We start from the raw sequence: 115343 nt of genomic DNA on the forward strand, positions 1-115343 counted from the left end.
CTAAAAGCGGAAGCGGCTCGCTCAGAATGAGAGGGGGATGGAGCTTCTGACGTAGAGGCGCTTTTTGCCTCGCAGGAAGACGCGAAGCCACCGACCATTCTAGCCGCTGGAGCTGGATATATTTAAAAGCAAGGCGGCTAGATTCCTCCCATCACTCAAATATAAAATCCCCTGCTTTTTAGCAGGGGATTTTATCATTGTAATTCTTCCTTCTTTTCCTCTAAAGTAGGCATTTTCTCTTTTTTCGGCTTCCCTAGCTTAATTACGAAGAAGTATAGGGAAAGCAATGTAATAAGAAAAACAATTAAAAACGGGTACGGAGAGTAAAAGGCACGCGCCGCCTCAGTCTTTCCCGCAACAAATTTCAATGACTCAATATCTAAAAACTCAGCAAACATTTGTACACCGAGCATACTAAACCAAAAAACAAAAAAACTAATAATAATACCAAAAACTTGCTTCAATCTCGTCATTCATCTCATCCTTTCTATATCTGTAATTTTTAGCGCAATAAATATAGTACAAACAAAATATTCACAGAAAGGAACTATCTCACCATTCACGAATTAACTTAATCCAACCTAACATCGAAATTTGCAAAATAATACCCCAAATTATAAGTCTTCTTAGCCATCGAGGATAGAAGGTTAAAAATTTAACATACCATTCCAATAGCTTGTTCATAATTCCCTCCTACATAAAATTATATAGGAAAAAGGATATATAATCCAAACCCAACCAAAATGATACCACCTACTATCTCACCATATGTACCGAGCATATCTTTCGCATGTCTCCCAATTAATAAACCCATCCACGCTAATAACATGCTAACAAATCCAAAAAGTAAAATCGTAATAATTGTTTGTGCCCCATAAATACCAAGACTAAGTCCTACTGAGAAACTATCTATACTGACGCCAAATGCAAATACGAATAAACTAATTCCAATAGGGGCTGTTCTAGTCTCTTCATTTTGTAAAATGCTCGAATATACGATATAAAACCCTAGTCCGATTAATAAAATAGCACCCGCAAAATGTGCGATATCTCCATACTTCTCTGATAAAAAACGACCTAGTACCATTCCTATAAACGGCATAATAATATGAAATATCCCTATCGTCATACCAATATACAGGATTTGTCTTAACTTTAGGGGTATCATCCCCATACCAAGACTCACCGAGAACGCATCCATCCCTAAGGCGAATGCCATAATTATTAAAGGTATTAGCTGTTCAAACGTCATTCATGCCCCTCCTTGGACGTGCTACTTCACAATATGCTTATCCAAGGAGAAATATTCTGTTTGCTAATCTTACCTTATCATTCAATAATAATATGATGTCCTGCCGCTTTTGTTAAACGATTCATAATTGCATTCCCTATTCCTTCATTAGGGAATGACTCACTAAAAATAACATCCACTTCACTTGCATCAAATGTTCTAAGTACATCATATAATTTAGTCGCAACACTAGCTAAGTCACTTCTAACACCACAAGATAATATAACATCTGCACTATATACATGCTGATACTCTTCTGTCGTTAATACGCCTACTTTAAATCCTTCTTCCTTTTTCTCATCCACAAGATGCTGAATAAACTCACGTGAACCCTCAACAATACTAAGTGGTGCTTTCGGCGCATAATGTGTGTATTTCATTCCAGGCGATTTCGGTTTTTCCTTCTCATCCTTTAAAGCTGGATCTAAAGAAACAGTACCTATCACCGCTTCTAATTGTTCTTTCGTAATCCCACCTGGACGTAATATTGTTGGAACCGCGCTTGTACAATCAATTACAGTTGATTCAACGCCTACTCCAGTTGCACCACCATCAACAATACCTGCAATCTTCCCATTCAAATCTTCATATACGTGAGAAGCTAATGTTGGACTTGGACGCCCTGAACGATTCGCACTTGGTGCTGCAACAGGTACATTCGCCTCTTCAATAAGAGCAAGTGCAATTGGATGATCAGGCATTCTTACTCCAACCGTATTAAGTCCTGCCGTCACCTTCTCTGAAATCCCTTCTTTTCTCGGCAAAATAATTGTTAATGGTCCTGGCCAAAAATGCGCCATTAACTTCTCTGCAACTGGTGGAATTTCTTTCACAATCCCATCTAACTGAGATTTTGTACCTATATGGACAATGAGTGGATTATCACTCGGTCTTCCTTTCGCTTCGAAAATTTTCGCGATTGCTTCATCATCCATCGCATTTGCACCTAACCCATATACTGTTTCCGTAGGGAAAGCCACCGCCTCATTTTCTCTTAATAATTTTGCTGCTTCTTGTAACTGTGGATAATATTTTTTTCTTTCCACAACATTATCCACAACCCACATGTTTGTATGCATTTTTTTCCACGTCCTTTTCTACCCTTAAATACTTGTATATTTTTAGTTTACTATGAGATTTATCCAAAAGACAAACAAGGTTTATCCACAAAATGTGGATAAACCTAATTAATCCGTGGATAACTTTGTGAATAGCTGACAATTTAGTATTATTGCATTCTGCTCTTTTATATTTTTACAAAAATGTTCTAGTTGTTGAATTCCCTCTGGAACCTCATCCTTTTCTATAGTAAAAAAGTCAAAAAACTGAAAGATCGGTACAGATTGTGGATGATTTGTTAGTAAGTACAATTGTTGAACACTTTTTTCTTTCATATACTGCAAAAACATTTCAAAAAAATATAAGAAAGTCTGTTTATCCACATGAGGTGTGAATAAACAAGAACGAATAAGCACATCTTCCCCACTTTGTTCATAACCAATTACAGCTCGTATTTCTTCCGCCTCTTCCAAAATCATAAATTGTGCGTACAACTCATTTATTTTATCATCTTTTTTATTAGCTTGTCCGAAAAAAGAATGTAATCTTTCCACATCTGCTTTCGTAGCAAAATACACTTTCTTCATAATAAATCCCTCCTCATTTTTATATATGAAGAGGGATTTATTAATAGTACTATTTAGAGAATAAAGATGTAAAAGCTTCTACAATAAACAATTTAACTTCTGGCTTTTCTTCTTCCTCTTCTACTTTTACATACTCATTTTGCTTTTCTTGTTTTTTCTCCACAGGTTTCTCCACTTTTTCCACAGTTTTCATTTCTTCTTTACTTACAGGCTGCTCTTTGACTTTTGTTTCATTTTTTACTACTTTCTTTTCAGAAGCTGTTACTTTTTTTACTACTTCCTGCTTTACAGCTTTCGTTTCTTTTACCTTATCTACTTTCTTCTCTTCTTTATCTATTACTTCCTCATCTAGTTGTTTCACCTGCTCCTCTTCAGGAGATTCCGCCTTCACAACGTGCTCTTCTTTTCTTACAGCTGTCCCGCTCGAAAAATCTAAGAAACACATTGGTGGAAATAATACACACCACCAGTTCGCCCCTTCACCTTCTCCAATTGTGATTAATACTGCTTCATATTCTCCTGCTGGATAAATAAAATTCCCGTATACCTTTGTAGGAAACTTTACATTCTTACTAAATTTAACTTGAAATGAATCTTTACTTCCTTCTCTTTTTAACGTATTTTCCACCGTTTTCTCGATTTCTGGAATATGACTTTGAATTACTTTGCGTGCCTCTTCAAATGAAGTTAAATCCGCTACCCACCCATCAATTTGTGCTTTTACTTCATCACGCACTTTACGTTTCAATGCCTGGTCTTTATCTGAATCACTATTTGCTAAAATTCGTAATCGAACGGCCTCTTTCGGAATAACTGAAGGCCCTTTCGCATCAGCTTTCATATATCCAAACTGCACAAGTAACTGTGCACCAATTAATAGTATAAGAAGATAAGCAATAACTTGTTTTTTCATTTCCTCCACCGTCCCTTCTACAAACAGTGTGGACAGACTTTCATCTTTCTAAACTATTAAATTCAAAATCTATATGAATTTTTCCACAAAAAAATAGAGTAAGGTGTGAACCTTACTCCATCTCTGCAAATACCATACGATCTTTTCCGTTAATATCGAAAACAACCTCAACATGAGCATGTGGAAAAGCTTGTTGTAACAATCTTTTTACATCCTCACCTTGTCCTACTCCAATTTCAAACGCCACAATCGCTTTCTTCTGCAACACATTCGGCAATTCTTCCATAAAACGGCGATAGAAATCTAATCCGTCTTCACCACCAACAAGTGCTCTCTTCGGCTCATGCTCTTTCACAACAGGAGAAAGACCACGCCAATCCTCTTCCGGTATATATGGAGGATTTGAAACAACAACATCTAGCTTTTGACCCGTTTTATGAAATGGTGACAATAAATCACCGTGATAGAACGTTACTTCTGCACCTAAAGCTTTTGCATTTTCTTTTGCAACTTCAATCGACTCTTGTGCAATATCTACTGTATAAACATGAAGATTTTCATTTTCTAAAGCAAGCGTAATAGAAATCGCTCCACTACCTGTACCTATATCTGCTACATGTAGTTTCTCATCACCAAAATGGCGCTCGATTCTTTCTAATACTCCCACTATAAGCTCTTCTGTTTCCGGTCTTGGTATTAATACTTCTTCATTCACAAAGAAAGACCGTCCATAAAACATTTCATAACCAATCATATATTGAATAGGAATACCTTCTACATGCTTGTGGATAAACTCCGTAAAGCTTTTCTCTTGATCCTCAGTTATTTCTTCACGCATATTCATAAGTAATCCTGTTCTGTTCACCTTTAATACATGACAAAGGACAATTTCTCCCGCATTTTCATCTCGTCCATTTTCCTGTAAAAAAGAAGAAGCCCATTTCAGGGCTTCATAGACACGCATTACTCAGCTGCCTCCATCTTTTGAGCCTGATCTTCCATCACTAAGGCATTGATGAAATCATCTAACTTACCTTGTAAGATTTGATCTAGCTTTTGAATCGTTAAACCGATTCGATGGTCTGTAACACGGTTTTGCGGGAAGTTATACGTACGAATACGCTCTGAACGATCTCCCGTACCAACAGCTTGTTTACGGTTTTGATCATACTCAGCTTGCGCTTCTTGTCTAAACTTATCATAAACACGTGCGCGTAATACTTTCATCGCTTTTTCTTTATTCTTGATCTGTGATTTCTCATCCTGACAAGATACAACTACACCAGTCGGTAAATGCGTTAAACGCACCGCTGACATCGTTGTATTAACGCTCTGTCCACCAGGTCCACTAGAAGCGAATGTATCAACACGAACATCTTTCTCATGAATATCAATTTCTACTTCTTCTGCCTCTGGTAATACAGCTACAGTTGCTGTAGATGTATGAATACGTCCACCAGATTCCGTTTCAGGAACACGTTGGACACGGTGAGCACCATTCTCGAATTTCAGCTTCGCGAAAGCACCTTTACCATTAATCATAAAGATAATCTCTTTATATCCACCTAACTCTGTATAGCTAGCCTCAATAATCTCCGTTTTCCAGCCCTGTACCTCAGCGTAACGGCTATACATACGGTATAAGTCACCAGCAAATAAAGCTGCCTCGTCTCCACCAGCAGCTCCACGAACCTCAACGATAACGTTCTTATCATCATTAGGGTCTTTTGGAACAAGTAAAATTTTCAGACGCTCTGATAATGTTTTATCTTGTGATTCTAACTCAGAAACTTCTTCTTTTACCATTTCACGCATTTCTGCGTCTAACTTATCTTCTAACATTGCTTTCGCATCTTTTAATTGCTCACGAACATCCTTATACTCACGATACACCTCTACCGTTTCCTGTATATCAGACTGTTCCTTTGAATATTCACGAAGCTTATTTGAATCACTAATAATCGCTGGATCACTTAACAATTCATTTAACTTCTCATAACGATTTTCTACAGCTTGCAAACGATCTAACACATCATTCACCTCTACATCCTAGTATCTAATACAAATAGTATATGGTACTTACTCAAAAAAACGCAAATTATATTTAAAAGCGCAAGCGGCTCGCTCAGAATCGCAGGCCATTGGAGCTCTCGACCTTGAAGCGCTTTTTGCTTCGAGCGAGAGAGCGAAATGGCCGGAGATTCTAGCCGCTGGAGCTAGATAATATATTTAAAAGTGGCGGTGGCTCTTTCAGCTCTGACCAGCTAAGGTTCTTTCGACCTAAAGGTGCTTTTTACCTTTTGGGCGGAAGGTTCTTAGATGCGAAGAGCTAGCCACCAGAACTAGATATATTTAAAAGCGTAAGCGGCTCACACCGCTCATTCTCTCTATTTTGAAAAAAACCCGCCTTGCGCAGCGAGTTTTACTTATCTTTGTTTGCAGGTACTGCATGACAATGACGACAACGCGGTTCATACGATTCTGAAGCTCCAACTAAAATAATTGGATCATCAAATGCCGCTGGTTCTCCATCAATTAATCGTTGTGTACGACTTGCTGGAGATCCACATACAGAACATACTGCTTGTAGTTTTGTTACATGTTCAGCAATCGCCATCAGCTGAGGAACTTGTCCAAATGGTAGACCACGGAAATCTTGGTCTAAACCAGCTACAATGACACGATAGCCACGATTTGCCAATACTTGCACCACTTCCACAATGTCCCCATCAAAAAATTGCACCTCATCGATTGCAATAACATCCAGCTCTTCTGTAATATGTTCAAATATATCCTTTGAAGCTGAAACAGGAACTGCTTTTACCTTTAATCCATTATGTGATACTACATCTTCTTCACTATATCGATTATCAATACATGGTTTAAATACAATTGCATGTTGTTTTGCAAATTGCGTACGGCGCACACGGCGGATTAGCTCTTCTGACTTGCCAGAAAACATACTACCGCAAATCACTTCAATCCAGCCATTTTGATTTATTAAGTACATGAAGCTCTCCTTTCATCTACTTTTCAGTTAAAAGTAGGGTAAAGGTATAATATTTTCGCAAAAAAAACAGACAAGCGAATACATACACTTGCCTGTTTTATGTTTTTATTACTTAAGACCGTATTTCTTATTGAAGCGGTCAACGCGTCCGTCTGCAGTAGCAAACTTCTGACGTCCAGTGTAGAATGGGTGAGAATCAGAACTGATCTCAACTTTTAGTAATGGATAAGTGTTACCATCTTCCCACTCAACAGTTTCGTTAGATCCTTTAGTAGATCCGCTTAAGAATTTGAAGCCTGTGTTTGTGTCCATGAATACAACTTTCTTGTAATCTGGGTGAATTCCTGCTTTCATTCTTTTCATCTCCTTCCGCCCTGAATCATTTTCGAAACAGAGTTTTTCATCTTCAGCTGCATACACAACTATATTGATGAAACACATATGATGAAATTATAACAAGGCTAACTTCATTTTGCAACTACCTGTTTTTGTCTTTTGAAATTAAAAGTGTAGACGGCTCGTTTAGCTCTGACTGGCTAAGGTTCTCTCGCACAATAGGTGCTTTTTACCTTTCGGGCGGGAGGTTCTTAGACACGAAGAGCTAGCCGTCGGAACTAGATACAATTTAAAAGCGCAAGCGGCTCGTTCAGAATGGGAGGGGGATGGAGCTTCTGACGTAGAGGCGCTTTTTGCCTCGTAGGAAGACGCGAAGCCACCGACCATTCTAGCCGCTGAAGCTGGATATTAAATTTAAAGTGGAGGTGGCTCGCTCAGCTCTGACCAGCTAAGGTTCTTTCGCCCTAAAGGTGCTTTTTACCTTTCGGGCGGAAGGTTCTTAGATGCGAAGAGCTAGCCACCGGAACTGGATATTATCTTAAAGTGGAGACGGCTCGTTTAGCTCTGACTGGCTAAGTTTCTCTCACTTCTCTCTCTCTTTAATATCACCTAAACAGCATAAAAAACTCGCTTACTATAAAATAAGCGAGTCCTGATTTTTTCCCTTTACTTAGTTGTTACATACCTTTTTGAGTCTGCAACAATGTTTTGTAAAAACTCTTCATTTGTCTTCGTTTGACGAAGCTTACGTAAGAAACTTTCAACGAAGTCTGGTGTATCACGCATTGTTTTACGAATGCCCCATAACTTGTCTAAATGTTCTTTTGGAATTAATAGATCTTCTTTACGTGTACCAGAGCGACGAATATCGATCGCCGGGAAGATACGACGTTCAGCTAATGAACGATCTAAGTGAAGTTCCATATTTCCAGTTCCTTTAAATTCCTCGTAAATAACATCGTCCATACGGGATCCTGTATCAACAAGGGCTGTTGCTAAAATTGTTAAGCTACCGCCTTCTTCAATATTACGCGCAGCTCCAAAGAAACGCTTCGGTCTATGGAAGGCAGCTGGATCGATACCACCTGATAATGTTCTACCACTTGGTGGAATAACGAGGTTGTAAGCTCGAGCTAAACGGGTAATACTATCCATTAAAATGATAACATCTTTCTTGTGCTCTACAAGACGCATCGCACGTTCTAACACAAGCTCAGCTACTTTAATATGATTTTCTGGTACTTCATCAAAAGTAGAACTTACAACATCTCCTTTAACAGAACGTTCAATGTCTGTTACTTCCTCTGGACGCTCATCAATTAAAAGTACAATTAATTCTGCTTCCGGATGATTTGTTGTAACACTATGCGCAATTTCTTTTAATAGACTTGTTTTACCAGCCTTTGGAGGCGCAACAATTAAACCACGTTGTCCAAATCCAACTGGTGCGATTAAATCCATGATGCGTGTCGGTAACTTTTTAGGTTCCGTTTCCAATTTCATTTGGCGATCTGGGTATAATGGTGTTAATGCAGGGAAATGCACACGCTCTTTTGCTGAATCTGGATCATCTCCGTTTACAGCTTCAACTTGTAATAACCCAAAATAGCGTTCATTTTCTTTCGGAGGTCGTACTTTACCAGAAACCTTATCTCCATTACGTAAATCGAAACGACGAATTTGCGAAGCTGAGATATAAATATCTTCTGAGCTTGGAGAATAGTTGATAGGACGTAGGAATCCAAATCCTTCTGATTGAATAATTTCTAATACGCCTTCCATGAAAAAGAAACCTTCTTTTTCTGCTCGAGCTTTCAAAATAGAAAAAATTAACTCTTTTTTCGTTAACTTGCTATAATACGAAATCTTAAATTCTTTCGCAAGCTCGTATAACTCTTTTAATTTCATGTTTTCTAATGCTGCAATTGACAAATTCATTCAGACACCACACTTTAACGTTATTCTCTTTTTTCATGGGTAAAGGGAAAAAATACGGAAGGCAAATAATTAATAATGAAAGGCAATAAGTTCAAGTAGGGTAATATTCACTATTGTAACCCTTTTATCTAGTTTTAATCAATACGTTGGAACACAAATACAAGAAGCGAAGACAAGAAAATTTGTCTTCGCTTCTTATTTAATTTAGTTCCAGCTCCGATAGTTAGAAAAGTCGACCATTTCACTCTCTCACTCGAAGCAAAGAGCGCTTCAAGGTCGAGAGCTCCAAATAGCCTGCGATTCTGAACGAGCCGCTTGCACTTTTTATTTAATCCAGCTTCAGCAGCTAGAATGGTCAGTCATTTCACCCCTTCCTGCGAGGCACAAAACGCCTCTTCGTCAGGAGTTCCAATGCCTTCCCCTTCTGAGCAAGCCACCTCCGCTTTTTACTTAATCCAGCTTCAGCAGCTAGAATGGTCGGTGGCTTCACTTCTTCCTACGAGGCAAAAAGCGCCTCTACGTCAGAAGCTCCATCCCCCTCCCATTCTGAACGAGCTGCTTACGCTTTTTATTTAATAACCAAGTTTGGTTTTTTATTCAAGCTATGACGACCATCTACGAAGCGAACTGTGCCTGATTTTGCGCGCATAACAAGGGATTGCGTTGTTCCTACGCTACCTTTAAATTGAACACCGCGTAATAGTTCTCCATCTGTTACGCCTGTTGCTGCAAAGATTGCATCGTCACCTTTTACTAAGTCCTCCATACGAAGGATACGATTAATGTCTTCTATACCCATTTTTTTACAACGCGCTAATTCAGCTTCGTTTTGTGGCAATAGTTTTCCGTGAATTTCTCCACCTAAACATTTTAAAGCAACTGCTGCTAATACACCTTCAGGTGCTCCACCAGATCCAAATAAAATATCTACACCTGTACGATCAAACGCTGTATTAATCGCTCCAGCTACATCTCCATCATTAATCAATTTAATGCGAGCACCAGCTTTACGAATTTCTTCGATAATTTCTTGATGACGTGGACGATTTAAAACTGTCGCTACAACATCTTCAATATCTTTATTTTTCGCTTTCGCAACTGCACGTAAGTTATCAATAATAGGCGCATCAATGTCGACCGCCCCAACTGCTTCTGGGCCAACCGCGATTTTATCCATGTACATGTCAGGGGCATGTAACAAATTACCGTGGTCTGCAATTGCAATAACAGCAAGAGCATTCCAGCCACCAGCTGCTACGATGTTTGTCCCTTCTAAAGGATCAACCGCAACGTCTACACGTGGTCCATATCCTGTACCTAATTTCTCTCCGATATATAGCATTGGTGCTTCATCCATCTCACCTTCACCAATTACAACTGTACCTTTCATCGGAATTGTATCAAATACATCACGCATAGCTGATGTTGCTGCACCGTCTGCCTCATCCTTTTTCCCGCGCCCCATCCAACGCGCTGATGATAAAGCTGCAGCCTCTGTTACACGTACTAACTCCATAGATAAACTTCTCTCCACGATAATCCCTCTCCTTTAAGTCTTTATATTTCTGCCGTATTTTGTGAACCGTGTTTTTCTATAAAGTGTACTTCCGCAAGTAGTGATGCTTCACTTCCCCCTTGCGGAAGTATCACTTATGCGTTCTTCATTTCTTCAATTTCTTGCTTTGTCATTTGTTCTCGCCAAATGTTTGCTCCAAGCCCTTTAAGCTTGTCCACTATATTCTCATAACCTCGATCAATATGCTCCAGTCCTGTTACTTCTGTAATTCCATCTGCCATTAATCCTGCAATAACAAGTGCCGCTCCCGCTCGTAAATCACTCGCCTTCACTTTTGCACCTTGCAGTAACACAGGACCAGTTACAATTGCCGAACGACCCTCTACTTTAATTTGAGCATTCATACGACGTAATTCATCAATGTGTTTGAAACGGGCACCGTAAATCGTATCTGTTACAACTCCCGTTCCGTGCGCCTTTGTTAAAAGCGTCGTAAACGGCTGTTGTAAATCTGTTGGAAAACCTGGATATACAAGCGTTTTGATATCAACTACTTTTAACTTTCTATTACCGTTCACCGTAATTTGATCATCGTTCGTTTCAACTTGAACACCAGCTTCTCTTAGCTTTGCAGTAACTGATTCTAAATGCTGAGGAATAACATTATCAACCGTTACTTCTCCTCCTGATGCAGCTCCTAGAATCATATACGTACCAGCTTCAATACGATCTGGGATGATAGTATGGTGACAACCATGTAAAGAGTCCACACCATCTATTCGGATTACATCTGTACCAGCACCTTTAATACGTGCCCCCATGCTTGTTAACAATGTAGCTACATCAATAATCTCAGGCTCTTTCGCTGCATTTTCAATAACAGTTCTACCTTTTGCTCGTACAGCTGCTAGCATAATATTAATCGTAGCTCCTACACTAACAACATCTAAATAAATACGTGCCCCGCGTAGCTCATCTGCTCTTAAATAGATGGCACCTTGTTCATTCGTAACATGTGCACCTAGCGCTTCAAACCCTTTAATATGCTGATCAATCGGCCTCGGTCCTAAATGACATCCACCCGGAAGCCCAATAACAGCTTTTTTAAAACGGCCAAGCATTGCACCCATTAAATAATAAGAAGCGCGCAATTTTTTCACTTTTCCATTTGGCAAAGGCATTGCAACCATGTTAGAAGGATCGACTACCATCTCCTCCTCCTGTCCATAAGTTACTTTCCCTCCAATTTCCTCTAGTAAGTCTCCTAACATTTTCACGTCCGAAATATTAGGGACACCACCAATAGTTACTGGAGTATCTGCTAAAATTGTCGCTGGAATTAATGCAACGGCACTGTTCTTTGCACCACTTACTCGAATTGTTCCATTTAAAGCTCTTCCGCCTTCAATTAGCAATTTTTCCATATTGAGCTCCCTTCTTGTGAATGTATTTACTTTCTATCTTTTTATAGAAAGCTCCCCTTAAGAATCTCAATTACTCTTTCCATCCCAAAACTCAATAAATAGGAAACCATTATCTTCATTTCTCCTGTAGCACGAATAGATAAAGATCAACTATTCATCGAATGCACTTTATCAATTTAGATACGTTATCACATTTATTAATAGGACTATGCACATTATTTTCTATTTAAAAACAAAAATGATAAAATCTTTAGACTTGTTCACGCTTTCATTATACAACGAAAGGAAACCGTCTAAAAGACTAGACGGTTTCCAAAACGGAATTTTATTCTTACGCTTTACCGTTAGAACCGAATTCGCGAATTTTACCAATAACAGTTGCTTTGATAGCGTCGCGGCCAGGTCCGATAAATTTACGAGGATCGTAAACTTCTTGGTCTTTGTTTAATACTTCACGAACAGCTTTTGTAAACTCGATTTGGTTCTCAGTGTTTACGTTGATTTTTGAAGTACCTAAAGAGATAGCTTTTTCGATATCAGCAGTTGGGATACCAGTACCACCATGTAATACTAAAGGTACGCCAGTGAAGTCACGAACTTGTTCCATTTCAGCGAATCCTAAGTTAGGCTCACCTTTGTAAGGACCGTGTACAGAACCTAAAGCTGGAGCTAGGCAATCGATACCTGTTGCTTCAACAAGGTGCTTACACTCTGCTGGGTCAGCGTAAATTACGCCTTCAGCGATTACGTCGTCTTCTTGTCCGCCAACTGTTCCAAGCTCAGCTTCAACAGATACGTTACGAGCGTGTGCGTATTCTACTACTTGTTTAGTAGTTTCAACGTTTTCTTCGAATGGGTGGTGAGAAGCGTCGATCATTACAGATGTGAAACCTGCATCGATTGCTTCTTTACATTTTTCGAAGCTTGAACCATGATCAAGGTGAATCGCTACAGGAACAGTGATGTTCATTTCTTCGATTAAAGCTTTAACCATAGCTACAACTGTTTTGAAACCAGTCATATGACGAGCTGCACCCTCAGATACACCTAGGATTACAGGAGATTTTTCTTCTTCCGCAGCAGCTAAGATAGCTTGAGTCCACTCTAAGTTGTTCATGTTGAATTGACCAACTGCGTATTTTCCTTCTAGTGCTTTGTTTAGCATTTCTTTCATAGAAACTAAAGGCATGGTGAATCCTCCTAAAAAACGTTTTTTGTATCCGATAAGTTCTTATCGCTGGTAGTATGACCAGAATAAGGTAAAATATGTATATATACATACCGGACTTTTTTCTACACTCAATAGGATAACAACTTGTACTCAAAAACTCAACCGTATTCACCTGCACAATAGTCCATGTAAACGCTTTTTTCCATATTTTTTATAAAAAATTCATTTTTACGCCTCTACAGCGAGCTCATTTCTCACAGCTTGACGAATTTCATCAATATCAAATGGTTTAGCAAAATGCATTAAAGCACCTAAATCTTTTGCTTCTTGGATCATATCAAGCTCTCCATAAGCAGTCATTAAAATTACTTTAATACTCTCATCAATTTCTTTTACATGCTTTAAAATCTCTATACCATCCATACCTGGAATCTTCATATCTAACACAACTAAATCTGGATTATCTTTTTTCACGATATCTAAAGCTTGAAATCCATTTGCTGCTTGGAATGTCTGATAACCTTCTTTTTGGAACACTTCATGTAATAACACACGAATGCCATATTGATCATCAACGATTAAAATTTTCCCTTCCATAACTCCCAACCTTTCTGTGTAAGTACAAGATTTAAAGCTTCTTATATCTTAACGATTAATTTTCGCTATTCTTTGGCAAATTCCTTCCTATTCTTTCTTATTTTACCGTTTCCTATTTTGTTATGCTACCCTACGATTTCACCTTTCTAAAAAAATAAACTATAATGAAAGCCGGCAAACACGTACGAAGGGAGTAACATTATGTTAAAAATTTTTTCAACTCAATTAAGTGGTTATTTCTCCAGAGTTTCTCAAAAAGAAGAAATGAATATAGAAGATAGTGCTCGTTTACTTGCTCAAGCACTAGTTGGCGATGGTTTCATTTATTTACATGGTACAAATGAAATGGAAGGCGTTGTTGCCGAGGCACTATTCGGTGCTGAACCAATGAAGCAAGCAAAACGATTATTTGAAAATGGTAAAGAAGCAGAAGTAACCTCTGCGGATCGTGTACTTCTTATTAGCCGTTTTTCAACAGATGAAGCGATTGTAGAAATTGCAAAAAAACTACAAGAAGAGGGACACTCTATTGTCGGCATTTCTGCTCTTCAAGAAGGTACGGAATCACTCGAACGATATACAGACGTACATATTGATACAAAACTGTTAAAAGGTCTTATTCCAGACGATGAAGGTAATCGCTACGGATTCCCAAGTTTAATAGTAGCTTTATTTGCTTATCACGGAATCAAATTTACAATCGATGAAATGTTAAATGAATATTAAAAAAAGCGCCTTATTTCAGGCGCTTTTTTTATTACTTGCTCTCTTTATTCGTAATAGAAGCTCTTACGAAGTCATGGAACAATGGTTGTGGACGGTTTGGACGAGAAACAAGTTCTGGGTGGAACTGTGCTGCCACGAACCAAGGGTGGTCTTTTAATTCAATGATTTCAACTAGACGGCCGTCTGGGCTTGTACCAGAGAATACAAATCCTTCTTTTTCCATATCAGGACGGAACTGGTTGTTGAACTCATAACGATGACGATGACGCTCATATACAACCGGCTCATTATAAGCATTGTAAGCATTTGTTTCTTCAGCAAGCTTACATGGGTATAGACCAAGACGAAGTGTACCACCTAGGTCCTCTACATCTTTTTGTTCTGGTAATAAGTCGATGATTGCATATGGTGTGTCAGGGTTGATTTCAGAAGAGTTAGCACCTTCTAAACCTAATACATTACGTGCGAATTCGATTGATGCAAGTTGCATACCTAAGCAAATTCCTAAGAATGGAACTTTGTTTTCACGAGCATATTGAATCGCAACGATTTTACCTTCTACACCACGATCGCCGAAGCCACCTGGTACAAGGATACCATCTGTATCGCCAACTAATTCTTTTACGTTTTCTGCTGTTACGTGCTCAGCATTTACCCATTTTACTTCTACATCTGTGTCGAATGAGTAACCAGCATGACGAAGTGCTTCTACAACAGAAATATAAGCATCTTGAAGTTCTACATATTTACCAACAAGAGCGATTTTTGTTTTCTTAGAAAGATTACGCACTTTGTTAACTAGCGCAGTCCACTCTGTCATATCTGCAGCTGGATTGTCTAATTTTAAGTGGTCACAAACGATTTGGTCCATGTTTTGTTCTTGAAGAGATAATGGAACCGCATATAAAGTATCTGCATCGCGAGCTTCGATAACTGCTTTTGTATCGATGTCACAGAATAATGCAAGCTTGTCTTTCATATCTTGAGAAACAGGCATTTCTGTACGAACAACGATAATGTTTGGTTGAATACCTAAGCTACGAAGTTCTTTAACACTATGTTGTGTTGGTTTTGTCTTCATTTCACCCGCTGCTTTTAAGTACGGGATTAACGTACAGTGAATGTACATTACATTGTCACGACCGATGTCGCTCTTAATTTGACGGATTGCTTCTAAGAATGGTAGAGACTCGATGTCACCAACAGTTCCACCGATTTCTGTAATAACAACATCCGCATTTGTTTCACGACCAGAACGATATACGCGTTCTTTAATTTCGTTAGTAATATGAGGAATAACTTGAACTGTTCCTCCTAAATATTCACCGCGACGCTCTTTTTGAAGAACTGAAGAGTAAATTTTACCTGTTGTTACGTTGCTGTATTTGTTTAAGTTAATATCGATGAAACGCTCATAGTGACCAAGGTCTAAGTCAGTTTCTGCACCATCATCTGTTACGAATACCTCACCGTGTTGGTATGGGCTCATAGTCCCTGGGTCTACGTTAATGTATGGATCAAACTTTTGAATCGTTACGTTTAAACCACGATTTTTTAAAAGTCTTCCAAGAGATGCTGCTGTAATACCTTTTCCTAAAGACGATACTACACCGCCTGTTACAAAAATATACTTAGTCATGAAAAAGCTCCCTTCTACTCTGTTGTTATATAATCACCGTTGCAAAGCGCAACGTATGTAGATAACACTGTATCCATCTTATTGTTAGACTCTTTTTATTTTCTAAACAAAAAACAAAAAAGAAAATTGCTCCCCTCATCACAAAAAGTAATAAGTAGGGAGCAATTTTCTTTTATATTTACACTTTAAAAGTATTATCGTCCTTTTTTAAAGAGCCCAAAAATGATTCTACATGGACGATAATGAAAAGTCAAGAACTACAGTTCTTCCTCTTCTTCTTCTTCAGTTTCATCATACTCAAGTTCTTCTTCAGCGAAGTCGTCGTCATCTTCGTCTAAATCATCAAGATCGTCGTCATCTCCGTCTTCTTCTTCAAGAACCTTGTCCAAATCTTCTACATCGTCTTCATCTTCACTTACGTCTGCATCGTCGAAGTCATCTTCGTCTTCTTCAATGTAGTCGTCAAAACCGTCTTCTTCAACTTTACGTTTCTTCTTCGGTTTTGGTTGAGGCAAGATTTCTTCATCAATTTGCTCATATGGGTACCAGCTGCGTAGTCCCCAACGATTTTCTCCTAAATTAATGAAACGTCCATCGATGTTTAAGTCTGTATAAAATTGTGCGATTTTCGCATTAACTTGCTCTTGAGATAGTCCCAGCACTTGAGCGATTTCTTGAACCAACTCGTTGAATGTCGTTGCTTGTTTTTTATCCCCTAAAACGCTATGTACAACTTCAATCATTGAACATTCTTTTAGCTCTTCTGGTGAATATTGCTTAAAATCCACTTATGCGGCACTTCCTTTCATCAAATATAACCTTATATATAACGGCCTGCTTAAAAAAATCCATACTATTCATTATAAACAAAAGTCGCACAAATATGCTACAAAAAAAACGGGAAACTTTTATAGGGTAGTAAAATTATAATTTGTCTGTTCCTTATTTCGGAAGCATATGGGCCCCTTGCAATACATACCTAATTTGCATTTCTGTATATTCTTCGAGCGTATACAGTTTTTGCAGCGCCCAGCGTCTAAATCCCCACATCTGTCCTTGTATAAAAATATTATGCGCAAGAAGCTGTATTTCTTTTTTATTTAATGTAAATGTTCCATTTTCCGTACACTGTTCTAAAATATTCTCGAACATTCCTACCATTTGAAACTCCTTTTCTAATACATACGGAAGTGATTCTTTCGGTAAAAAGCGTACCTCTTGATACATTATCAATACTTCTTCCTGTAATTCGTCCATCACTTTAAAGTAATTCGTTATTGCTATCTTTAAACTTTCTATACTCCCTTTTTCTGTACACACTACTTCCTCTAATCTTTCTTTTACATGTTCATATATACTATCACAAACTAAATATAAAACATCATCTTTGGTACGAATGTACTCATAAAGTGTCCCTATACTAAACCCAGCCGCTTTTGCAATTTCTCTCGTTGTTGTACGCGGAAATCCTTTTTGTTTAAACAGTTGCACCGCACCTTTAATCATTTGTTCACGTCTTAACGCAACTAATTTTTCATCTTTCACTGATGCATGCACATTATGTTTAACCATTCCCTTCACCTCTCTCTATTATTTTTTGGAAGGAAAAAGCGTAGGAAAATACCTACGCTTTCGTTCCTACTTCGTTAACATACGAGAAATTACAAGCCTCTGAATCTCTTGTGTTCCTTCATATATTTGTGTAATCTTTGCATCTCGCATATAACGCTCTACTGGATAATCTTTCGTATAACCGTAACCACCAAATACTTGCACCGCTTCAGTCGTCACCTTCATCGCTGCATCGCCTGCAAATACTTTTGACATCGCTGATTCTTTTCCATACGGAAGCCCTTCTGATTCAAGCCAAGCCGCTTGATATGTTAAAAGGCGTGCTGCTTCTACATCTGTTGCCATATCCGCAAGTTTAAAGCCAATCCCTTGCTGCGCCGCAATTGGTTTTCCAAACTGATGGCGCTCCCTTGCATATTCTACAGAAGCATCTAAAGCCCCTTGTGCAATCCCAACAGCTTGCGCCGCAATACCGTTACGACCTCCATCTAATGTTTGCATCGCAACTTTAAACCCTTGCCCCTCTCCTCCAAGTAGATTCTCTACAGGAATACGGCAATCTTCAAACATAATTTCAGTCGTTGGTGAAGAGCGAATCCCTAGCTTGCTCTCCTTCTTCCCAACTGAAAATCCCGGTGTATCACTTTCTACAATAAATGCACTCGTACCGCGCTGCTTCGATTCAGGATCAGTTAGCGCAAAAACAACATAAATATCAGCAATACCACCATTAGTGATAAATATTTTTGATCCATTTAATACATAATGGTCTCCATCTCTTTTAGCAATCGTCTTCATTCCACCAGCATCCGATCCAGATCCTGGTTCCGTTAAGCCGTATGCACCAATTTTCTTCCCTTCAGCCATCGGTCGTAAAAACTTTTGCTTTTGCTCTTCCGTCCCAAATTTAAAAATTGGCCATCCCGCAAGTGAAGTATGCGCAGACAGTGTTACACCTGTTGAAGCACAAACGCGAGATAATTCTTCAATAGCGATTACGTATGCTAAGTAATCGCTTCCAATTCCGCCGTACTCTTCAGGCCATGGAATACCAGTTAAACCAAGCTCTGCCATTTGATCAAATAACTCTCGATCAAATCGCTCTTCTTCGTCACGCTCAGCTGCTGTTGGTGCCACTTCATTTTTAGCAAAATCTCGAACCATTTTTCTTATCATTTCATGCTCTTCTGATAGTTTAAAATGCATCTCCGTCTCCCCCTCGCCCTTTTATAAAGCACGGCTAATAACAAGTTTCTGTATTTCACTTGTTCCTTCATATATTTGCGTAATTTTCGCATCACGGAAAAATCGTTCTACTGGATAGTCTTTCGTATAACCGTAACCACCAAATACTTGCACCGCCTCAATCGCGACTTCAACCGCTGTCTTAGAAGCAAATAATTTCGCAATAGATGCTTCTTTACCGCATGGTAATCCTTGTGCCCTAAGAGATGCCGCTCTATATACGAGTAACCTTGCTGCCTCGACACTTGTTGCCATATCTGCAAGCTTGAAGCCAATCCCTTGCTGCGCCGCAATTGGTTTTCCGAATTGCTCACGTTCTTTCGCATAATCAATTGCACAGCCAAGCGCCGCTTCAGCAATTCCTAACGCCTGCGCACCGATTCCAATTCGCCCAACATCTAAATTCGCCATCGCCACTTTGAATCCTTGTCCTTCTTCCCCAAGTAAATTCTCAGCTGGCACTTTCATATCTTCAAAAGTAAGTTGTACTGTACGAGAACCGAGAAGTCCCATCTTATGTTCATCTTTTCCAATGATTAAACCAGGTGTATCTTTCTCTACTATAAATGCAGAAATACCACTTTTTCCTGCCTCTGGATTTGTAGAAGCGAATACAATGTATGTACTTGCTTCACCACCATTTGTAATAAACACTTTCGATCCATTAATAATATAATGATCACCTTTTTTCACAGCTCTTGATTTCAAACTCCCTGCATCTGATCCTGCATTTGGCTCTGTTAAAGCAAATGCACCTAAATATTCCCCGGTTGCAAGTTTAGAAACATATTTTTTCTTCTGTTCTTCTGTTCCGAAATATAAAATCGGATTCATTCCAACTGACGTATGTACAGCTAAAATTACACCAACTGTTGCACTTACCTTTGAGATTTCCTCAATTGCTAGAATGTAAGAAATAAAGTCCATTTCTGCCCCGCCGTATTTTGCAGGCGCTGGAATACCCATTAATCCAAGCTCACCCATCTTTTGCAAAATCGCTTTCGGGAACACCCCTTGTTCCATACTAGGAACAAAGGGGGCTATTTCCTTCTGTGCAAAATCCCGAACCATTTTCCTCATCATTTGCTGCTCTTCATTAAAACGAAAGTTCATATATTCCGCCTCCATTTGCTATATATCCTTTAAATAATTTGGTAAGACCACTATGTTGTAACAAAGGGGGCATTTATTCGTAAACGTAGAATCCACGACCTGTTTTACGCCCTAACCATCCTGCATTCACATACTTACGTAATAATGGACATGGGCGATATTTACTATCTCCTAACCCTTCATGCAACACTTCCATAATGTATAAACACGTATCTAAACCGATAAAATCAGCGAGTGTCAAAGGCCCCATCGGATGGTTCATACCAAGCTTCATGACTTCATCAATTGCTTCTTTCGTCGCTACACCTTCATATAACGTATAAATTGCTTCGTTAATCATCGGTAGTAAAATGCGGTTTGATACAAAACCTGGGAAATCATTCACTTCAACTGGTACTTTCCCAATTTTTTTCGTAATATCTTCAATTGCTTCATATACCGCATCATCGGTAGCCAAACCACGAATAATCTCAACAAGCTTCATAACTGGAACTGGATTCATAAAGTGCATACCGATTACTTTTTCCGGACGCTTCGTTACCGCTGCAATTTCTGTAATTGGCAGAGATGACGTATTCGTCGCTAAAATTGCGTGTTCTGGAGCAATTTCATCTAGATTCGCAAAGATTTTCTTTTTAATATCCATTTTCTCAACAGCTGCTTCAATAATAAGATCCGCTTCTTTCACACAATCTAAATCAAGCGTTACTGTAAGACGATTTAATGTCGCTTCCTTCTCTTCTTCCTTCATGCGTCCTTTTTCTACTTGGCGCGCTAAGTTTTTCGTAATGATAGCCATTCCTCTATCTAATTGCTCTTGCTTTAAATCTTGTACCTTCACGTCATATCCTGCCATTGCACATACTTGTGCAATTCCTGATCCCATTTGCCCTGCACCAATTACAACAATGTTTTGTACACCCATTTTTTCTTCCCCCTTAATTGTTAATAAATTTTATACCCTCGAACTTTAATTAATGGACTTCAATCATCACTGCGTCCCCTTGACCGCCACCGCTACAAATCGAAGCAATTCCAATTCCGCCGCCGCGCTGCTTAAGTGCATGGATTAGTGTAACGATAATGCGCGCTCCGCTTGCTCCAATTGGATGTCCCATCGCTACCGCGCCGCCATTTACATTCAATTTTTCCGGATCAATTCCTGCGATTTCTGTACTTGCAATTGCTACCGCTGCAAAGGCTTCATTAATCTCGAATAAATCGATGTCTTCAATTTTCTTGCCTGTTTTTTCAAGCAATGCGTTAATTGCATAACCTGGCGTTCTTGGGAAATCTTTAGATTCCACTGCAATTGCTGTATGCGCCAAAATTGTCGCTAATGGCTTTCTTCCTTCTTGCTTCGCTCTGTCTTCGCTCATTAATACAAGTGCGGCACCACCATCATTTAGTCCCGGCGCATTACCAGCTGTCACCGTCGCTGTCTTATCAAATACAGGTTTTAACTTTGCTAACTTTTCAATCGTTGTATCTTCACGTGGCGCCTCATCCTTTGCAACGACAATAGGATCGCCTTTTCTTTGCGGAATCGTTACTGGCACGATTTCCTCTTCAAAACGCCCTTCTTTATGCGCTGAAACCGCACGCTGATGGCTACGATATGCCCATTCATCTTGCGCTTCGCGAGAAATTCCATCTTCCTTCGCAACTTCTCCGCCATAAACGCCCATGTGTGTACCTGAAAATGCGCATGTTAAACCGTCAGCAACGTTTAAATCAACAACTTCGTTGTTACCCATTCTGTATCCCCATCTTGCTCCGCGTAAAATGTAAGGACTGTTACTCATCGACTCCATACCGCCGGCTACAATCAGTGATTGATCGCCAGTACGAATAATCTGATCCGCTAACGTAACCGCACGAAGTCCTGATGCACAAACTTTATTCACTGTTTCCGTCTGCACTTCCCAAGGGATTCCAGCAGCCCTCGCAGCTTGGCGCGATGGAATTTGCCCCTGTCCACCTTGAATAACCGTTCCAAATATAACTTCTTCAACATCACTAGCCGCAACATTTGCTCTTTCAAGCGCTGCTTTAATTGCAATTCCTCCAAGTTCCGTCGCTTTTACATCTTTTAAAGATCCTCCAAATTTTCCAACTGGTGTTCTTGCAGCACTTAAAATAACTGTTTTACTCATGTTTCTTTCCCCCATTTCATTTTTTAACACTGAGCGCTCGCTCGGTATCCCTACGTTGAGAAGAGGTGCAATCATTGCACCTCTTTCTAAAGTTGTATACATTCTTACAAATTACATCGCTTCTTTTTTCTGTCCGATAACAGATCGTTCTAAAATCTCTGTCACATCAAGAGTTTGAACTTTCTCTTCTACCTCTTTCGCTTTCGTTCCATCACTGATCATCGTTAAGCAATATGGACAACCTGTACCAATAATCGATGGCTGTACAGCTAATGCTTGTTCTGTACGAGCAACGTTAATACGTGAACCTGTTGTTTCTTCCATCCACATTAAGCCACCACCTGCGCCACAGCACATTCCCGTTTCACGGTTACGTGCCATTTCTACAAGATTCACTCCAGGAATCGCTTTCAAAATGTCACGTGGCGCTTCATACACTTCGTTGTATCTTCCTAAATAACAGGAATCATGGTACGTAACTGTTTCTTCAATAGCGTGAACAGGCTTTAAGCGCCCTTCTTTCACCCACTGAGCTAACAATTCTGTATGATGATAGACTTCTGCTTGCAAGCCAAAGTCCGGATACTCATTTTTAAATGTGTTATAAGCATGAGGATCAATCGTAACGATCTTCTTCACTCCTGCCTTTTCAAATTCTTCGATATTCTTTGTCGCCATCTCTTGGAATACAAATTCATTTCCAAGGCGGCGTGGTGTATCTCCAGAATTCTTTTCTTTATTACCGAGAATTGCGAATGAAATGCCTGCTTCGTTCATTAACTTCGCAAACGATATCGCAATCTTCTGACTACGATTGTCGTATGATCCCATTGAACCAACCCAGAATAAATACTCGAATTCCTCCCCAGCTTTTGATTTTTCTTTTACAGTTGGAACTGTTACTTCGTCATCACCTTGGCGCCATGTTTCACGCTCTTTACGGTTCAGCCCCCACGGATTTCCTTGACGCTCGATATTTGTCATCGCGCGTTGTGCTTCCGCGTCCATTTTCCCTTCAGTCAAAACGAGATATCGACGTAAGTCAATAATTTTGTCAACATGCTCATTCATAACTGGGCATTGATCTTCACAGTTACGACACGTTGTACATGCCCAAATCTCTTCTTCTGTAATAACATCTCCGATTAAACTCGGATCGTAAGCGAGCGTTGTAGACGCTGATTCTTGTTGTCCTTTTCCAGCTGCCATCATCGCTAACTGATTTCCTTGTGTATTATTGAAGGCAACTACTGGAACCCACGGTGCTTTTGATGTTACCGCAGCTCCTTTATCAGTTAAATGATCGCGAAGTTTTAAAATTAAATCCATCGGCGATAACATTTTTCCTGTTCCTGTTGCAGGACACATATTTGTACAACGGCCACACTCTACACAAGCGTATAAGTCAATAAGTTGATTTTGTCTAAAGTCTTCAATTTTACCAACACCAAATGTTTCTTGCGTTTCATCTTCAAAATCAATCTTTTCAAGCTTTCCTGGGTTTGAAAGACGACCGAAGAATACATTAGCTGGTCCTGCAATTAAATGCGCATGTTTTGATTGTGGAACATACACTAAAAACGTTAACAAAATTAGTAAATGCACCCACCAAGAAAAATAGAACACTGAAATGGCTACGGTTTCATTTATCCCGCTAAAAACGTAAGCGATTGCAGAAGCAATTGGTTCACTCCATGAAAGCTCCTCGCCATGCCATATAAGTCCCATACCGTTACCAAGTAGCACAGAAATCATTAAACCACCGATAAAGATAAGAACAAGACCTGATTTGAAGTTACGTTTTAAACGAACAAGCTTTTCTACATAACGTCTATGAAAAGCCCAAAATACTGCAATTAAAATAACAAGTGTGACAATTTCCTGGAAGAATGTAAATGCAGGGTATAGTGGTCCAAGTGGAAGATGTGATCCTGGTGCGAGTCCTTTCCAAACGAAGTCAATTGCTCCAAATTGGACAAGAATAAATCCGTAAAAGAACATAACGTGAATGATGCCGCTTTTCTTATCTTTCAGCAGCTTTTTCTGACCGAAAACATTGACCTTAAGGAGATCCCAACGCTCTTTAAAACGACGGTCAAACTCAATTTTTTTTCCTAATTGTATGTAGGCCATTCTCGTCCGTATAAGATATACAAACAAATATCCTGCATAAGCAATAACAGCAATGGCAGCCAGCCAATTAATAATCAGTAAGCTATTCATTTTTATGCTACCCCTCTCTTTGTAAGCCCTCTTTCTTTTTGAATCTTCAAAAATATATAATTTTCTGAATTATATTCCCTATCCCCATTATATAATGAGTGAGCATTCAGTCAACAGTTTTTTGTTATAGAACAACACATTTTTTCATAAAGCTGTTTATTTCGGTGAAACTATAAAGTGAAACTTTAATCAGTAGGGGCGGTTCTTCCCCCGCTGATTATTAGTTGAACCAATCGGGCTTTTACGGGCAGTTGATTTCCAAACTAACTTCTACTTATTCAACAGTTTTTGAGGTGTGAGGCTTACTGCCCTTTAAAGCGGGATAAAGTGCAACTTTCATCAATGCAACATACTATCCTCTGATGAAGTTTATAATAACAACCGTGCTACCCGTATCATTTGTAACACACTGAAGGTGAAAAGAATGCGAAGGAGGGAATTCACTGATGCTCTACTTATCTCTTTTGTTAATATCCGTTGCTCTTTGGATTACAATTGACCTTTCATACGGGAGACTTCTTCATTTAAAACGAGTAAGCTCTCGCACTTTCCCTTTACGTCAAAGTGATTTTCGCCTTTATACATACGGGAAAGATTTATATGACGCTTTATTTACTGACATAAAACAAGCACAGCACCACATTCATATTTTATTCTTCATTGTAAAAAACGATAAAATCAGTCGTGAATTTTTAAAATTGCTGATTGATAAGGCTCAGGAAGGAATTGAAGTACGACTTTTACTTGATCGATTTGGCAGCCATTCTTTATCAAACGAAGCTATTCGCTCCCTGCAAAAACATGGTGTATCTTTTTCATTTTGTCATAAGGTAAAATTTCCTCTTCCTTTCTTTTCTGCCAATCAAAGAAATCATAGAAAAATTACAGTGATTGATGGGAAAACCGGCTATATCGGGGGATTTAATATTGGCGAAGAGTATCTAGGGCATAATGAACACTTAGGATTATGGCGAGACTATCATTTACGTCTTACAGGAGAAGGGGTTCAAGATTTACAAAAGCAATTTTTACATGATTGGTTTGATGATACGAAACAGAATTTATTGGATGCTTCTCTTTATTTTCCAAAACAACAACCAGGTACCATCCTGCATCAATTTATTCCGACTGATGGTGCTTATTTACAGCATACTTTTTTACATTTAATTAACGCGGCAAAAAAAGAAATCTGTATCGGTACACCATATTTCATTCCTGGAAAAAAAATTATGAATGCCTTATTAAAAGCAAGAGAAAGAGGGGTTCAAATCACAATTCTTGTTCCAGAAAAAGCTGATCACCCTCTCGTTCGGGAAGCAAAATTCCCGTACTGCCGAAAATTAATACAGGCTGGTTGCAATATTTATGCATTTCAACAAGGTTTTTTTCACGCCAAAATTATTATAGTGGACGATGATATTTGTGATATCGGAACGGCAAACTTTGATATGAGAAGTTTATATATTAATCATGAAATAAACTGCCTGTTATATAATAAACATTTCATTCAAACAGTAAAAAATAAATTCCATGAAGATCTAGAGAATGCATCCGTACTTTCCTATAGCGATGTAAACCCGCCTTCTCTTATCGATAGAGGAAAGGAATGGATTGGAACAATGTTTGCTTTCTTTTTATAGGAAAGACAATGAATAAAAGAGGTGTATCTCATATGATTATACGGTTTGGATATGTCTCACATGCAATGGCACTCTGGGACTGTTCTCCTGCCAAAACAATGACGTTTACAAGCTTTAAGAAACTCAGCAAGCAAGAACGAGAAGACAAACTGTACCATGTTATAAGGCAAAATTTAGAGCACACAATACGTATCCTTCATTACAATATAGCACATGAAATCCCACTATATCGCCTATCGTCTTCCATCGTCCCACTTGCAACACATCCCGAAGTCGAGTTTGACTATATTGGGGTATTCACACCACTTTGGCATAAAATAGGGGCTTTAATTAAAGAACACAATTTACGAATAAGTTTTCATCCGAATCAATTTACGCTATTTACAAGCGACAAACCACATATTACTACTAACGCTATTACGGATATGACTTATCATTATAAAATATTGGATGCTATAGGCATTGCAGATTCTTCTTACATTAATATTCATGTAGGTGGAGCCTATGGAAATAAAGAAAAGGCAATTGAGCGCTTCCATGAAAACATAAAAAAACTTCCTACACATATAAAAAAACAAATGACTCTTGAAAACGATGATAAAACCTATACAACCGCTGAAACTTTATCCATTTGCCAAAAAGAAAATATCCCATTTGTATTTGATTATCATCATCATATGGCCAATCTTTGCGAAGAACCACTAGAAGAGTTGCTTCCTGCAATTTTTGAAACTTGGTCACATACAAATATCTCTCCTAAATTTCACATTTCCTCCCCGAGATCGGAAAAAGAATTTAGGGCTCATGCTGAATATATCGATTTAGAGTTTATTAAGCCTTTCTTACACATTGCAAAAAAACACAATCATAATTTCGATATTATGATTGAAAGTAAACAAAAAGACTTAGCACTATTCCAATTAATAGATGAACTTTCTGCTATAAGAGGAATGAAAAGAATAAGTGGTGCAATGTTACAGTGGTAAATTGTAACTTTGCACCATTTTTTCAAAAAAGTAATTTTTATAGTAAAAAACATTCTGTTTTATATGCTATTATTTAAATTAGCATTTTCTCCCCGAGATTCAACTTTATTGAAACGGAGTCATAATATGATTAATCAAAAAAAGTATATACAATCTGTCATAATATACATATTTATATTTGCTCTTTGGATATTCCTTATACCAAATGAGTCGAATATAAAAGAAATCGGGATTCTTTTCTTATTCTGTTTCGCTGCACTTTTTTCTTGCTATTGCTTATGTAAAGCGATTAGAAAAATGACGCATGGTGATAAATTATTTTGGATTTTATTATTATGTACTTGTCTATGCGGGTTAGCTATGGAAATAACTTTATTTCTTCCTTCACTTTCTATTCATAAGCAAGTTGTATTCTCATATAAAGCATTACCTTTTTTTATCATACAATATGTTTTACTCTTTGTTGGATTTGCTATAAAGTTTATAAAAATTTACTCTATTAAGGGTCTTGCTCAATTTTCATTCGATAGCATCTTTATTGTTATTATGAACATTTATTTCACTTTAACTTTTATCTTGGACCTTTCAAACTTCCGTATGTTAACAAAGGAAACTTGGATTTTAATTGGCTATTTCATTGCACAATCATTAGTAATTTACGCCGTTATTAGTCTATATAGAAGAGAACAATATTCTTCGAGTAGAATCGCATTAATTATCGGTTTCACTATTATACTCGTATACGGTTACATTCATCTGTTTCAATTAAATTTTGGGATGAAAACTTCTCCTGAATTTAATTATTTAATACACACTGCTTCTATTTTATTAATTGGACTTTCTTCCATACTATATATCTTGGATAAACCAATGCAACATGAAACGAAAGCAAAATATTATCGATTCGATTATGTACGTTTTATACTACCTTATTTTAGTATAATTATTACTTTTTCCTTTATTATCATTCAACCTTGGGATGATAAATTTATGTTAATTGGTCTCGTATTATCACTTATTTTGTTATTCTTGCGGCAACTTTACATGTGGAAAGATAATCAAGCACTAATCCTTACATATGAACAGTTGACTACACAACTAGAGGACGAAGTTGAAGAAGGTGCATTTGCATTATCAAAAAGTGAACAACGCTATAAGTCTTTATTCGAAGATCATCCCGATGCCGTTTTCTCTTTAAATATGAATGGCATTTTTCAACAATCTAATAAGGCATGCGAAAGCTTATTTACTGCCTATTATTGTGAAGTAGCAAGCTATTCTCTGGTACACTTCATTGATTCAAAAGACCACGAACTACTAAAGAAGGCTTTACAAATTACAAAGGAAGGTAGGCCACAAACGTTAGAAGTTCGTACAAAAGAACAAGAAGGCTATTATTATTATCTTCATATTACACTTATCCCTACTTTTATAAACAAAGAAGTGGTCGGAATGTTTGGGATAGCGCGTGATATTACCACTCTATATGAAAAACAAAAACAAGTAGAGCATTTAGCCTTTCACGATGCACTTACTGGATTACCAAACCGTCGAAAGTTCGAAAAAGATTTAAAAGCCATTTTAAATACAGCCCAAACTAACGCAAATGATGTCGCCGTCATATTCCTTGATTTAGATCGATTTAAAAAAATTAACGATAGACTTGGCCATGACGTTGGAGATTTATTATTAATTGAAGTAGCAAAAAGATTACGCGGTTGCTTGCGTTCAAAAGATATCGTCGCTCGCCAAGGTGGAGATGAGTTTACAATTCTATTACCAGAAATGTACTCAGAAAAAAGTGCAATTTTTATAGCTGAACAGATTTTAACTATTTTAAACAAACCATTCTTCATTCAAGGCGAAGAACTCTCTATTACACCAAGTATCGGAATTGCGATGTACCCTGATTATGGAACTGATGTAAATGAATTAATGAAAAATGCTGATATGGCTATGTATCGTGCGAAAGCAAATGGAAAAAACAGATTTGTTTTCTTCTCAAAAGAAATGAGTATCGCTCAAAATGAAATTCAATTCTTAGAAGGTGAACTTTCAAAAGCATTACAACAAAATGAATTTTTCCTTGAATACCAGCCACAAGTAAGCACAAAAACAAAACAAATTATCGGTTTTGAAGCATTAATACGTTGGAAGCATCCAAAACTCGGTATCGTATCTCCTGCCCAATTTATCCCTCTAGCAGAGGAAACTGGTTTTATTATTGAACTTGGCAATTGGATTTTACGTACTGCCTGCTTAGAGGCAAAAAGATGGCATAATCAAGGTTTTTCTCACTTAAAAGTTGGTGTAAATTTATCTGTTGTTCAATTTAACCATGCAGATTTAATCCCAACTATTTCAAAGGTGTTGGAAGAAACAGAACTGAAACCAGAAGCACTAGATATTGAAATTACGGAAAGCATCGCAATTAATCAAAATCAATCTGTAGTTGCAAAACTAGAACAACTTCAAAATCTCGGTATTCAAATTTCAATCGACGACTTTGGAACTGGTTATAGTTCTTTAGCTTATTTAACAAAATATCCAATCAACACATTAAAAATCGCTCGAGAGTTTATTTGTGGAATTACAACTAGCCCTTTAGAAGAAGCAATTGTCTCTTCCATTATTACACTATCAAAAGAACTAAATTTAGAAGTGATTGCAGAAGGTGTAGAAACAGAAGAAGAATGGAAATTTTTACATAAACAAAATTGTGATCACATTCAAGGATTCTTTATTAGCAAACCTGTTTCTAGTAAAGACGTTTGGATGTTACTCCATAAAAAAACAACCGTCTAAGTAAGACGGTTGTTTTTTAGAACTCAAAAGGTACTTCATTAGCTAATTGTATCTCTTGATTATTATGAGAAATTATTTGGTTTTTCTCTAATGCTGTATCTCCTAATGAAATACCCCATGCCATCGCTAACGTTAGTAAACTACCAATAAGTAGTTTTTTCATATTCCATCACCCGCATTTTTTCTTTAAATATATCATGAAAAATTATCCAGACTTTATGCAATTATGCATATTTGTTCTTTATGTCTTTTTTATTTCTTCATTTTTTTTATAAGTGATTCTTTTAATTCATGGTTTCCTAATATATCAAAAAAGAAGCATGCTTTTTCGTAAGCATCTTCAATTTCTGCTCTATCACACCCAAGTTTTGCTAAGCATTCACCTTTTCGAAAGTATAACTGTCCAATCAATGTCATACTGTTAATTCGACACGATAGGTCAATGGCTTTATTTGCGTGACAAAGCGCTTCTTCGTATTGATTGTCTATGTATAATGCTTTTGCATGATTATGTCTCACCTTCACATCAAACTCTTTATTATCATGCAATGCCTCTAATTGTTTTAATATATTTTCAAACAAATCAATACCCTGCTTCAAATAGCCGTTTTCAGCATAAATGTTTGCAATTGCGTTTTCAATATAAAGGTTCTGATATACATCTATTCCTACCAGTTGTTGATTGAGCAATTTCTTTAATTCTAAAATGCAATATTCGTAATCGATTTTTTTCAATACGTAAGCAGCTACATAATATTGCCATTGAAGAAATTGCTGAAGCTCGGGATGATATTCTTCCTTTTTCAATTCATTGCATACTCTATTATAAATTTCTTTATATTTTTTTTGCTTACAAAGCAGAATAATTTGATCTTTTAACTGCTTATTCCTCTCAATATCAGAATAAATAAGTACCTCATAAAAATGAATGATGGGAACTTGTAATTTTGCTGCAATACCTTGCAATATATCCATACTTGGGTATACCGCGCCCGATTCAATTCGACTTACTTCCGATTGATGACATATGTTCTCGGATAACTGTTTTTGTGTTAATCCTCTCATCACCCTAATTTTCTTAATTTCACTTCCTAATTTTTCTGCGTGCATACTTACTCACCATCCCATTATAACAATCTAATTTTTTAAGTTGTCATACCACTACAATAATGTGAATTCGACAATTTTTGATATGAAATAATGCATAATATATATATAATTCGGCAAATTTTTCATACAATTCATCTCACATACAATAATAGATTAGGAGTGTTATAGATGAATTATAGAAAACTTGCTAGTGCTTTCGTTACATTCGGTCTTCTTTGCCCTTTATCAACAGAAGCTATTCATGCTCAAGAGTTAGACAAAAGTGCAGTCAAAGTTGAAATTGCTCAGCCTGGTTTAACAATCGGGAAATTAACACAACCTCAAAATGATACGAAAGAAAATATTGCTAAAAAGTATTTAAAAGGTGAGGTAAATGGGGCGAAAGCTCAACAAGAACAAGTCACTACTGAAAAAAATGTAGATTTCCAACCTACAAATAAAGAAACTAAAGAAAATCAAACCGAAGTTCGCCTTGCACAAACATATAAAAACTATAAAGTATATGGCCAAGATCTCATTGTAAAAGTAGATAAAAATGGAGTGATCACAACTGTTAGTGGTAAAGTTGTTCAGAATTTAAATCAACAACCTAATCTTACTATAACAAATTTTTTGTCGAAAAATGAAGTAAAATCTAAATTACGCGATATAGTTCAAATTCCAAGTGATGCAGTTGAGACAGAATTCTCTAGCGAAACCGTTGTTTATAAGAAAAAAGATGGCTATTATACATTCGCAACTGTTATTACATTTACTTATGAAAACAATGAACAAATTATAAACGGCAATGCTATCGTTGATCTAAAAACTGGCGAAGTACTTTTCCAAGAAAAGTTCATTAAAAACAAAGAGAATAAGACTATAAATCAAGTAACATCACCTAGATTATCCCCTGCAAGTGAGCAAGGAACTGGGAAAAATGCACTTCAAGAAAACATCTCTTTCAATATTGCCAAAGGAACTGATGGGAAATTTTATTTAGCGGATTTATCACGCGGAAATGGTATTTATATTTATAATGCAAACTACGCCGATTCCCTCGGAGGATATAGTCAAGCTGGTTATCCAGGGACACTAATTTCAAGTAGCAATCCTAATTTTGCAGATAAAGAAGCCGCGGGCGCTATGAAGAATATGAGTGATATTTACGATTACTTTAAGAAAGAACATAATCTAAAAAGTTACGACAATAAAGATTCAAAAGTTGTTGCTAGTGTACACGGTTTTGATTCTACTGAAGTTAGTGATGGTGTAAAAGAAGACTATGTAAATGCATTTTGGCATCCCGCTTGGAACCAAATGGTATTTGGTGATGGTTTAGGCGGAAAACTAACATCCGCTCTTGATGTAACAGCTCATGAATTTGGACATGCTGTATTCAGTGGCACGACGAAAAATAAAGTCGTGAGATATCCAAGCGCTGAAACATCTGCACTAAACGAGGGATTAGCGGATTTCTGGGGTACACAAATCGAATATTACGTAAAGAAAGATAAAGGAAACTGGATTATGGGCGATACATTAGGTGGCCTAACAATTCGTGATATCCCAAGGGAAATTGGTGACGGCGGTCATAAATTATATACAAATTTACAAGATTTCTATAACGATGGTAATAATCAAGAATCACACGTGAATTCTGGTATTATCAGTCACGTATTATATCAATTAGCTGAAGGTAAAACATATAACGGTGTTGCTGTTCAAAAGCAAGGAAATGAAAAAGTAAGTAAAGTTGTTATGCGTACATTGCAAAATTATGCAACTTCCGCTGAAGACTTTGAATCACTTCAATCTCATATCGTACAAGCTGCAAAAGATTTATATGGCATTGCCGTATCAAATGAATTTGCAAAGGCATTTGAAGCACACGGTTACAAACCGTTACAAAAAATAAATAAAGTAATAGCGGTACAATAATAAAAAAGAAGTTTACCAATCATAGGTAAACTTCTTTTCATATCCAACCCTTTTCTTCCGCAATTGTAATTGCCTCAATTCTATTTTTCGCATCGAGCTTCGTTAATACTTCAGAAATATAATTACGCACTGTACCCGGCGAAAGATAAAGTGCCTTCGCAATTTCGTTTGCCGTCTTTCCTTCTTTCGCAAGCAACATTACTTCCTTTTCGCGATCTGACAACGGATTTTGCTCCTGCCATAAGCCAAACATTAAATCTTGGGAGACCTCTCGTTTCCCCTTCATTACATTACGAATTGCTGCCGCTAAATCTTCACTTGGGCTATCCTTTAATAAATAGCCGTGCACACCAGCTTTCATTGCTCTTTCAAAATATCCCGGCCGTGCAAATGTTGTTAAAATCATTACTTTGCATGATGATTTTTCTTTCTTTAACGCTTCAGCAACATCTAATCCACTTTGAATCGGCATTTCAATATCCATAATACTTATATCCGGTTTTAACGATTCAATTAATTTTAGCGCCTCTTCCCCGTTTGCCGCTTGTCCAATTACTTCGATATCATCTTCTAGATCAAGCAGAGCCCCTAACGCACCACGAAGCATCCGCTGATCTTCTGCAATAATAATTCGGATCATGCCCTCACCTCATCTTTTCCTGTTCTAATAACAACTGGAACTTTTACTGTTAACAACGTCCCTGGATTGATTGTACCTAGTTCAACAAATCCATCAATAAGAGCAATTCGTTCTTTCATGCCGCGAATACCATTTCCATCATGATTTTGATCTGTTAAACCAATTCCGTTATCTTCTACTTTCAAAATTAGTTCACCTTGTGATTCTAATACAGAAACTGCGCACCGCGTCGCCTTACTATGTTTTACAACATTTGTAACGGCCTCACGTAAACACATCCCGACAATATTTTGTTCAATTGGTGATAACGAGCTCGATCTTGCTTCTTGCCTCACTTCTAATTCAATATTAGCTGCTTGTAAGATTGCTTTTATTTGCTCTAGCTCTTCTTCTACCGTAATCATACGCATATCAGAAATTAATTCTCTCAGCTGTTTTAAGGCTGTACGAGACGTTTGTGTAATTTCCTTCGCTTCCACACTTGCACGCTCCGGATTTTTCACAATTAACTTCTCTACAAGCTGGCTTTTCAAAGTAATAAGAGATAGCGTATGTCCTAATGTGTCATGAAGATCTCTTGCAATCCGCTGCCGTTCTTCACGTTTTACTAAGTCTTTAATTTGCTCGTTCGCCTCATCTAATTGATTTCTTAACATCTTTTTCTGATTAAAATTACGCATACCAAATGGCGTAAGAAGCATTAAAATAAACATCGGGACGATATTTACTAAACTTGTTGGTGTTAGTTGATTCATATTTACAAATACAAATGCTCCAAGCATTATAACTAACGAGCATAACAGCACTTGAAATACTTTCTTATTCGGCGCAAATCCCATCGCACTTGCTGTGAAAAAGCCAAAAAATATCATAAAAGGATTATAAAATAAAGCAAATAAAAAAATGAGTATCATTTGAATGCATGCCCATAAAATAAACGTCTTCTGAACAAAATAAAGCTGACGGTATGTGATAATAAAAAGTATCAACATACCGCTCCCTAGCACAAGCTTCCATCCTGATGCTTGTGCTAAGTGATAAATTGGAAATAATAGATAAACAAACCACATGTACGGAAAGAATCCCATATGTTTCGGAAAAATCTCAATCCTCTTCTTCTCTATCATTTATACCGCTTCCTGTCTTTTTCTTATATATATTGATACTACAACAAATATAAGGAAATAACCTCCTAATACCGCGATATTTTCCCATCCAATTGATTTTCCAGCTACAATATCCCACGCACCACTTCCGAAATGGTATGTTGGTGTCCATTCACCAATCGTTCTTAATATTTTTGGGAATACTTCAATCGGCATCCATAACCCGCCAACTATAGCTAAACTCATATTTAAAATATTAGCTAAGCCAGCAGCTGCGTCCGCCTTCTTAATGGAACCTATTACTGTTCCTAACGCTAAAAATGGTGTTACCCCTAACAATAACCATAACCCCGCACCAATCCATTGCCCTACCGTTAACTCAACATGATTAATTAGTATCCCTGCAATAAAGATAACTAATATTGAAAAAGCATTTACTACTGTTTGAGCGATAATTTTTGCTGTTAAATATGCTCCCTCTGGAAGCGGTGTAATTTTTAGAAGATGTGTCCATCCTTGCCCTCTTTCCTGAGAAAGCCTTACACCGAAACTAAAGAGTGCAGTCCCTACAATACTGAAAGTTGCCATCGAAATTAAATAATGTGCTTTCCACGCATCTCCGTTTTGTGGTACTTGAACAACATTTGTGAAAATGTAGTAAAACATAACAGGCATTAATAATGAGAAAAAGATAAATAATTTATTGCGGAATGTACGTAAAATTTCTATTTTGCACTGCATCCATAACGCTCTCATGCGATTTCCTCCTTCTGATTTGCAACGAATTGTTCAAATGCCTCATCAAGACTTCCACGTTCAACTGAAACATCTGTTACAGGTAAACTCCTTTGATAAATGGCTTTTAAAGTTGCATCCGTATCCTCCGTTGTTAAAATGAAGCGGCCTTCGTTTGACTTTACTTCTATTACATTTGGTAATTCCTTTAGTAATTTTGTAGGAATGCTTTCCTTTGAGTAAAATGTGATTGTTTTTCTCGAAATCGTTGCTTTCATTTCGTCTGGTGTACCATCTGAGATAATCTTTCCGTTCGCAAATAATAAGATACGATTTGCTAAAGCATCTGCTTCTTCTAAATAATGCGTCGTTAAAATAATCGTTTTCCCTTCACTTGCTAACTTTCGAATCGTTTCCCAAAACGTTCTTCGAGACGTAATATCCATTCCGACTGTCGGCTCATCTAAAAATAACAAATCCGGATTTCCCGCAAGTGCAAGCGCAAAGTTTAACCTTCTTTTTTGCCCACCTGATAATTTCTCACATCTTTGCTTTCGCTCTGATTCTAAATTTGATAACTGCAGTAACGTTTCTTTCTCTATAGGATTCGTATAATAACTACGGAATAACTCAATTGCCTCTTCCACCGTAATACTATCAATGACACTTACTTCTTGCAGCATCGCACCGAGGCTATTACGAACATCTCTATGCTTTGGACTCTTTCCAAATATAGAGACCTTACCTTCCGTCGGTTCCTTTAATCCAAGCATCATCGACATCGTCGTTGTTTTCCCCGCACCATTTGGACCAAGCAACGCTACTATTTCCCCTTTATTTACATGAAATGAAACATTATTTACTGCGTTTTTATGTTTAAATGTTTTAGAAACATCATTTACTTCAATAATCTTTTCCATCTCTCCACCCCCGCTGTTTCTTATATTTACATTGTATTCCTTGGAAAACTTAGGAAACAGTATGATGCGTCATGACATCGATATGACAATTGTCATGTATTCTTTATGAGAGGAATCAACCTGCATACCGCAAGCGAGTAGCAGGACGAAAATAAACATGATACAATCGGATAAGATATATATTCGAGGAAGGACAGTGGTTTTCATGATTATTCGTAATGAACAAGATTTAGAAGGCTTACGAAAAATCGGCCGCATCGTTGCGCTTGCACGTGAAGAAATGAAAAAACAAGCGAAGCCAGGTATGACAACGAAAGAGCTTGATTTGATCGGTAAAAAAGTATTAGATGAGCATGGTGCTATTTCTGCACCTGAAAAAGAATATGATTTTCCAGGTGTAACTTGCATTAGTGTAAATGAAGAAGTTGCTCATGGTATTCCAGGAGATCGTGTATTAAAAGAAGGCGACTTAGTAAACGTCGATGTATCCGCTGCACTTGATGGCTATTATGCAGATACAGGCATTTCATTTGTTCTTGGAGAAGACGAGGCAAAAGAAAAACTTTGCCAAGCAGCGGTTGATGCATTTTGGGCAGCAATGAAAAAGGTTAGAGCTGGCTCAAAACAAAATCAAATTGGTCGTGCTGTTTCAAACTTCGCACATAAAAGTGGATACAATGTTATCCAAAACTTAACTGGTCACGGCATTGGTCTTAGCTTACATGAAGCACCAAATCACATTTTAAGTTACTATGATCCAATGGATAATGCGCTTCTAAAAGACGGTCTTGTTATCGCTGTAGAACCGTTCATCTCTATGAAAGCTGATCATATTATTGAACGTGGTGACGATGGTTGGACATTCGTTACACCAGATAAAAGTCTTGTTGCACAATGTGAACATACCGTTGTCGTAACACGCGGTGAACCAATAATCTTAACAGAAATCTAATACCAAAAACGGCTGTTTTGTAGATTTATTCCACATAAAACAGCCGTTTTTTATTTTTGGGAAAATATGTGAACTAGTGTTGAACTCTTTATCATTTAAGTATATAATCTTTAGCGGAGGTTACTTAAGCTTATCTTTACTAAAAAGATATTGTAACTAAGGAGTAAAACACCTTCTTTCCTATTGTTTAAACAGGCTCAAAAATGACCGTAGTAACGTGTTAGTCGAATATTCTGTAATCCTTATATTTCTCTAACAATGTAAGAAACTATCACCTTTCAACTTCGGTCCACTAATCGCACAACTCTCTTTAGACAAAATAAATGACTATTTTCAAAGTACATATTGTCTTCATTCTGACCAAAACCAACCCTATCTAGATTTTTATTTCCACATAACTTTAAGGCAAAAATAAGCCTTCACAAAGGGATACACTACATTGGTTAGTATGTATCGTAAAACTTACCTTTATAACCATTCTTTTTTACTAGATATACATGAAAACTATCTCACATATAAAGGTCTGATATCATTATTTATATCAGTATTTTTTTCGACATTTTTTGTCGAATTGTGTATATTTCCATAGAACTGTGTAAATATACATTTTGTTTTACGTTAAATAATATTGCTTTGAACATAATTCTGTTTGTCTGAGAACGCGTATAGAAACGGAGGGATAACAAAAATAAATAGCTTATAACAAATACTTTTAATATTCCATTTGTTCATGTGGAATAAGTCCCCAATGGACAAATGAATGTTCAGAGGAGGAAAAATGAAAAAACTTTTTAATGTATGTTTAATTGTATTCGTACTATTTTCGCAACTTGCTAGTTTTCCATACAATCAAGTAAGAGCGGAAACCTTAACAGGAGATTCCTTATTTGACACTGTTGAAATGAAAGATGCGACGAATCATATTATTGACGAATCAAAAAATCCTAACAATTTAATAAAGATAGGATCAACCATTCAAGTAGAATACGCTTGGTCAATAAAGGATCAACAAGTTGCACACGCAAATGATACAGCAGTAGTTCAAATACCACTTGCATTAAAAGTATCTAAAGATTTGCAAGGGGATTTAGTAACAGATCAAAAAAATATTGGTCAATATTTTATAACAGCTAAAGATAATAAATTAAAATTAATATTTAATGATCAAGTAGAAAATTTGAAAGACGCTAAAGGAAAAATTAAAGTTGATACCGTGTTTAACTCAACTTTAAAACCTGGGGAAAAATCAGTTCAAATTGCTTTTCCTTTAGGAACAATGGTTCAGCCTATATCAGTTCCTGTTCAAGTAGAAAACTCTAAAGAAGATGGCACCAAACAGGATACTAATAAACAAGCGCAAGATCCAGTAGCTAAACCTGTTACTGACAATCCGGAGCAAGATCCAGCAACTAAAACTGTTACTGATAATCCGGAACAAAACCCAGCAGCTAAAACTGTTACCGATAATCCGGAACAAAACCCAGCAGCTAAAACTGCCACTGATAATCCGGAACAAAACCCAGCAGCTAAAACTGCCACTGATAATCCGGAACAAAACCTAGCAGCTAAAATTGCTACTGACAATCCAGAACAAAAGCTATCAAGCGACCCTGCTGAGAATACAAATTCAGGTCCAAAGCAAATAACAACAAACATTTTAACCGGTGTAAAGTTGACGGATAAAGACGGAAAACCATTTACAGAGGATAACCGTCCAAGTACAGATTCCCCTGCCAATATTGAGTTTACATGGGAACTTTTAAAGTCAATGAATGTGAAAAATGGAGATTACTATATTTTTGATCTTCCTAAACATTTTAAGATTTACAATACAATTAACAGTCCTTTATATGATAGTGAAAACCATCAAATTGGTAATTTTACTGTTACAAAAGATGGAAAAGTCACGATGACATTCAACGATTATGTTGAAGAGCATCCAGATGTTGCTGGTAACCTACAATTAAAGACAGAATTTAATAAAGCTGAAATTAAAGGTACAACAACACAAGAAATTCCTTTCCCGATTAAAGATAAGGATGTTTCTATTACAGTTGACTTTAAGCCTAATGTACAAACAGCTACGAATAAAAAAGGATTACCTGATAGACCAATTAATACAAATGAAATTAATTGGAAAGTAGAGATGAACAAAACGCAAGACACCCTTAAAAATGCTATTTTTAAAGATAACATTCCACAAGGTACAAACTTAAATAAAGATTCTATTAAAGTTTATTATTTAGAAGTTGATGTTAATGGGAATGTAACGCGTGGTGCAGAAGCTGAGCCAACAGATTACAATATTATTTCATCAGATGGCTCAAAATTGGAGATTGCTTTTAAAGATTCTATCAATAAAGCATATCAAATCGAATATGCCACAAAAATTACTGATGAAAATATTAAAAGTTTCCGAAATAACGTTACGATAACGAGTGATAATCAAAAGCAACAAAACGCAAGCTCTACTGTAACGGTTTCTCGTGGTACACACTTAAATAAAACAAGTAAATATGATCCAAAGACGCAAACAATTGAGTGGACAATTACTTACAATGGTGATCAAAGAGAGATCAAAAAAGCAGATGCGATTTTAAAAGATATTTTTGACGATACACACGAACTAGATGCAAATTCTATTGTTGTAAAAAACGCTTCATATAATGAAAAAGGAACGCTTGTAACAGGAGACGCTGTTAATAATTACACTGTAAGTAACAAGAAGAATGGCTTCGATTTACAGTTTAATGATGATATTAATAGTGCTTATGTGATTACCTATAAAACCAAGCCAACTAATAAAGTTATAGAAGATGGAAAAGTAAAAAATAAAGTTACAGCTGATAATGATTCAAGTAAAGAAAATGAAGCTAGCTTCAAGCAGCAAAATATTATTAAATCTAATAATAAAGCTGAAACAAATTATAAAGACAAAACAACAACTTGGACAATTATAGTAAATAATAACAACTATCCATTAAACAACGCGATCATTACGGACACCTTTGATCATGGTGGATTACAATTAAAAGATAAGAAACTAGAAATTAAAGACGGAAATTATACCCTTCAGGCTGGGACTGACTATATTTTAGATACAACAGATAAAGGCTTCAAAATTACTCTTATAGGTACGTATCAGTCTAATATGACAAAGACATTAGTCGTAAAATATACGACAGACTTTGATTATACAAAGCTAGAAAGTGGTAAAACTTCATTTAAAAATACAGGTAACCTATCTTGGATAGATACGGATTCTAATCCACAATCAAATAAGGTTGAAGCTAATTTTGATCCTGATACTTTCACAAAAGCAAATGGTTATAAATACGGTTCTTATAACGCCCAAACGAAGGAAATTACTTGGATAATAGGCTTTAACTATAATAATGTTGAGATTAAAGATCCTTATGTTATAGACGTCATACAAGATAAACAAAAGTTAGTGCCTGGATCCATTGAAGTGCGCGATATGATTTTAAATGGAAATCCTAATAATGCACAACCTGGTAATGCTGTACCAACTGAGCAATATGAACTTGAAGAACCTACAGAGAACAATAAAAACACCCTAAAGGTTCATTTCAAACAATCAATTAATTCACCTTACTATATTATCTTTAAAACAAGCCTTGATGGTGAACTTATCCAAGGTACCTACAAAAACGAGGCAGATTTAAAAGATGGCTCTAAAATTGTAAACACCCTTACAGGTGACACTCAAGTAAATAAAGGTGGCAGCTTCGTTACTAAAAAAGCTGTGCAAGACGACAACTATATTAATTGGAGTATCGCAATTAACGAAAGCCAATCAACCATTGCAGATGCCGTTGTAACAGATGACCCAACCGAAAATCAGGTAATTGTGGAAGATTCATTCCACTTATATCCTACAAATGTTGATCCATATGGAAATTTAACAAAAGATACAGTAAACGAATTAAAAGAAGGAACAGACTATAAACTCAAAATAACAACAGACAATAATACCGGAAAGCAACATTTCGAAATTGCCTTCTTGAAAAAAATTGATCGAGCTTATATTTTAGAATATCGCTCACTTATTAATGCAGACGATAAAGAAAAAGTAAGTAATAAAGCGAAAATCACAGGCAATAAGTTGACAGTTAAAAACACAGAAACTACTGAAACGATTGAAGTGAGAATGTCTTCTGGTTCAGGCGGAGGATCTGCTACTAAAGGCCGTGGAAACCTTGAAATTATAAAGGTAGATAACGACAATAAAAACGCACTATTAGCTGGGGCAGAATTTACTTTATACGATCGTACAGGTAAAACTGTTATCCGTAAAATTACAACAGACAAAGACGGTATCGCTAAATTTAATAATTTAAAACGTGATAAATATTTATTAAAAGAAACAAAGGCTCCTGAAGGCTATGTAATTAGCTGGGATTTAAAACAAGGGAAAATTGTTGAACTTGGTACACAAGAGACTACAACATATAAACTTGCAAATAAGAAGTTTGTCGGTAAAGTAGTTTTAACAAAGTCTGATGACCTGAATAAAAACGTCACACTGCAAGGTGCCGTTTTCACACTACTTGATAAAGATAAAAAAATAATTTCAGAACACGAAAAATTAACAACAAATGATAAAGGGCAAATTACTGTAGATAATTTAAAACCAGGAACTTACTATTTAAAAGAAATAAAGGCTCCTGAGCATTATCAATTAGATGATCGACTTATTGAATTTACAATCGAGGAAGATCAAACAACAGTAATCAATAAAACGGCCCAAAACAGCTTAATTAGAGGCTCAGCTATCCTAACAAAAGTTGATAAAGAGGGTAATACTTTAGAAGGTGCTGTATTTAGTGTACGGGACCAAAATAACAAAAGAATTCCTGGTTATACCAAATTAACGACAAATGGTAACGGACAAATCGAAGCGAAAAATTTACTTCCTGGAGAGTACCAGTTTGTTGAAGAGAAAGCACCTGAACATTATGAAATAGATAAAAAACCGCTTAAATTTACAATTGAAAAAAGCCAACAGAAAGCACTTACTGTTACCGCGACAAATCACCTCATTAAAGGTGGTGTCACTTTAACGAAAGTCGATGATGTCGATGGCACTGCCCTTGAAGGTGCTGTATTTAAAATTGTCGATGCGAATGACGAGAAACAAGTAATTCGTGAAAATATAAAAACAGGTTCAGATGGAAAAGTTACCATTAAAGATCTAGAGCCTGGTGTTTATAAATTTATCGAAACAGAAGCTCCTAAGGATTATACGTTAAGTACAAACCCTATCGAGTTTACAATTGATAAAAGCCAACAAGCTCTTGCTACTGTTACGGCAAATAACAGCTTAAAAACGGGCGAAGTTGAATTATTAAAAGTTGATGAGTTTGGTGAGAAAAAACCACTTGAAGGTGCAGTATTCAAGCTTGTCGATACAAATAATAATGACGTTTCCCCTTACACTAACTTAACTACTGATAAACACGGTAAAGTTAAAGTTAGTAACCTACGTCCTGGTACGTATAAATTCATTGAAATAGCTGCTCCTGAACATTACGTTTTACGAGCAGAACCTATTGAATTTACAATCGATAGAAGTCAGAAAGAAACTCTACTTGTGAAAGCTGAAAATGCTTTAAAACCAGGAGATGTTGAATTAACAAAAGTTGATGATATCGATGGTACAGCTCTTGAAGGTGCTGTATTTAAAATTGTTGATGCAAATGATGAAAAGAAAGTCATTCGCGAAAATGTAAAAACTGGTGCGGATGGTAAAGCTATCGCTACTGGCTTACGCCCTGGCGATTATAAATTTATCGAAGTAACAGCACCGAAGTATTACGACAAAAATACAAAACCAATTAAATTTACGATTACAGAAAGTCAAACAACTCAGGCTACTGTTACCGCTAAAAACAGCTTAACAAAAGGCGGTATTGAGTTAACAAAAGTGAATGCTGCAGATGAAAAGGAAACACTTGAAGGTGCAGTATTTAAAATCGTTAATAGAGATACTAATGAAGATGTTCGTACGGACCTTGTTACGAATAATAAAGGAATGCTAGTTGTAGATGACTTACGTCCTGGTAACTATAAACTTATCGAAACAAAGGCTCCAACTTATTACGATGTAAATGTAGAACCAATTGAATTTACAATCGAAAAAGGACAACAAAAACTCCTTCCACTTACATTTAAAAATAGTTTAACGAAAGGAAAAGTTAAACTTATTAAAGAAGATGATGTGGAAAGTAGTAAAGCTCTTGCCGGCGCTGTATTCACATTGCAAGACCCAACTGGCAAAGAAATTATGAAAGATTTAACAACAGATGATCACGGAGTATTAGTTATTCCTGATTTAGCACCAGGGGATTATCAATTTATCGAAACAAAAGCCCCTGAACATTATAAATTAGACAAAACACCTATTAAGTTCACAATTAAAAAAGGTAGTAAGGAAGATCTTCCTATCCCTGTTACTGTAAAAAATAGTTTACTTACAGGTGGCGTCACTTTAACAAAAGTTGATGATGTTGATGGCACTACTCTTGAAGGTGCAGAATTTATAATCGTTGACGCTCATGATACTAAAAAGGTAATTCGCAAAGGTTTAACGACTGATAAAAACGGTAAAATTACTGCTTCTAATTTACGTCCTGGAGACTATCAATTTATTGAAGTAAAAGCTCCAAAAGACTATACCTTAAGCAAAGACCCTATTCCGTTCACTATCGAAAAAAGTCAAAAAGAGAATATTACTGTTACCACTACTAACAGTTTAAGGAAAGGTGCAGTAACATTAACAAAAATTGATGACATCGATCGTACGATGCTCGAAGGTGCAATCTTTAAGATTGTGGATATGAATGGTAAGGAAGTTCATACGAATCTTGTTACAGATAAAAACGGAAAAATTTCTGTTTCTGATTTACGCCCTGGAGACTATCAGTTCATTGAAACAAAAGCTCCTGAGCACTATGTATTAGATGAAACAACGATTCCATTTACAATTGAAAGAAGTCAAACGAAAGAGATCAATGTTACAGGCAAAAATGCTTTAAAAAAAGGTAGCGTTGAACTAACAAAGATTGACGATATTGATATAAATACAAAACTTTCTAACGCCGTATTTAATTTATTAGATGCAGACGGTGAGCTAGTGGAAGAAGGCTTAAAAACAAATGCTGAAGGTAAAATTGTTGTTGAAAATCTACGTCCTGGTACGTATCAATTCGTTGAAACAATTGCTCCTGAACATTACGATTTAGATAAAAAACCTATCGTATTTACAATTAAAAAGAGCCAAACTGAAACTCTTCATATCACTGCTACAAATGCTTTAACAAAGGGTGCAGTTAAACTTTCTAAAGTAGACGATATTGATGGCACTGTTCTTAAAGATGCAGTATTTAAAATTGTTAATATGAACGGTGATGTAGTTCATAAAGACCTTGTTACAAATGAACAAGGAATAATCGAAATTAACGACCTACGTCCTGGTGATTACCAATTTATCGAAACGAAAGCTCCTAAGCATTACGTTTTAGATGAAACACCAATCAAATTCACTATTGAAAAAGGACAGAAGAAAGTTATTTCTTTAACTGCTACAAATAGCTTAAAACAAGGTAGTATCGAATTACTTAAAGTTGATGATTTAACCACTCAAACAAAACTTGCCGATGCGGTATTTAATTTACTAGATCAAGATGGCAAAGTACTTAAAACAGATTTAAAAACAAACAGTGAAGGTAAAATCGTTATCGAAAACTTACGTCCTGGTACGTATCAATTCGTTGAAATAACGGCCCCTGAACACTATGATTTAGACAAAAAACCAATTATATTTACAATTGAAAAAAGCCAAAAAGATATTGCTACCGTTACTATGAAAAATAGTTTAACAAAAGGCGGCGTGGAACTTTCTAAAGTGGATGACGTCGATGGCACTACTCTTGAAGGCGCAGTATTTAAAATTGTGGATATGAATGGCACTGTAATTCGCAAAGATCTTGTTACGAATCAACAAGGTAAAATTAGCGTTTCTGACCTACGTCCTGGTGATTATCAATTCATCGAGACAACGGCTCCGAAACACTACGATTTAAACAAAGAGCCAATTCCATTCACAATTACAAAGAGCCAAGCTGATCCTATCTCCGTTACAGCTACAAATAGCTTAACGAAAGGCGCTGTGGAACTTTCTAAAGTGGATGATGTAGATGGTACTGCTCTTAAAGATGCGGTATTTAAAATTACTGATATGAATGGTAAAGACATTCGTACTGAGCTTACAACAGATGTACACGGAAAAATTTCTGTTTCTGATTTACGTCCTGGGGACTATCAGTTTGTTGAAACGAAAGCTCCTAAACACTATAAATTAGATAGTACACCTATTAAGTTTACAATTAAGAAAAGCCAAAAAGAAAAGCTCCAAGTTACTGCTACAAATAGCTTAACTGAGGGTGCTGTAGAATTAATAAAAGTGGATGATATAAATTCAGATACAAAACTTTCTGATGCAGTGTTTAACATCATCGATGCGAAAGGTAAAATTGTTCGCACTGATTTAACTACTGATAAAGACGGGAAGATTTCAGTTTCTGATTTACGTCCAGGAGATTATCAGTTCATTGAAACGAAAGCTCCAACTGGCTATGATTTAAACGTTAAACCAATTCCTTTCACAATTACGAAAGGACAATCTCAGGTTACCTCTGTTACAGCTTTAAATAGTTTAACAACAGGTTCAATTGAGTTAACTAAAGTTGATATTGATCACCATGGAACACTTGAAGGTGCCATTTTCAATATTTTAGACCAAGATGGAAAAATCATCCGAGAAGGTTTAAAAACAGATCAACACGGAAAAGTAATCGTAAATGATTTGAAACCTGGTAATTATCAATTAGTAGAAACAAAGGCTCCTAAAGGCTATCAATTAGATGCATCACCAATAAACTTTACAATTGATAAAGCCCAAGCTAAGCCACTACAAATTACAGTTTCAAATAAAAAAATTGAATCTTCTTCAGGTGGAGATGACAAGCCAATTACTCCTCCAAATAAAGAAGAAAACAAAGGCAATGAAACATCTGAGAAACACGAAAACGGAACTTCTGAAGAACAAAATAATGAAACACCTGAGAAACACGAAAACGGAACTTCCGAAGAAACATCGAATAAAACAGATAACAAACAGCAAGATGATCGAAATACGGATAAACACCTTCCAAATACAGGTCATAAAGAAGACCCTACACAAACAGTAGGTATTGTTCTTCTACTAGCTGGATTATTAAGTATTTTAGCTACAAAACGCAAAAAAAATTATTAATAATTTTTTCACATCCAATCAATCTCTCAATTGATTGGATGTTTTTTTATACAAAAAGGACGATACATAAAGTATCGTCCTTTTAACGGGGTGAGGCTGCCCAAAAGTACGGAAAACCTTTGAACAGCCTCTTATTTTCATATGGATGCCTTACATATATCACTGATAATAATTATGAAATGCGGAAACATAATTACCATCAACTGATTCAAACATGAGAAATGAAACCCTACAGTGGTTCCATTCCTCTACATAATCTAAAGTTTGGGTACACTAGATTCATGCAATGTAGGAGCTTTCAGAGTAGAAAGCGAACCTTCGTTTAAAATGATAGCATACATATCTCCCTCAAAAATATGCAAATATGCATATATCGTTTTTTTATTTCTCAATGTCAGAATATTGAAAAATAAAAGGTGTGAAGGTAAAATAAAGTCATTATCCGTCTTCTTTTGTCAGTCAGAGAGAATAGAAGAATAGGAGAGGAAAAAATGAGAAAATCATTGAAACAAAAAATAGTAAGCTCTTTGCTTGCTGTATCACTTGCTGTTAGCTTAGCTCCAATTGGGCAAGCAAAAGCGGATTCCACGTCAGAGGTTACACAAACTCCATCTATTACAAAACAGATTGATCCAAACCGCGCGATTGAACATGTTCGTTTCTTATCTGAAACAATTGGTCCTCGCCCCGGTGGAACAAAATCCGAAGAATGGGCTTCTCATTATATTGGTATGCAGCTTAAATCAATGGGCTATGAAGTAGAATATCAACCATTTCAGGTGCCCGATCAATACGTTGGATTCATTGAATCACCCCTATCAACAAAACGTAATTGGCAAGCTGGTGCTGCTCCTAATGCACTAATTTCTACAGAAGCTGTTACAGCTCCCCTTATCTTTGTTCAAGGTGGGACAAAATTAGAAGATATTCCAAATGAAGTAAACGGTAAAATTGTTTTATTTGAAAGAGGAACGACAGTTACCGACTATAATAAACAAGTTGAAAATGCTGTTAGCAAAGGTGCAAAAGGTGTTCTTTTATACAGTTTAATTGGCGGACGCGGAAATTATGGACAAACCTTCAATCCCCGCCTAATGAAAAAGCAATCTATCCCTGTCTTTGGTCTTGCTTATGCGCAAGGAAATGCATTTAAAGAAGAAATCGTTAAAAAAGGGACAACAATTCTTTCCCTAAAAGCGAGACATGAATCTAAATTAACATCTCTAAATGTTATCGCCAAAAAGAAACCAAAAAAGAGTACAGGTAATGAAAAAGCAGTCGTTGTAAGCTCGCACTATGATAGTGTTGTCGGAGCACCTGGCGCAAATGATAATGCTTCTGGAACTGGATTAGTATTAGAACTAGCTCGTGCTTTTCAAAATGTAGAAACTGATAAAGAAATTCGCTTTATTACCTTTGGTTCTGAAGAAACTGGATTACTTGGTTCGGATTATTACGTGAATAGTCTATCCCAAAAAGAACGCGACCGTATTTTAGGTGTCTTTAACGCCGACATGGTTGCAACAAATTATGATAAAGCAAAGAATTTATACGCTATGACACCTGATGGCTCTACAAACTTTGTAACAGACGCTGCCTTGCAAGCAGGTAAACAACTAAATAATAACCTCATCCTACAAGGTAAATTCGGTTCTAGTGATCATGTTCCATTTGCTGAAGCTGGTATTCCTGCTGCTCTATTCATTTGGATGGGTGTCGATAGTTGGAATCCATTAATCTATCATATTGAGAAGGTATACCATACACCTCAAGATAACGTATTAGAAAATATTTCACCTGAACGAATGAAAATGGCATTAGACGTTATCGGAACAGGTGTTTATAACTCGCTTCAAAAACCTGTTACTCAAACTGAACAGAAAGCTGCTTAATCAATAAAAGACCACTGATTTTTATCAGTGGTCTTTTATTGAGAAAAAATATATATGCATAAAAGCATATTTTATCCTACTCATTATCGTATACAATATCAACTGTAACAATACCGATTACAACTTATAAGGAGGCTTTTTCTATTATGAAAAAAATGATTTTAGCAGGTGCGTTAACTTTAGCAGGAATTACCGGCGCTACCGCGTTTATTCCTGAAACAAAAGTCGCTGCTGCCGCTCAAGAACAAAGCTTTACAAAATTTTATTCTTTGCAAACTGGAGGTAGTTCTGAACAAGAACCTGTTGTCCTTCAAAAGGGACAAGAGTTAACAATTCAACCTAACAGCAAAACTCCTAGTTACAGTGTTTATGACTCAAATCATAACCTTATTGGACGTTATTCTGATGGTTACGGCCGAATTTTCACTGCAAAAACAGATGGAAATATGTACGTTCAATTTCATGCACCTTACGTTTACTATAGTCCTGTTAGTTTTTCTGTTACTTATACTATTCAATAGAAAAGAGGTCCTTTATAGGACCCTTTTATTTCTCTTCCCAATTCACTTTTACAAATCCATCTTTTACTTTTAATCCGCTTATATTCAATACATATTCCTCATTTGCTTTTAAAGTAACTGTAAAAGTACCTTTTTTCGATTCACAAATTTCCTTTAACTCTTTTATACCTTCTCCTTGTCTTTCATACACACTAAAACATAAGTTTCCTCGTTTTGCATCTGTCTCATAAGAAAATGTCACTTCTGTATCCTTTTCATACTGAAATTCAATATCCTTACCGGCAATATCCCATGATGAGAATTTTGCCTCGTAACTTGTTTTCCCTTGCTTCTCATTTGCTAAATATATATCTCCGGCTCTCCACGCATCATCTAACGTTTGTGCAAAAGTAAAACCACTAAGTAATACAAACATTGTGCTTGCCAATATCGCAACTAATGTTACTTTCTGTTTTTTAACAAAATTCACCTTACGTTCTCCTTCAACCTTCTTTTTACTTCTTCTTGCCATATATAATAAAAACCCAATAAAGAATGGTAATATAACTGCTAAAATACTCCATCCTTTGCTCATTTGATGTGCTTTAGCATCTGTATATACCCATGACCCAACACATATTAAAAGTGCTATAAAAGCCAAAAACATTGTAATCCCAGCTATCTCAAATACTAAAAATGGATTAGCGAACTCTATCATGTAATTTATACTCCTTCTTTAAAAACGACTGTATTACAACATATATCGGAATGTATACGTGCATCGTAATCACACTTGCTATCAGCATAGGAATTTTATGATCCAAATGAGTGATAAATTGTTCTATAACAATTGTTAACAAAACAATCCAAATGGTGTGAATGCAAATCATCCATTTCCTCTCTAACTTCTGAGCCTTTCGCACGCCCTGCTTCGTGTTATTTATTAGCTCTTCGCTTGGAGTTATCTCTTCTGCTAAGCTACTCTTTACCTTCTGTTCAAATTTATCTTCTGTCATAAACGAACCCCTCCAAATGTTCTCGCATTTGCTTCTTCGCATAATTAAGGCGATATTTCACTGTACCAATCGGTATATTTAATATTTCGCTCATTTCTTTATAAGAGTATTGTTCATAATAGTAGAGTACGAGCACGGTTTTATATTTTTCATTCAATAGCTGTATAACTTCCCGTATCATTTCCGCTTCCACTTTTTGAATAAATTCTTCTGATATATTCACATCATCTGCGAAATCTATTTCTCCACCATCTTCTTTATGAAATAAATCTAAGACGCGATCTTTCCATCTTTTCTTCTTGCGGTAAAAGTCATAAAATGTACGAACGCAAATTGTAGTAATCCACTTTTTATAATTATCCACATAAGAAAGTTGGTGCCTTGATGAAAAAACCTTTATCCACGTCTCTTGAAAAATATCTTCCGCATCTTCTTTCGTTTTCGCTAACTTATAGCATAAGGAATATATTTGCTGCTTATATATATCAATTAATTCTTCTATCTTTTCTTCCATCATAAGCCTCCTGTCATTTATATAAGACGACGCAAATTCCCCTTTTGTTTGATAAATTTTTTTTATTATCTCCACATAAAAAAGCAATCACAACATCGTGTGATTGCCTTTTATTTAAAAACGAAAGTCCGCTTCCGCTTTTCTTCATGTCCAGCTCTGCCTCCTAGCCCCTTCTGTCTAAGAACCTTCCTCACGAGAAGATAAAATGCATCTTCTGTTGGAAAGAACCTTAGCCTTCGGGACTAAACAATCGGCTCCGCTTTTCTTTATTGTCCAGTTCCAGCGGCTAGAATACTCGGTGGCTTCGCGCCTTCCTCCGAGGCAAAGTACACCTCTCTGTCAGGAGCTCCATCCCCCTCCTATTCTAAACGAGCCGCTTCCGCTTTTCTTCATTACATTTTTTCTGGTGCAGATACTCCTACGATTGCTAATGCATTTTGAAGTGTAGTGCGTACTGCTTTCATTAATTCATAACGAGCTTTACTTAATTCTACGTTATCTTGGTTTAATACTTTTTCTGCATTGTAGAAGCTGTGTAATGTTGCTGCTAATTCAAATGCATAGTTTGTAATACGGTGTGGCAGACGTTTTTGTGCTGCATCCGCAACTACAGCTGGGAATTCACCAAGTTTTTTCAGTAACTCTACTTCTTTCTCAGAAGTAACAAGCTTGTAGTTCACATCTCCGCCTGTAGCTAATCCTAACTCTTCACCTTGACGAAGGATACTGCATACGCGAGCATGAGCATATTGTGCATAGTATACTGGGTTTTCATTAGATTTTGATACAGCTAAGTCCATATCGAAGTCTAAATGAGAGTCACCGCTACGCATTGCGAAGAAGTAACGCATTGCGTCCACGCCTACTTCTTCCATAAGCTCACGAAGTGTAACTGCTTTACCCGTACGCTTACTCATCTTCATTTTTTCACCATTTTGATATAGTTGTACCATTTGGATGATTTCTACTTCAAGCGTGTCTTTATCGTAACCAAGTGCTTGAATAGCAGCCTTCATACGAGGAATGTAACCGTGGTGGTCAGCACCCCAAATGTTGATTAACTTATCAAAACCACGCTCTAATTTATCACGGTGATACGCGATATCTGGCGTTAAGTATGTGTAAGAACCGTCGTTTTTAATTAATACACGATTTTTGTCATCGCCGTAAGTCATTGAACGGAACCAAGTTGCGCCGTCTTCTTCAAAGATCTCTTCACGCTCTTTTAATACAGCAAGAGCTTGATCGATTTTTCCGTTTTTGTATAGTGATGTTTCTGAGAACCATACATCAAATTTAACACGGAAGCTTTCTAAGTCTTTTTGAAGTTTTGCTAATTCATATTTTAAACCGTATTCACGATAGAATTCATAACTTTCTTTTTCATCAGCTTTCGCATAACGATCGCCGAATTCTTCAGCTAAACGTTTACCGATTCCAATGATATCCGCACCATGATAACCGTCTTCTGGCATTTCTTTATCTAAGCCTAAAGCTTGCATGTAACGAGCTTCAACAGAAAGAGCTAAGTTATGAATTTGGTTACCAGCATCATTAATGTAGTACTCACGAGATACATCGTAGCCTGCTTTTGCTAATAGGTTACATAAAGTGTCACCTACTGCCGCACCACGTGCATGTCCTAAGTGAAGGTCACCTGTTGGATTCGCAGATACGAACTCAACTTGTACTTTTTCACCTTTACCAGTATTCGTTTCACCGTAAGCTTCACCAGCGTTTACGATTGTTGGAATTAAATCTGTTAAGTAGCTATTATCCATATAGAAGTTAATAAAACCAGGACCAGCGATTTCGATTTTTTCAATAGAAGCTTTTGCTTTATCGAAGTTTGCAACTAGTTCTTCTGCAATCATACGAGGTGCTTTTTTCGCAACGCGTGCAAGTTGCATTGCCATATTTGTAGAGAAGTCACCATTTGTTTTATCTTTTGGAGATTCTAATACAACGTTTGGAATCTGTTCTTCTGTCGCTAATTCTGCCTTTAATACAGCAGCCTGAATTTCTTCTTTAATCAATCCTTTTACTTGTTCTAAGGAATTCATTATTTTGCCTCCTTCAAATTAATTGTAATAGTATATCTGCCAGCTTCTTGTTCACTTAGAAGCAATGCGTAAGTTAAGAAGAGTTGTCCTTTTTTCTTTTCATCCGACCATTTAAAAAGAACGTTATCAGTCTTTGTTTGCAATGCAAACGTACCAAGTTCACTCGTATACGTACCAGTTGTCCATTCACCTTTCACATGCGTCTGACGCATAGAAACAGCACCTGAACGCATAATGAGAACTTGTTCATCTTGAATTTTAATAATTGTTTTCACTTCGCCTTGTTCGTTCGGCTCCTGGAATGTTACATATGTACCTTGACCTTTTACATAGTATTGACCATTTGCTTCAAAAGCAACGGTTTCCTTCCTCGCCCCTTCACGGATTTCTGTTACGAAATGAACGTGTACCGGCAAGCCTGCAAGTTGTTTCTCCACGTCTTGCACACCTTTCAAATGTTATAGATATTAAATACTACTTATAATAAATCACTTTTCCTATCATATCAAAAAAAGACTCTGTCTGTCTGCTGAAAAATCAGGAAAACTCCATTTCAAAAAATAATTCACTTCTACTTTATTTTATATGATAAAATATTTTTTAAATCTAAATATTCTTTCAATTAAAGAGGTGAATATAGTGATACCAACAAAGTTAAAAAAGGGTGATGAAATACGGGTGATTTCACCATCGTGTAGTTTAAGTATTGTTTCAAATGAAAATAAAAAATTTGCTATAAAAAGATTAACCGACATGGGCTTTCAAGTTACATTCTCAAAATATGCCGATGAGATAGATCGATTTGCTTCCTCTTCTATTTCTTCCCGCATTCAAGACCTCCATAAAGCATTTAGAGACCCTAATGTAAAAGCTATTTTGACGACACTTGGCGGATACAACTCCAATGGTTTATTGAAACATCTCGATTATGATCTAATTCGTAAAAATCCGAAATTTTTCTGTGGTTATTCAGATATTACTGCTTTAAATAATGCAATTTACGCAAAAACAGGTCTCGTTACATATTCAGGACCCCATTTCTCTTCCTTTGGAATGGAGAAAGGGCTCGAGTATACAACCGATTACTTTTTAAAGTGCTTAACTTCTAATGAGCCTATTGAAGTCCTGCCATCTGAAACATGGAGCGATGATTCTTGGTATATAGATCAGAAAAATCGAGAATTTATTAAAAATAAAGGATACGTTTCAATTCAGGAAGGAGAAGCTACAGGAGATATTATCGGTGGCAATATGAGCACATTTAACTTACTGCAAGGTACACCATATATGCCAAATTTAAAGGACAAAATTTTATTTATTGAAGAAGATAGTTTAACTGGAACATCTACTCTTAAAACTTTTGATCGTTATTTACATTCCCTTATGCAGCAGCAAGATTTTGAATACATAAAGGGAATCGTTATAGGAAAGATGCAAAAAGGTGCAGAATGTACGATAGAAGACATTCAAGAAATGATTGCTTCAAAACCTGAACTTGCACATATTCCTATCATTGCAAACGCAAGTTTCGGGCATACAACCCCGATTTTCACTTTCCCAATTGGTGGACGTGCAAAAATTATTTCTAACAAGGAAAAAACATCTATCACTATTTTAACGCACTAAAAAGGAGCGAATGAGTCGCTCCTTTTATGGTTTTTCTATTTTTTCCAACGCTTTTTGTGGAATAGATTCTTTCGGGATTTCAGCCCATCCTTTTCCTTGCATACCTTTTGCATAAATTTTTATAAACGCCCCCGCATGCAATTCACGGTTCATCATTCTTTTAATGATCTGTAACTTTCCGTCTTCTGTATACCCTTTAAAAGTATACAAGTATTCTCCGTCTTTTTTCTCACCTTTATCTATAACCGCATAATAATCTTGTATTTCTTTATTTGAAAAGAAGTTGTCTACAAAAGCATGTACACCTTCTGTTTTTGTGTTCAAATAATACGCTGTTCCACCTAGAATAATGGCGAATACAGCTAAAACTTTAATTACCAATTTCATACATGAACCTCCTGTTTGCACTTCTTTCTCACTAGTATTATATCTATACTTGTATTATACGGAAAAGAGCATACTATACTCTATCTAAAAGTCTTACACTTTCCTTACATTATTGTAAGGGATTTTTCTTACAGCAAGTTCCCAAGAAAAAATTTTTCCGTTTCATACACTTTTATATTATTATTGAATGATACGAATTTTTATTACAAAAATCAAAGGAGACAGTTTTCAAATGGCTATCTTGCAAGGTTTAGCACTATTACTTGTTGTACTTTGTCTATTTACACTTTTTAGTTACCGTGCGCCTTATGGAATGAAGGCGATGGGTGCTTTAGCTAATGCAGCAATCGCAAGTTTTCTTATTGAAGCATTTCACCGTTATATAGGTGGAGAAATGTTTCATAATGACTTTTTACAATCAGTAGGAGAAGCTTCCGGTAGTATGAGCGGTGTCGCAGCAGCGATTTTAGTCGCATTAGCAATCGGTGTTTCCCCCGTATACGCTGTTTTAATTGGTATCGCTACTAGTGGATTCGGTATTTTACCAGGATTTTTCGCTGGATACGTTTGTGCTTTCGTCGTGAAATTTCTCGAAAAGAAATTACCAGCTGGCGTGGAATTTTTAGCAATCCTATTTATCGCTGCACCAATCTCACGCGGAATGGCAATGCTTATGGATCCGCTTGTTAACGCAACACTCGGTAAAATCGGTTCTATGATTTCAGTTGCAACTACAGAAAGTCCTATCATTATGGGTATTATGCTTGGTGGATTAATAACAGTTATTTCTACCTCTCCACTGAGTTCTATGGCACTAACTGCAATGCTTGGATTAACAGGTTTACCAATGGCGATTGGTAGTCTTGCCGTTGCGGCCTCAGCCCCGATGAACTTTATTTTCTTTAAACGATTAAAAATTTGTTCAAAGAAAGATACAATTGCTGTAGCAATCGAGCCTTTAACACAAGCCGATGTTGTCTCAGCAAATCCAATTCCAATCTATATGACAAATTTCGTTGGCGGTGCACTTGCCGGTATTATTACATCGCTATTCCAGCTTGTTAATAATGCACCAGGAACAGCATCACCAATTCCAGGTCTTCTTGTCCTATTCGGATTTAATGACGTTGTAAAAGTAACAATTGCTGCTATATTATGTGGAATCGTTACCACTATTGTCGGATACATTGGATCTATTGTGTTCCGTAAATATCCAATCCGCTCTGCTGATGAAATTCGCGAAGTTACTTCGGAAGAGAAGGTTGCATAAGAAAAAGAGCTATTCCCATCGTTTGAGAATAGCTTTTTTTTGTGTTGCGTAACGGCAAATGAAATTATATCGGCGGTTTTTTCAATATATCAGCGCAACTCGAATTATATCGGCGGTTTTTTTAATATATCGGCGCAACTCGAATTATATCGGCGATTTTTTCAATATATCGACTTACCGACACATAACGACAAAATAAGAGCCCTCTAATCATATAGAGGGCTCTTATTTTATCTAGCTGCAGCGGCTAGAATGATTGGTGGCTTCGCTTCTTCCTTCGAGGCAAAAAGCGCCTCTACGTCTGAAGCTCCATCCCCCTCACATTCTGAGCGAGCCGCTTCCGCTTTTATTTTATCCAGTTACGTCTCCTAGCCCCTTGCGTCTAAGAACCTTCCCTGCCAAAAGGTAAAAAGCACCTTTTGCAAGAAAGAACCTTAGTCACCGGGTCTAAACAGTCGGCTTCACTTTTATTTCACCCAACCGAGCAGCATTTCCCGCACGAATTTGCTTGCTGCGACTGGTGTTTGATCACTATGGTCGTAGACTGGAGCTACTTCTACTAAGTCTGCTCCAACTACATTTATATTTGAATTTGCAATTGCTACGATGGAATCTAATAATTCTTTAGATGTGATACCTCCAGCTTCTAACGTTCCTGTTCCAGGAGCGTGAGCTGGGTCTAATACGTCAATGTCAATTGTGACATAAACTGGGCGTCCTGCCAGTTTCGGTAATACTTCTTTTAACGGTTCTAATACGTCAAATTTATATAAGTTCATACCTACTTCTTTTGCCCATTCGAATTCTTCCTTCATTCCAGAACGAATACCGAAAGAATATACGTTTTCCGGACCAATTAAATCGCACACCTTACGAATAGGTGTAGAGTGGGATAAAGGCTCCCCTTCATACGACTCACGTAAATCAGTATGAGCATCCATATGGATGATTGCTAAATCCGGATATTTTTTTGCCATTGCCTTAAAAATTGGCCAAGACACTAGGTGCTCACCGCCGAGACCTAGTGGAAACTTATCGGCATCTAAAAGTTTTGATACATACTCTTCAATCATGTCTAAGCTGCGTTGTGCGTTTCCGAATGGTAATGGGATATCACCCGCATCAAAATATTTTACCTCTTCTAGTTCACGATCTAAATACGGGCTATATTCTTCAAGACCGATTGATACTTCACGAATACGTGCAGGGCCAAAACGAGATCCCGGACGGTAACTTACTGTCCAATCCATAGGCATCCCATAAATAACTACCTTTGACTCTTCAAAACTTGGATGACTTTTAATAAATACTTTACCTGAATAAGCTTCATCAAAACGCATATTCTTTTCCTCCTTATGTGGAACTTAAGGTATCCCAACCTTTCACTATTTCTCAAATTTGGAGCGCATTGCTCCTCTTTCTCGATTTACCGGGTCTTCTGTTTCATAACAAGAAGACGATTTTCTTTACAGGAGTGTAAGTAGCTAGCATGTTCAAGTCTTCTGGACAAACACCTTAAATGAGCTACTCACACTTTATTTGTTCAAACGCGATTTTCTTACTTAATTAAATCGCCAACAAATTTTGGTAATGCGAACGCTGCGTTGTGTAATTCTTTTGTGTAGTATTTCGTTTCGATTTCGTGGAAACGCTCTTCACTTACTTGTAATGGATCATGTTTTTTAGATCCAATTGTGAACGTCCAAAGACCACTTGGGTAAGTTGGAATGTTCGCTGTGTATAAACGAGTAATAGGGAAGATCTCTTTTACGTCTTTAAACACAGTTGTAATTAATTCTGGTGTAAACCAAGGGTTGTCCGTTTGTGCAACGAAAATACCGTCTTCTTTTAACGCTTTAGAGATTCCAGCGTAGAAACCTTTCGTAAATAAGTTTACTGCTGGTCCTACTGGCTCAGTAGAATCTACCATAATTACGTCATATTCATTTTCGCTCTCTGCGATGTGTAGGAAGCCATCTCCTACTTTTACTTCTACACGCTCATTATCTAATGCGCCTGCAATTGATGGTAAGTATTGTTTAGAGTACTCAATTACCTTTCCATCGATTTCAACAAGAGTTGCTTTCTTTACACTTGGGTGTTTTAATACTTCACGAATAACACCGCCATCACCGCCGCCAACAACTAATACGTTTTCAGGGTTTGGATGTGTAAATAAAGGTACGTGCGCTACCATTTCATGATAAACGAACTCATCTTTTTCTGTTGTCATAACCATGCCATCTAAAATAAGCATGTTTCCGAACTCTTCCGTTTCAACCATATCTAATTTTTGGAATTCTGTTTGCTCCGTATGTAATGTGCGGTTAATACGCGCCGTAATCCCAAAATGTTTTGTTTGTTTTTCAGTGAACCATAGTTCCATCGTACAATCACGCCTTTCAATGCAAATTTATAATAGGGACATCATTAATGTCCCCTAACAAAAATAAAACAAAACATCCAAAAAGTATAGTTAAAAGTAAAAAAATAGCGAAAATATATTTTAGTCAGAGGGCTCCAATATCTATGCATAAAAAAAGCCCTTTCTTAAGAAAGGGCCTTTTTCTCTATTTCTACCGGTTTTCGAATCGGAATTAAAAGCATTACGCAACCAACTAATACAACAATTCCACCGACTAAAAACGGACTTTGCGGTGAAACAGTATGACCGATGACCCCTGATAAGATTGGCGCAATTGCACCACCTAACCAACGAACGAAGTTATAAACACCTGATGTAACAGATCTTTCATAAGGTGAAATATCCATTACATAACTTGTAAATAATGCATTATTTAATCCAGATGCTAATCCTGATAGAACAATTAATACAATTTGTAACCACATAATTTTTACAAAGAATAGCGCAATTAAGAAAAGCGCAAATACGAGTAAACTTCCTTTCAACAATGTTTTCGGCTCATATTTACCTTCTAGCTTATGGGCTAAAATTGCAGAACCGTAAGCTAACGCTAATCCCCATCCGCAAAACACAAACCCTAATTGAATAGCAGATAAATGCATAATAAGTGGTGAATATGCTAACACAACGAAAAATCCGTAGTAGTATAACATTCCTGAAATCGCACCTTGCATAAACGGTTTATATTTAACTAAGTTAAGTAATTCTCCTACGCCTGCCGCTTTACGCTTCACTTTTCGCTCCGGTTCTTTTACAAAAAAGAAAACTAAAATAAATGCTAAGAAGATTAAAATACTCGTCGCAAAAAATGGGTAGCGCCAAGAATGTCCACCTAATATCCCGCCTAATAACGGTCCGCCTGCCATCCCTAAACCGATAGCTGCTTCATACAATCCTACTGCTTCATGAACTTCTTTACTTAATGCAATCAATAATGTCATCGCCGTTGCGAAGAACATCGCATTTCCTAATCCCCATCCTGCGCGGAAAAGAGATAATTGAGCAATCGTTTGCGATATACCGCATATAAACGCAAATATAGTCACGATCGCAAGACCAATCGTCATCATTCGTTTATCACCAAATCTCGATGCGAATATTCCAGCTGGTAACATCATAATTGCCATCGTTAAAATATATGCCGTAAATAACATCTCTACTTGCCAATGCGATGCACCAATTTGTTCAGCAATGCTTGGTAAAATTGGGTCGACTACCCCTATACCCGAAAAGGCAAGGAAGGTAGCCACCACTGTAATCAATCTCCCTAATTTTTGTTTGCTCTCCATTTTGATCATTCTCCTTTTGTGCTCTCTAAAAATGTCACTGCACGATGTAAGCTATCTTCAAGCTCTGCCTTTACACGCTGCATTTGCTCCATTTTCTCGTCTAACGTTTGCACTTGTTGTTCAAGCATCTCTTTAATTTCTTGAATCACTTCACGGTCACGAGGATTTTCACTACTTCTTCTTTGCTCCATTCTTTCTTTTAACGATAAAAAATGCTGCATCTCTTGAAGCGTAATTCCTAACACTTCTTTCGCTTCCACAATTTTTTTAATTCTGGCGATATCCTCGTCTGTATACAGGCGAATGTTCCCCTCACTACGTTCAGGGGGATGAATTAAACCAATTTCCTCATAATAACGAAGTGTACGTTTTGTCAAACCAACTTGCTTTGTTACTTCATCAATTTTATACATGTTTATTCCTCCCTTCACTTGATTATTACATTTTACGTTAACGTTAACTTTTGTGCAACTGTTAGACTTTTGTAAATGTTTGTCATATTCAATTGTATTTTCCCTAAAGCAGTTTCATAATGAAAGAAAAGAGATAATAAGGAGAATTTCACATGAGTAAACCACTTATTTTCGCTCACCGCGGAGTAAAAGGAACACATCCCGAAAATACGATGATTGCCTTCCAAGAAGCAGAACGCATTGGCGCTCACGGAATTGAACTCGATGTCCACTTATCAAAAGATGGTGAACTTGTCGTAATTCACGATGAAACCGTCGATCGTACAACAAATGGCGTTGGACTTGTTTCGGAAAAAACGGTAGAGGAACTACAATCATTGGACGCTGGTAGCTATAAAGACCCTTCTTTCCATGAAGCAAAAATCCCAGCGTTGCGTGAGGTTTTCATTTGGCTTTCTACAACGAACTTACAACTAAATATTGAATTAAAGACAGATGTTATTCATTACCCAAATATTGAGGAAAAAGCTGTTGCACTTGTGCGTGAATATCATCTTTCTAATCAAATTGTATTTTCATCATTTAACCATGACTCTGTTTCATTATTAGCAGAAATTGCTCCTGAAATCCCAAGAGCAATTTTATATGATACACCACTTGCTGATCCAATTGCCGAAGCAAAACATAGAGAAGCAAATGGATTACATCCAAACTTCCAGTTATTAACGAAAGAATTTGTGCAGTTAGCACAAGAGCAAGGGTATGTTTTCCGTCCGTATACAATTAATGAATACAAAGATTTACAAACTATGATTGATTATGGTGTAGATGTCATCATTACTGATTGGCCAGCACGTGCCTTTGAGCTCCTTTCTTAATGGAAGGGGCTTTTTTATTTTCGAAATTTCATTGTTTAAAATAAATGAAAACCCTCAATACTAATACAATAACGCTTGTATTAATGAGGGGCTGAAAAAAGATGGATCAAACTATGAATCCAAAACTTAAAAAATATAAACGTCTTTTCTTCACCGCAATGTTTTCTTGCGTCCTTTTCTTCGTTTTTTCTTTTTTTGTTATTATTATAGTTGCAAAAATTATGGGACCTCCTCCTGTTGCGGTCCCGCAAACAAGCGTCTTTTACGCAAATGATGACACTGTTATAGGACAAAGTAATGAAATGCAAAAACGTTACAATGTATCTCTTAATGAAATTTCACCTTATGTAAAAGAGGCGACACTATCTATTGAAGATCAACGATTCTACAAACATCATGGCTTCGATATGAAACGTATTGCTGGTGCCATTGTTGCCGATTTAAAAGCGATGGCAAAAGTCCAAGGTGCTAGTACGATTACACAACAGTATGCTCGTAACCTTTACTTAGATCATGATAAAACGTGGAAACGTAAACTATTAGAAGCAATGTACACAATTCGCCTTGAGGTGAATTATAATAAAAATCATATTTTAGAAGGATATTTAAATACAATTTATTACGGACATGGCGCTTATGGCATCGAAGCTGCATCCCGTCTATATTTCGATAAAACGGCAAAAGAGTTAACATTAGCAGAAGCTAGTATGCTCGCAGGTATCCCGAAAGGGCCAAGTGTCTATTCTCCCTTTTTGAAAGAGGATCGTGCGAAAGGACGACAAGCTCTCATATTAGATGAAATGGTAGAACAAGGATATATTACGAAGCAACAAGCAGCCTTAGCGAAGAAAGAGCCACTAACTTTTTCCTCATTAGATACGAAAAAAGTAGCAGAGGTCGCACCATATTTCCAAGATGCTGTACAAGCTTCGCTCCTTCGTGATGTTGGATTAGACGAACAAGCTTTACAACGGGGTGGCTTGCGAATTTATACAACGCTAGACCCTAAACTACAAGCTGTAGCAGAACAAGCTGTAAAAGATCACATACCTGACACAACAAACATACAAACTGCTCTCGTCTCTATGAATCCAAAGACAGGTGAAGTGGCTGCTCTTGTTGGTGGAACTGATTATACTACGAGTCAATTTAACAGGGCTACACAAGCCATTCGTCAGCCTGGTTCTACATTTAAGCCATTTCTATATTATGCGGCATTAGAACGAGGATTCACGCCTGCTACGCGCTTAAAAAGCGAATATACTGTATTCACCTTAGGTGACGGCGTTTCAAAGTATAAACCGAAGAACTATAAAGATTATTATGCAGATGATTTCGTAACGATGGCACAAGCTCTCGCAGTCTCTGATAACATTTATGCTGTGAAAACGAATTTGTTTTTAGGCGATGACGCGCTTGCAAAAACAGCGAAACAATTTGGAATTAAAAGTGCATTAAAAGATGTGCCTTCTCTAGCTCTTGGTACATCACCAGTAAAACCAATTGAAATGGTTAACGCTTATAGCATGTTCGCAAATGGTGGAAAAGAAGTAAAACCTACTTTCATTCGCCGCATTATGGATCATGAAGGAAATATATTATACGATGCTCATTTAGAGAGTAAACAAGTTCTCGACAAGAGCAAAGCGTTTGTAATGGAAGAAATGATGACCGGTATGTTTAATAAGAAACTAAGCAGCTATGCTGCTGTAACTGGTCAATCGATGTTATCCAAACTATCAAGAACATATGCCGGCAAATCTGGTTCTACTGAAACGGATAGTTGGATGATCGGATTTACTCCGCAAATCGTAACTGGTGTGTGGGTCGGATATGATCAACCTAAATCTATTTCAAACGTAGCAGAACAAGGATATGCGAAGAAAATATGGACTGATACGATGGAGAAAGGGTTAGATGGACAACCAAAAAAAGAATTTAAACAACCAGGTGACGTCGTAGCGGTTAATATCAATCCAGAGAACGGTAAAATTGCTACAAAAAATTGTCCTATTTCTGTGAAAATGTATTTCGCTAAAGGTACCGAACCGACTGAATATTGTATGGATCACGTCGATGATAAAGAAGAATTTGAAAAAACGACTGAAGAAAAGAAAAAAACAAGTTGGTGGAAAAAATATCTTCCTTGGTAAAAAAAATAGCTGACGGGCATCCGTCAGCTATTTTTTATTCACTTAATAATGCACGGCGCAATTCTTCACTAGATTCGTTCCAAATCGCTTCATTATGTTCTTTCAAGAACGTACCAAGTACCTTTTTAGATGATTCATCCATATGGTCAACCATAATGTGACGCTTCAATGATTTATCCATTTTATTTACGTGCTCTGGAAGTGATTTATATCCGCGGCGAATTTCACGGTCTACTGTCATTTCACAAGCTGTTACACCTGCGTAATACGCACCTGTCGCAGTTCTTTCAATCGTTACCCAAACAAGCCAAAATGGTTTTCCGTTTGGAACTTCATCTTTATTTGTTAAAAACTTAATACCTTTTTCTACTGTACTACGCGCGTGCATCGCACCAATATCAACGAATGCAGTTTTCTCTAGTACATCAACAAATACAGGTGAAATGTTTTCTAAGCTTAATGCCCCAACACCAAATCCACCATGTCCATCTGTTGAATCATTTTTCACGATATTAAAACCGATTTTTTTCTTTTTCTCTGTCATATGTAAAATCCTCCTCACTTAAAAATTATAAAAGGCCAAAAATAGGCGCAATGATGCTATCTAAAAATACAAATACATGCGGAATAACTACCTGGAAAATAGGTTGAATTGTGTAATTACTAAGCGGTGTAATAACGAGAATTAATAACGCAATTGCCCCGTATTTTTCATACTGTGTCATTTTCGCGCGAATATTTGCTGGCGCTAAATCTTCCACAACTCGATACCCATCAAGTGGCGGGATCGGTAATAAGTTAAATACAAGTAAAACGATATTCAGCATAATAAAAATCTGGAAAAATTGAGCTAACGTATCTGCTACTGCAGATGGAATTGAGTATAATACACCAAATTTTACTAAGCTATACCAAATAATTAAACCAATTGCGCTTAAAATTAAGTTACTAATCGGCCCTGCAATTGAAACTAATATACCTGCAAGACGCGGTCTTTTAAAGTTATATGGGTTAACAGGAACCGGTCTTGCCCAACCGAATCCAAGAATTAATACTGCAATCAAACCTATAGGATCTAAGTGTGCCATCGGTGATAACGTTAAACGGCCTTGTCTCTTTGCTGTATCGTCTCCAAATTTATATGCTACATATGCATGTGCAAATTCATGAACTGATAATGCGATAATAATGGCCATTGCTACCAAAGGAATTTGGTGCAACGGGTATCTAAATAACTGATCCATGCTTCATCTCCTCTTCCATATGTCAAAAAAAGAAATTATTTGTTTTTTCGATTGTTCTTCCCCATAATCCGCTATAATAAGAGTGTAACTTACATAAAAGGAGCGATTGTACATGCCATACGTAACAGTGAAAATGCTAGAAGGACGCACAGAAGAACAAAAGAAAGCTCTTGCTGAGAAAGTAACAGCAGCAGTAAGCGAAACTACTGGTGCTCCTGAAGAAAACATCGTTGTTTTCATCGAAGAAATGTCTAAAAACCATTATGCAGTTGGCGGAAAACGCTTAAGCGACAAATAATTTCAAGTTTTTTCATAAGAAGCAGCCATTAGCTGCTTCTTATTTCTTTCCTTCTAACAACTCAATAATTCTCTCTTTATATTTTCCTTTTCTTCCATCTTCATAGATTAAATCATGCGGATAGAATAGCTTTTGATCCGTTCTTTTCTTACCTGTAATCGCCTCAACAATATCCGACTCACGTGAAAGCTCTCTAAGTTCTCCGTTTGGCATAAGAAGTAGGATTGGTAGACGCTCTTCTTCTTCTCCTGCACGATAAAAGTCATACGGTAAGTCTGATGTTGAATCAACTACTAAATAATACTCCGGATCAAGTCCAATCTTTTTAAATAAACTACTTAATTCCATCCAATTATCTAAACCGTGTTTATCTGTAAACTCTACATATTTAAATAGATTTCGATTCATAAAACGGCGGCATAAATCACTTAAAATTGAATCTTCTTCTTCCTGCCATACTTGGAAGTAGTAATACATAACGTTCTCGTCTAACTTTAAATAATCCTCTACTGTTACTTCTTCTTCAAATAAAGAATAGAAATGAACAGGATGATTTTTAAATGTATAATACTTCTCGTGCAGTGATTTCGCACGGTGTAAAATCTTCGTTAAAATAACTTCTGCACTTCGTGTTACCGGGTGGAAATATACTTGCCAATACATTTGATAACGACTCATAATGTAATGCTCAACAGCATGCATACCACTATTTTTAATGACTACTTGATTCCCATACGGACGCATTACACGCAGTATACGTTCCATATCGAAGTTTCCGTACTTTACGCCTGTAAAATAAGCATCTCTTAATAAATAATCCATACGATCCGCATCAATTTGGCTCGAAATCATACTAATCGCTAATTTATTAGTAGATGTTTTTGCAATTACATCTGCTACCTTTTGTGGAAACTCCTTATCAACACGACTTAATACATCATTAATCTCCGTATCGCCTACGATAATCTTTTGCGTAAATTTCTCATGATCTAATGAAAATACTTTTTCAAACGAGTGAGAAAATGGGCCGTGACCGACATCATGAAGTAATGCCGCACATAAGCATAACAATCTATCTTCAGCATTCCAATTTGGTCTGCCATCAAACACATCATCAATCATACGACGAATAATTTCGTATACACCTAACGAATGAGTAAAGCGACTATGCTCTGCACCGTGAAATGTAAAAAATGTCGTTCCAAGCTGCTTAATACGGCGCAAGCGTTGAAATTCTTTCGTTCCGATTAAATCCCAAATAACACGATCACGCACGTGCACATATTTATGTACTGGGTCTTTAAACACTTTTGTTTCGCTGAGTTTGTCGTTTAAATATACCACTTTCCGACATCCCCCTTTCTTTACTACATTCTTACTTTATATTATAAACGAAATGAGAAACAGAAAGAAATGAAAGACTGTATTAATTCCCTTTATAAAAAGAAAAAATCACCTTTACCGAAGTAAAAGTGATTTCCTTTATACATTATTTACCTAAAACGAATTCAGCAACTTCGTCTAAGATCATATCTTTCCCTAGTGGGAAGTAACCTTTGTTTAAGTCTTCATTTTTAATTGTAAATACGTGGTTATTTTTAACAGCGTTCATGTTTTTCCAAATTGATTCTTCTTGGAATTCTTTTAAGCGCTGAGAACCGTCACCAGTTGTAAATACGAATAAGTAATCTGGGTTGTAATCGATTAAAGCTTCTTTTTGTACTTGTACTAACGGTTTATCAGTTGGTGTACCTTTAACTGCTGGTAGTTTTAAATCATTAAAGATTACGCTACCGTAACCGTAATCACCATATACGCGGAAAGCATTTGGATATGCAGCCATTTTCATAAATGTTGCTTCACCAGTTTTAGCGACGATTTTGTCATGTAATTTGCTTGCTTTTTCATCATACTTTTTGAACCATTCTTTTGTTTCTTTTTCTTTACCGAAGATTTGACCTACTTCTTCGAATTTTGGACGCCATTGATCTAATGGAGTGTTTAACATAACTGTTGGTGCAATTTTAGATAATTGATCATAAATCTTTTCTTGACGATTATTTACAAGAATTAAATCTGGTTTTGCAGCAGCTACTGCTTCAATGTTAATTTTATCGCCCCAAGCAGAACCAACTGGTTTAACGTCTTTTAGTTTCTTTTCAATATGTGCATCAATTTTTTCTTGAGATGTATTAGCAGTAATAACCGGTTTCATACCGAAAATTAATAATTCTTCTGTTGAACCACTAAGGTCAGCAATTTTCTTTGGGTTTGCAGGAATTTTAATTTCCCCTTTTGCATGTTTTACAGTGCGCTCTTCAGTCTTTGCATCTGCTTTCTTTTCTTCTTCTTTGTTAGAACAAGCTGCAAATAGTACAGAAGTCACAACTAGTACCATTGCTAATAGTGCCATTTTAAAATTCTTCATGTTCCCACTCCTTCTAGCTGTATTTATCTTATAAGTTACAATGAACTATAAGAAACAAAGATAACAATTAATTAATATATATTTATTAACTGTTGTTAATAACCCATTCTAACGGGCGTTCAACTTCCCATTCATATATAAGAAGCTCAACGTCCATTAGAAGCCCCCCTCTTTACGAGGGGGTTCTACTTATGCTTTTTTACGCAATTGATTACTAATCATCGCTAAATCATATGTTAAACAAATTGGCTTACAGTTTACTGGACATGGAACGATTTGAGCTTCAATCTCAAATACACTGCGAAGTGTTTCACTTGTCATAACTTCATCTGGCGTTCCTTGTTTCATTAACTTACCTGCTTTTAATGCAATCATATGATCAGAGAAACGAGAAGCGTGGTTTAAGTCATGGATAACCATAACAATCGTTCTACCTTCTTCTTCATTTAACTTTTTCAATAAGTTTAATACTTCTAATTGATGAGCCATATCTAAGTACGTTGTTGGTTCATCCAATACAAGTAATTCTGTTCCTTGTGCAAGAGCCATTGCGATCCAAACACGTTGACGTTGGCCACCTGATAGCGCTTCTGCTGGACGATTCGCAAATTCTTTCATTCCTGTCACTTCAAGTGCCCAGTTAATGTAGCGATAATCCTCTTCTTTCAACGTGCCAAACCCTTTTTGATGAGGGAATCTTCCATATGACACAAGCTCAAATACAGTAAGACCCGTTGGCACTTCTGCAGTTTGTGGTAAAATCGCCATTTTCTTTGCAATTTCTTTCGTTGGCTGTTTCTCAATTGCTTTTCCGTCAAGATAAACAGTACCTTGCTTTGCCTTCAAAATACGAGACGCCGTTTTTAATAATGTGGACTTCCCACAACCATTTGGTCCAATAATTGTTGTAATTTTCCCTTCCGGAATTTCAACTGTTAAACCATCAATAATTAAACCTTCATTATAGCCAACAGATACCGCATCCACCGCTAAAGTTGCCATACGAAAAGCCTCCCTTTATTTTGTCCTCATAAGTAAATAAATGAAATATGGTGCACCAATTACAGAAATAACAAGACCGACTGGTATTTCTGAAGTTGTTAATACACTTCTTGAAATTACGTCTGCGAATAAAAGTAAAAACGTTCCTATTAGCGCTGCTGTGGGCAACATAATTTGATGTTTACCACCAACAAGGCGCCTTGCTAAATGCGGGGCCATTAAACCAATAAAGCCAATTCCGCCCGCAACAGCAACAGATGCACCTGCTAAACAAACTGCAATAAATAATAATTTACGTCTTTCTTTTTCTACGTTTACACCAAGGCCAACTGCTGTAGAATCGCCTAGGTTCATTACATTTAATATGTGTGCTTTACTTATAGCAAGCGGTAAGAAAATAACCATCCATGGAAGTACACTTAATACGAATTTCCAATCTGTACCCCATAGACTTCCCGCCAGCCAAATCGTAGCAAAACGAAAATCGTTAGATGTCATCTTCATAGAGAAAATTAAACTAACAGCTCCAAATCCAGCTGCAACGGCAATACCGACAAGTATTAATCGAGTCGATGAAACGCCGTCTTTCCATGCTAGTAAATAAATAATTACCGCTGCTAATATCGCTCCAACTAGTGCGAAGAATGGAAGAATGAATACAGATAAAAATGTACCAGTCCCTACTTTCCCGAAGAAGAAGTAGACGAATATAACAACTGTTAATCCCGCTCCAGCATTAATACCTATAATACCTGGATCAGCAAGCGGATTTCGTGATAAACCTTGCAAAATCGCACCTGACATAGCTAAAGCAGATCCGACTAGTATAGCAATTACCATACGCGGCATACGGAATTCAAATAAAATAACAGACTGATCTTCAGCCCCTAGTCCAACCAATGACTTTAATACGTCCATTGGCGGGATTTTAAAAGTTCCTGTATTTAAACTAATAAGAAATATAGAAACGATTAGTCCTACTAAAATCGTTAATATAGAAATGTTCTTTTTTGTTAAGACACTCGTCCTCACATCTTTCCTCTCCCTTCATTACGTGCTAAGTAGAGGAAGAATGGAACCCCAATTAGCGCTGTAATTGCTCCAATTGGCGTTTCAAATGGCGGGTTAATAACGCGAGATAACATATCTGCACATTCAATTAACAGCCCGCCTAAGACCGCAGAACATGGAATAACCCATCTATAGTCCGAGCCTACAAGAAAACGAGTCATATGCGGAATTACAAGACCAACAAATCCAACTGATCCTGCCATGGAAACTGCGGAACCCGTTAAAACAAGAACAAGTACTGTTCCGATAAATTTAATTAATGTCGTATTTTGACCAAGTCCAATTGCAATTTCTTCACCGAAGCTCAAAATTGTAATATATCTCGACATCATAATTGCGATAAAAAGACAAACAAGGCCAATTGGCACTAACATATTAATACTTTGCCATTTCACTCCAGCAACCCCGCCTGCATTCCACATGCTTACCTCTTGGGCAAGATTGAAATACAATGCGATTCCAGATGAAATTGCCCCTAATAAAGCACTAATAGCTGCACCTGCTAAAGCTAATTTCACAGGTGTTAATCCACCTGGTGAAGAAGACCCAATTCCATATACAATGCTTGCACCAAACGCAGCTCCAATAAAAGATGCGATAACAAACATTAAATAAGGTGAATTAGGAAAAAATGCATACATAATTGCAATTCCAAATACAGCCCCATCTGTAATCCCCATTAACGATGGTGAAGCAAGTGGATTTCGCGTCATACCTTGCATAATTGCTCCTGATACCGCTAAAAAGGCACCTGCAACTACGCCCCCTATTGCTCTAGGCATGCGAAGCTCTTGAATTACATTATGATGTGTAATAGATCCATCAAACTGAAATACAGCTTGCCATACAGTCTTTAAACTAATATCTGCAGCCCCAAAAGAAATAGAAACTGCCATGCTTAAAGCTAACAAAACTGTACCCGCTACTAAAATAATAGAAGCGATAAGCGGTCTGCTCTTAATCTCTTTAACATTCTCTTCTTGCTGTTCTATACTGTTTGCGCTCGCTTCCATCCCTCAACCATCCTAACTAACAACATATATTTATTGAAATGAAATTTATTCTCAAATAGTAATAAAAAAATTAGGTGAATTGTTATTCTCCTGATAATGATTATCAGAATCAGACACTTCTATTCTACCTATCGCTTTAAAAGACTGTCAACCATTATTTTGAAATATAAATTTATATAAATTGGAATTTTAATACAAAAGTTGTGTCTATCCTTTAGAAAACGTTCGTCCACACAAGAGTACTTTCGCAGAATAAATTATTCCTCTTATGGGCATAAAAAAGAAGAGTAATCTTTTCACTCTTCTTTTTCTTACTTATTTAACTTTGCTTCAATTTTTGCGATTAACTCATCTTCTGTTGGAGCCGCAACTGGACGGTTATTTACAAATGCGAATGATTTTTTACGACCAGGACCACAGTAAGACTGACATCCAACTTCAATCGTTGCACATGAATCTACTTTTTTTAACTTCGGAACTAACGTTTTAACGTTCGTTGCCTGACAGTCATCGCACACGCGAAACTCGTTTCCCATTATATAACACTTCCTCTATTTTAAACTTTTCTCAAGTACGTTTAAAAATAAACACTAAATGGTATTTTACCGCTCTTTGAAGCTCGTTGCAAGTTTCCCTACAAAGCCTATTCTCTACATAATGCTACATATTTTATATGCTCTCCTACAGAAGTACTCACCATTCATGGGAAAATTTTTACCTTTCATCGAAATCTACCATATTTTTAAAAGCTTTGTATAAAAGTTTATTTTTTTGCCCATTATAAAAATAGGAAGTTCATAAAAAGAAAGGGAGTTGAATCTATGAAAGTAAGACAAGATGCTTGGACAGATGAGGATGATTTATTACTTGCTGAAACGGTACTTCGTCATGTTAGAGAAGGAAGTACGCAATTAAATGCATTTGAGGAAGTAGGGGATCAGTTAAATCGTACATCTGCTGCTTGTGGTTTCCGCTGGAATGCTGTTGTTCGCTATAGCTATGAACAAGCTCTTCAACTAGCAAAAAAACATCGTAAAGATAAAATGCGTGCTGCAAGCGGTGAACAAGCGAAAAAACGTTTACTTTATACACCACCAGCTTCAGATTCGATAACTGATTATGAAGAATTAGTACAAGAAGAATCAATCGTACAATATAAAGAAGCTATTCCATATCAAGAATCTACTGCTCCTGCTGCAAGAAGCTCTATGACAATGCAAGATGTTATTTATTTTTTACAAACAGTCGGATCTTCAAATATAAAAGTGACAGCTCTTGAAAACGAGAATACGAGATTGAAACAAGAAATTAAAGCACAAATCCTTCGGAATGAGGAACTAGAAAAGAAACTAGAAAAATTAGAAAAGCAATCTCATACTGTACAAGAAGATTACGAAACACTTATGAACATTATGAACCGAGCTCGTAAATTGGCAGTCATGGATGACGAAGAACGTTCTCAAACATCTTTCCGAATGGACCGAAACGGTAATTTAGAAAAAATTGCAGAATAAAAAGGATGCATGTAATGCATCCTTTTTATTATTTCACCTCTAAGCTCCCCCTTTATATGTGAGAAAACTCCATTCTTCATTTTTTGCTATAATAGAGATTGTCATTTTAAAGATAAGGGGTTAGTTATATGAGCAATTCCCGTTCCATTTTATCTCAGCCAGAGTGGCGCATTGTAGATCAATCTAGTTTGGGACCAACATTCCATGCACTTCAGTCATTCGCAATGGATGACACATTATGCACAAGCATTGGAAATGGCAAGTCAGCCGCAACAATGCGTTCTTGGGTTCATCACAATACAATTGTCCTTGGCATTCAAGATTCACGCCTTCCGCATTTAGAAGAAGGTATTTCTTTTTTAAAACAAAACAACTTCAATGTTATTGTCCGTAATTCTGGCGGGCTTGCGGTCGGGCTTGATGAAGGTGTTTTAAACGTATCACTTTTATTCCAAGAAACAGAAAAAGGTATCGATATTGACCTTGGATACGATACAATGTGGCATTTGATTAAGGAGATGTTAAAGGATTACGACGTTACTATCGAGGCAAAAGAAATTGTCGGCTCTTACTGTCCTGGTAGTTATGACTTAAGTATTCGCGATCAAAAATTCGCTGGTATTTCACAACGTCGTATTCGCGGAGGTGTCGCTGTCCAAATCTATCTCTGCGCTACCGGAAGTGGCTCTGAGCGTGCCGCACTCGTTCGTGATTTCTACAACCTAGCAATTCAAGGGGAAGAAACACGCTTTACGTACCCTGAAATTGTACCAAGTACGATGGCCTCACTCTCAGAATTACTTGGTGAAACCATTACAGTACAAGATTTAATGATGCGTCTTTTAAAAACATTGCAGCAATTCGCTCCAAAGTTAACACCATCTCAATTAACAATAGATGAGATTTCTTTATATGAGACGAATTTACAACGTATTATTGATCGTAATAATAAAGCACTTGGTTTAGAAAAATAAAGACCGTCGCTATAATAGCGACGGTCTTTATTTCAATTCATTATAGAATTAAAGTGCTTGAGCTGCTGTAATTAAAGCTAACTTGTACACTTCTTCTTCGTTACATCCACGAGATAGGTCATTTACAGGCATGTTTAAGCCTTGTAAGATTGGTCCTACTGCTTCGAAGTTACCTAAACGTTGAGCGATTTTGTAGCCGATATTACCAGCTTCTAAGCTTGGGAATACGAATACGTTAGCATCACCTTTAATTGTAGAACCTGGAGCTTTTTTCTCAGCTACAGATGGTACGAATGCAGCATCGAATTGGAATTCTCCATCTAAAGTTAACTCAGGAGCCATTTCTTTTGCAATGCGAGTTGCTTCTACAACTTTTTCTGTTTCTGGAGATTTCGCAGAACCTTTTGTAGAGAAACTTAACATAGCAACGCGTGGATCAATGCCGAATAACTCAGCAGTTTTCGCACTTTCGATACCGATTTCAGCTAAATCTTGGCTGTTTGGTGCAATGTTAATTGCGCAATCAGCGAATACATATTTCTCTTCTTCACGTACCATGATGAATACGCCAGAAGTTTTTGTAACGCCTGGTTTTGTTTTAATAATTTGAAGTGCTGGACGAACTGTATCAGCTGTAGAATGAGCTGCACCACTTACTAGACCGTGTGCTTTGCCCATGTATACAAGCATTGTACCGAAGTAGTTTTCGTCTTTAAGGATTTTGCGAGCGTCTTCTTCAGTTGCTTTACCTTTACGGCGTTCAACGAAAGATGCTACCATTGCATCCATTTCTTCGTATGTAGCTGGGTCGTAAATATCAACGCCTGCTAATGTTAAATTCATGCTAGCAGCTTTTGCGCTAATTTCTTCTCTATTACCAACTAAGATTGGTTTTACTAACTCTTCTTTTGCTAAACGCTCTGCAGCGCCTAAAATTCTTTCATCAGTTCCTTCAGGAAGTACGATAGAAATGCCTTTTCCTTGAACTTTTTCTTTTACTGTTGTAAATAAGTTGCTCACGAATAAACCCTCCTACATATGTTAAAAAAACTCTATCTTTAAGAATACTGCTTTTCTTCTATATTTTAAACTTATAGCTCCCAAAAAATAGATAAAATAAAAATGATTATATTTTCATAAAATTCAGCCGTTAAATTCACCTTGCTTAAACACTTAAATGTGACAATTTTATGCGCCAAGGTTTTATATAGATGATTTTAAAACTATATATGCTATAGTTAACGTGTAAAACTATCATTAACTGAGGTGAATAGAATGAGTGAAGCAACAACAACGTTAGATGGCTGGTATTGTTTACATGATTTACGTTCTATTGATTGGGCTGCATGGAAAACATTATCTAGCGACGAACGCGGACAAGCAGTGTCTGAATTTTTAAATGTCGTTGAAAAATGGAACGAAGTAGCTACTGCGAAAAAAGGTAGTCACGCAATGTATACAGTTGTTGGCCAAAAAGCTGATATTATGCTTATGATTTTACGTCCAACAATGGAAGAGTTAAATGAAATTGAGACAGAATTGAATAAAACAACTTTAGCTGAATATATGGTTCCTGCATATTCTTACGTATCTGTTGTTGAATTAAGCAACTATCTTCCAGCTGATGAGGATCCATACCAAAACCCGCAAATTTTAGCTCGCTTATATCCTGAATTGCCGAAAGCAAATCATATTTGCTTCTATCCAATGGATAAGCGTCGCCAAGGTGATGACAACTGGTACATGCTTCCTATGGAAGAGCGTAAAAAAATGATGTACAGTCATAGTAAAATTGGCCGTCAATACGCAGGTAAAGTACGCCAAGTGATTTCAGGATCTGTTGGATTCGACGATTTCGAATGGGGCGTAACATTATTCGCTGACGATGTTCTTCAATTTAAAAAACTTATATATGAAATGCGCTTCGATGAAGTAAGTGCTCGTTATGGTGAATTTGGAACATTCTTCGTTGGAAACATTTTACCAGACGAAAAAGTAGAGAAATTTTTACACATATAAATGGTGAAAAGGAACGAAATTCGTTCCTTTTTTTATTCTTCTCTATATTTATCCTCAAAAATCCCCTTTTTTCTGCACTTTTGAAGAAAAACCGACATTTTTTCAAATTTATTGTAAAATTGTAACCTTTTTATATGTAAAGATATGCTAAAATGATACGAGCTATATGCTAAATAACGATGCGAAGGTGATAATCTATATGAAAAAAATTTTGTCTATTTTACTATTGCTTGTATTGTCAATTTCTTCCTTAGGAGTAACAACATCCCATGCGGAAGAAAAAATACATATTGAGGCAGCCGCTGCACTTTTATTTGATGCAGATACAGGAAAAATACTTCACGAGCAAAATCCAGATGAATTGCTAGCTATTGCTAGTATGTCGAAATTAATTGTTGTTTACGCTGTTTTAGAAGCAATTAAAGAAGGAAAAATCACATGGGATACGAAAGTAAATATTTCTGATTACGCTTATGAAGTCTCTCGTAATAATGAATTCTCTAATGTACCGTTCGAAAAAGGACGTCAATATACTGTAAAAGAATTATATCATTCTATTGTTATATTCTCTGCAAATGGATCTAGTATCGCTTTAGCAGAACTTCTTGCAGGAAGTGAGAAAAACTTCTTAAATCTTGCAAATGAACATGCTAAAAAGCTAGGATTAAAGAAATATAAATTTGTAAACGCTACGGGCTTAAATAACGCTGACTTAAAAGGAAAACATCCTGAGGGTACTGATCCAAATGCAGAAAACTCTATGTCAGCTCGTGATATGGGTATGCTTTCAAAAGCAATGATTACAAAGTATCCAGAAATGCTAGAGGATACAAAACAAAGATTTAGAAACTTCCCAGACAATCACCCAAAACCAATTCGTATGGAAAACTGGAATTGGATGTTACCAGGAGCTGCTTTCGCTTATGAAGGTACTGATGGTTTAAAAACTGGAAGTTCTGATACAGCTGGATACGGATTTACTATTACTGCTAAACGTGGTGATGTACGTCTTATCTCGGTTATTATTAAAACAAAATCAATGGATGAACGTTTCACAGAATCTCGTGAATTAATCGAATACGGATTTAATAACTTTGAAAAACAAAAACTAAAAGTTAATAAGAACAATACAATCTCTGTAGTAAAAGGGAAAGAAGACCAAGTAACTGTTGCACCCGAAAAAGAAATAACAGTAATTGCGAAAAAAGGTAGCAAAGAACCTTATAAAATTGGGACTGAATTAGATAAATCTCTTGCTGAAGATGGACATTTAGTTGCTCCTATTAAGAAAGATGCCAAAGTAGGCTCAATTACTTTAGAATCAACTGATAAATACGGTTTCTTAGACGGTAGTAAAAGTATGAAAGTTACTGCAAAAACGACAGAGGAAGTTGAAAAAGCAAATTGGTTTGTGTTAACAATGCGCTCTATTGGTGATTTCTTCTCAAACTTATGGTCTAAAGTTTTTTAATAAAAAAGCTGGCTCACGCTAGCTTTTTTTATTTTCCGCTCTCAATGTAAAACTTCGTTTGGTTGTCATATCTGAGCCCTTTTCCTCATACGTATGAACTAGTAATTGTTACACACTTCATCTAGAGATAAACCTCTTTCCAAAAGGTATTCCAAAAAGAGAGGTGACACATAATGGGAGTTATTGCTTATAACGAAGAAGATGTAAAGTTGTTAGCTAGACTGATGCGTGCTGAAGCCGAAGGAGAAGGACAACAAGGAATGTTAATGGTCGGAAACGTTGGGGTAAATCGTGTCCGCGGAAATTGTTTAGACTTTAAAAGCATTCGTAATTTACGTCAAATGGTTTATCAAAACCCCGGCGGTTTTGAAGCAACGCAAAAAGGATACTTTTATCAACGGGCACGTGAACAAGATATTGCCCTAGCGAGACGGACCATTCAAGGGCAACGTTTTTGGCCTGCTAACTTTGCCTTATGGTTCTTTAGACCTGAAGGGGCATGTCCACCAACTTGGTATAACCAACAAAACTCTGGTCGCTTTAAAAAGCACTGCTTCTTCCAGCCATCTGCTGGAGACTGCCCTAGCGTATATTAAGGAATAAAAATGAGGAGGGATTTTTGAATGGCACAGCAACAAAATCCGTACTATGGAACAGGTTTTTATCAACCATCTGGAACTTATGTACAACCGCAACAAATGACTCAACAACAGCAGCAAGCGATGCAACAACAAACAGCTCAAGCTGCGCAAGCTCAATATGCAATTTCTCAAGGCATGTTACCTCTAGAGCAATCCTATATTGAAAATATCCTTCGTTTAAACAAAGGTAAGCAAGCTACGGTTGTAATGACTTATGAACGTGGCAGTTCCCTTGGTACACAATCTTATACAGGTATTATTGAAGCAGCTGGCCGTGACCATATTGTTATTAGTGAACCGCAATCAGGAAAACGCTATTTACTACTAATGATCTACTTAGATTACGTAGAGTTTCCAGAAGAAATTACGTATTTACCTAGTCAACAAGCAACTTATACTCCAAGACCATAAAAAAAGCTGGCAAATGCCAGCTTTTGTTTTTTTATAATCCTTTTACAACTGCAGTCCCTACTAGAATCCACGCCACTATAAACGCTACACCACCAAGAGGTGTAATTGGACCAAAGAACTTAATGCCTGTCGTACTTAATGCATACAAACTACCTGAGAACATAATAATTCCAGCTACCATTAGCCAACCAGCAGTAGTTAAAAGTGATGATTGAACCTTATCCATCAATAAAGCAACTACGAATAGTCCACCTGCATGAAACATTTGATATGTAACGCCTGTTTTCCAAACTTCTAACATTTTTGCAGAAATTTTATTTTCTAAACCGTGTGCTCCAAAGGCCCCTAACGCAACAGATAGCCCCGCTGCAATACAACCTAGTAAAAAGAAAATTTTCATCTTAATTCCCCTTTTTTACCTTTATCATAAGCAATTTTTGCATATAAGCCAACCGATTTATCTTCTAAAAATCAAATAAAGAATTACCGTTTGCATCACTTTCTTTTATATATACTGGCTCCCCAGAAACAGGTGCAATTGGTTGCATAGTTGTTACTGGTTGTGATCCAATTACTTGCGATTGAATTTCCGGTTCTCTATATGTAGATGTTTCAACTTGTTCATCTAATAATAAGTCACATAAAGCACGCACAACTAATAAATGTTCTTTTGACTTTTGTCCTTCACTACTTTTTGCCTTCGCAATTTCATTCGCCATTTTATTTAAAATCTTGTCGCTAGATATTTGCATTCCTTATCACCTCGTACTTTGTAATTCTTTCTCGAATTGTCCCAATTTTTCTACTGAACCAAATACTATTATCATATCACGTTCTTTCAATTTTTCCTGCCCTGTCGGATTATGTATAATATTCCCATTTCTTGAAATCGCTAATATTGTTACATCAAACTGATTCCTTACATTACTCTCTAGTAACGATTTACCAACCAATATTGAATCTTTTCCAACTAGAATTTCTTCAATGACAAATGACTGTTCTACTCCATACAACACTGTATCAATATAATGAACAGTTAATGGATTTGCAATACCTTTTGCGATATGAATACCCGCCATACTAGATGGATTAATAACCTTATTTGCACCAGCACGCCTTAATTTCTCTTCAGTTTCTGGCTTTTCAGATCTCGCCACAATTTTAATCGTATCGTTTAACCCTCTTGCTGTTAATGTAATAAATACATTTTCAGCATCATTTGCAACAATAGCAACTAAACCAGCTGCTTTTAAAATTCCGGCATTATGTAATACTTGATCTTCCGTTGCATCTCCATGTACAAATAAAAGCTTTTCCTGCTCCAATATACTTTCATCTTTATCAACAACGACAAATGGAATATTCTTTTCTTGCAATTCATGTACAACTTGAAGCCCCACTCTACCGCAACCACATACTATAATATGATTTTTCAACTGCGCTATTTGTTTATCCATCTTCTTCCTCCGTACTGCATGAAATAAATTCCCTTCAATAATCATAGCTGCCACTACCCCAATTGCATACGTAACAATACCTACGCCAACAGGAATAATAAGAAGCGCAAATACTTTCCCCGCTTGCGTTACAGGAACGGCATCTCCGTATCCAACAGTCAATACAGTAATCATTGTCATCCAAAATGCTTGAAACAAACTAATCTCTTCAATCGTCATAAATCCTATCGTTCCTAGAATTACAACAAAAGTCATACATATAACTGCTATCCATAATTGCTTACGTGCATTCATACTGTGTTTCAACTCTTTTCTCTATCTACAATCTTTGCCAGTGGAAATAAAATACGTATATACTAGATACGGAATCTATGAAAGAGGTTGATATAATGAAGACATTTCTTTCCGCCTTACAATGGGCACTATTTATTTTAGCTGGAAGCCTTATTGTACCAATTAGTGTCGCAACTAGTTATGGTCTTAATGGCGCTGAAGCCATCGCATTTGTACAAAGAACATTATTTGTTCTAGGTTTTGCTGGTCTCTTGCAAGCTATATTTGGGCATAAACTTCCTATTCAAGAAGGTCCTGCTGGCCTTTGGTGGGGAATTTTCTCTCTTTACGCAAGTTTAGGCGTCGTACTATTTGGATCAAATAATGAGACACTTAAAGTTCTTCAATATGCTTTCTTATTAAGTGGTATTATTTGTATTATTCTTAGCGTTTTTGGACTTATTGATAAACTCGTTCGCTATTTTACACCGACAGTCATTGGAACGTATTTATTTCTTCTTGTCGCGCAGCTTAGTGGCTCCTTCTTAAAGGGAATGTTTGGCCTTGATGGAAAACATACAGAAGTACAACCTAACGTATTTATTCTTTCACTCATTGTTATTTTACTATCCTTTTTCATCATGAAGCTACCTATTATTGGACAATATTCCGTTCTTTTCAGTATCGTATGCGGCTGGATATTATTCGCATGCTTCGGATTATCTAATCCAATAACACCAGTGACAGACATAATCCGTTTTCCATCCTTATTTGTTTTCGGAATGCCTCGTGTTGAATGGAATATGGTAATTACGGTCATTTTCGTTACGCTCTTACTTCTAACAAATATGTTAGCAAGTATTCGCGTTGTACAAAAGGTTGTCTCTAAATATGAAGAAAACGCTGCATCAGATCGTTTTAAACAAGCTGGCATTATAACAGGAATCAACCAATTGCTAGGCGGCCTATTTTCAGCTATTGGGCCTGTCGCTATTTCTGGATCAGCAGGTTTTATTGCAACGACTAATATTTATAAACGTCTCCCGTTTATATTAGGGTCAAGCTTTATTATTGTCGTTAGTATATTTCCAAAGATTACTTCATTCTTTGCAGCAATCCCTGTTGCAGTTGGTTATGCCGCTATTTATCCTGTATTCGCAAGCATGATTGGCCTCGCCTTTCGAGAATACGAAACTGTCCAGGATAAAGAACGATTATTTAAAGTAGCCGGTCTTTCAATCTTTACAGGAGTCGGAGTTATGTTTGTTCCAGCAGGAGCATATTCCACACTTCCACCATTTCTAGCATCGTTTTTAAGTAATGGTCTCGTTCTTGGATCTGTAATGGCAATCTTGCTAGAAATACTATTTTCTCGTTTCACAGCAAAACAAATATCTTAAATTGGAAAACTTCCATTATTGCACTCTACCTTTAGAGTTGTTACGATAAAATCAAACTTTAATCATTGGGGTTTTATTCATCCCCAATGATTATTAACCAATATTATGAGCAACACACTCATAATAATTTATCTACTTCTTTTCAAAGAGGTTTGATGTCTTACTATTATTCCTCAATCTCTTCATGAACATGTATTTTGATTTCAATTAAAGAAAGGAATTTTCTATATGACTTATAAAATGATTGTTTTAGATTTAGATGATACTTTATTACGTGATGACCATACTATTTCACCTCGTACGAAAGAAGCGTTAATGACTGCACAAGAGCAAGGCGTAAAGGTTGTACTTGCTTCTGGACGTCCAACGTTCGGTATGCGCAATGTAGCGAAAGAACTTCGTTTAGAAGAATACGGCAGTTTCATTTTATCTTTTAATGGTGCAAAAATTATTAACTGTAAAACAAACGAAGAAATCTTTAGTAGTACACTATCTCCTGAAATCGTTCACAACCTATTTGAAATTAGTAAAACTGAAGATGTATGGATTCATACTTATATGGGCGATGATATCGTAACGGAAGAAAATAATCCTTATACTGAAATTGAGGGCGATATTACTGGTATGCCAATTATTGTAGTAGATGACTTTAAAGCTGCAGTTAAAGAGCCCGTAGTAAAAGTATTAATGAATAAAGAAGCTGAACGCCTTGTTGAAGTTGAAAAGAAACTACAAAAACAGCTAGAAGGCCAATTAAGCGTGATGCGTTCGAAACCATTCTTCTTAGAATTTACTGAAGCTGGTGTTACAAAAGGAACGAGCTTAAACAAACTGATCCAAAAGCTTGGCATTAAGCGTGAAGAAGTTATCGCAATGGGCGATAGCTATAACGACCAAGCGATGATTGAATTTGCTGGTCTTGGCGTTGCAATGGGCAATGCACCTGATGATATTAAAGAAATTGCAAACTACGTAACAGATACAAATATGAACGATGGTGTTGCAAAAGTTGTAGAGAAATTCGTTTTAAAAACGGATGTACTTGTTTAATATTTTCATTCACAAAACCTATTTGAAGTCAAATACTTCAAATAGGTTTTTATTTAAATTCTCATGCTTTTGTGACTATATTTTGAACTTTGCACTATTCTCGTAGTGTAAACTTTCTTTTTGTATATAATGAAACAAAATAGACTATTTTATTTTGAAAAAGAATACAAATTTACTATATACAAGCATACGTTAAAGGAGGCTACTTTATGTTATCTACACCAATCGGACGATTAAGAGCAATTGGACTAGTTGAGGGTATTTCTTTCCTATTACTACTATTTGTAGCAATGCCATTGAAATATTTCGCAGGATTTGCAACAGCTGTTAAAATTACAGGCATGGCTCATGGTGTTCTATTTATTCTATTCATCTTTGCAGTAATTCAAGTAACAATCGTACACCGTAAATCAATTTTATGGGCACTTGGAGCATTTGTTTCATCAGTTATCCCATTTGGCACTTTTGTACTAGATGCAAAATTAAAGAACGAGCAACAATAATAATAAAAAGGTAGTTAACGACTGTTAACTACCTTTTCTATTTATAAATTTGGAATTTCCCAATCAATTTCTCTTTCGCCCATATTAGCTAAAATCGTATTTACTTTAGAATATGGCTTACTACCAAAGAAACCACGTCTTGCCGATAGTGGGCTTGGATGTACAGATTCGATAATATGATGATTCGGATTCGTAATTAACTTCTTCTTCGCCTGCGCATGGCGCCCCCACAATATGAAAATAACTGGCTTTTCACGTTCATTCAATAGTTCAATTACACGATCTGTGAAGTGCTCCCATCCTTTTCCCTTATGAGAATTTGCTTCGCCTTGACGAACTGTTAATACGGTATTTAGTAATAATACTCCTTGTTCCGCCCATTTTACTAAATAACCGTTATTCGGGATTTCATAACCATATTCATCTCGAAGTTCTTTATACATATTTAACAATGACGGTGGTGTTTTAACACCAGGTTGCACAGAAAAGCTTAAACCATGCGCTTGATTCGGTCCATGATATGGATCTTGTCCTAAAATAACAACCTTTGTATTTTCATAACTTGTATACTGAAGAGCGTTAAAAATATCTTCTACCTTCGGATAAACAACATGCGTGCTATATTCTTCTGTCAAAAAACTAGATAGAGTAAGATAATACTCTTTCTCGAATTCTGGTGCCAATAGTGGCTCCCAATCATTCTTTAAAACATTTTCCATACTGTCACTTCCTGTCTAATTAATTCACCATATCCTGTCTTGTAAATACTACGAACGAAATAACAAGGGAAACAACTGCCCAAACAGTTAAATTCATCAAAGAAAATCCCATCGATAAACCTTGTAATGCAGGTAATTTTCCTGATAAATAATCCGTTAATGATAAATTCACACTAAAAATATATTTGGCGCCTTCCCAAGATGTTGCGAACGAGCTTAAAATACCGCCTGCAATTAATGCAGCTAGCATAACGCCCATACCAGCTGGTGTATTACGAATTAAAACAGAGACCATAAATGATATAGTTCCGACAACGATAGCAACAAACCATGCTAGTCCATACGCCATTAAGATGTATTGCCACTGCGGAATAAGATGCACAAAGTTCGTATTTAGCGTTTCCTTATCAATAATAAATCCTGTTAAAACAGGTAAATTCCATCCCGAGTATCCAAATACAAGCCCTGATAATATGTAAGCAAACAAACCTACAAGAAACAGTATGAGCGAAATGAAAAATAACATCGTCACGTATTTACTAAGGAGTATTTTCCAGCGCCGAATTGGCCGCGTAAGTAACATCTTCATCGTCCCATCACTTCGTTCTCCTGAAACGATATCAATGGCGACAATCATTACGAGAAGCGGAATAAATAATGTAATTCCTTGTTCAATAAATGATCTGACAAAAGTCGGTGCACCCGGTGCCATCGGATTAATATCATGATCTAAATAATATTGTTGTTGCTCAACTCTTACCTTTAACCAATCACGCCATTCTTCTGGCAACCTAGAATTGTTCAACCGGTTCTGAGAATCAACAATTTGCTGTTGCAATGAAACCTTCCAATCGGTTGTACCGAGTCTTTTTTGTGTCGTTTCTATTTCACGATACTGCGCATACACAAAAAGCGGGATCAAGATTGCTAAAATAAGCATGACAACAAAAATACGTTTCTTACGGTAAATCTTTTCTGATTCATTTAAAACTAGATTCGCAAATTCACGCATGCTGCTCACCCCTTGTGAGTTCAATAAATAAATCTTCTAGCGTAAATACAAGCTCCTTAACGCTATGTACATCTATTTCATTTTCGACAAAGTGTTTATTCCAACTACTTATAGATGCAATATCCATGCGGCATAGTAATCGATCGCCTTCTACACTCACTTCCCTTACTTCTTCGGCCGCTTCTAGCATATCTTTCGCCTTAGAAATTGGTGTAACAATCCATTCTACACGATCACTTGCTGTTTTAATTAATTCTTCAACCTTGGCAACTGTTATCATTTTTCCTTTATGAATAATAGCAACGCGATCACATATCATTTGCACTTCACTTAGCAAGTGACTTGAAATAAACACGCTCATATTTTCTTCTTTTACAAGCTTATGTATAAATTCCCTAAGTTCTCTAATCCCTGCTGGATCTAAACCATTCGTTGGCTCATCTAATATGAGCAATTTTGGATTCCCAAGGAGCGCCTGCGCAATTCCAAGGCGTTGTTTCATACCAAGTGAGTACGTTTTTACCTTGTCATGAATTCTTTCATCTAAATGAACCATTTCAGCAATTTCAATAATACGTTCATCTGATATATCACCTAACATACGAGCAAATTGCTTTAAATTTTCCCATCCCGTTAAATATGTATACAACTCTGGGTTTTCAACGATACTCCCAATTTGACGCATCGCTTCTCTGAAATTTTCCTTAATCGAATAACCACCGATAGAAATCGTACCTTCTGTCGCCTTAATCAATCCGACTAACATTCGAATGGTAGTCGTCTTTCCAGCACCATTTGGTCCTAAGAACCCGAACACTTCTCCTTGCTTTACATCAAAGGAAATATTCTCTACAAGAGTCTTCTTTCCAATTACCTTCTTCAAATCTCGTACGGAAAGTATCGTCGTCATTTTACCCCTCCTTGTTCTAGTTTTAATTTACTTACAACATTTTGAACTAAACGTTCTGCCATATACGTATAACCTACTTCGTTCGGATGAAAATGATCAGAGTATAATAAATCTTTCCCGCGGTTTTGGAATAAATCAAATGTCGGTGTAATATACACATTTTTATCATTTAGCGCTAACTTCTCTAAAGATGCATTCCAGTCCACAACAATGTTTGAAGACCCTTTTAAATCTTCTACATCTTCAAAAGGATTGTATAAACCAAGCCAAAAAATCGGACTATCTGTATTTAATTTACGAATTTCTTCTATAATTTTCTTTGCTTCATTTTGAAACGTTTCTGTGTCAGGACGATACGTCTCTAAATCTATTTTCCCAAGCGATTCCCAGCCTGGGAACAAATCATTCCCACCAATCGTTAACACGATTACATCTGCTTGCTTAATTGAATATTGAGCGCCATTACTTTCAATTTGTTTTAATAAATCGGGCATTTTTGCACCACTAACTGCTAAATTTGTTAATGCAATTTTTTGCTTATAATCTTTTTGTAAATCCTCTTTCATTCGCCCAACATAGCCAATTCCTTCTTTATCACCAACGCCACGCGTTAATGAATCACCTAAACTAACGATTTGTAACGTTCCCGTTTTCTTTTTCTCTTTTGCCACTACATCGGTCTTTTTAATTAAATTTGAAGCTTTCGGATTTAATACATCATTTACACCTGACACAAAGCCATATGCAAATAAACAGAAAGATGCAATTGTAATGAGTAGAATTACTTTTACTACTTTTGATCTCATATCAAAACCCCTTTTAGCCCTCATAGATTGTCCATAATTATACCAAACGAAATTTTGAAAAGCGATTTTCACACCTTCTCAATTACGTCGTTTCTCTATTTACTAACTCTGGTAATAACTCTATATGCTTCACATCTAATTTCTCTTCATTAATCTTTTCATATAATAATTCAAACGCTTTTACTCCAACGTTTTTACTAGAATGCGAAATCGTCGTTATACCCAATATATCTGCCACCTCTTGATCATCACACCCGATAATCGTAATATCCTCTGGAATACGAATTCCTTGTTTTTTTGCTTCTGTAACCATCCCCGCTGCAATATGGTTACAAGATACAAGGAACGCCGTCGGTTTTACTGACATATGAGCCCATTCTCTAATTACATTGCGTCCATCTTCCACTGTAAAACAACCCTCAAATTTCCAGGTCTCTAACGGTGTTACGATACTCTGTTGAAGCGAATCTTCATATGCCTTCTTTCGTCTTTGGCTATTAACACTATTACTTCTTCCAATACAATATCCAACATGTGTATGACCGGCATCTATTAAGCTTTTCATCCCAAGTGAAAATACTTTGTAGTAATCGATATGGACACTTGAAATGCATTTTGAATCTATTTCTTCACACATAACAATCGGGCCGAATTTTGTATATTCTTCAAGCCTCTCCTTACTATTTGCCCGAGAACAAATAATAACCCCATCAAGCTTTTTCATTTTTAACATATTTAAAATTTCTAGTTCTTTTTCTTCGCTATAATTCGTCTGGCAAAGCATCATATTATAATTATTCTTGGCTGTCTCTTTTGATATCCCCTCGATAATAGCGCTATAATATTGATCATTTACGTGTGGTAATAAAACGCCAATTACATTCGTTTTTCCTTTCACTAAATGAATCGCATTCACGTTTTGCGTGTAATTTAATTCTTCTATAATCGCTAAAATTTCTTTTCGTTTCTGTTCATTTACGTACGGATGATTATTTAGTACACGTGAAACAGTTGAAACAGATACTCCAGCAAGTTCAGCAATCTTTCTTATATTTGTCATCTCATTTTCCCCTTCTCACAAAAATTCTCCCTTGACCTGGTAAGCTTTCCACAATATATCCTTTCCTAGCAAATACATTTAGAAAGGATATACAACTATGCTTCGATTCAAATTAGAATATATATTTTTCACTGGCGGTTTACTCATTCTTGCCATCGGTATTAATATGATGACGACAATTACTTCCTTTGGACTTAGCCCTTATGATTCCTTCTTTATTGCACTATATCAAAATTTTGGCATAAGTATTGGTTTTTGGATTTTTATGATTAACTTTGCCTTTACACTTATCGTACTCTTTTGGAATAAAAAACAAATTACAATCGGCACAATTGTAACGATGGTTCTTATTTCTCTTTTTGTTGATTGGATTGGTTCCATTACAACTATTATGGACGCTATCCGCTCTCTTCCAAAATATATAACACTTATTTGCGGAAATCTATTCGTTGGAGCTGGAATTGGTCTTTACGTCTCTACAAACCTTTGCGCAGCGCCTCAAGAAGCTTTCGTTTTAACGGTTGCTGAGAAGAAAAAATGGACGTTTAGAAGAACAGAGATTTCATTAGCCTTTTTATTTTTAACGTTAAGCTTTTTATTAGACGGACCTATCTATTTTGGAACAATCATCTTATCCTTTACAACAGGCTGGATTATCCAAGCATTTATTCAAGTTGGTACGCAGATTTTAAATAGAAAAGAGCCTATTAAGCAAGCTGCTTAATAGGCTCTTTCTGTTTTATGGTAAGGATACTACTTAGCATCCCCTTCAATTCGATAGTTCGCTTTCAAACAATCTATTTCTTCATACCCTTGCAACGTATGTAGAATATAATCATAATCAGCAAGAGACGCACGATGCGTTACAATTACAATTTCAGCCTTTCCTTTCTCTTCAAGCGGCATTTGAATAATTTTCTCAAAGCTAACTCCGCGCTCAGAGAACAATGAAGTAATTTTTGCAAATACACCAATTTCGTCTTTTACATGCAGTCTTAAAAACTTTTTCACGACAATTTCGTCTGGCTCTTTTAATACTTTTTGATATTGTGGGACTACAGCACTATTTCCTGTTACCCCTAATCTAATATTTTGCATTACAGCAACTAAATCCGAAACAACAGCTGTCGCTGTTGGTAAACTTCCTGCGCCTGGTCCATAAAACATCGTTTCCCCAACTGCTTCACCGTACACATACACAGCGTTATATTCATTTTGTACTGCCGCAAGAGGATGTGTATTTGGAAGTAAAGTTGGTTCAACTGTAACCTCCAATTTTTCACCATCTCGTTTTGCAAGACCGATTAATTTAATTGTATAACCTAAGCTCTTACTATATTCAATATCTTCCTCTGTAATAGAGGTAATCCCTTTTACTTTCACGTCTCCAAGCTCTACATTTGTAGAGAAACCGAGAGTAGCTAAAATCGTCATTTTTCTTGCTGCATCTAAACCTTCTACATCTGATGTTGGATCTGCTTCTGCAAATCCAAGTTGTTGGGCTTCTTTTAACACGTCGTTATATGCTCTCCCTTCGTCTGACATTTTCGTCAAAATAAAATTTGTCGTTCCATTTACAATTCCCATTACTTTCGTAATAAGATCTGAGGAAAGTCCTTCTACGATACTGCGTAAAATTGGAATTCCCCCTGCCACACTCGCCTCATAGAATAAATCAGCCTTATTATCTTTTGCTGTCGCTAATAATTCAGCTCCATGTAATGCCATTAAGTCTTTATTTGCAGTTACAACATGCTTTCCGCTTTTTAAAGCTTGTAAAATATATGATTTTGCATCATCAATGCCACCCATTACTTCAATGACAACATCAATATTTGGATTATCTAAAATTTCATTTGCATCTTGTGTTAATAGAGTAGAAGGTACCTCTACCTCTCTCTCTTTCTCAATGTTTTGCACTAATACTTTCGTTACCTTCACTGGACAACCTACTTGGTGTATGAGTCGTTCTTGATGATCCGTAATAATACGAACCACACCACTGCCAACTGTCCCAAGACCTAATAACCCAACTTGAATTTCTTTCATAGTACTGTCCACCCCTCAAAAATTGTGTTTAGATGAAATTATATGAGTAAAAAATCTGAAAAACAATGTATTTTGAACATTCGGAAAAATAAAGGTTAATCTTTACAAGGAAAACGTTGCCACGTGTTACACAATCTTTCTTTACAATATATAAGGGGTTTCTTGATACACGTAATAATTCAACCAATTAGAAAACAATAAATTACCATGACTCCTCCACCTAACAAGCGGCTTTTCATCTGGATTATTATGTTTAAAATAGTTTTTTGGCACATCAATATTTAATCCCTTGTCACGATCTCGTTCGTATTCTTGTTTTAACGTCTCACAACTATATTCGCTATGTCCAAGGGCAAACACTTGCCTTCCTTCTGGCCCAATAACAAGGTGAACACCTGCTTCTTCAGAGTTTGCTAACAATGTTAAGTCTTTCACTCCTCTAATATCATTCTCTCGTACTTCTGTATGACGAGAATGCGGAGCAAAAAACAATTCATCAAATCCTTGTAACAATTTCACATGTTGTTCGCAAACTTCATGTTCAAATACACCGAACATTTTTTCCTTAAGGGGATACTTTGGAACACCATAATGATAGTACAAGCCAGCCTGTGCTCCCCAGCAAATATGGAGCGTAGATGTTACATTCGTTTTTGAATACTCCATAATATGTTTAAGCTCTTCCCAATAATCTACCTCTTCAAAAGCAAGGGTCTCCACTGGCGCTCCTGTAATAATGAGCCCATCAAACTTTTCATTTTCAATATCACGAAACGTTTTATAAAAGCTTGTTAAATGTTCTTGCGTTACATTACGAGATAGATGTGATTCCATATGAAGCAAATGAACATCTAATTGTAACGGTGTGTTTCCAATTAAGCGAAGTAATTGTGCCTCTGTGTCTTGCTTCGTTGGCATTAAATTTAATATAGCAATTTTCAAAGCGCGTATATCTTGTGTTTCCGCTCGCTCCTTGGTCATTACAAAAATATTTTCTTTTTGTAACACTTTGCGAGCCGGTAAATCTTTATCAATTATGATTGGCATGTGTTTTGCCCCCAACTAGAGCTGCTTCCAAATCTGCAATAATATCAGAAACATCTTCTATACCAACTGATAAACGAATTAAATCAGATGTAACACCAGCTAAACGCTGATCTTCAGCATTTAATTGTCTATGCGTCGTACTAGCAGGATGTATAACGCAAGTTCGTGCATCAGCTACGTGTGTTACAAGAGTTGCTAGTTTTACATTTGCGATAAATTCTTTTGCTGCTTCTAATCCGCCTTTAATACCGAAAGTTAAAACACCACTAGCGCCTTTTTTCAAGTACTGTTGTGCCAATGAGTAATTTTCATTACTATCTAAGCCCGGATAATTCACCCATTCAATACGTTCATGATTAGCAAGCCACTTAGCAACTGCAAGAGCATTTTCACTATGACGTTCCATTCGTAAATGCAATGTTTCTAAGCCAATATTGCTAATATATGCATTGAATGGGCTCATACAATTTCCATAATCTCTTAATAGCTGAACACGTGCTTTCACAATATACGCTGCTGCACCAAAATTTTGAACGTAACTTACACCGTGATAACTTGGATCTGGTTCAACAAGTTCAGGATACTTTCCATTTGTCCAATCAAAGTTTCCACCGTCAATTACAATACCGCCTAAGGAGCTCGCATGCCCATCGATATACTTCGTCGTAGAATGAACAATAATATTTGCCCCATGTTCAAACGCCTGGCATAAATAAGGAGTTGCTAATGTATTATCAACGATAAAAGGTACCTCTAATTCTTTAGCAGCAGCTGAAAATTCTTTAAAATTTAAAACATTCATCGCTGGATTTCCTAACGATTCTGCATAGATAAGTTTCGTCTTGTCATTAGCAAGCGCCGTAATTTCATCTGCCGTTAAATTTGGATTAAAGAACGTAACATCAATACCCAGTTTACGCAAACTCACTCCAAATAAATTAAACGTTCCCCCGTAAACCGTTGAAGAACAAAGTAAATGATCCCCACTACTACAAATATTTAAAACTGCGAGCATAATAGCTGCTTGCCCAGAAGCCGTTGCAACAGCTCCTACACCGCCTTCTAAATCTGATAACTTCTGCTCAAATGCAGCTAGAGTAGGGTTTCCAATACGTGTATAAATATATCCTTCTGCCTCTAAGTTAAATAGGGCTGCTAAATCATCTGAAGTATCGTATTTATATGTTGTACTTTGATAAAGTGGTAAAACACGTGGTTCACCATTTTTTGGCGTATAGCCACCTTGCACACAAATTGTTCCTTTTCCCCATGATTCTCCCATCTCTCATTCTCCTTTCTTGTATACAAAATAAAAAACTGCCCCTTTCCTGAAAACAAGAAAGGAGCAGTTTGAAAACACGCTCTAAAGGCTCTTTCTTATCTCTCAGGATTACTACCTGCAGGATTTGGCACAATTCCGTTATACGGCTGTTGCCAAGGTTTCACCGGGCCTGTCCCTCCACCTTTTCTTGATAAGACTATGCAATTACCGTTGATTTTATAGCAATAATTTCCTAATGTCAAACAGTTTTTCTGAATGTTCTAAAATAAATGTTAACAGTTTCATATAAAGCAACAAAAGAAATATATTCTAGTCTATTTCAAAAAAGACCTTTAAAAACCTCAAATCAGTCTATAAAATTAAATAAGTAATTTAACCTATAATCCAAATTCCCCAAAAGTTAGCCTATATGTTGAATAGGCCATCTTCTCAAAAAGATACTATATATATTCAATCCATTTTTCACTAGTATATTTCACTTTTTTACCTACTAAGATTTACATAACGGAGGTATAACATGACAAATAAAAAAGATATGCAGTACATACTTGCTCTATATGGCATTCTTCTAGGATCTATAGTAGGAGCTACAGTCTGGTTATTTTTAGTCACAATAAATATTGGAATCCACTTTATTTGGGGATACTTGCCTGAAGTTCTCTCTTTTCCCTCTTATTACACCCTTTGCGTAACAATAATTGGCGGGGTCCTTGTTGGTCTATCGCAAAAACATTTCGGTACATACCCACGCCTTATGCCTGAAGTGATGGCTGAATATAAAAAAACTGGTCGAATCGAATATCGCTTTGTCCATCAGGCTACTTTAACAGCGATTATTGTTTTAATTTTCGGAGCTAGTCTTGGTCCAGAAGCCGCACTAGTTGGAATTATAGGCGGACTGTGCACATGGGTAGGGGATCGCTTTAAATTTGCCTTAAAGGGTATGAATGAGCTAACCGAGATCGGAATTGGAGCTACTTTAAGTGTCATTTTTAACGCACCATTATTCGGTTATTTAGCACCAAATGAAAATGAGGGGGAACAAATTGCTGCTTTTTCTAAAGGAAAAAAGGCGATTGTATACTTAACTACTACTTTCGCAGGTTTTTCTGTTTATTTACTACTGAGTAAACTCGATAATCGTGGATCCTTTATTGTTGATTTCGGGGAAGGTGCACTTTCTTTCAATGAATGGATCGCATTTCTTCCACTTGCTAGTATCGGTGCTATAGTTGGTTTCTTTTATTTCAAGTTAGAATTCACATTAGAGAAGTTAATTCACCCTTTTAGGGAATACAAACTGACACTCGGAATTATCGGTGGTATTTTATTAGGAATTGCGGGAACTTTTCTTCCGTACACATTATTTTCAGGGGAACATCAATTAAAAGAATTAGTTGTTGAATGGAGCCATTTATCTTTTTGGATACTACTTCTTTCAGGGATTTTAAAGTTGTGCATTACTGCCGTTTGTTTGAACACAGGGTGGCGAGGTGGACATATCTTCCCAATTATATTTTCCGGGTCAAGTATCGGATACGCTGTAGCATCTATTCTTCCTATAGATCCAGTAGCATCTGTTGCCATCGTAACGACAGCAATTTCAAGCTATGCGTTACGAAAGCCAATAGCTATAACATTACTATTACTTATGTTTTTCCCGCTTAATTTACTATTGCCCATGCTTGGTGCAGCTGCTATCGGGAATGCCTTTCCGCTCCCAAAACATAACGAAAATAAAAATTAATAAAAATAGGCAGTGGGGATAAAAGCTCCACTGCCTATTTTTTTATTACACATGCTGCTTTAATAACGCTTCTAACTCCTCAAAATTATGCACTTCATATGTCGGTATAATCCCACTATCATTTAATTTCCTTTCTGGATTAAACCAACAAGTATCAATTCCCGCTACATATCCACCTTTCATATCAGCGCTTAATGAATCCCCAATAATCAGCCCTGCTTCAGGTGCAAAGTTAGGAATCCGTTCAAAAACATAATCAAAATACTCTTTCATCGGTTTTTGAAAACCTGTATCTTCCGAAACAAAAACATCTTTAAATAATGAATGTAAACCTGCATTACGTAAACGTTTATCTTGCGTCTTAGAAACACCATTTGTCACTATATACAATTCATACTCTCCTTGAATTTGATTTATAAATTCAAACGCACCTTGCATGAGTTGATTTCCTTCTTCTAAGTAGTTACGATAATTATTTTCCAATAATATTCCATCTACTTCTTCTCCATACTCTTTAAACAACAGAGAAAATCTTGTATTTACAACTTCATTGCGTGATAGTTCCCCTTTTTCAAAAGCATCCCAAAGACCTTTATTTATTTTTTTATAACGAGCCTCTATCTCGTCTGTTAAAGGGATTCCCTTCTCTTCAAAAAGCACCCGTAAAGCCACTTTTTCAGCCTTTTGGAAGTCTAGTAATGTATCATCTACATCAAATAACAACGTTTTATATTTTTTCATAAATTCATCACACTCTCTTTTCTACAAAAACAAATTTACATAAATCGTATCATTCCTTCTTGTAAAGATAATAGGAGATATCTCATACTATACATAGGGGTGAAAATATGAAAATCAGCAAAAATGAGGAAGAAATTTATCAATACATGCGAATCCATCAATTCCATACCCTATTTTCATTTCATGTCTTGCCATATGTAGAGCTGCATTCTTTTCAAACGAAAGAGATGATATGTAGCGAAGGAAATGCTCTCCCTTATCTCTATTACTTAATTTCTGGGAAAGCAAAAATATATATGAGTCATAAAAACGGGAAGGTTTCATTAATTAATTTTATTCAAGCACCATCTTTTATCGGGGAATTAGGATTAATAGGAGTAGAAAATATTACTAAGTCCGTTGAAGTACTAGAAGATTGTGTGTGTTTGGCACTTCCTCTTAAAGATTGTCAGCAACTTTTATTACAAGATGCAACGTTTTTACAGCACTTATGTAAATTTATTGGAGAAAAGACAATTACTCGCACTGAAAATTACGCAAAAAACTATAGTTATCCTTTTGAAAATCGATTAGCTGCTTTTATTTTATTAACAGAGCAAAATAATTGTTATATAGAAAAGCATACCGAGGCCTCGGAATATTTAAATGTCAGCTACCGTCATCTTTTATATGTATTAAATCAGTTTTGCCAACAAAATTATTTAAGAAAAGAAGGCCGAACATATTATATACAAGATCGAAATACATTAGAAAAACTTGCTGATGAACTAAAAATATAAAAAACAGCATTAACATGTAAACGTTAATACTGTTTTTTCGAGTGACGATTATAATTTTAATTAAAATTCACTTGCTACTTTAGCTGCTTCTTCAAGACCTGCAGCGATGATTTCTTCTGCTTTATCTGGGAATTGGTTATGTCCTTCAATAACTACTGTTTCCATGTTTGTTGCGCCGAAGAAGCCCATCATACTTGCTACATATTTAACAGCCATTTCTACCTCAGCTGCTGGACCTTCTGAATATACGCCGCCTCTTGCATTTAATAATGCAATCTTCTTATCTCCGATTAGGCCAACTGGACCCTCTGGCGTATATTTGAACGTTTTACCAGCACGGTTTAAATAATCAATATATGTGTGCAATACTGCTGGAATCGTTAAGTTCCATAATGGGAAGCCGAAAACAACTTTATCAGCTTCTAGGAATTGATTTAAATACTTATCAGCAACTGCTACTGCTTTTGCTTCTTCTTCTGTTAAATCAAAGCCTTTACCTGCCTTGAATGTACCATTGATCATGTCTACGCCTACATATGGTAATTCTTCTTTATATAAATCAAGTTCTACTACTGTATCATTTGGGTGTGCTTCTTTATAGTTTGCTAAAAATGCCTCATATAATTTTACACTAACTGCTTGTTCCGCTGGACGGTTATTTGCTTTAACGAATAAAACTGTTGCCATTATTTATTCCTCCTAGTACTCACTCTTATGTTGTTATATGCTTTCAAAAAAGGTATCCCTTGTAATTGTTGTTTTGTTGCTTACAAACATATTTTATCTTTATATAAAGACAATTTCGTCCTCACATAGACGTATTTTTCCATAAAAAAAGTCCACCTTCTAAAGGCGAACTTGGTCTTACGACTTTCGTCTTATACAATTCCATTTTTCACTGCATATAATGCCGCTTGCGTACGATCAGATAAATTCAACTTACTCAAAATGCTACTTACATGCGCCTTAACTGTCTTTTCTGTAATAACTAAAACAGATGCAATTTCCTTATTGCTCATCCCTTTTGCTAATAGCTGCAATACTTCATTTTCTCTCGCTGTTAGCACATCCACTTGAATAGAAGGTTCTTCTTCCTTTTCTTCTACAGGTAATGTTTGAGAGAGAAGAGCATTTGCTATATCCGGATGTAATTGAATATTACCTTTATATGCGCTTCGAATAGCCTCAACAAGCTGATCTGGTTCTACATCTTTTAAAATATACCCACTTGCTCCAGCCCTTAATGCAGGTAACACATGCGCCTGATCAGAAAAGCTAGTTAATACAATTACTTTCACATTTGGATACTCTTTTTTAATATATGCCGTTGCCTCAACACCATCCATTTCAGGCATGTATAAATCCATTAATATAACATCGGGAGTTGTTTCTCCTACTTTCACTAACGCTTCTTTCCCATTATTCGCTTCTCCAACTAACTCTAAATCTTCCTGTGTACTTAAGAAAAATGCTAATCCTTTTAAAACGACTGTATGATCATCAACTAACAATACTTTTATTTTCACGAACTTCCCTCATTTTCACATCATAATGGTACGTTTATTTTTACACTTGTTCTTTTCTTATCACTTACAATTTTAATTGTTCCACCAACTAATTCTACTCTTTCACGCATCGTAGTCATGCCAAGTGATTTCTTCTCTTTTATATCCTTTTCTACAAAGCCATTTCCTTGATCGACTATTTCTAATGATACATTTTTCTCATTCACTGTAAAATAAATCGTCGCTTCTTTTACACCTGCATGCTTACTTACATTGTTCAGTGCTTCTTGGCCTATGCGCCACAAAGCTTCTTCTACTACACGAGGTAAATCACGAACACCCGTAACTTGCTCCCTAATTTTCAGTCCCAAATTTTCACCGTACTGCTTTAGAGCTGGCAATAATCCTTTTTCTAATCCCGCCGGACGAAGCTGCCAAATTAATGTCCTCATTTCTTTCAAAGCTCCTTGCGCAAGTTCACGCATCTCATGCAAAGATTGATCTACCTTTTCATTTTTACCTTTTAAAACTGCCTCGGCGCCTTTTGTCATGAAGGTTAATGAAAATAATTTTTGCGAAACAGAATCATGTAAATCTCTTGCTAACCGATTTCTTTCTTCCATTCGTACAAGTTCACGGCGCTGCTCGTTTAACCTCAAATTCTCTATTATTAACGAAACATGGTTCGATAATGCTTGAATTACGTCTATTGTATTAGCATCAAACTCTCCATTATTCAAGCTAACACATAAAACACCAAATATATGGTTTTGAATATGTATTGGTGTAGCAATAACAGCTCGATTTAGATGTACATTATGTCCTATTTGATGTTTTATTAGAACTGGTTCATCTTGTTCTAACGCCCTCTTGGCCGCCTCTTTTACATCCTCTTGTAACTCTTCCTGAACGTAAGACGCTCGCAGAGATAATTCTTTTTCCTCCCTAATAAAAAGCGCTACTTGATTCCATTGAAATACTTCACCTACGTGATTTACCACTTTTTCAGGTAGTACATTAAACTTATGAATCGTTTTTAAATCTTGAATGAAACGCTCTAATTTCACATAATAATGTGCTCTTCTCTTTTCATTTTCATATAATTTTGTTCGCTTTAAAGCCGTACCAATTTGGAAAGCAACCGATTGGAGTAATACTAATTCTTCTTCTGAAAAATGTGTTTTACCCGGACTTGCAACATTTAACACCCCAAATTTTTCTCCCCCAGCTTTTAAAGGAACCGTAGCATGATGAAGAATGCCCTCCGTATCTCCCCAATTATATTCAATTGCATTATTAATTCTTTTACATTCAATAATATTAACGGCTCTCTCTAATTTTCCATCTACAAAACCTCGTAAACACCAACATTCACCTTCGCACATCGGGCGTTTATTTTCATATGTCAGTGCCTCTGGTAATTGATAGTCAATTAACTTCGTATACTTCCCATTTTCATCCGCAAGAAAAATCCATCCTGTCGTTAAACCTGTTACACTTAGTAATTTCTCTAGGACAGCTTGCAATACATGATATGTATCATTTGATGTATTTAATGTTTCTGCAATTTCCTTTAATATAACTAATTCATTTGTACGATTATCTCGAAACATACTCAGTCTCCTGCATACAAGATTTTAAATAGCTCTTAAAATAAATCATCTACTTTTCACTTTGTACTTATTCGTAACATTGATATAATGGTGAGAACATAGTTTTCATTATATCACTCGAGGGGGCTTTCATAATGACATTAAATAAAGCACTTACTATCGCTGGTTCTGACACAAGTGGCGGTGCTGGTATACAAGCAGATTTAAAAACATTCCAAGAACTGGGCGTATACGGAATGACATCTCTTACAACAATCGTAACGATGGATCCACATAACGGTTGGGCACATAACGTATTTCCAATCCCAGCTTCTACATTAAAACCACAATTAGAAACAACAATTGAAGGTGTTGGCGTAGACGCTTTAAAAACAGGTATGCTTGGATCAGTAGAAATTATTGAAATGGTTGCAGAAACAATCGAAAAGCACAATTTCAAAAATGTAGTAGTTGACCCTGTTATGGTATGTAAAGGTGCTGATGAAGCATTACATCCTGAAACGAATGACTGCTTACGTGACGTTCTTGTTCCAAAGGCATTAGTTGTAACACCAAACTTATTTGAAGCTTACCAATTAAGTGGCGTAAAGATTAATTCTCTTGAAGACATGAAAGAAGCAGCGAAAAAGATCCATGCTTTAGGTGCGAAATACGTCCTAATTAAAGGCGGTAGCAAACTTGGTACGGAAACTGCAATCGACGTCCTATATGATGGAGAAACATTCGACCTTCTAGAATCAGAAAAAATTGATACGACAAATACACACGGCGCAGGTTGCACATATTCTGCTGCAATTACAGCAGAACTTGCAAAAGGAAAACCTGTGAAAGAAGCAGTAAAAACTGCTAAAGAATTCATCACGGCTGCTATTCGTTACTCATTCAAAATTAACGAATACGTAGGTCCAACTCACCATGGTGCATATCGTAAATTTGTTGTATCAAAAGAGCTTGTCTAATATATAAATAAAAAACACTCACAAAGTTCATACATTGCCTCTGTGAGTGTTTTTTATAAGCTTTATGTCTTCTGGTCATCTTATCTTTAAGATACAGAGCTGACCTTATTTCTACCATTTCGTTTCGAGTAGTATAACGCATCATCCGCCGCTTGAATAAATTTCTCCGGTGATTCTTCATATTCTGAAACCCCCACCGAAACTGTAATTTTTATTTTCGTTCCATCTAACAATTGAAATGGGTGACTTTCAACAGCTGTACGAATTTGCTCGCCCATACGAATTCCGTAAGCTAATCCCTTATTCGGTATCAAAAGCGCAAACTCCTCTCCACCCTTTCGAAAAGCCAAATCTGGAAATTGTGAAGTTTCTCGTAAAATACATCCTACTTGTTTTAGCACTTCGTCCCCTGCAGGATGCCCGTACGTATCATTTACATACTTAAAGTGGTCAATATCTATAAGTAGTAAACAAAACGAATCATTTTTCATGTTCTTATTACTAATATGACGATTCATCTCTAAATCAAACTGTCTTACGTTTCCTAAACCTGTCAATGCATCTATCGTTGCGTATTGTTTCATCTTTTGAAATAACTCATTGGATTGTAAAACATAATTTGCACTTATGAATGTTATGTAACCTGTAATAATACTAGAAATTAAATATAATCCCACTATGTGGATCTCTTTAATTAACCATATATATAACGCTGGGATTAGAATAGATAAAATATATGTGTGTAACCATACCCACTTTCCCCCTAAAGAAAGCTTCATGCGCGAAATAAAGATACTCCCTATTCCTATCGCAATGATTGTATAAAAAGCCACTTGAGAAGCTAATGAATAATCCATAAACAACAGTCTAGTTACTAAAATCATACCAATTGTTATGGTACTCGCTATCGGTCCTCCAATAATAACAGCTAGAATAACAGCTAAATAGCGTAAATCCAATAGAATGGTACCAACACGAACACTGAAATACATTAATACTATACCTAGTATCCCAGTAAAAATGCCTACTACACATTTCTGCCCAAAAGAGAATCCTTCTTTTAACGGCTTATCCCTTAAAAGCTGACCCCCAATAAAAATAAAGGAAAGAATAATTGTTGTATTTACAAATAAGTCCCTTAACATAAAATAATCTCCCTACTTTTCCATCTATCCCCTTCCTGACTTTATTGTATACGAAATACCTTTAATTCCCAAAGGTTTTGTTTATTTTTGCTGTTCCACGTGAAACAGCAAAAAAATAAAAAGAGCGAAAACTCGCCCTTTTTCATTAACAACAGCGTGATATTTTTCCACCCTTTGCATTAAATCTTGCTTCTTGTGCCTCAGCAAAAAATTGCTTTTGACATACAACCTCTTCTTCAGGATGATGCTTTTTCATATGCTCCACATATACTTCATAACTTGGTACTCCAACGAGCAAACTAATAAAGCGTTTTCTTTCCCCCCATACTTGCCACAACTTTTTAAGCATAGTTCCTCGACTCACTTTCATCTCTAGGAATATATGGTGCCTCTTTTAACGGCATTGGCTTATTTCTTAATACTTGGATCCAAATTCGAAGTGCTGAAATTAACACAGCGATTACAACTATCATAAAAATTCCGCAAAGCGCTGCATCGATATAATCATTGAAAATAATTTGCTTCATTTGAGCGACATTTTTAGCTGGCGCTAACACTTTTCCCTCATCTAATGCTCCCTGAAATACCTTTGCATGCGATAGAAATCCAATTTTAGGATTTTCATGAAATAGCTTTTGATATCCCGCCGTCATCGTTACAATCAGCAACCCGATAGTTGGAATAAGTGTTACCCAAACGTACGCCTTTTTTCCCATTTTAAACAAAATTGTCGTTCCAAGTAATAATGCAATACCTGCTAGCATTTGATTTGCAATACCGAAAAGTGGCCATAATGTATTAATTCCACCGAGCGGATCTATTACCCCTTGGTATAAGAAATATCCCCACCCTAATACACATAATGTTGTAGCGATTACATTCGCTAATGTAGAATCCGTTTTCCCAAATGGCTTATATACATGCCCTAAAATATCTTGAATCATAAATCGGCCGACACGCGTTCCGGCATCAATTGTTGTTAAAATGAATAGAGCTTCAAAGAGAATCGCAAAATGATACCAAAATGCCATCATGGCCGTTCCACCTATTACTTGTGAGAAAATATATGCCATACCTATCGCTAATGTTGGCGCACCACCTGTACGTGATAAAATTGTTTGCTCTCCAACATTTACAGCGAGATCTTTTAATTCATTTGGTGTAATAGCAAATCCCCATGAGGAAATAACTTGAGCTGCCTGCGAAACATCTGTACCGATAAGTGCTGCGGGGCTATTAATTGCAAAATACGTTCCCGGTGTTAATACACAAGCTGCAATCATCGCCATCGCTGCTACAAACGACTCCATTAACATTGCTCCATAACCGATTGGCTGTGCGTGTCCCTCTTGCTCGATCATCTTCGGCGTCGTACCTGATGAAACGAGAGCATGGAATCCAGACACTGCACCACAAGCAATAGTAATAAATAAGAACGGGAATAAGTTTCCAGAAAACACAGGACCAGTTCCATCAATAAATTTCGAAACTGCTGGCATTTGTAAATCTGGTGCTACAATTAAGATACCGATTGCTAACCCTACAATTGTTCCGACTTTTAAAAATGTACTTAAATAATCACGTGGTGCTAAAAGCATCCAAACTGGTAATGCCGATGCGATAAATCCATATACAATAAGCATAATAGCAATTGTTTCACCACTAAATGTGAACATACTTGCAAGTGTTGGATTTTCTGCTACATACTGTCCTCCAACAAGAGATAAAATAAGTAGGATAATACCAATTACTGATCCTTCTCCAACACGACCAGGCCTAATATAGCGCATATAAACTCCCATTAAAATAGCGATAGGAATCGTTGCTGCTATCGTAAACATTCCCCAAGGACTTCCGATTAGTGCCTTTACTACGACTAACGCTAATACTGCTAATAAAATAATCATAATTCCTAAAATACCTATCATTGCAATTAGTCCTGTAACAGGTCCAATCTCATCTTTAATCATTTCTCCTAACGATTTACCATTACGTCTCATCGAAGCAAATAAAATGACAAAATCTTGGACAGCCCCCGCAACAACTACCCCAACAATAATCCAAATGGTTCCTGGTAAATATCCCATTTGTGCTGCTAAAATCGGTCCTACTAAAGGTCCCGCCCCAGCAATCGCTGCAAAGTGATGTCCAAACAATACCCACTTATTTGTTGGAACATAGTCTTTCCCATCGTTTAATGTATGGGCTGGTGTTTGCCGATTATCATCTAAATTAAAAACCTTTCTCGCTATAAATCTACTATAAAAGCGGTAAGCAACTGCATATACACATACGGCAGCTACTAAGAGCCATACAGCATTAATGGTTTCACCTTGTGATAAAGCTATTACCCCAAAAGCACCTGCTCCTACTGCTGTAATAACGCCCCAAAGTAAAATCGATTTCAATGTCTTCACATACAATTCCCCCAATACTATTTCTTAGTGGAGATTGTACTAAATTTTCTGAATATTTAACTTGAATCCTCCCTATCATGAAGGATTTTCAGTTTATCATGTTAAAATACTCTCATTACCTACTATAATTCAATGTTATTTCGAAGGCGTTTTACATAATTACGACTGACTGGAATCGGTTGCTCATCATACCTATCTAAATACAAATTATACGTGCCATTATAATAAGGTTTCAGTTCTTTTACATATAACATATTAATTAAATAGCTTTTATGTACACGTAAAAAATCATATGCATTTAGCTTATTTTCTAATTCCTGAAGTGTATATGTTGAAATATACTGATTATTCGTTGTGTAAATTGAAACAGTTTTATTTTCTTTATTTTTACTTACATATACGATATCTTCTGGAAGAATATATCGTATACCCTCTTGACTTTCTATCGGTAGTTTCCGCAAATAACTCTTTGCTTTCTCACCTTGTTCTTTACCTATTTTATATAAAAGAAATTGTAAATCTTCTTCACGAAATGGTCGCAATAAATAATAAAATGCTTGGAAACGAAAAGCTGTAATAGATTCTTCTATGTTTTCACCTACAAAAATAAATTTTGTATAGCAATTTATTTCTCGTAATAAACTTGCATATTCAAAACCAGTACCATCTAGTAATTTGGAACTTAAAAAAACAAAGTCTGGTATATGTTTTTTCATCATAAATAAAGATTCTGTTCCTGTCTTTGCTTCAAAACATTCTACATTTCTCATATTTTCAGTGAAATTTTCAGCTAACTCTCTTCTCTCTTCTGCCTCTTCCATGATCAGTAAAATTTTCATTTCTTCAACCACCTAATTCTTTGTCCATATGTCCTGTTGTATACATTCGCTTTTATAAGAAATAATCCCTTTTTCTTACTATACCATTATTTATCTAAAAAAACAGAAAAAAGGAAACCACTTCGGTTTCCTCTCCCCTTTTATCCCGCACTAACTGCCTATAAAGAGCCGAGTAGTGTAGGATAATAAACGGTCAGGGATACGTTTAAATTTTCACTTTATACTAATTCTCGTTGCTTCGTTTCCTGTCCAAGTATTATTACAGCGAATACACCAATTAAAATTGATCCACAGAAAATCGTAAATATTAATGATAGTGAAGCTTCTGAAGCAACTAAATATCCCACTAATAGTGGCCCAAGAATACCACCAATACGACCAAATGCTGCTGCCATTCCTGCACCTGTACCACGAATAACCGTTGGATACTGCTCAGGTGTATAGGCGTATAATGCTCCCCAAGCACCTAAGTTAAAGAAGGATAGTAACATACCTGCCACGATTAATACTGTTAATGAATCCGCAACCCCAAACAAATAAGCACTGCAAGCTGTCCCGATTAAATACGTAACCAAAACAAATTTACGACCGAGACGTTCAATAAACCAAGCAGCTGTGAAATATCCTGGAAGTTGAGCTAATGTCATAATAAGTACGTATTGGAAACTTTTTATTAAACTAAATCCTTTTAGCACCATTACACTCGGTAACCAAAGGAACATTCCATAATAGGAAAAAACAACACAAAACCATAGAATCCATAGCATAATTGTTGCTTTACGATATTCCCCAGACCAAACTGATTTTATATTTTCAATAACAGATGGCCTTTTTTCAACTTTTTGGAACCTTGGGGAATCCGGTAAATTCCATCTTAAATATAAAGCATATAATGCTGGAACTGCACTCAATACCATCGCAACTTCCCAACCATATTTAGGAATAACAAAATACGAGATAAGAGCTGCAATTAGCCATCCACCTGCCCAAAAACTTTCTAATAACACAACAATTTTCCCACGCTCATGCGCTTCAACACTCTCTGATACTAGTGTAGAGGCAACCGGAAGCTCTCCGCCAAGCCCCATACCAATTAAAAAGCGTAAAACGAGAAACATCGCAAGTGTCGTTGTTAATGCAGTTAAACCACTACCGATAGAAAATAATAATAATGTAATAATAAAGACTGATTTTCGCCCTATTTTATCTGATAGTATCCCAAAAATAAGCGCTCCTACTGCCATGCCGATTGAGTTAATACTGCCTATCCAGCCCATTTCTTGCGTACTTAATCCCCAATCCTTTTGCAAGGCTACCATTACAAATGAAAGCATTCCAACATCCATTGCATCAAATAGCCATCCAAGCCCAGCTATACCAAGCAGTTTGCGCTTCGAAATTTCTTTTACCTTGCCCACTAGAAGTCCTCCTCACACAGGTGTCTTTACACATCATTTTACATGTGTGAATTGTATAAGTAAAATACTTTTGTGTAAAAAATTCTCCTTCATCATTCCCAAAAAGTAAAACGTCTATCCCGATTGGTGAGAGCTAATAATCAGTGGGGATGCCTCACTGATTAAAGTTTCAATTTATTAAAAATGAACAAATAAAAAAAGCAGCGATATTTCGCTACTTTTTCGAACGCATTACTTCTTTTAAAAATTCCGCTAATACTAACTGACGACGCCAGCGTGTTGGATTACTGCATAATCTATAAAACCACTCTAAATGAATCGCTTGAATCCATTTTGGTGCGCGTTTTACCTCTCCAGCCCATACGTCTAAACTTCCACCCACTCCAACAGCCATTTTCGTTTCTAAACGATGCTTATTGTTTTGGATAAAGTTCTCTTGTCTCGGGAAACCAAGTGCAACAAGTAATAAATCTGGTTTTGCTTCTTGAATGCGAGAAATAATATTCTCTTCGTCTTCTTGTTTAAAATAACCATCTTGTATACCAGCGATGGATACAGCTGAATATGTCTTTGTTAAATGATCTGCTGCAGCTTGTACAACATGCGGCTTTGCACCTAATAAGAAAACAGATACCGGCTTACTATCTTCTGATAACTTCGCAAGTAAATTACACATTAAATCAAAACCTGCTACACGTTCTTTTAAAGGTGTACCAAGCATCCCGCTTGCCTTTACAACCCCAATACCATCAGGTGTAATTAAATCTGTATTCAATAATGTTTGATAGAACTTTTCATCCTTTTTTGCGCACATAACAATTTCAGGGTTTGCTGTTACTACCTGAAACGTATGAGTTCGCTCCGCTTCTAGTTGTTCTTTTAAATATTGGACCGTTTCATCCATTGTCATTGTAGAAAAAGGAACGCCTAGAATATCAACTGTTTGTACTGCCATAGTTAACTATCCTCTCTATCATTACAAGTTTTTCGCTATTAATTGCTTATATGTTTCCTTTGTATCTTCATATAGTTTTTGAAGTGAGAAGTTCATAGTAGCATGCTCATAAATATGTTTACCCATTGCTGCTAACTCTCCAGTTTTCCACTTATCATACGCTTCTTCTAAAGCTAATGCTAATGCCTTTCCATCACCTGTCGGCACAATCCATCCGTAAGTTTCATCTACGATTAATGGTTCAATTTCTCCAGCCCTAGTCACAATTGATGGTACGCGCTGATTTGCCGCTTCTAATAAAACTAGTGGGAACCCTTCACTATGGGAAGTTAATAAATTTACATGTGACGACGCAAATAATTGTTTTACATCTTGACGATGTCCTAAAAACTCTACTTTATCGTTAATCCCTTTTTCAGTAGCTAATGACTTTAGATTTTCTTCTAATGGGCCATCGCCAACTAATAATACTTTAATTTTCTCTAATTTTGTTTGTTGTAACGCATCGAATAAAACTTCATGTCCTTTGACAGGATGTAATCGTGCTACTTGAATTGCCGTAAATACATCTTCATCAATATTGAACATTTCTTTTTTATTATAGCCTTCTGCTTTTTCCTTATCGTATTCAATTCCATTATAAATAACATGCATCTTTTCATTTGAAATACCTAATGCTGCCAGGCTTTTTTTCAATCTATTTGTTACAACGAAAAATAAGTCTATATTTTTTAAGGCTTTCAAATTTAATTTCGTAAAAATCCAACCTTTTAAGCCCTGTTTAGTAAAGTCTTGAAATGGATCACTATGAATAGTCGTTACCCATTTTGCCTTTATTCTCTTTTTCATTAAAGAAACATAGAAATTAGCCCTAGGGCCATGTGTATGAACTACATCAAATTTTTCTTTATTAATAAATTCACTTATATTCTTTAAAATGGATAAATCATAGCGCGATTTTTGTGAAAACACATGGACTTTTATCCCTAACTCCCTTGCTTCCTTCGCAACAATTCCATCTTCAAATACTGCTAATTCTACTTCACCAGCTGGAAACTGATCGAGAAGTGAAATAATATGTGTTTTCCCTCCCCCATCTTCTGCTCCTGCATTCATATGCAATATTCTCATATTTTTTCCTCCTTTAAATCCTCGCTACGTTTCCATCTATTTTTATTTTACTGTACTAAAAAATAAAAGCTAACAAAAGTTAGCTTTTATTTTTATCATTCAATTTCTAGGTCTACTATTAGATAAGCTAACACCACTACAAAGTAAATACCAACTCCTGGTGCTGTTAAAATATGTCCTGCAATATAAGCAATACCTAACGCTAACAATAAGCTTGCTGAAATCATTCCATATTTTATATTAAATATGTCCTTAAATCTCGTAGCAAATGATAGTAGAATTCTTAGCCCGTAATAAATAAATGGAATCATTAGTAATACAAAGCCAATAATCCCGAAATCATAAAACCAATCATGGAAGTCCATTTCAATTAGTTTTGGATCTGGCTGCTTTTGTTCATTGTATTTAAAGTTACCTGCATAACCCATTCCCAATAACTTTTGTGACATTGGCGCTTCTTTAAAGAACTGCTTATGTCTTTCTTCATATACTTGACGTCCACTGAAAATAAGATTTTCTTGATTTTCTTTCTTTTGCTCTTTCTCAAGCTCTTTCTTAACTTCCTCTTCTATCTTCGCCTTTTCTTCTGGCTTTTCACCTTTATGATGCTTTTCTTCTTTTGCTTTAAGTTCTTGTTCTTTTTTCAGCTTCTCTTTAATTTCTTTTTCTTTTTGACCTTGCTGTGCTACATTTTGCTCTGATAAATAATTATTGTGAATACCCATATTTTGTGCTAATGGCGTTTGTTTAAACGTTCCAACTACACCAGCTAATAGGACAATAGCAATTACTGCATTAAGCGCAAGGGATTTTTTGTTCGGATTTTTTCTATCAAATAATAATTGTAGTACAATGATCCCGATTGCTGCCGCTAACGTAGCACCAATTGAGCCCATTCCTACTTTTGTACCAACTTGAATTAGCGAATAAATCATTAAAAGTGATGGAATCCAATATAAAATGTGTTTCCAGCTCTTTGTTTTTTGAATAGAATATAGTACCACAATAGGGAAAATAATAGCTAAAATTGAACCTAGTTCATTCCCTGCATAGAACCAACCTCGAGAACCAACCTTCATCCATTCATAACTACCAAAGTCAGTAGATGTTGAAATAGAAATAACCATAATTGCGTTAATGATTAATGTAGAATATACAATACTATTTCGAACCTTATCACTAATATTAACCTTCTTTTTCAATGATTTTAAAGCTAAAATGTATGATCCCAGCATGATATATATATATAATGCTTTCGCAACGAATTTAACCTCTTCACTAAGTACAATAGGATTTTTGACTAGTTTGTTATTAATAAATCCTATCCCTAAAACTCCGGCTAATAATATAAGATAAATTAAAAACTTTCTATTTTCCTTCTCTTTTGCCTGAATTAAAATGTAAATACCACCAACAGCCATAATAAGGAATCTTACTAAAATTCCAACGGTAGCATTTGACTTTAATAAAGTGATGCTAAGAGACGTTAATAAATCTAAAACAGGCTGTAAAATAATAAAAAAGAGCAAAAAACGCTCAAATCTAACCCTAGCTTGATTTGCTAACATTCCAAGACCTCCATACAAAATCTTAACATTATCTTTTAATCATAATTTTTATCTTCAAAACACACCTAGCAATTATAACATAACTCATATTTAAATTGAGAACTTATTTTTATGCCGAAACTAATCAAATCTAGCGTAAGTAGTACTAGAAAACATTATCCTTTAGCTATCCTTCCCTATCTCTATAAAAACTATCTAACACTCTTCCACTTATTATCGGCATTATAGTAACATTTATTAATTTATTTATAAAAATATAAATTTAATAATTACACACAAACACCCACTCGGCTATCCTACAACTAAAGATTAACCTTGCTTCGTTTTCTCCTAAACATTTTCAAATGCTTTCTTTATGTATTTTATCCGTTTTTCTACATGTAACGAAAAGTAATTGTTATTTCCAATACTTTAGTGTATATTTTTTCTCTGGAACATCTTTAAGAGGAAGGGATTAAGGCCATGTTATTAATCGATATATTTACGTTTCTTGGCATTATCGCCGCTGCCATTTCTGGTACATTAGTTGGTTTAAAAAAAGATTTAGATTTATTTGGTGTCCTTTGTTTAGCTGTAGCTACTGCGCTCGGCGGCGGTATTATTCGTGATATTATGATTGGTAACCTGCCCCCTGTCGCATTTGTAAAACCCATTTACTTTTTCGTAAGTGTATTATCAGCATTATTTACTTGTATGTTTTTTGAGCGCATCAATAAACTTCAAGTCGTTATTATGCTTTCTGATGCTGTTGGCTTAGGCGTTTTTACAGCTATTGGTGCAAATGCAGCAATGTCACATCATGTTGACGCCTCATTTCTAGTTGTTTCAATGGGAGTCATTACAGGTATTGGAGGCGGTATTTTGCGTGACATTTGTGCTCAAGATATCCCTTACGTATTCCGAAAAGAAATTTACGCAATCGCTTCTATCTTAGGAGCAATTAGCTTCCTAATCACACACGCTATGGGGGCGCACGTATTAGCTTTCTATGTTTGTTTATTAGTAACATTTGTTATTCGTGTCGTCACTGTAATATATAATGTGCATTTCCCTGTTTTCTTTAAAACACATGCTAAAATTAATAAAGGCCATTAAGAGAATTCTATCTAGAATTCTCTTAATTTATATACTATTCAACGAACTAATATAGAGTAATTATATATAAGCATATATAATTACTCTATATTAGTTTTAAAATTGAAAACGTTTTATATACAGGGGGAAGAATGATGCTTGGGGTTTTCAAAAAAAATATTAATAAAACAAATGCCAGTATAATTGAATTAAGTAAGGACCAACAAATAACTTTTAATGTACCTACTAATTCTGAATTAAAAATTCAAATGGATATGCTACATATTTCAAAAGAAGATTTACAAGTTGTAAAAGTACTACAGCCTTTTATTTATGCAGAAATTGATTGGATTACTGAAAAATTCTATGCCAACATTACAAAACAACCTAATTTAATTACTATTATTGAGCGTTACAGCTCTATTCCAAAACTAAAACAAACTTTAAAAACACATATTAAAGAATTATTCAGCGGCCATATGCATGAAGATTTTATTGAACAGCGTGTTAGGATTGCCAAAAGGCATGTACAAATTGGTTTACATCGAAAATGGTATACTGCTGCTTATCAAGAATTATTCCGCTCTATCATGAAGATTTTGCAAACAAAAATAACGACAATCGATGATTTTTCATATTCTATAAATGTCATAAATAAATTATTCACTCTTGAACAAGAACTTGTTCTTGCAGCTTATGAATCTGAATACGAAAGAATGCAAAAAGAGCTTGAGAAAGAAAAAGAATTAACTGCTATGACAATTACGCATATCGCAACAGAACTAGCTGCTGTATCTGAAAAAACAAGCTCTTCTATTCAAAAACTAACCGCCAAATCTGAAACTATTGTAGAGATTGCTAAAACAGGTACATCATTAGCTACAACATCTGAAGAAAAAGCGAATAAAGGGAAAGAACAATTAAACCAGCAAAACAAACGAATGGGATCTATTCAAATGAATATGGAGACGATTATTACAGATACTCATGAACTTCTCAATATTTCTAACAAAATTAATGAAATCATAGATATTGTTAAATCGATTGCGGAGCAAACCAATTTACTCGCACTAAATGCAGCTATCGAATCTGCACGTGCTGGAGAATTTGGGAAGGGGTTTTCTGTTGTTGCTGGTGAAATCCGAAAATTATCAGAGCAAACGAAAGAATCTATATTTAACGTTACAAAGCTCGTCGAAAAAACAAATGAACAAATTACCCGTGTATCGTCTTCCGTGAAACAAATTAGCTCTCTCGTATCGGAAGGAACGGATAGTATGTCGGCAACTGATCGATACTTCCAAGAAATCGTAAAAGATATGTCTAACTCAAAAGAACAGAATAAGAAAATTGAACACGAACTACAAGCTATTTCACAAGTAATGAAAGGAATTCAAGATGATTCCTCACAAATGGCTCTAACAGCCGATAATTTGCAACTAGAATTAAATCGATAAGATGAAATTTAGTAGTCAGGCATACTTTCCATCTGCACTGACTACTAAATTTCATCTTCCATCAAAAAAAGAATCCAGAATGGATTCTTTTTATTTTCTGAAAAATATTTTTTGACAATACACATAACTCATATAAACACCAAAGCTCTGCAAAATAAACAATGCTGGCATAATTACATTGTAATATGCCATATCTAATCGGAAGAGCTTTAACAATACGTAGCCACTAATTAAAAATAAGAACAACATATATCCCTCATTTTGTTGTTTCTTAATAAGGAAGTGTAATAGAGCTATAGTCATAAACAATGTTACGGCTATATATATCAGTTTTTCACATTTGAAAAGAATAGAATTTATCCCTTCATCTGAAAACTGATTTATCATCGGTTCTAAAAGTTTAAATCTTTCTCCCTCAATCTCTTTTAACTTTTGATCAATATGCCCTGTTACACTTTGATTTTTCGATATTTTTTCCTCATGTTGCGTTTTTCCAATTAATACAGATTGAACATACGTCTCATTCGCAATCGTATATTGTGACATTCCCATTGTCTTAATTCCATAATTCACACCAAAATGGGCACTATAAAATAGAATAAGTATCCCTATCATTTTTAGTAACACCTTTTGTTTCGTTGCTGATTGAAATACTTCGATTAATAATACATATACCGTGATAAAAATAGGAAGAAATAATCCCATTGGGAAAATCATATTACTAAATGCAAGTAAAATCGCTGAAAACACCCACATATAAGGATGATCTAATCCTTTATATAAAAGTATGTAACAAGCAAAATAAAATAAAAATATTGCAAGTGACTCAGAAGTTAATACGGAACTCATGAATATATTTGGAATATACAGAGCATAAAAGATAGAAGCAATACGACCGCATTCTTCTCCAAAAACCATTCCCGCAATACGATAAATAAATAACGCTGTTCCTGTGCAAAATAGCACATTAAATAGTTGTAAAGCGAATAATGAATCACCAAATATACGAATAATTACCGACTCATATATAATAAAAGGTAAATGAGTTACAGTCCCTATATTATTACCAATTGCAATCTGCTTTGCAGACTCATACATCACTTTCATATCACCAATTATTGGAGCATCTACAAATAACAGCATACTAAGCCTCACAACTATAGATATACTTATAAGAAAAATAAGAAATTGTTTATCTGTAAAACGATATTGTAGAATTGATGCCACTAACAAAATGAGTATGACGAAAATTGCCAATATGATTGTTACACTTGTTGTACTTCCTCCAAAAAATTGCTTACTTGTCTCAAATGCTGCCCAACAACTATAAACGAAAAATGCGAGCATCGCACCGATTGTAATTTTATTGAAGAAAGATGAAAAATTTGTTTGTATATGATTCATATGTCCATTGCACCTCTATTTCCATTCATAACAAAACGATTCTATCATGAATGGGTACACGGCTGATAGGGAATTTCTATGACAAATATATAGTCATTACTTTTTACTTGCAATGTAAGCGAATCCTCTTTTACACTACATTTTAGATAAAATAAATTTTCTTTCAGTTACATGAATACAAATACAGAAGTTTAAATAATCCTCTTTTGGAATACACTTTACTTCATTAAATATCTAATATGAGTACTAAGCTTACACATATTATTCTGATTGAAAACAGACTATAGGGGCTGAATATATGGAAAAGAAATTCATGCGAGAATCTAAAGCAATTAAGACAACACGTGTTTTTCCTAACGATTTAAATAATCACCAAACACTTTTTGGAGGGAAATTATTAGCAGAGATTGATAGTATTGCTTCAATTGCGGCTGCAAGACATAGTCGTAAACATTGCGTAACAGCATCTATTGATTCAGTTGATTTTTTAACTCCAATTCACCAAGCTGATTCTGTTTGTTATGAAGCATTTGTATGTTATACAGGTAAATCTTCAATGGAAGTTTTCGTAAAAGTAATCGCAGAAAATTTATTAGCAGGCGAGCGTAGAATTGCCGCTACTTGCTTCATTACATTCGTGGCAATAAAAGATGGAAAACCTTCGTCCGTACCACAAGTACTTCCTGAAACTGAGGAAGAACATTGGTTACACACAACCGGTTCAGAACGCGCGGAAAATAGAAGAAAAGGGCGTTTACAAAGCAAAGAAATGGCTGAGGTTTTAACTTTAAATAAACCTTGGAATATTTAATACGATACTCTTCCATATACATGCACAGATTTTTTCTTCCTTGCATGTATTTTTTTATACAAAATATCACCTCTTACCATTTTATTGTCAATCTGTTCTCCTAAATCATGCACCAGCTTTTCCTTTATTTTGTTATACTATTAATGGTATATTAAATAAAGTTCGTTTAAAAATAACCATAATATGATTAAGTATATAAGGGATGGTGCGGTAATGACTATTGAAGTACCAATTTCAATACCAAAAACGTTAATTATTATTCCAGCGTATAACGAGGAAGAAGCAATTGCAGATACATTAACAAGATTATTAAAACTAAAACAGCATTTCACAGGATTAAGCATTTGTGTTATTAATGATGGATCACACGATAAAACAGCTCAAATCGTACAAGATTTTCCTGTTCACCTTGTGAATTTACCATATAACCTAGGTATTGGCTCAGCTGTACAAACTGGATATAAATACGCATATGAGAACGGATATGATATTGCGATTCAGTTCGATGCTGATGGACAACATAATCCAGATGATTTATATAAAATTATAAAGCCAATCGCTGAAGATGAATGCGATATGGTGCTAGGGTCACGTTTTACAGAAAAAACAGCATATAAAGGTAGTATTTCCAGAAGAATCGGTATTTTTTATTTTACTGCCCTATTGAAAGTACTAACAAAACAAACATTTATGGATCCAACTTCTGGATATCGTGCTATCAATCGAGAAGTAATTAAAATTTTTGCACACAACTATCCAAAAGACTATCCAGAACCAGAAGTTCTTATTCATTTAAAAAAGAAAAAACTTCGCATTAATGAAATATCTGTAAATATGCAAGAGCGACAAGGTGGACAATCTTCCATCACACCTTTTAAATCTGCATATTACATGATTAAAGTAAGCCTTGCTATATTGATGCAAAAAATCGTGAAAGGTTGATAATAAATGCCTATAATTACCTTTTCATTCATCTTTATTTTATTATTATTATTATTAATTATTAATTCCATTCGCCGTGGAACTTTAGAAACGAAATATGCTGTTTTATGGATTTTTGTTTGTATTGCAATGGCTATTTTAAGTTCTACCGATAAAATTATAAACTGGATTGGAAAACTATTAAAAGTAGAATATCCCCCTTCCATTTTATTCTTATTTGGACTATTATTCTGTTTCATTTTAATTTTTGACCTAACAAGAAAAATTTCTAAACAACATCATCAACTTGTAACATTAACGCAAGATTATGCGTTACTAAAGCAAAAATTAAATGCAACTGAGCCAGACAAAGACTAACCTAATATTTCAAAGCTAATATAAAAAACCTCTTAATTTATTTCAAAAATTAAGAGGTTTTTTTATTCTCAATAATAATTTGTTCGCCTTCACAACCCTTACGATAAATATATCCTACTTACTAATAAGTTAAAATGGTATAAATAAGAATTTATAAGCAATAGACATGTTAAAGCTGTTTAAAATACGAGAATTAACCATAAGAATCTCATTTCCCGCTACCTTTTTAATAGAAAGTTGATTTACAAAGTTTATATGCGTTAAACTTATACAGATGTTCTTGTAATCTTCTTCCTTTCAAAAGGCTTGTATATATGATGCAAGACATAAAAAACTTGAGGAGATAAAAATTCTATGATGGAACAAAAGCAACTTGTTTCTGTTGTCATACCTCTGTATAACACAGAAAAATATATTGAAGAAACGATGCAGTCAATACTAGATCAAACATATAAAAATATCGAAATTGTAATTGTAGATGATGGAAGTAAAGATCAATCACCTTCTATTGTGAAAAACCTTGCTGAAAAATATCCAGGGCAAGTAAAATACATTCATCAAAAAAACCAAGGTGTTTCGGTAGCCCGTAATACAGGTATCGAAAATGCTAGCGGAGAATATGTCGCTTTCCTTGATAGTGATGACTTATGGCATCCAACCAAAATTGAGAAGCAAGTCGAAAGTATGCATAAAAATGAAATGAACGCGTGCTATTGTGGTTATATGAATTTTTACGAAGAAACAGGCGAGAAGGTTGAACATACAACAAACTTTATTAAAGGTGATATGGCAAAAGCATTCCTAACACATCAAGTTGTTGCTCAAACAAGTACTTGGATTTTCAAACGATCCATCGTAATGGATCATAACATTCGTTTTACACCAGGATGTAGTTGGGGCGAAGATTTAGAGTTTTTATTTAAACTAATGAGTGTGACAAATGTATGCTATATCGATGAATATTTAACATATTATAGAATCTTATCAGAAGGAAATCTTTCTTCTAAGTATAAAGATTATAAATTAAAAACGACAAAAGAGTTGGAAGTATTCAATCGTATGAAAGATTGGGTACATAATAAATCTCAAGATTTCATTACAAAAGACCCTCAGTCACTTATTGAGATTCTTGAGACTTATTTATTCCCTTATACAGTCATCAATAACGCTTGTATATATATTAAGGGAAACTCTCAATTAGATAAATCACAAGTTCAATTAATCAAAAAAGATATAAAGAAATATTGCCGTAAAATCTATTCAAAGAATGGAAAACGTAGTAAAAAACTATATGCAATGCTTTGGTTTGTACGAATTAAATTTCTGTTTTCTTAACCTGAAAATATAACGATACTCTCTCTTTCTGTGAACAAATCAAATTTACAAATAGGACAAGCTAACCGGGTCCTAAAGAATAGAAAGGTCTTTTCCCATGAAAACAAATAAAATTCTAAAAAACGCATCCTACCTCTTTGTAGGAAACATTACTGTCCGTTTTGTACTGGCTATTGCAACAATTTTCTTTGCAAGATATGTTTCTCCAAGTGATTACGGTATGTTTACAACTGCGTTAGCAGTTTCAGCTGTTATTTGTTACTTTACAGATGCAGGTTTGACACATACGTTTATGCGTGAAGGAACGAGAAGCGATGCTAATATTAGCGTGCTAATAAGTAGTTATTTACGTATTCGTTTAATATTAGCTATCGTAATTTCTGTACTTTTCGCTATTTT

The 115343-nt window shown here is 36.1% G+C and carries 106 protein-coding genes, 1 pseudogene and 1 riboswitch (1 of these 108 running past the window's edge); of the genes and pseudogenes, 35 read left to right on the forward strand and 72 right to left on the reverse strand.

Annotated elements, in window-relative coordinates; translation table 11 throughout:
• Positions 1-194: 194 nt before the first annotated feature.
• From ACTFR8_RS26650 to spo0F, 15 genes are all read right to left on the reverse strand, one after another.
• Positions 195-473, reverse strand: a complete 279-nt coding sequence (locus tag ACTFR8_RS26650) for a DUF3935 domain-containing protein (RefSeq protein ID WP_000197472.1) — start codon at positions 471-473, stop codon at positions 195-197.
• 79 nt (positions 474-552) lie between these two features.
• Positions 553-684: a hypothetical protein gene (locus tag ACTFR8_RS26655; RefSeq protein ID WP_001037636.1), complete on the reverse strand. Its 132-nt coding sequence runs from the start codon at positions 682-684 to the stop codon at positions 553-555.
• A 19-nt stretch (positions 685-703) separates the two neighbouring features.
• Entirely contained in the window at positions 704-1252 is a 549-nt protein-coding gene (locus ACTFR8_RS26660) for a manganese efflux pump MntP (RefSeq protein ID WP_000142463.1), read from the reverse strand.
• Positions 1253-1329: 77 nt separating this feature from the next.
• Positions 1330-2370, reverse strand: coding sequence for an L-threonylcarbamoyladenylate synthase (locus ACTFR8_RS26665; RefSeq protein ID WP_000557351.1), 1041 nt, complete (start codon positions 2368-2370; stop codon positions 1330-1332).
• A 108-nt stretch (positions 2371-2478) separates the two neighbouring features.
• Positions 2479-2937, reverse strand: a complete 459-nt coding sequence (locus ACTFR8_RS26670) for a mechanosensitive ion channel protein (RefSeq protein WP_000758437.1) — start codon at positions 2935-2937, stop codon at positions 2479-2481.
• Between the two features lie 49 nt (positions 2938-2986).
• Positions 2987-3850, reverse strand: coding sequence for a stage II sporulation protein R (gene spoIIR / locus ACTFR8_RS26675; protein WP_144608172.1), 864 nt, complete (start codon positions 3848-3850; stop codon positions 2987-2989).
• A 112-nt stretch (positions 3851-3962) separates the two neighbouring features.
• The gene (gene prmC / locus ACTFR8_RS26680; protein WP_001267055.1) at positions 3963-4814 is read right to left on the reverse strand and encodes a peptide chain release factor N(5)-glutamine methyltransferase; all 852 of its coding nucleotides are present in this window, start codon (positions 4812-4814) and stop codon (positions 3963-3965) included.
• Complete coding sequence (prfA, locus tag ACTFR8_RS26685; RefSeq protein WP_000887064.1) at positions 4814-5881, reverse strand: peptide chain release factor 1; 1068 nt, start codon at positions 5879-5881, stop codon at positions 4814-4816. Before prfA ends, prmC begins: the two co-directional genes overlap by 1 nt.
• Positions 5882-6272: 391 nt before the next feature.
• Positions 6273-6860, reverse strand: a complete 588-nt coding sequence (locus ACTFR8_RS26690; protein WP_000280859.1) for a thymidine kinase — start codon at positions 6858-6860, stop codon at positions 6273-6275.
• Positions 6861-6968: 108 nt separating this feature from the next.
• Positions 6969-7214 carry a type B 50S ribosomal protein L31 gene (locus tag ACTFR8_RS26695; protein ID WP_000643433.1) on the reverse strand — a complete coding sequence of 82 codons (246 nt, stop codon included), beginning with the start codon at positions 7212-7214 and terminating at the stop codon, positions 6969-6971.
• A gap of 648 nt (positions 7215-7862) precedes the next feature.
• Positions 7863-9134, reverse strand: a complete 1272-nt coding sequence (gene rho, locus ACTFR8_RS26700) for a transcription termination factor Rho (RefSeq protein ID WP_001053903.1) — start codon at positions 9132-9134, stop codon at positions 7863-7865.
• A gap of 568 nt (positions 9135-9702) precedes the next feature.
• Positions 9703-10668 (reverse strand): class II fructose-bisphosphatase, encoded by a 966-nt coding sequence (gene glpX, locus ACTFR8_RS26705; RefSeq protein ID WP_000442340.1) that lies wholly within the window; start codon positions 10666-10668, stop codon positions 9703-9705.
• 116 nt (positions 10669-10784) lie between these two features.
• The gene (gene murA, locus ACTFR8_RS26710; RefSeq protein ID WP_000413254.1) at positions 10785-12074 is read right to left on the reverse strand and encodes a UDP-N-acetylglucosamine 1-carboxyvinyltransferase; all 1290 of its coding nucleotides are present in this window, start codon (positions 12072-12074) and stop codon (positions 10785-10787) included.
• Between the two features lie 331 nt (positions 12075-12405).
• Positions 12406-13263 carry a class II fructose-bisphosphate aldolase gene (locus ACTFR8_RS26715; protein ID WP_001131855.1) on the reverse strand — a complete coding sequence of 286 codons (858 nt, stop codon included), beginning with the start codon at positions 13261-13263 and terminating at the stop codon, positions 12406-12408.
• A 210-nt stretch (positions 13264-13473) separates the two neighbouring features.
• Complete coding sequence (gene spo0F, locus ACTFR8_RS26720) at positions 13474-13842, reverse strand: sporulation initiation phosphotransferase Spo0F (protein ID WP_000398594.1); 369 nt, start codon at positions 13840-13842, stop codon at positions 13474-13476.
• A gap of 201 nt (positions 13843-14043) precedes the next feature.
• Between spo0F and ACTFR8_RS26725 the strand changes: the two genes are divergently transcribed.
• Positions 14044-14568: a DUF2529 domain-containing protein gene (locus ACTFR8_RS26725; protein ID WP_000912400.1), complete on the forward strand. Its 525-nt coding sequence runs from the start codon at positions 14044-14046 to the stop codon at positions 14566-14568.
• Positions 14569-14599: 31 nt separating this feature from the next.
• On the opposite strand, the gene pyrG is transcribed toward ACTFR8_RS26725, so the two are convergent.
• From pyrG to ACTFR8_RS26765, 8 genes are all read right to left on the reverse strand, one after another.
• Positions 14600-16207: a CTP synthase gene (pyrG, locus tag ACTFR8_RS26730; RefSeq protein ID WP_000170460.1), complete on the reverse strand. Its 1608-nt coding sequence runs from the start codon at positions 16205-16207 to the stop codon at positions 14600-14602.
• Between the two features lie 257 nt (positions 16208-16464).
• Entirely contained in the window at positions 16465-16995 is a 531-nt protein-coding gene (gene rpoE / locus ACTFR8_RS26735) for a DNA-directed RNA polymerase subunit delta (protein WP_000346280.1), read from the reverse strand.
• A 154-nt stretch (positions 16996-17149) separates the two neighbouring features.
• Positions 17150-17779, reverse strand: coding sequence for a TetR/AcrR family transcriptional regulator (locus ACTFR8_RS26740; protein WP_000238599.1), 630 nt, complete (start codon positions 17777-17779; stop codon positions 17150-17152).
• Positions 17780-17845: 66 nt separating this feature from the next.
• Positions 17846-18985, reverse strand: a complete 1140-nt coding sequence (acdA, locus tag ACTFR8_RS26745) for an acyl-CoA dehydrogenase AcdA (RefSeq protein ID WP_000545549.1) — start codon at positions 18983-18985, stop codon at positions 17846-17848.
• A 21-nt stretch (positions 18986-19006) separates the two neighbouring features.
• Positions 19007-20137, reverse strand: a complete 1131-nt coding sequence (locus tag ACTFR8_RS26750; RefSeq protein WP_001011165.1) for an acyl-CoA dehydrogenase — start codon at positions 20135-20137, stop codon at positions 19007-19009.
• A 73-nt stretch (positions 20138-20210) separates the two neighbouring features.
• Positions 20211-21062, reverse strand: a complete 852-nt coding sequence (locus ACTFR8_RS26755; RefSeq protein WP_000538880.1) for a 3-hydroxybutyryl-CoA dehydrogenase — start codon at positions 21060-21062, stop codon at positions 20211-20213.
• A 49-nt stretch (positions 21063-21111) separates the two neighbouring features.
• A complete protein-coding gene (locus ACTFR8_RS26760) occupies positions 21112-22395 on the reverse strand; it encodes an acetyl-CoA C-acetyltransferase (RefSeq protein WP_002005994.1) in 1284 nt (427 codons plus the stop codon).
• A gap of 9 nt (positions 22396-22404) precedes the next feature.
• Entirely contained in the window at positions 22405-24516 is a 2112-nt protein-coding gene (locus ACTFR8_RS26765) for a heterodisulfide reductase-related iron-sulfur binding cluster (RefSeq protein WP_001086776.1), read from the reverse strand.
• Positions 24517-24962: 446 nt separating this feature from the next.
• Here ACTFR8_RS26765 and cls point away from each other — a divergent pair, with 446 nt between their 5' ends.
• The 3 genes from cls to ACTFR8_RS26780 all read left to right on the forward strand — a co-directional run bounded on the left by cls (position 24963) and on the right by ACTFR8_RS26780 (position 29947).
• The gene (gene cls, locus ACTFR8_RS26770; RefSeq protein WP_000966427.1) at positions 24963-26156 is read left to right on the forward strand and encodes a cardiolipin synthase; all 1194 of its coding nucleotides are present in this window, start codon (positions 24963-24965) and stop codon (positions 26154-26156) included.
• Positions 26157-26188: 32 nt separating this feature from the next.
• Complete coding sequence (uvsE, locus tag ACTFR8_RS26775) at positions 26189-27142, forward strand: UV DNA damage repair endonuclease UvsE (RefSeq protein ID WP_252209740.1); 954 nt, start codon at positions 26189-26191, stop codon at positions 27140-27142.
• 126 nt (positions 27143-27268) lie between these two features.
• A complete protein-coding gene (locus ACTFR8_RS26780) occupies positions 27269-29947 on the forward strand; it encodes a DUF4084 domain-containing protein (protein WP_100619721.1) in 2679 nt (892 codons plus the stop codon).
• Positions 29948-29963: 16 nt separating this feature from the next.
• Here the strand turns inward: ACTFR8_RS26780 and ACTFR8_RS26785 are convergent, their stop codons facing one another.
• Both ACTFR8_RS26785 and ACTFR8_RS26790 read right to left on the reverse strand, forming a co-directional pair.
• Positions 29964-30110, reverse strand: a complete 147-nt coding sequence (locus ACTFR8_RS26785) for a quorum-sensing peptide PapR (protein ID WP_000734726.1) — start codon at positions 30108-30110, stop codon at positions 29964-29966.
• Positions 30111-30199: 89 nt separating this feature from the next.
• Complete coding sequence (locus ACTFR8_RS26790; protein WP_000542925.1) at positions 30200-31057, reverse strand: helix-turn-helix domain-containing protein; 858 nt, start codon at positions 31055-31057, stop codon at positions 30200-30202.
• Positions 31058-31225: 168 nt separating this feature from the next.
• Between ACTFR8_RS26790 and ACTFR8_RS26795 the strand changes: the two genes are divergently transcribed.
• The gene (locus tag ACTFR8_RS26795; protein ID WP_100619720.1) at positions 31226-32977 is read left to right on the forward strand and encodes a M4 family metallopeptidase; all 1752 of its coding nucleotides are present in this window, start codon (positions 31226-31228) and stop codon (positions 32975-32977) included.
• A gap of 37 nt (positions 32978-33014) precedes the next feature.
• Here the strand turns inward: ACTFR8_RS26795 and ACTFR8_RS26800 are convergent, their stop codons facing one another.
• Genes ACTFR8_RS26800 through ACTFR8_RS26815 form a run of 4 tightly spaced genes read right to left on the reverse strand, consistent with a single transcriptional unit; the run spans position 33015 to position 36378 of the window.
• Complete coding sequence (locus ACTFR8_RS26800; RefSeq protein ID WP_000619247.1) at positions 33015-33617, reverse strand: response regulator transcription factor; 603 nt, start codon at positions 33615-33617, stop codon at positions 33015-33017.
• The gene (locus ACTFR8_RS26805) at positions 33614-34744 is read right to left on the reverse strand and encodes a sensor histidine kinase (RefSeq protein WP_000570611.1); all 1131 of its coding nucleotides are present in this window, start codon (positions 34742-34744) and stop codon (positions 33614-33616) included. The genes ACTFR8_RS26800 and ACTFR8_RS26805 overlap by 4 nt, the downstream gene beginning before the upstream one ends.
• The gene (locus tag ACTFR8_RS26810) at positions 34745-35479 is read right to left on the reverse strand and encodes an ABC transporter permease (RefSeq protein WP_001202431.1); all 735 of its coding nucleotides are present in this window, start codon (positions 35477-35479) and stop codon (positions 34745-34747) included. It lies immediately after the preceding gene.
• Positions 35476-36378: an ABC transporter ATP-binding protein gene (locus ACTFR8_RS26815; protein ID WP_086408427.1), complete on the reverse strand. Its 903-nt coding sequence runs from the start codon at positions 36376-36378 to the stop codon at positions 35476-35478. Before ACTFR8_RS26815 ends, ACTFR8_RS26810 begins: the two co-directional genes overlap by 4 nt.
• 157 nt (positions 36379-36535) lie before the next feature.
• Between ACTFR8_RS26815 and map the strand changes: the two genes are divergently transcribed.
• The 4 genes from map (at position 36536) to ACTFR8_RS26835 (ending at position 49080) form a co-directional block, all read left to right on the forward strand.
• Complete coding sequence (map, locus tag ACTFR8_RS26820) at positions 36536-37330, forward strand: type I methionyl aminopeptidase (RefSeq protein ID WP_003313889.1); 795 nt, start codon at positions 36536-36538, stop codon at positions 37328-37330.
• A gap of 778 nt (positions 37331-38108) precedes the next feature.
• Positions 38109-46667, forward strand: coding sequence for a SpaA isopeptide-forming pilin-related protein (locus ACTFR8_RS26825; protein ID WP_100619719.1), 8559 nt, complete (start codon positions 38109-38111; stop codon positions 46665-46667).
• Positions 46668-47158: 491 nt separating this feature from the next.
• Positions 47159-48559 carry a M28 family metallopeptidase gene (locus tag ACTFR8_RS26830; protein ID WP_100619718.1) on the forward strand — a complete coding sequence of 467 codons (1401 nt, stop codon included), beginning with the start codon at positions 47159-47161 and terminating at the stop codon, positions 48557-48559.
• A gap of 146 nt (positions 48560-48705) precedes the next feature.
• Positions 48706-49080 carry a hypothetical protein gene (locus ACTFR8_RS26835; protein ID WP_252209741.1) on the forward strand — a complete coding sequence of 125 codons (375 nt, stop codon included), beginning with the start codon at positions 48706-48708 and terminating at the stop codon, positions 49078-49080.
• A gap of 25 nt (positions 49081-49105) precedes the next feature.
• On the opposite strand, the gene ACTFR8_RS26840 is transcribed toward ACTFR8_RS26835, so the two are convergent.
• From ACTFR8_RS26840 to ACTFR8_RS26860, 5 genes are all read right to left on the reverse strand, one after another.
• Positions 49106-49777: an anti-sigma factor gene (locus tag ACTFR8_RS26840; protein WP_252209742.1), complete on the reverse strand. Its 672-nt coding sequence runs from the start codon at positions 49775-49777 to the stop codon at positions 49106-49108.
• Positions 49761-50075 (reverse strand): hypothetical protein, encoded by a 315-nt coding sequence (locus ACTFR8_RS26845; protein ID WP_000133820.1) that lies wholly within the window; start codon positions 50073-50075, stop codon positions 49761-49763. The genes ACTFR8_RS26840 and ACTFR8_RS26845 overlap by 17 nt, the downstream gene beginning before the upstream one ends.
• Entirely contained in the window at positions 50062-50589 is a 528-nt protein-coding gene (locus ACTFR8_RS26850; RefSeq protein WP_000391479.1) for an RNA polymerase sigma factor, read from the reverse strand. Before ACTFR8_RS26850 ends, ACTFR8_RS26845 begins: the two co-directional genes overlap by 14 nt.
• Before the next feature lie 392 nt (positions 50590-50981).
• Entirely contained in the window at positions 50982-52652 is a 1671-nt protein-coding gene (gene argS, locus ACTFR8_RS26855; protein ID WP_001086445.1) for an arginine--tRNA ligase, read from the reverse strand.
• Entirely contained in the window at positions 52652-53089 is a 438-nt protein-coding gene (locus ACTFR8_RS26860) for a DUF1934 domain-containing protein (protein ID WP_000414867.1), read from the reverse strand. Before ACTFR8_RS26860 ends, argS begins: the two co-directional genes overlap by 1 nt.
• Before the next feature lie 202 nt (positions 53090-53291).
• Here ACTFR8_RS26860 and ACTFR8_RS26865 point away from each other — a divergent pair, with 202 nt between their 5' ends.
• Positions 53292-54278: a S66 family peptidase gene (locus tag ACTFR8_RS26865; RefSeq protein WP_000613231.1), complete on the forward strand. Its 987-nt coding sequence runs from the start codon at positions 53292-53294 to the stop codon at positions 54276-54278.
• 24 nt (positions 54279-54302) lie between these two features.
• On the opposite strand, the gene ACTFR8_RS26870 is transcribed toward ACTFR8_RS26865, so the two are convergent.
• On the reverse strand, positions 54303-54665 hold the full coding sequence (locus ACTFR8_RS26870) for a YxeA family protein (protein ID WP_000779919.1): 363 nt from the start codon (positions 54663-54665) through the stop codon (positions 54303-54305).
• Between the two features lie 232 nt (positions 54666-54897).
• Here ACTFR8_RS26870 and ACTFR8_RS26875 point away from each other — a divergent pair, with 232 nt between their 5' ends.
• Positions 54898-55935, forward strand: coding sequence for a PTS sugar transporter subunit IIC (locus tag ACTFR8_RS26875; RefSeq protein WP_098536837.1), 1038 nt, complete (start codon positions 54898-54900; stop codon positions 55933-55935).
• A gap of 467 nt (positions 55936-56402) precedes the next feature.
• On the opposite strand, the gene speB is transcribed toward ACTFR8_RS26875, so the two are convergent.
• From speB to ACTFR8_RS26895, 4 genes are all read right to left on the reverse strand, one after another.
• Positions 56403-57275, reverse strand: coding sequence for an agmatinase (speB, locus tag ACTFR8_RS26880; protein WP_001209831.1), 873 nt, complete (start codon positions 57273-57275; stop codon positions 56403-56405).
• A 218-nt stretch (positions 57276-57493) separates the two neighbouring features.
• A complete protein-coding gene (speE, locus tag ACTFR8_RS26885; RefSeq protein ID WP_000424698.1) occupies positions 57494-58321 on the reverse strand; it encodes a polyamine aminopropyltransferase in 828 nt (275 codons plus the stop codon).
• A gap of 164 nt (positions 58322-58485) precedes the next feature.
• Positions 58486-59649, reverse strand: a complete 1164-nt coding sequence (locus tag ACTFR8_RS26890) for an MFS transporter (RefSeq protein ID WP_252209743.1) — start codon at positions 59647-59649, stop codon at positions 58486-58488.
• A 5-nt stretch (positions 59650-59654) separates the two neighbouring features.
• On the reverse strand, positions 59655-60062 hold the full coding sequence (locus ACTFR8_RS26895) for a MerR family transcriptional regulator (protein WP_004412988.1): 408 nt from the start codon (positions 60060-60062) through the stop codon (positions 59655-59657).
• Between the two features lie 152 nt (positions 60063-60214).
• Here ACTFR8_RS26895 and ACTFR8_RS26900 point away from each other — a divergent pair, with 152 nt between their 5' ends.
• Both ACTFR8_RS26900 and ACTFR8_RS26905 read left to right on the forward strand, forming a co-directional pair.
• A complete protein-coding gene (locus tag ACTFR8_RS26900) occupies positions 60215-60940 on the forward strand; it encodes a glycerophosphodiester phosphodiesterase (RefSeq protein ID WP_252209744.1) in 726 nt (241 codons plus the stop codon).
• Positions 60941-61041: 101 nt separating this feature from the next.
• On the forward strand, positions 61042-63093 hold the full coding sequence (locus ACTFR8_RS26905; RefSeq protein ID WP_252209745.1) for a transglycosylase domain-containing protein: 2052 nt from the start codon (positions 61042-61044) through the stop codon (positions 63091-63093).
• Positions 63094-63127: 34 nt separating this feature from the next.
• On the opposite strand, the gene ACTFR8_RS26910 is transcribed toward ACTFR8_RS26905, so the two are convergent.
• A complete protein-coding gene (locus tag ACTFR8_RS26910; RefSeq protein WP_000136678.1) occupies positions 63128-63637 on the reverse strand; it encodes a YwhD family protein in 510 nt (169 codons plus the stop codon).
• Between the two features lie 25 nt (positions 63638-63662).
• Entirely contained in the window at positions 63663-64337 is a 675-nt protein-coding gene (locus tag ACTFR8_RS26915; protein ID WP_000372455.1) for a site-2 protease family protein, read from the reverse strand.
• 112 nt (positions 64338-64449) lie between these two features.
• Between ACTFR8_RS26915 and ACTFR8_RS26920 the strand changes: the two genes are divergently transcribed.
• On the forward strand, positions 64450-64635 hold the full coding sequence (locus ACTFR8_RS26920; protein WP_001147171.1) for a 2-hydroxymuconate tautomerase: 186 nt from the start codon (positions 64450-64452) through the stop codon (positions 64633-64635).
• A gap of 39 nt (positions 64636-64674) precedes the next feature.
• On the opposite strand, the gene ACTFR8_RS26925 is transcribed toward ACTFR8_RS26920, so the two are convergent.
• The 6 genes from ACTFR8_RS26925 to ACTFR8_RS26950 form a co-directional block, all read right to left on the reverse strand.
• Positions 64675-65979: an HD domain-containing protein gene (locus ACTFR8_RS26925; RefSeq protein ID WP_000262731.1), complete on the reverse strand. Its 1305-nt coding sequence runs from the start codon at positions 65977-65979 to the stop codon at positions 64675-64677.
• A gap of 145 nt (positions 65980-66124) precedes the next feature.
• Positions 66125-67063 (reverse strand): ABC transporter substrate-binding protein, encoded by a 939-nt coding sequence (locus ACTFR8_RS26930; protein WP_000787724.1) that lies wholly within the window; start codon positions 67061-67063, stop codon positions 66125-66127.
• A 189-nt stretch (positions 67064-67252) separates the two neighbouring features.
• Positions 67253-68065 (reverse strand): ABC transporter ATP-binding protein, encoded by an 813-nt coding sequence (locus tag ACTFR8_RS26935; protein WP_000212069.1) that lies wholly within the window; start codon positions 68063-68065, stop codon positions 67253-67255.
• 15 nt (positions 68066-68080) lie between these two features.
• Complete coding sequence (locus ACTFR8_RS26940) at positions 68081-69097, reverse strand: FecCD family ABC transporter permease (protein ID WP_001260757.1); 1017 nt, start codon at positions 69095-69097, stop codon at positions 68081-68083.
• A complete protein-coding gene (locus ACTFR8_RS26945) occupies positions 69094-70149 on the reverse strand; it encodes a FecCD family ABC transporter permease (RefSeq protein ID WP_000388273.1) in 1056 nt (351 codons plus the stop codon). Before ACTFR8_RS26945 ends, ACTFR8_RS26940 begins: the two co-directional genes overlap by 4 nt.
• A 311-nt stretch (positions 70150-70460) precedes the next feature.
• Complete coding sequence (locus ACTFR8_RS26950; protein WP_000526078.1) at positions 70461-70685, reverse strand: DUF1450 domain-containing protein; 225 nt, start codon at positions 70683-70685, stop codon at positions 70461-70463.
• Positions 70686-70970: 285 nt separating this feature from the next.
• On the opposite strand from ACTFR8_RS26950, the gene ACTFR8_RS26955 reads away from it, so the two are divergent.
• Both ACTFR8_RS26955 and ACTFR8_RS26960 read left to right on the forward strand, forming a co-directional pair.
• A complete protein-coding gene (locus tag ACTFR8_RS26955; protein ID WP_000868358.1) occupies positions 70971-71663 on the forward strand; it encodes an RsfA family transcriptional regulator in 693 nt (230 codons plus the stop codon).
• A gap of 128 nt (positions 71664-71791) precedes the next feature.
• Positions 71792-72637, forward strand: coding sequence for a lipoate--protein ligase family protein (locus ACTFR8_RS26960; protein WP_252209746.1), 846 nt, complete (start codon positions 71792-71794; stop codon positions 72635-72637).
• Between the two features lie 48 nt (positions 72638-72685).
• On the opposite strand, the gene pta is transcribed toward ACTFR8_RS26960, so the two are convergent.
• The gene (pta, locus tag ACTFR8_RS26965; protein ID WP_000067225.1) at positions 72686-73657 is read right to left on the reverse strand and encodes a phosphate acetyltransferase; all 972 of its coding nucleotides are present in this window, start codon (positions 73655-73657) and stop codon (positions 72686-72688) included.
• 255 nt (positions 73658-73912) lie between these two features.
• Here pta and hemQ point away from each other — a divergent pair, with 255 nt between their 5' ends.
• The 4 genes from hemQ (at position 73913) to gerQ (ending at position 77179) form a co-directional block, all read left to right on the forward strand.
• A complete protein-coding gene (gene hemQ / locus ACTFR8_RS26970; RefSeq protein WP_001287595.1) occupies positions 73913-74656 on the forward strand; it encodes a hydrogen peroxide-dependent heme synthase in 744 nt (247 codons plus the stop codon).
• Between the two features lie 199 nt (positions 74657-74855).
• Positions 74856-76127, forward strand: a complete 1272-nt coding sequence (locus ACTFR8_RS26975; RefSeq protein ID WP_000722867.1) for a serine hydrolase — start codon at positions 74856-74858, stop codon at positions 76125-76127.
• Positions 76128-76300: 173 nt separating this feature from the next.
• A complete protein-coding gene (gene cwlJ, locus ACTFR8_RS26980; RefSeq protein WP_000538167.1) occupies positions 76301-76723 on the forward strand; it encodes a cell wall hydrolase CwlJ in 423 nt (140 codons plus the stop codon).
• A gap of 27 nt (positions 76724-76750) precedes the next feature.
• Entirely contained in the window at positions 76751-77179 is a 429-nt protein-coding gene (gerQ, locus tag ACTFR8_RS26985; RefSeq protein ID WP_000068652.1) for a spore coat protein GerQ, read from the forward strand.
• Between the two features lie 31 nt (positions 77180-77210).
• Here the strand turns inward: gerQ and ACTFR8_RS26990 are convergent, their stop codons facing one another.
• The 3 genes from ACTFR8_RS26990 to ACTFR8_RS27000 form a co-directional block, all read right to left on the reverse strand.
• The gene (locus ACTFR8_RS26990; RefSeq protein WP_000688315.1) at positions 77211-77579 is read right to left on the reverse strand and encodes a DUF423 domain-containing protein; all 369 of its coding nucleotides are present in this window, start codon (positions 77577-77579) and stop codon (positions 77211-77213) included.
• Positions 77580-77643: 64 nt separating this feature from the next.
• Positions 77644-77931, reverse strand: a complete 288-nt coding sequence (locus ACTFR8_RS26995; protein ID WP_100619711.1) for a YwdI family protein — start codon at positions 77929-77931, stop codon at positions 77644-77646.
• A gap of 6 nt (positions 77932-77937) precedes the next feature.
• Positions 77938-78930 carry a potassium channel family protein gene (locus tag ACTFR8_RS27000; RefSeq protein ID WP_000993984.1) on the reverse strand — a complete coding sequence of 331 codons (993 nt, stop codon included), beginning with the start codon at positions 78928-78930 and terminating at the stop codon, positions 77938-77940.
• 95 nt (positions 78931-79025) lie between these two features.
• On the opposite strand from ACTFR8_RS27000, the gene ACTFR8_RS27005 reads away from it, so the two are divergent.
• From ACTFR8_RS27005 to ACTFR8_RS27015, 3 genes are all read left to right on the forward strand, one after another.
• Positions 79026-80309 carry a purine/pyrimidine permease gene (locus ACTFR8_RS27005; protein ID WP_152127041.1) on the forward strand — a complete coding sequence of 428 codons (1284 nt, stop codon included), beginning with the start codon at positions 79026-79028 and terminating at the stop codon, positions 80307-80309.
• A 228-nt stretch (positions 80310-80537) separates the two neighbouring features.
• The gene (locus tag ACTFR8_RS27010) at positions 80538-81359 is read left to right on the forward strand and encodes a Cof-type HAD-IIB family hydrolase (protein WP_000221381.1); all 822 of its coding nucleotides are present in this window, start codon (positions 80538-80540) and stop codon (positions 81357-81359) included.
• A 209-nt stretch (positions 81360-81568) separates the two neighbouring features.
• Complete coding sequence (locus ACTFR8_RS27015; protein WP_000953396.1) at positions 81569-81862, forward strand: DUF3817 domain-containing protein; 294 nt, start codon at positions 81569-81571, stop codon at positions 81860-81862.
• Positions 81863-81903: 41 nt separating this feature from the next.
• On the opposite strand, the gene ACTFR8_RS27020 is transcribed toward ACTFR8_RS27015, so the two are convergent.
• From ACTFR8_RS27020 to ACTFR8_RS27040, 5 genes are read right to left on the reverse strand one after another with little or no spacing between them, the layout of a single operon-like run.
• On the reverse strand, positions 81904-82581 hold the full coding sequence (locus tag ACTFR8_RS27020) for a uracil-DNA glycosylase (RefSeq protein ID WP_000432520.1): 678 nt from the start codon (positions 82579-82581) through the stop codon (positions 81904-81906).
• Positions 82582-82600: 19 nt separating this feature from the next.
• The gene (locus tag ACTFR8_RS27025) at positions 82601-83593 is read right to left on the reverse strand and encodes an ABC transporter permease subunit (protein ID WP_252209747.1); all 993 of its coding nucleotides are present in this window, start codon (positions 83591-83593) and stop codon (positions 82601-82603) included.
• Positions 83586-84503: an ABC transporter ATP-binding protein gene (locus tag ACTFR8_RS27030; RefSeq protein ID WP_000207719.1), complete on the reverse strand. Its 918-nt coding sequence runs from the start codon at positions 84501-84503 to the stop codon at positions 83586-83588. The genes ACTFR8_RS27025 and ACTFR8_RS27030 overlap by 8 nt, the downstream gene beginning before the upstream one ends.
• The gene (locus ACTFR8_RS27035; protein ID WP_002022849.1) at positions 84500-85381 is read right to left on the reverse strand and encodes an SGNH/GDSL hydrolase family protein; all 882 of its coding nucleotides are present in this window, start codon (positions 85379-85381) and stop codon (positions 84500-84502) included. The genes ACTFR8_RS27030 and ACTFR8_RS27035 overlap by 4 nt, the downstream gene beginning before the upstream one ends.
• Before the next feature lie 10 nt (positions 85382-85391).
• Positions 85392-86369 (reverse strand): LacI family DNA-binding transcriptional regulator, encoded by a 978-nt coding sequence (locus ACTFR8_RS27040; protein WP_100619709.1) that lies wholly within the window; start codon positions 86367-86369, stop codon positions 85392-85394.
• Between the two features lie 97 nt (positions 86370-86466).
• Between ACTFR8_RS27040 and ACTFR8_RS27045 the strand changes: the two genes are divergently transcribed.
• The gene (locus tag ACTFR8_RS27045) at positions 86467-87093 is read left to right on the forward strand and encodes a YczE/YyaS/YitT family protein (RefSeq protein WP_100619708.1); all 627 of its coding nucleotides are present in this window, start codon (positions 86467-86469) and stop codon (positions 87091-87093) included.
• 29 nt (positions 87094-87122) lie between these two features.
• Here the strand turns inward: ACTFR8_RS27045 and ACTFR8_RS27050 are convergent, their stop codons facing one another.
• From ACTFR8_RS27050 to ACTFR8_RS27060, 3 genes are all read right to left on the reverse strand, one after another.
• Positions 87123-88418, reverse strand: a complete 1296-nt coding sequence (locus ACTFR8_RS27050) for a homoserine dehydrogenase (protein WP_000659109.1) — start codon at positions 88416-88418, stop codon at positions 87123-87125.
• Between the two features lie 141 nt (positions 88419-88559).
• Positions 88560-89465, reverse strand: a complete 906-nt coding sequence (metA, locus tag ACTFR8_RS27055; protein WP_001121538.1) for a homoserine O-acetyltransferase MetA — start codon at positions 89463-89465, stop codon at positions 88560-88562.
• Entirely contained in the window at positions 89449-90747 is a 1299-nt protein-coding gene (locus tag ACTFR8_RS27060) for a bifunctional O-acetylhomoserine aminocarboxypropyltransferase/cysteine synthase (RefSeq protein ID WP_100619707.1), read from the reverse strand. Before ACTFR8_RS27060 ends, metA begins: the two co-directional genes overlap by 17 nt.
• 92 nt (positions 90748-90839) lie before the next feature.
• Positions 90840-90944: riboswitch (SAM riboswitch) on the reverse strand.
• A 320-nt stretch (positions 90945-91264) separates the two neighbouring features.
• Here ACTFR8_RS27060 and ACTFR8_RS27065 point away from each other — a divergent pair.
• Entirely contained in the window at positions 91265-92494 is a 1230-nt protein-coding gene (locus tag ACTFR8_RS27065) for a chloride channel protein (RefSeq protein WP_000182467.1), read from the forward strand.
• A gap of 45 nt (positions 92495-92539) precedes the next feature.
• On the opposite strand, the gene ACTFR8_RS27070 is transcribed toward ACTFR8_RS27065, so the two are convergent.
• Positions 92540-93235, reverse strand: a complete 696-nt coding sequence (locus ACTFR8_RS27070; protein ID WP_000760192.1) for a YjjG family noncanonical pyrimidine nucleotidase — start codon at positions 93233-93235, stop codon at positions 92540-92542.
• Positions 93236-93342: 107 nt separating this feature from the next.
• On the opposite strand from ACTFR8_RS27070, the gene ACTFR8_RS27075 reads away from it, so the two are divergent.
• Positions 93343-94014, forward strand: coding sequence for a transcriptional regulator YeiL (locus ACTFR8_RS27075; RefSeq protein WP_000703322.1), 672 nt, complete (start codon positions 93343-93345; stop codon positions 94012-94014).
• 60 nt (positions 94015-94074) lie between these two features.
• Here the strand turns inward: ACTFR8_RS27075 and ACTFR8_RS27080 are convergent, their stop codons facing one another.
• The 3 genes from ACTFR8_RS27080 to ACTFR8_RS27090 form a co-directional block, all read right to left on the reverse strand.
• Positions 94075-94701, reverse strand: a complete 627-nt coding sequence (locus ACTFR8_RS27080) for an FMN-dependent NADH-azoreductase (RefSeq protein ID WP_000246723.1) — start codon at positions 94699-94701, stop codon at positions 94075-94077.
• Positions 94702-94892: 191 nt separating this feature from the next.
• Positions 94893-95540, reverse strand: coding sequence for a response regulator (locus tag ACTFR8_RS27085; protein WP_000695812.1), 648 nt, complete (start codon positions 95538-95540; stop codon positions 94893-94895).
• 20 nt (positions 95541-95560) lie between these two features.
• Positions 95561-97132 (reverse strand): GAF domain-containing sensor histidine kinase, encoded by a 1572-nt coding sequence (locus ACTFR8_RS27090; protein WP_100619705.1) that lies wholly within the window; start codon positions 97130-97132, stop codon positions 95561-95563.
• A 134-nt stretch (positions 97133-97266) separates the two neighbouring features.
• Between ACTFR8_RS27090 and pdxK the strand changes: the two genes are divergently transcribed.
• Positions 97267-98091 (forward strand): pyridoxine/pyridoxal/pyridoxamine kinase, encoded by an 825-nt coding sequence (gene pdxK, locus ACTFR8_RS27095; protein WP_000174252.1) that lies wholly within the window; start codon positions 97267-97269, stop codon positions 98089-98091.
• 86 nt (positions 98092-98177) lie between these two features.
• Here pdxK and ACTFR8_RS27100 read toward each other — a convergent pair whose 3' ends face one another.
• The 8 genes from ACTFR8_RS27100 to ACTFR8_RS27135 form a co-directional block, all read right to left on the reverse strand.
• Complete coding sequence (locus ACTFR8_RS27100; RefSeq protein WP_069604734.1) at positions 98178-99236, reverse strand: GGDEF domain-containing protein; 1059 nt, start codon at positions 99234-99236, stop codon at positions 98178-98180.
• A 145-nt stretch (positions 99237-99381) separates the two neighbouring features.
• Positions 99382-99585, reverse strand: coding sequence for a YbdD/YjiX family protein (locus ACTFR8_RS27105; RefSeq protein ID WP_000914504.1), 204 nt, complete (start codon positions 99583-99585; stop codon positions 99382-99384).
• The gene (gene cstA, locus ACTFR8_RS27110; RefSeq protein ID WP_000854310.1) at positions 99578-101653 is read right to left on the reverse strand and encodes a carbon starvation protein CstA; all 2076 of its coding nucleotides are present in this window, start codon (positions 101651-101653) and stop codon (positions 99578-99580) included. Before cstA ends, ACTFR8_RS27105 begins: the two co-directional genes overlap by 8 nt.
• Positions 101654-101775: 122 nt before the next feature.
• Positions 101776-102492: a LytR/AlgR family response regulator transcription factor gene (locus ACTFR8_RS27115; RefSeq protein ID WP_088046166.1), complete on the reverse strand. Its 717-nt coding sequence runs from the start codon at positions 102490-102492 to the stop codon at positions 101776-101778.
• A gap of 218 nt (positions 102493-102710) precedes the next feature.
• Entirely contained in the window at positions 102711-103910 is a 1200-nt protein-coding gene (locus tag ACTFR8_RS27120) for an MFS transporter (protein WP_000521077.1), read from the reverse strand.
• A 214-nt stretch (positions 103911-104124) separates the two neighbouring features.
• Complete coding sequence (locus tag ACTFR8_RS27125; RefSeq protein WP_000290748.1) at positions 104125-104865, reverse strand: WecB/TagA/CpsF family glycosyltransferase; 741 nt, start codon at positions 104863-104865, stop codon at positions 104125-104127.
• 21 nt (positions 104866-104886) lie between these two features.
• Positions 104887-105996, reverse strand: a complete 1110-nt coding sequence (locus tag ACTFR8_RS27130; protein ID WP_001221215.1) for a glycosyltransferase family 4 protein — start codon at positions 105994-105996, stop codon at positions 104887-104889.
• 95 nt (positions 105997-106091) lie between these two features.
• The gene (locus tag ACTFR8_RS27135) at positions 106092-107564 is read right to left on the reverse strand and encodes an O-antigen ligase family protein (RefSeq protein ID WP_100619704.1); all 1473 of its coding nucleotides are present in this window, start codon (positions 107562-107564) and stop codon (positions 106092-106094) included.
• Between the two features lie 462 nt (positions 107565-108026).
• Between ACTFR8_RS27135 and ACTFR8_RS27140 the strand changes: the two genes are divergently transcribed.
• From ACTFR8_RS27140 to ACTFR8_RS27150, 3 genes and pseudogenes are all read left to right on the forward strand, one after another.
• The gene (locus tag ACTFR8_RS27140; RefSeq protein WP_000924371.1) at positions 108027-108659 is read left to right on the forward strand and encodes a trimeric intracellular cation channel family protein; all 633 of its coding nucleotides are present in this window, start codon (positions 108027-108029) and stop codon (positions 108657-108659) included.
• A 134-nt stretch (positions 108660-108793) separates the two neighbouring features.
• A pseudogene (locus tag ACTFR8_RS27145) lies at positions 108794-109339 on the forward strand (protoglobin family protein); the annotation flags it as partial.
• Positions 109340-109393: 54 nt separating this feature from the next.
• Positions 109394-110095 carry a methyl-accepting chemotaxis protein gene (locus ACTFR8_RS27150; RefSeq protein ID WP_370658441.1) on the forward strand — a complete coding sequence of 234 codons (702 nt, stop codon included), beginning with the start codon at positions 109394-109396 and terminating at the stop codon, positions 110093-110095.
• Positions 110096-110185: 90 nt separating this feature from the next.
• On the opposite strand, the gene ACTFR8_RS27155 is transcribed toward ACTFR8_RS27150, so the two are convergent.
• A complete protein-coding gene (locus ACTFR8_RS27155) occupies positions 110186-111499 on the reverse strand; it encodes an ArnT family glycosyltransferase (RefSeq protein ID WP_001015634.1) in 1314 nt (437 codons plus the stop codon).
• Between the two features lie 298 nt (positions 111500-111797).
• On the opposite strand from ACTFR8_RS27155, the gene ACTFR8_RS27160 reads away from it, so the two are divergent.
• The 5 genes from ACTFR8_RS27160 to ACTFR8_RS27180 form a co-directional block, all read left to right on the forward strand.
• Positions 111798-112310 (forward strand): acyl-CoA thioesterase, encoded by a 513-nt coding sequence (locus ACTFR8_RS27160; RefSeq protein WP_100619703.1) that lies wholly within the window; start codon positions 111798-111800, stop codon positions 112308-112310.
• Between the two features lie 213 nt (positions 112311-112523).
• Positions 112524-113252: a glycosyltransferase family 2 protein gene (locus ACTFR8_RS27165; protein ID WP_000151539.1), complete on the forward strand. Its 729-nt coding sequence runs from the start codon at positions 112524-112526 to the stop codon at positions 113250-113252.
• 6 nt (positions 113253-113258) lie between these two features.
• The gene (locus ACTFR8_RS27170) at positions 113259-113609 is read left to right on the forward strand and encodes a DUF2304 domain-containing protein (protein ID WP_001121774.1); all 351 of its coding nucleotides are present in this window, start codon (positions 113259-113261) and stop codon (positions 113607-113609) included.
• Between the two features lie 354 nt (positions 113610-113963).
• On the forward strand, positions 113964-114944 hold the full coding sequence (locus tag ACTFR8_RS27175) for a glycosyltransferase family 2 protein (protein WP_000970516.1): 981 nt from the start codon (positions 113964-113966) through the stop codon (positions 114942-114944).
• 97 nt (positions 114945-115041) lie between these two features.
• A protein-coding gene (locus ACTFR8_RS27180) for an oligosaccharide flippase family protein (protein WP_000856133.1) crosses the window boundary here: on the forward strand, positions 115042-115343 show its 5' portion. 1120 nt of this gene lie beyond the right edge of the window; 302 of the gene's 1422 nt are visible here — the first part of the coding sequence; the start codon lies at positions 115042-115044; its stop codon lies off the right edge, out of view.

The sequence above is a fragment of the Bacillus cereus group sp. MYBK15-3 genome (assembly GCF_051916765.1).
In the GTDB taxonomy this organism is placed as follows: Bacteria; Bacillota; Bacilli; order Bacillales; family Bacillaceae_G; genus Bacillus_A; species Bacillus_A cereus.

What these genes read in the sequence shown, in the direction of transcription:
- ACTFR8_RS26650 (WP_000197472.1), bottom strand. Translation starts at nt 473, where the DNA reads ATGACGAGATTGAAGCAAGTTTTTGGTATTATTATTAGTTTTTTTGTT.
- ACTFR8_RS26655 (WP_001037636.1), bottom strand. Translation starts at nt 684, where the DNA reads ATGAACAAGCTATTGGAATGGTATGTTAAATTTTTAACCTTCTATCCT.
- ACTFR8_RS26660 (WP_000142463.1), bottom strand. Translation starts at nt 1,252, where the DNA reads ATGACGTTTGAACAGCTAATACCTTTAATAATTATGGCATTCGCCTTA.
- ACTFR8_RS26665 (WP_000557351.1), bottom strand. Translation starts at nt 2,370, where the DNA reads ATGCATACAAACATGTGGGTTGTGGATAATGTTGTGGAAAGAAAAAAA.
- ACTFR8_RS26670 (WP_000758437.1), bottom strand. Translation starts at nt 2,937, where the DNA reads ATGAAGAAAGTGTATTTTGCTACGAAAGCAGATGTGGAAAGATTACAT.
- spoIIR (WP_144608172.1), bottom strand. Translation starts at nt 3,850, where the DNA reads ATGAAAAAACAAGTTATTGCTTATCTTCTTATACTATTAATTGGTGCA.
- prmC (WP_001267055.1), bottom strand. Translation starts at nt 4,814, where the DNA reads ATGCGTGTCTATGAAGCCCTGAAATGGGCTTCTTCTTTTTTACAGGAA.
- ACTFR8_RS26690 (WP_000280859.1), bottom strand. Translation starts at nt 6,860, where the DNA reads ATGTACTTAATAAATCAAAATGGCTGGATTGAAGTGATTTGCGGTAGT.
- ACTFR8_RS26695 (WP_000643433.1), bottom strand. Translation starts at nt 7,214, where the DNA reads ATGAAAGCAGGAATTCACCCAGATTACAAGAAAGTTGTATTCATGGAC.
- rho (WP_001053903.1), bottom strand. Translation starts at nt 9,134, where the DNA reads ATGAATTTGTCAATTGCAGCATTAGAAAACATGAAATTAAAAGAGTTA.
- murA (WP_000413254.1), bottom strand. Translation starts at nt 12,074, where the DNA reads ATGGAAAAATTGCTAATTGAAGGCGGAAGAGCTTTAAATGGAACAATT.
- ACTFR8_RS26715 (WP_001131855.1), bottom strand. Translation starts at nt 13,263, where the DNA reads ATGCCTTTAGTTTCTATGAAAGAAATGCTAAACAAAGCACTAGAAGGA.
- spo0F (WP_000398594.1), bottom strand. Translation starts at nt 13,842, where the DNA reads ATGGAAGGGAAAATTTTAATCGTTGATGATCAATATGGCATTCGTGTG.
- ACTFR8_RS26725 (WP_000912400.1), top strand. Translation starts at nt 14,044, where the DNA reads ATGTTAAAAATTTTTTCAACTCAATTAAGTGGTTATTTCTCCAGAGTT.
- pyrG (WP_000170460.1), bottom strand. Translation starts at nt 16,207, where the DNA reads ATGACTAAGTATATTTTTGTAACAGGCGGTGTAGTATCGTCTTTAGGA.
- ACTFR8_RS26740 (WP_000238599.1), bottom strand. Translation starts at nt 17,779, where the DNA reads ATGGTTAAACATAATGTGCATGCATCAGTGAAAGATGAAAAATTAGTT.
- acdA (WP_000545549.1), bottom strand. Translation starts at nt 18,985, where the DNA reads ATGCATTTTAAACTATCAGAAGAGCATGAAATGATAAGAAAAATGGTT.
- ACTFR8_RS26750 (WP_001011165.1), bottom strand. Translation starts at nt 20,137, where the DNA reads ATGAACTTTCGTTTTAATGAAGAGCAGCAAATGATGAGGAAAATGGTT.
- ACTFR8_RS26755 (WP_000538880.1), bottom strand. Translation starts at nt 21,062, where the DNA reads ATGGGTGTACAAAACATTGTTGTAATTGGTGCAGGGCAAATGGGATCA.
- ACTFR8_RS26760 (WP_002005994.1), bottom strand. Translation starts at nt 22,395, where the DNA reads ATGTATACAACTTTAGAAAGAGGTGCAATGATTGCACCTCTTCTCAAC.
- ACTFR8_RS26765 (WP_001086776.1), bottom strand. Translation starts at nt 24,516, where the DNA reads ATGAATAGCTTACTGATTATTAATTGGCTGGCTGCCATTGCTGTTATT.
- cls (WP_000966427.1), top strand. Translation starts at nt 24,963, where the DNA reads ATGCTCTACTTATCTCTTTTGTTAATATCCGTTGCTCTTTGGATTACA.
- uvsE (WP_252209740.1), top strand. Translation starts at nt 26,189, where the DNA reads ATGATTATACGGTTTGGATATGTCTCACATGCAATGGCACTCTGGGAC.
- ACTFR8_RS26780 (WP_100619721.1), top strand. Translation starts at nt 27,269, where the DNA reads ATGATTAATCAAAAAAAGTATATACAATCTGTCATAATATACATATTT.
- ACTFR8_RS26785 (WP_000734726.1), bottom strand. Translation starts at nt 30,110, where the DNA reads ATGAAAAAACTACTTATTGGTAGTTTACTAACGTTAGCGATGGCATGG.
- ACTFR8_RS26790 (WP_000542925.1), bottom strand. Translation starts at nt 31,057, where the DNA reads ATGCACGCAGAAAAATTAGGAAGTGAAATTAAGAAAATTAGGGTGATG.
- ACTFR8_RS26795 (WP_100619720.1), top strand. Translation starts at nt 31,226, where the DNA reads ATGAATTATAGAAAACTTGCTAGTGCTTTCGTTACATTCGGTCTTCTT.
- ACTFR8_RS26800 (WP_000619247.1), bottom strand. Translation starts at nt 33,617, where the DNA reads ATGATCCGAATTATTATTGCAGAAGATCAGCGGATGCTTCGTGGTGCG.
- ACTFR8_RS26805 (WP_000570611.1), bottom strand. Translation starts at nt 34,744, where the DNA reads ATGATAGAGAAGAAGAGGATTGAGATTTTTCCGAAACATATGGGATTC.
- ACTFR8_RS26810 (WP_001202431.1), bottom strand. Translation starts at nt 35,479, where the DNA reads ATGAGAGCGTTATGGATGCAGTGCAAAATAGAAATTTTACGTACATTC.
- ACTFR8_RS26815 (WP_086408427.1), bottom strand. Translation starts at nt 36,378, where the DNA reads ATGGAAAAGATTATTGAAGTAAATGATGTTTCTAAAACATTTAAACAT.
- map (WP_003313889.1), top strand. Translation starts at nt 36,536, where the DNA reads ATGATACAATCGGATAAGATATATATTCGAGGAAGGACAGTGGTTTTC.
- ACTFR8_RS26825 (WP_100619719.1), top strand. Translation starts at nt 38,109, where the DNA reads ATGAAAAAACTTTTTAATGTATGTTTAATTGTATTCGTACTATTTTCG.
- ACTFR8_RS26830 (WP_100619718.1), top strand. Translation starts at nt 47,159, where the DNA reads ATGAGAAAATCATTGAAACAAAAAATAGTAAGCTCTTTGCTTGCTGTA.
- ACTFR8_RS26835 (WP_252209741.1), top strand. Translation starts at nt 48,706, where the DNA reads ATGAAAAAAATGATTTTAGCAGGTGCGTTAACTTTAGCAGGAATTACC.
- ACTFR8_RS26840 (WP_252209742.1), bottom strand. Translation starts at nt 49,777, where the DNA reads ATGATAGAGTTCGCTAATCCATTTTTAGTATTTGAGATAGCTGGGATT.
- ACTFR8_RS26845 (WP_000133820.1), bottom strand. Translation starts at nt 50,075, where the DNA reads ATGACAGAAGATAAATTTGAACAGAAGGTAAAGAGTAGCTTAGCAGAA.
- ACTFR8_RS26850 (WP_000391479.1), bottom strand. Translation starts at nt 50,589, where the DNA reads ATGGAAGAAAAGATAGAAGAATTAATTGATATATATAAGCAGCAAATA.
- argS (WP_001086445.1), bottom strand. Translation starts at nt 52,652, where the DNA reads ATGAATTCCTTAGAACAAGTAAAAGGATTGATTAAAGAAGAAATTCAG.
- ACTFR8_RS26870 (WP_000779919.1), bottom strand. Translation starts at nt 54,665, where the DNA reads ATGAAATTGGTAATTAAAGTTTTAGCTGTATTCGCCATTATTCTAGGT.
- ACTFR8_RS26875 (WP_098536837.1), top strand. Translation starts at nt 54,898, where the DNA reads ATGGCTATCTTGCAAGGTTTAGCACTATTACTTGTTGTACTTTGTCTA.
- speB (WP_001209831.1), bottom strand. Translation starts at nt 57,275, where the DNA reads ATGCGTTTTGATGAAGCTTATTCAGGTAAAGTATTTATTAAAAGTCAT.
- speE (WP_000424698.1), bottom strand. Translation starts at nt 58,321, where the DNA reads ATGGAACTATGGTTCACTGAAAAACAAACAAAACATTTTGGGATTACG.
- ACTFR8_RS26890 (WP_252209743.1), bottom strand. Translation starts at nt 59,649, where the DNA reads ATGGAGAGCAAACAAAAATTAGGGAGATTGATTACAGTGGTGGCTACC.
- ACTFR8_RS26895 (WP_004412988.1), bottom strand. Translation starts at nt 60,062, where the DNA reads ATGTATAAAATTGATGAAGTAACAAAGCAAGTTGGTTTGACAAAACGT.
- ACTFR8_RS26900 (WP_252209744.1), top strand. Translation starts at nt 60,215, where the DNA reads ATGAGTAAACCACTTATTTTCGCTCACCGCGGAGTAAAAGGAACACAT.
- ACTFR8_RS26905 (WP_252209745.1), top strand. Translation starts at nt 61,042, where the DNA reads ATGGATCAAACTATGAATCCAAAACTTAAAAAATATAAACGTCTTTTC.
- ACTFR8_RS26910 (WP_000136678.1), bottom strand. Translation starts at nt 63,637, where the DNA reads ATGACAGAGAAAAAGAAAAAAATCGGTTTTAATATCGTGAAAAATGAT.
- ACTFR8_RS26915 (WP_000372455.1), bottom strand. Translation starts at nt 64,337, where the DNA reads ATGGATCAGTTATTTAGATACCCGTTGCACCAAATTCCTTTGGTAGCA.
- ACTFR8_RS26920 (WP_001147171.1), top strand. Translation starts at nt 64,450, where the DNA reads ATGCCATACGTAACAGTGAAAATGCTAGAAGGACGCACAGAAGAACAA.
- ACTFR8_RS26930 (WP_000787724.1), bottom strand. Translation starts at nt 67,063, where the DNA reads ATGAAGAATTTTAAAATGGCACTATTAGCAATGGTACTAGTTGTGACT.
- ACTFR8_RS26935 (WP_000212069.1), bottom strand. Translation starts at nt 68,065, where the DNA reads ATGGCAACTTTAGCGGTGGATGCGGTATCTGTTGGCTATAATGAAGGT.
- ACTFR8_RS26945 (WP_000388273.1), bottom strand. Translation starts at nt 70,149, where the DNA reads ATGGAAGCGAGCGCAAACAGTATAGAACAGCAAGAAGAGAATGTTAAA.
- ACTFR8_RS26950 (WP_000526078.1), bottom strand. Translation starts at nt 70,685, where the DNA reads ATGGGAAACGAGTTTCGCGTGTGCGATGACTGTCAGGCAACGAACGTT.
- ACTFR8_RS26955 (WP_000868358.1), top strand. Translation starts at nt 70,971, where the DNA reads ATGAAAGTAAGACAAGATGCTTGGACAGATGAGGATGATTTATTACTT.
- ACTFR8_RS26960 (WP_252209746.1), top strand. Translation starts at nt 71,792, where the DNA reads ATGAGCAATTCCCGTTCCATTTTATCTCAGCCAGAGTGGCGCATTGTA.
- hemQ (WP_001287595.1), top strand. Translation starts at nt 73,913, where the DNA reads ATGAGTGAAGCAACAACAACGTTAGATGGCTGGTATTGTTTACATGAT.
- ACTFR8_RS26975 (WP_000722867.1), top strand. Translation starts at nt 74,856, where the DNA reads ATGAAAAAAATTTTGTCTATTTTACTATTGCTTGTATTGTCAATTTCT.
- cwlJ (WP_000538167.1), top strand. Translation starts at nt 76,301, where the DNA reads ATGGGAGTTATTGCTTATAACGAAGAAGATGTAAAGTTGTTAGCTAGA.
- gerQ (WP_000068652.1), top strand. Translation starts at nt 76,751, where the DNA reads ATGGCACAGCAACAAAATCCGTACTATGGAACAGGTTTTTATCAACCA.
- ACTFR8_RS26990 (WP_000688315.1), bottom strand. Translation starts at nt 77,579, where the DNA reads ATGAAAATTTTCTTTTTACTAGGTTGTATTGCAGCGGGGCTATCTGTT.
- ACTFR8_RS26995 (WP_100619711.1), bottom strand. Translation starts at nt 77,931, where the DNA reads ATGCAAATATCTAGCGACAAGATTTTAAATAAAATGGCGAATGAAATT.
- ACTFR8_RS27000 (WP_000993984.1), bottom strand. Translation starts at nt 78,930, where the DNA reads ATGAATGCACGTAAGCAATTATGGATAGCAGTTATATGTATGACTTTT.
- ACTFR8_RS27005 (WP_152127041.1), top strand. Translation starts at nt 79,026, where the DNA reads ATGAAGACATTTCTTTCCGCCTTACAATGGGCACTATTTATTTTAGCT.
- ACTFR8_RS27010 (WP_000221381.1), top strand. Translation starts at nt 80,538, where the DNA reads ATGACTTATAAAATGATTGTTTTAGATTTAGATGATACTTTATTACGT.
- ACTFR8_RS27015 (WP_000953396.1), top strand. Translation starts at nt 81,569, where the DNA reads ATGTTATCTACACCAATCGGACGATTAAGAGCAATTGGACTAGTTGAG.
- ACTFR8_RS27020 (WP_000432520.1), bottom strand. Translation starts at nt 82,581, where the DNA reads ATGGAAAATGTTTTAAAGAATGATTGGGAGCCACTATTGGCACCAGAA.
- ACTFR8_RS27025 (WP_252209747.1), bottom strand. Translation starts at nt 83,593, where the DNA reads ATGCGTGAATTTGCGAATCTAGTTTTAAATGAATCAGAAAAGATTTAC.
- ACTFR8_RS27030 (WP_000207719.1), bottom strand. Translation starts at nt 84,503, where the DNA reads ATGACGACGATACTTTCCGTACGAGATTTGAAGAAGGTAATTGGAAAG.
- ACTFR8_RS27040 (WP_100619709.1), bottom strand. Translation starts at nt 86,369, where the DNA reads ATGACAAATATAAGAAAGATTGCTGAACTTGCTGGAGTATCTGTTTCA.
- ACTFR8_RS27045 (WP_100619708.1), top strand. Translation starts at nt 86,467, where the DNA reads ATGCTTCGATTCAAATTAGAATATATATTTTTCACTGGCGGTTTACTC.
- ACTFR8_RS27050 (WP_000659109.1), bottom strand. Translation starts at nt 88,418, where the DNA reads ATGAAAGAAATTCAAGTTGGGTTATTAGGTCTTGGGACAGTTGGCAGT.
- metA (WP_001121538.1), bottom strand. Translation starts at nt 89,465, where the DNA reads ATGCCAATCATAATTGATAAAGATTTACCGGCTCGCAAAGTGTTACAA.
- ACTFR8_RS27060 (WP_100619707.1), bottom strand. Translation starts at nt 90,747, where the DNA reads ATGGGAGAATCATGGGGAAAAGGAACAATTTGTGTGCAAGGTGGCTAT.
- ACTFR8_RS27065 (WP_000182467.1), top strand. Translation starts at nt 91,265, where the DNA reads ATGACAAATAAAAAAGATATGCAGTACATACTTGCTCTATATGGCATT.
- ACTFR8_RS27070 (WP_000760192.1), bottom strand. Translation starts at nt 93,235, where the DNA reads ATGAAAAAATATAAAACGTTGTTATTTGATGTAGATGATACATTACTA.
- ACTFR8_RS27075 (WP_000703322.1), top strand. Translation starts at nt 93,343, where the DNA reads ATGAAAATCAGCAAAAATGAGGAAGAAATTTATCAATACATGCGAATC.
- ACTFR8_RS27080 (WP_000246723.1), bottom strand. Translation starts at nt 94,701, where the DNA reads ATGGCAACAGTTTTATTCGTTAAAGCAAATAACCGTCCAGCGGAACAA.
- ACTFR8_RS27090 (WP_100619705.1), bottom strand. Translation starts at nt 97,132, where the DNA reads ATGTTTCGAGATAATCGTACAAATGAATTAGTTATATTAAAGGAAATT.
- pdxK (WP_000174252.1), top strand. Translation starts at nt 97,267, where the DNA reads ATGACATTAAATAAAGCACTTACTATCGCTGGTTCTGACACAAGTGGC.
- ACTFR8_RS27100 (WP_069604734.1), bottom strand. Translation starts at nt 99,236, where the DNA reads ATGTTAAGGGACTTATTTGTAAATACAACAATTATTCTTTCCTTTATT.
- ACTFR8_RS27105 (WP_000914504.1), bottom strand. Translation starts at nt 99,585, where the DNA reads ATGCTTAAAAAGTTGTGGCAAGTATGGGGGGAAAGAAAACGCTTTATT.
- ACTFR8_RS27115 (WP_088046166.1), bottom strand. Translation starts at nt 102,492, where the DNA reads ATGAAAATTTTACTGATCATGGAAGAGGCAGAAGAGAGAAGAGAGTTA.
- ACTFR8_RS27125 (WP_000290748.1), bottom strand. Translation starts at nt 104,865, where the DNA reads ATGGCAGTACAAACAGTTGATATTCTAGGCGTTCCTTTTTCTACAATG.
- ACTFR8_RS27130 (WP_001221215.1), bottom strand. Translation starts at nt 105,996, where the DNA reads ATGAGAATATTGCATATGAATGCAGGAGCAGAAGATGGGGGAGGGAAA.
- ACTFR8_RS27135 (WP_100619704.1), bottom strand. Translation starts at nt 107,564, where the DNA reads ATGTTAGCAAATCAAGCTAGGGTTAGATTTGAGCGTTTTTTGCTCTTT.
- ACTFR8_RS27140 (WP_000924371.1), top strand. Translation starts at nt 108,027, where the DNA reads ATGTTATTAATCGATATATTTACGTTTCTTGGCATTATCGCCGCTGCC.
- ACTFR8_RS27150 (WP_370658441.1), top strand. Translation starts at nt 109,394, where the DNA reads ATGACAATTACGCATATCGCAACAGAACTAGCTGCTGTATCTGAAAAA.
- ACTFR8_RS27155 (WP_001015634.1), bottom strand. Translation starts at nt 111,499, where the DNA reads ATGAATCATATACAAACAAATTTTTCATCTTTCTTCAATAAAATTACA.
- ACTFR8_RS27160 (WP_100619703.1), top strand. Translation starts at nt 111,798, where the DNA reads ATGGAAAAGAAATTCATGCGAGAATCTAAAGCAATTAAGACAACACGT.
- ACTFR8_RS27165 (WP_000151539.1), top strand. Translation starts at nt 112,524, where the DNA reads ATGACTATTGAAGTACCAATTTCAATACCAAAAACGTTAATTATTATT.
- ACTFR8_RS27170 (WP_001121774.1), top strand. Translation starts at nt 113,259, where the DNA reads ATGCCTATAATTACCTTTTCATTCATCTTTATTTTATTATTATTATTA.
- ACTFR8_RS27175 (WP_000970516.1), top strand. Translation starts at nt 113,964, where the DNA reads ATGATGGAACAAAAGCAACTTGTTTCTGTTGTCATACCTCTGTATAAC.